Source organism: Pseudooceanicola atlanticus (assembly GCF_000768315.1).
In the GTDB taxonomy this organism is placed as follows: Bacteria; Pseudomonadota; Alphaproteobacteria; order Rhodobacterales; family Rhodobacteraceae; genus Pseudooceanicola; species Pseudooceanicola atlanticus.
Genome location: NZ_AQQX01000004.1, coordinates 56,905 through 169,898 on the forward strand (window position 1 = coordinate 56,905; position 112,994 = coordinate 169,898).

Below are 112,994 nucleotides of genomic sequence, written 5' to 3' on the forward strand. Positions count from 1 at the left end.
CGTTGACGGCGTTCGTCTGGTATGCACGCGCGTTGGGGCATGCCGCCTTGGGTGAAATTGCCGAGGCCGAGGCGGCGGAGGCAGAATTTCAGGCCGCTCGGGGCCGAGTTCCCGAAACGCGGGTGCTGCACAACAACACCATCGTCGACCTCCTGGACATTGCCGACGCGATGCTCACCGGCGAAATCCTCTACCGCAAGGGCGCCTTCCCGGCCGCCTTCGACCATTTGCGGCGCGCCGTGACGGTGGAGGATTCCCTGCCCTATGACGAACCCTGGGGCTGGATGCAGCCCACACGCCACGCGCTAGGCGCATTGCTTTTCGAACAGGGGCAAATCGAAGAGGCCGAAGCCGTGTTCCGCGAAGACCTTGGTCTGGGCGGCACGATGCGCAGGGCCACCATCCATCCCGACAATGTCTGGGCTCTGAAAGGGCTTCACGATTGCCTGCAAGCACGCGGCGAAACTGTGGAAATCAAGCAAATCAAACAGCGCCTCGATCTCGCCCAGGCCCGAGCGGACACCCCGGTCAAGGCCCCATGCGGATGCGCCCAGGCGGCATTGGTTGCCGAGTGAGGTTTTGCTCCTCGGGGCTTTCGGTGGTCCGTTAGCGAAGTTGCGCCTCAACGTCCGACCTGCCTTGGCACGTTGTTCGCGGCGTCCGGATAGTGGTCCATTAATTGTGGCTACGTCAGGTTTGTGCCGTTAGAGCCAATCGCTACCGTTCAGCAAATCCGCTTCAAGCGCCACGACCGTTTTCATCGCGATTGGCCAGCGGTATCGCGCCCAGAATCCTTAGACTTTTCCCATTTGTCGAATGCACCTGATAGCCGCGCTTCTTCGACGCGCAAGGCCGTTTCTATCTGCTCCAGCTCGCTCAATTTACTCTGCAATTCAGAGGCTTTTCGAAGGTTTATCTGCCGGCGCCATCGACGCCATAAAATGCGGGATATCGCGAGGCAAACCATCAAAAACAAGGCAAACCAATTTGGGTTTTCAAAACCGGCGGCAGACAAAAAGAACCGAATTACCACGAAGGTAAACAGAACTACCGCGATTTTTCCGAGGATATTGAACTCGTGGATGCGCGGGCCGTAGACTCCATTGCTATCGGTAGTCCAAGAATCATTGTGACCTTCCATGCTCATCCACCTTATACAGCTGACTTGATTAGTTGAGCACGATGATAGCTTTTTTGCTCCAGCACACCAACGGTTGAAAACCAGTAAGTTCCATCAAGTCCGTATGATCAGCGAAAATCTTTAGCAAAACCAACTCCTGTTGACTCAACCGAAACGAACATCGGCGAGCAGGCGCTTTGGCCGCACCGCGCAACTTGGCCGGTCAAACAATGCTGCACGACGCCATGGATGACCATATAGGGGCAGTTGCGCCACTGCAGAACCGATTTGCGCAGATGTCCGATAGCGGCCACGCGCGCCCCAATTGGCCGAAAACTCCAGACGGGCGGTCTACTGAGGCATTAAATGACCGTTTTGACCTCAAAAGGGCCATGCCGCAACCTGAATGGACTTCTGCATTGCGAGTTGCAGAACGCTCCATTTGCTTTTATCTTAATCACATGCTCAATGTCGCCGACGCCCTAAGGTCATTGCTAACTGCTAATGCTTTCATAGCATTTGCGATCGCCTTCTATTGGCATGCAAGGGTCATCTTCACGCTATTCAATATCTCGAACTGGGACGGTGCGTTTCTTCCGTGGAAGGCTTTGAGAAACCCAGCCAGCTTTCAAAACAGTTTCCGCCGGTTCATTGCGGGAGAAATTTTTCCCGAGCTACGGCGAAAGTGGTCTATGGCTATCGGATATGTGGCAGTGAGTTTCTTGGTGCTCTTCTTGGTGGATGGTTTTTTACAGATAGTCGCCCCAGAACACCTTCTGTGACAGGAGCGCCAGTGGAGCATCGCCAACAAAGCTGCCGTTCAATTTGTGTGATCCAACGGCCGCTCCGTCCGCATAGCGGCCATCCGCCCCGAACACGCAGCAACGTCCTCCGCCGCCTTGGGGCCACCTAAGCGCCCCTGCCCCCCTCAAACCAACCGGTCCGCCAACGTCTCATGGCAATACCGGCTGATCTCGCCGGCACGGGTCAGCCAGATGTCGTCGCGCCGGGCCGCTACATGGGCCAGCGCGCGGCGCAGGTGGCGCAGGCGGTAGGGCTGGCCCACCAGGTAGGGATGCAGGGCGATGCCCATGACCAGCGGCTGGGCCACCGATTGCTCCAGCATCTCGTCGAAATTGTCGATGATCATCTCCGCGAAATCCCGCGCCCCGTCCTTGCGGGCGACGATAGCGGGGATGTCGTTGACCTCCTGCGGGTAAGGGAGCGAAAGGAGCCGCCCGGCGCGGGTGCGTATCCAGACGGGCTGGTCGTCCATGCACCAGTTCAGCGTGTAGCGATAGCCCGCCTCGGCCAGCAGGTCGGGGGTGACATGGCTTTCCGATATCCAGGGGCTCAGCCAGCCCTCGGGCGCCACGCCTTCGGCACCGGTCAGGATATCCGTCGCCTCCTCGATCAGGGCGCGTTCCTCGGGTTCGGGCAAAGGTCCCTGGCGTTCGGCATTGGTGCGGCCATGGCCCGCGATCTCGTCCCCGCGGCGGCGATGCGCCTCCAGCAGCGCGGGGGCGTAGTCGTACATGGCGGAATTGACCAGCACGGTGGCCGGCAGGTCGAGCCGGTCCAGCAGATCGAGCATCCGCCACGCCCCCACCCGGTTGCCGTAATCGCGCCAAGCATAGTTCAGCACGTCGGGCTGTTCGACCGCGGGGGCCAGTTCAGCCCCTGCCCCTTCGCCGAACGCGAAATGTTCTAGGTTCACGCCCAGGTAGACCGCCAGCCGCTTGCCGCCGGGCCAATCGTAATCGGGACGCCGGTCGATCGGCACGTAATCGTAGCGGCCGTGGCCCGGCAGGCTCACAACGGCGCCTCGGCCAGGCCATGGGAATGCAGCAGGATTTCCGCGCTGTCGTTCCAGACCTGAGTTTCGGTGATCCGCCCGTCGCGCACGGTGAAGATGTCGATGTATCGGTTGGTCTCGAACGGCGTGCCATCGGGCCATTCGCCGTAAAGGTAGCCGGTGTTGAAGACCCGTACCTCTCCGGTTTCGGGGTCGAGCGCGGCATCGGTGCGCAGGAACCGCTTCTTGACCCAGGCATAACGCCTGGCGTTGAAGGCGGCGCTGTCGGCGGGGCCGGACATGCGCCGCCCGCCGGTAAAGGTCATGCGGAAATCGGGCGCCAGCCAGGCCGAGGCGCCCTCGGGGTCGGGCACCATCGACAGCTCGAGATAGGTTTCGACGACTTTCTTGGCCTCGGCCACCGGATCGCTCATCACGTCCTCCTCAGGATGCCAGGGCGACATAGCCCGCCGCTGCCTGAGCCAGCCAGGCCGCCGCCGACACGCCGTCGATCAGCTGCACCCCGGTGCGCGCCTGTAGATCGCCCTGCAACGGCGCCATGCCGGCACAGCCCAGGATCACCGCGCCGGCGCCGTCCTCGTCCCGTGCGCGGCAGATCTCGGTCGCGAGGGTCGCGCGGGTGGCGGGGCTGCCCTCGTCGATCTCGAGCACCGGCAGGCCACTGGCCCGGACCGAGGCACAGGCCCCCGCGAACCCCATGGCGGCGATATTGCCCTCGATCACCGGGATCGACACGGGCAGCGAGGTCACGACCGAGAACCGCCGCCCCAGCATCAGCGCCATCAGGTAGCTCGACTGGCCGATCCCCAGCACCGGGCAGCTGGCCGCCGCCTGCGCCTCGGCCAGGCCGGTATCGTCGAAACAGGCGATCACGATGGCATCCGCCCCCTGCACGCCGCGCACCAGGCGCAGCACCCCGGGCACGGCCGCATCGCCATCCTCGGGCCCTTCGATGGCGGGCGGGCCATCGGCATTGGTCAGGGCCGTGATCTCGGCCCCGGGCATGGCCTGCCGCGCGACCTGCGCGATCCCGGCGGTCATGGACGCCGTGGAATTCGGGTTGATGTAGACAAGACGCATCACACACCCTTGCCCGCGTCAGAGCCAAGCCGGGCTCGCCGTTTCGCCATCACCCAGGCGCCCAGCAGGAAGACCCCGATGATCGCAAAGGAAAACAGTGTCGTCAGCGTGCCAAGCGCGTAGATCACCGGCGAGGTCACGTTGGTCGTCATGCCGAACACCTCGAGCGGCAGCGTGTTGTAGCTGCCCGCGGTGAGCAGGGTCCGGGCAAATTCGTCATAGCTCAGCGTGAAGCCGAACAGCGCGACCCCGATCAGCGACGGCGCGATGATCGGCAACACCACGTGACGGATCGTCTGCCAGGAGGTCGCCCCCTGGTCGCGCGCGGCCTCCTCATAGCTCTTGTCGAAGCGGTTGAAGACCGCGAACATGATCAGCAGGCCGAAGGGCAACGTCCAGGTCAGCTGCGCGCCGAAGCCCGACGTGGCCCAATGCACCTTCAGCCCCAGCTGGTTGAAGATCAGCCCGATCCCCAGCGAGATCAGGATCGACGGGATCACCAGCGAGGTGATCGCGACGTAGAACAGCAGCCCCGAGCCGACGAACCGCTTGCGGAAGGCCAGCCCCGCCATGACCGACACGACCACGGTGGTGACCATGACCATCAGGCCCAGCCCCAGCGACCGGCGGAAGGCGCCCCAGATATCGCCCACGGCCTGTTCCTGGAACAGGTCGCGGAACCAGTGGACCGACACGCCCCGCATCGGGAAGGTCAGCCCGCCCTGCGGCCCCTGAAAGCTGAGGATGCCGATGGTGATCGTGGGCCCGTAGAGGAACAGCACGAACAGGCAGAAGAAGGCGGCGAGGACGTAGAACGAGATCGGACGCTTTTCCATCTCACAGCTCCTTGCGGATATTGACGAAGCGCAGCAGGATCCCGATGACCATCAAGACGGTCAGCAGCAGGATCACCGCCGTCGCCGCGGCCGACGGGTATTGCAGCAGCGAAATATCGTTCGAAATCAACCGTCCGACATTGGCGCGCTGCGATCCGGACATGAAGCGCACGGTGATGAAATCGCCCATCACCAGCGTCACCACGAAGATCGTGCCGATCATGATGCCCGGCTTGGTCAGCGGCAGGATCACGTGGCGCAGGGTCTGGAACCCGCTGGCGCCATTGTCGCGCGCGGCCTCCAGCAACGACCCGTCGATCCGCATCATCGTGTTGAAGATCGGCACCACCATGAACAGCGTGTAAAGGTGCACGAAGGCCAGGATGACCGAGAAATCGGAATAGAGCAGCCATTCCAGCGGCTCGTCGATCAGCCCCCAGTCGATCAGGGTCGAATTGGCGATGCCGTTGCGCCCCAGGAAGGGGATCCAGGAAATCATGCGGATGATGTTCGAGGTCCAGAACGGGATCGTGCAGAGCAGGAACAGCGCGATCTGCATGGTCTGCGACCGCACGTGGAAGGCCAGGAAATAGGCCACGGTGAACCCGATCGCCAGGGTCAGCGCCCAGGTGATCGCGGCATATTTGAAGGTGGCAAAGAAGACCCGGTAGGTCACTTCCGACCCGAAGAGAAAGGCGTAATTGTCCAGCTGGAAATCGGGATAGATCGAGAACTCGGTCGCGCCCCAGAAGCTCACGATGACGATCATCACGATGGGCGCCAGCAAAAAGCCGATCATCACCACGCTCAGCGGTGCGGCCTGCAACCAGCCCAGCACGTCCGGGCTCAATTTCCGCCCGGCGCGCTTTGCCGGCGCCGGCTGTGCCGGAGGCGCGTCGCCTGCCATGTCTGTCACCGAATTGGCCATGAGCGGACCATCCTCTTCATCTTGCCGAAAATACTCTCGGGGGGTGCGGGGGGGCAGACAGCCCCCCGCCTGCGCCGCGGGCCGCGTGGCCCGTGGCAATCAGATCGTGTCACGGGCCCCGCAGGGCCCGTGGCCTTTGGATCAAGCGGTCTTTGGATCAGGCGGCGATGAACTCGTTCCACTTGCGGACCATGTACTGGTTCTCGTCCATGACGGCGTTCCAGCACGCGACCGATCCCATGCGGTCGTAGAAGGACCCGCCATCGCGGACCTCGCCGGCCTCGGCCAGCTTGTCGCCGGTGGGCGAGGTGATGACGTCGGTGGCTTCCTTGCCCTCGAACCAGTAGCCCCACTCGTTTTCCGACATGAACTCCTTCGAGGTTTCCGGAACGGCCGAGTAATAGCCCTGGCGCATCAGGTAGCCGCCGACCCAGCCCGACAGGTACCAGTTGATGTATTCGTAGGCCGCATCCAGCTCCATGCCGGACAGCGACGACGACAGGCCGATGCCGCCGCCCCAGGACCGGTAGCCCTCTTTCAGCGGCTGGTAGACGCAGGGGATGCCGCGCGACTTGACCGCGGTGATGGCCGGCGACCACATGGACTGGATCACCACTTCGCCCGACGCCATCAGGTTCACCGACTCGTCGAAGGTCTTCCAGAAGGCGCGGAACTGCCCGTTGCGCTTGGCTTCGGTGAAGATCGCGAAGGTGGCGTCGATTTCCTCCTTCGTCATGTTGCCCTTGTCGCCATACTGGATCTCGCCCATGGCCTCGCAGACCATCGCCATGTCCATGATGCCGATCGAGGAGATGTCGAGGATCGAGGCCTTGCCCTTGAATTCGGGGTTCAGCAGCTCGGTCCAGCTTTCGATCGGACGGCCGATCAGGTCGGGGCGGATGCCCAGCGTGTCGGCGTTGTAGATCGTCGGGATGAGGGTCATCCAGTTGGTTTCTTCGTCCGCGAAGGTCTTGGCGCCCGGTTCGGGGATGAAGCCAACGGTATGCGGCGCGGTGCCCTGGGCGATCTCGGAGTCGGGCGTCAGCTTGCCCGAGCGGAAGATGCCGACGATCTTGTCGTAATTGGCGATCTTGGAGGTATCCATCGCCTGCAGGTTGCCGGTCGGCCAGACCTTCTTGCAGATCCAGTATTCGATATCGGCGATGTCGAAGCTGTCGGGCTGGGTCGCCGCGCGCTGCGTCACGCTGTCGGAATCGAGCGCGGTCATCTCAAGCGTGAAGCCCAGGTCTTCCTTCACCTTGTTGGCCACGTCGTTCAGGTTCGACACGCCGGTGCCGAACTGGCGCAGCACGATGTTCTTGGTGTCCTGCGCCCACAGCATCGGGGCGGGGAACGCGCTGGCCGCGAGGGCTGCGCCACCCGCCTTCAGCATGGAGCGGCGGGAATATCCGACCTTGGGTTTTGCCATTGTAAGTGTCCTCTCTGTCTTCGGGATTGGTCTTGTTGATGATCGGCCGTCAGGCCTGGAGGCGGTGGACCCGCCCCTCGTCCCAGGCGAGGCTGACCGTCTCGCCCGGTGATTTCGGTGCCTTGAAGAAGGCGTCTTCGGGCAGGACGGCAAAGACCTCCTCCCCGGCTTCGGTGCGGGCCGACAGGGCCACCGTGGCGCCCTGGTATTCGACCGCCACGACCGTGGCCGGCAGACCGGCCTCGCCCAGGCTGATCTCGTCGGCGCGCAGCGCGACCTTGTGGCCGTTCAGGCTGATCACGTTGTGGCCGCCCATGAACCGCGCGACGAATTCCGTCTTGGGTGCGCCCCAGACCTCGCGCGGGGGGCCCGATTGTTCGATCACGGCGTTGTTCATCACCACGACCTCGTCGGCCAGCGCCAGCGCCTCGTCCTGGCCGTGGGTGACGTGGATGAAGATGATGCCCAGCTCGCGCTGGATGCGCTTCAGCTCCACCCGCATCTGGATGCGCAGGAACGGGTCGAGCGCCGAAAGCGGTTCGTCCAGCAGCAGCACCTTGGGCTGGGTGATCAGCGCGCGCGCCAGGGCGACACGCTGCTGCTGCCCGCCCGACAGCTGCGCCGGCAGGCGGTCGCCAAAGGACGACATCTGCACCAGGTCCAGCATCTCGTCCGCCTTCTTGTGGCGGGTCGCCTTGTCGACGCCCTTCATCCGCTGGGAAAAGGCGACGTTGTCACGGACCGACAGGTGCGGAAACAGCGCGTAGTTCTGGAACATCATCGCAGTGCCGCGCTGCGCCGGCGAAAGGCCCGACACGTCCGTGCCGTCCAGCAGGATCGACCCCTCGCTGACGCTTTCATGCCCGGCGATCATCCGCAGGGTCGAGGACTTGCCGCACCCCGACGGCCCCAGCAGGCAGACATAGCTGGCCGGTGCGAATACATGGTTGATATCGTGCACCGCGACCGTGTCGCCGTAGCGTTTCGTCAGGTGCACCAGTTCCAGATCATAGCCCGTCCGCATCGCCGCTCCTCGCGTTTGACTTGCATCGACCATGTCGCGGCGGCGCAGCATTGGTGCAGGGCTTTTGCAGGTTTCGGGGTCAGAAAAATGTCTTTGCCCAAGTATTCACCACTTTGCCCATCAATGCGCACATTTTAGAGGACATTTTTGTATACAATACTGCCGACACATTCACGACGCGGCGATCTGGTTGCGCCGGACGCGCCTTCGCAGCAGAATCACTGCAAGACCTGAGAGGTGCCATGAACGAGTTGAGATCGAGCCCGGCCACCGCCGAATCCGTCGCGGCGGACCTGGAGCGGGCCATTCACGAACATCGGCTGCCGCCGGGGACCAAGCTGGGCGAGGACGAGCTGGGCGAGGTTTACGGCATCAGCCGCACCACCGTGCGCGCGGCGCTGCAAAGCCTGGCCCATCACCGGCTGGTGGAGCTGCGGCGCAATCGCGGCGCCTTTGTCGCCCAGCCCACCGTGCGCGAGGCCCGCGAAGTGTTCGAGGCCCGCGCCCTGCTGGAGCCGCGCACCGCGCGCTCGGCCTGTCAGCGCATGGATGCGGACAAGTTGCAGACCCTTCAGGATCATATCGACGCCGAACATGCCGCCATCGACGCGGGCGATGCGGGCCGGGCCGTCTACCTGTCGGGCCAGTTCCATATCGAGATCGCCCGCATGGCCGACCAGGCCACGATCGAGGCGATCATCTCGGAACTGGTGGCGCGGTCCTCGCTGATCATCGCGCTGTATTGGCAACGCCGCGCGGCGCTCTGCGAAAGCCATGCCCACCACGCGCTGATCGACGCCTTCGCCGCCGGCAAGGACGACCTGGCCGAGGACCTGATGAAATCCCACCTGCTGGACCTCGTCACCTCGCTCGACCTGCGCAACCGCACCTCGATCCCCGGATCGCTGCGCGAAGCGTTGAGCCAATGACCGCGCCGCTGTGCCGGACCGCGCGGGGCAACGAGATCGCCCTGATGCTGGACTGGGCCGCGGCAGAGGGCTGGAACCCGGGTCTCGAGGACGCCGCCGCCTTTGTCGCCGCCGATCCCGAGGGGTTCTTCGTGGCCGAGGTCGCGGGCGAAGTGGTCGCCGCGATTTCCGTCGTGCATCACGGGACCGATCACGCCTTCCTTGGCCTCTACCTCTGCCGGCCCGATCATCGCGGGCGCGGTATCGGCTATGCCCTGTGGCAGCACGCGCTGGATCATGCGGGCGACCGCAGCGTCGGGTTGGACGGGGTCGCGGCACAGCAGGCGAATTATGCGCGGTCCGGTTTCATCCGCACCGGCGCGACGACACGCTACGAAGGCCGGCTGACCGGCACGCCCTCGGACCTCGTGCGGCCGATGATAGCCGCGGATGCCGCGGCCGTGGCGGAGCTCGACAGGCAGGCCAACGGCTATGCCCGCCCCGCCTTCCTGACCGCCTGGACCGCGCCACAGCCGACGCGGCGCAGCTGGGTGCTCGAGGAAACCGCCCTGCACGGGGTCGTGACCGCGCGCCGCTGTCGCGACGGGGTCAAGATCGGCCCGGTCATCGCGCCGGATGCCGATGCCGCGCTCGTGCTGATCCGCGCCGCCCTGGCCCAGATGCCGGAAGAGCCGGTGATCATCGACCTGCCCGAGGCCAGCCACGACCTGGCCGATGCGCTGACCGCCCTGGGGTTCGAGGCGACATTCGCCACCGCCCGCATGTGGCGCGGCCCCGCGCCTCAGGCCGGGCCCACGCTTCAGGCCATCGCGACGATGGAACTGGGCTGATCTAGCGCTCGCCCCGTCGATAGGGTTGCATCAGCGCCTGCGGCACCCGCGCCCGGCGCGCCATCACGATCAGCGCGACGATCGACAGGATGTAGGGCAGCATCAGGAACAGCTGGTAGGGCACGCCCTCCACCACCGTTTGCAGGCGCAGCTGGAAGGCGTCGAAGAAGGCGAATAGCAGCGCGCCCAACAGCGCCCGGCCCGGCCGCCACAGGGCGAAGACCACCAGCGCCACGCAGATCCATCCCCTGCCCTGCACCATGGTCGGGAAGAAGGAATTGAACGCCGCCAGCGTCAGGAACGCCCCGCCCATCCCCATCAGCGCCGACCCGGCCATGATCGTGCCGATGCGCAGCCAGATCGGGTCGATCCCCTGTGCATCCACCGCATGGGGGTTTTCCCCGGTCATCCGGATCGCCAGCCCCAGCGGCGTGCGATACAGCCCCCAGGCCAGCACCGCGACAAGGATCAGCGCCATGTAGGTCGGTGCCGTCTGGTTGAACAGCACCGGCCCGATGAAGGGGATGTCCGACAGCACAGGCACGGCGAGCGGGCGGAACGGCTCCACCGTCGGCGGGGACGATGCCGTCGGCACCGCCAGGCGGAACACGTAGTAGGAAAAGCTCGACGCGAAGAGCGTGATGCCCAGCCCCGTCACATGCTGCGACAGGCCCAGCGGCACGGTCAGAAGCGCATGCAGGAACCCGAAGGCCGCCCCGCCCGCCGCCGCGGCCAGTATCCCCACCCACAGGTCGCCGCCCGAATAGACCGTCAGCCAGCCCACCATGGCGCCGAAGGTCATGATCCCCTCGATCCCGAGGTTCAGCACCCCCACCCGTTCGCACAGCAGCACGCCCAGCGTGCCAAGGATCAGCGGCGTGGCGATGCGCAGCACCGCTTCCCACATGCCGACGGAGGACAGGATATCGAGAAGAACGCTCATCTGCGGATCCTGTATTGCGCAAGGAAGATCGCCACCAGCATCGTCAGCAGCGACATCGCCACGGTGACGTCGGCGATATAGGACGGGATCGACAGGGCGCGGGACATCGAATCCGCCCCCACGAACATCACCGCGGAAAACAGCGCCGCGGCAATCACCCCGATCGGGTTCAGGTTGGCCAGCATCGCGATGACGATGCCGGAATAGCCGTAATTGGGCGACAGGTCGGTGGTGACATAACCCTTCACGCCCATCACCTCGATCGCCCCGGCAAGGCCCGCCAGACCGCCCGACAGGCAGGCCACGGCGATCAGCGTGCGCCCCAGCGGCACACCGGCAAAGGCGGCGGCGCGCGGGTTCAGCCCGGCGGCGCGGGACCGCATCCCGAACACCGTGCGCGATTGCAGCCACCAGACCACCACGGCCATGACCAGCGCGATCAGCAGCCCCGCATGCAGGCGCGACCGGGCCAGCAGCTTGGGCAGCTCTGCCGCTTCGGGCACCGGCACGGATTGCGGCCAGCCGAAGGCCAGTGGATCCTTCATCGCGCCTTCGATCATCAGCGACACGAAAAGCACGGCAACGAAGTTCAGCAGCAGGGTCGTCACTACCTCGTCCACGCCGAATTTCAGGCGCAGGCCCAGCGGCACCAACAGCAGGATCATCCCCACCACCGCCCCCGCGATCAGGCACAGCAGGATCGCCAGCGGCGCGGGCAAGGCGCCGATGGCCGGGATCATGCCAAAGGCCGCTACGGCCAGCGCGCCCAGGTAGAACTGCCCCTCGCCGCCGATATTCCAGAGCCTTGCGCGGAACGCCACCGCCGCCGCCAGCCCCGTCAGGATCAGCGGCGTCGTGCGCGTCAGCGTTTCCGATATGCCCAGGCGCGACCCGAAGGCGCCCTTCAGGATCAACCCGTAGGCCCGGATCGGATTGGCCCCCGCGATGGCGATCAGCAGGCCCGCCACGATCAGCGCCGCCAGCACCGCGCCGATGGGCGCCGCGATGGTCAGCGCGCGGGAAGGATGGTCGCGACGTTCAAAGCGCATGGGCATCCTCCGCCTCGATGGCCTCGGCGGCGGTCCAGTCGCCCGCCATCATCAGCCCCAGCAGCCGCGCATCGGCGCGTTCCGCCGGGATCGCGGGCGACAGCCGTCCGTTCACGATGGCGCGGATGCGGTCGGACAGGGCGATGACCTCGTCCAGGTCCTCGGAAATCAGCAGGACGCCGGCGCCGCGGCCCCGGGCCTCGAGCAGGCGTTCATGGACCCCCGCGATGGCCCCCTCGTCCAGCCCCCGGCTGGGCTGCGCGGCGACCAGGATCGACGGCCCGGCATTCAGCACGCGGCCCAGGATCAGTTTCTGCATGTTCCCGCCCGATAGCAGCCGGATGCGCCCGTCGACACTGGCGCCCCGGACGTCATAGCCCTTGATGATCTCTTCGGTGGCGGCGCGGGCGGCGGCACGTTTGACCACGCCCCGGGCCGAGAAATCCTCGGACCAGATCCGCTCGAGCACCGCGTTCTCCCATGTCGCCATGTCTCCGATGGTCCCTTCGGCATTGCGATCTTCGGGGATGCGGCCGATCCCGGCGGCGATGGCATGGGGCACGTCGTGGCGCGGCACCTCCTGCCCGTCGATCAGCAGCGTGCCACTGTCGGGCGGATACAGCCCCGAGACCAGCCCCGCCAGCGTCGTCTGCCCGTTGCCCGACACCCCGATGATGCCCAGCGTCTCGCCCGCGCGCAGGCGAAAGCTGACCCCGTGGAGCGATGCCCCGCCCTTGCCGCCAAGCGCGAGGTCGACGCCCTCCAGCAGCACCTTGCCGGGCGTCGCGGGGGGCCGTTCCGGGCGCTGGACCTTGCGGCCCACCATCAGTTCCGCCAACTCCTCTTTCGAGGTTTCGGCGGTCCTGCGTTCGGCCACGACGCGGCCCCGGCGCAGCACCACCACCCGGTCCGAGGCCGACATGACCTCGTGCAGCTTGTGGCTGATGAAGATCAGCGACAGCCCGTTCTCGGTCATCTGGCGCAGCGTCGCGAACAGGCTGTCGGCCTCCTGCGCGGTCAGCACGGCGGTCGGTTCATCCAGGATCAGGATCCGCGCGTCGTTATAAAGCGCCTTGAGGATCTCGACCCGCTGGCATTCCCCGACCGACAGGTCCGACACCCGCGCATCCGGGTCGACCTTGAGGCCGAATTTTCGCGACAGCTCCACCAGCTTGGCGCGTCCCGCAGCGCGGTTGGAGCGGAATTTCCAGAGCGGTTCGGTCCCCGTCAGGACGTTTTCCAGCACGGTCAGGTTCGGGGCCAGCGCGAAATGCTGATGCACCATGCCGACACCCGCCCGGATCGCCGCGCGCGACTTGCCGGGTGGCAGTTCAGCGCCCTCGACACGGACGGTTCCTTCGTCCGCGGTGTAATGGCCGAAGAGGATCGACATCAGCGTCGTCTTGCCCGCGCCGTTTTCGCCCAAGAGCGCTACGATCTCCCCCCGGTCGAGGTGGAGCGAGACATCCTCGTTCGCGGTGACATGGCCGAACCGCTTGGTGATGCTGTCGAGTTCGAGGACGCGGGTCATCGGGCGCACCGGAGTTGTGCCAGGCGTTCCTCTCGCACGGGCTGAAAGCCCGGGCAGCGCCCGACCCTCCCCCCGGGAGGGCGCATTGGCGATGTCATACGCAGCACGGACGCCAAGGATGCTTTTAAGCCTGCAAACAGGTCATACCGCCCGAACGCCCACCCAGGGTCGGGCGCCGCCCTTTGCGCAAAGCGGCGGACATGCGAATGGCGCGACGGTCCCGTCACGCCATCCACCGTTTCTTCGTCAGCGGCGTCAAAGACTTACGCCGGTTCGTCGAAATTGCGGGGCACCTCGAACTCGCCCGCCTTGATCGCCGCGCGGACCTCTTCCATCTTGGCGACCGCATCCGCCGGGGCCACGCCCTCGACATAGGAGATGTCGTTGCCGCCGTCTTCCATCAGGCTGAGCGGGGTGTAGTTCTTGCCCACCGGGTTGCCGGCGGTCGCATCGGCCAGCGCCGCGTCGACCAGCGGCCGGAAGGACCACAGCGCATTGGCGAACACCGTGTCCGGGTAGCGCGGCGTGTAGTCGATCAGCGACCCGATCGCCTTGATGCCCCGCTCCTGCGCCGCATCCGCGGTGCCGATGCGTTCGCCAAAGAGGATGTCCGCCCCGGCATCGATCTGGGCCAGCCCGGCCTCGCGCGCCTTGGGCGGATCGAAGAAGGTGCCGATGAAGCTGACAAGGTGCTCCACATCCGGGTTCACCGCCGCCACACCATCGGCAAAGCCGTTGATCAGCATGTTGACCTCGGGGATCGGGATCGCGCCGACGGATCCGACAATGCCGCTTTCGGTCATCGCGCCCGCCAGCATGCCGGCCAGGTAGGCGGCTTCCCAGTTCCAGGTGCCGAAGACGCCGAAATTGTCGCCCGCCGCCTCACCGGACGACCCCATGAGGAAGGCGGTGTCGGGATAATCGCCCGCCACCTCGCGCGCCTCGCGCTCCACGGCATAGGATTCGCCGACGATCAGGACGTTGCCCGCCTCGGCATATTCCCGCATCGCGCGGGGGTAATCGGTGCCCGACACGCCTTCGGAGAAGGTGTATTCCACCACCCCTTCCTCGTTCGCCTGCACCATCGCGGCATGCAGGACCGAATTCCACGCATTCTCGACCGGAGAGGCATGGATCCCGGCGATTTTCACCGGGGTCTGGGCGCGCAGGATCGAGGGCGCGAAAAGCGTCGTGGCCCCGAGGGCCGCGCCGGTGCCAAGCAGGCGACGGCGGTTCATGAGCAATCTGGACATCTGAATTCTCCCGTGTCGGCCCGGTTTCCGATCCGGGCGGTCTTGTTGGCCCCCGCGCGGCTGGGCGCGGATGGCGACTGGTCCCATCGGGCACGCGGCGCGCCCGCCCTGTCAAGATCGCGGCGCGCGCGGGGGTGACCATACAGGGCCGTATTGCCACCAAATTGGGCAATTCCTGACCATTTGGTCAAGAGACAACTTCCCCGTGGTCACCCGCCCCCACCGGTCAGGCCCCCTTCAACAGCCCGTCATCACCGTGTCAGCTGGCATGGACCGGCGCGTAGCTGGCCGGGTCCAGCGCCTCGGGCCGCCCGTCCAGCGACAGGCGGCTGACCTCGGGCGCGGTTTCGGCGATGACCCTGCCCCGGCGGATCACCTTGATCCGGTTGGGGCGCAGGCGGATCGCCTCGGCCGGGTCCTGCGCCTGAAGGATCACCATGTCCGCATGGCAGCCGACCTCAAGCCCGTAGCCCTCCAGCCCCATGATCCGGGCCGAATTCACCGTGACCGCGTCGAACATGGCGCTCTTGTCGGCCACCGATCCCATCTGGGTCGCGTGCACGGCCATATGCGCCACGTCCAGCAGATCGCCGGTGCCCATCGAATACCACGGGTCCATCACGCAATCCTGGCCCAGCCCCACGGGGATCCCCATCTCCATCAGCTGCGGGATGCGGGTCAGGCCGCGCCGCTTGGGATAGGTGTCGTGGCGGCCCTGCAGCATGATGTTGATCAGCGGGTTGGGGATCGCGGCCATCTGCGCCTCTGCCATCAGTGGCAGCAGCTTGGAGACATAGTAATTGTCCATCGAATGCATCGAAGTCAGGTGCGACCCGGCCACCCTGCCCTGCAACCCGAACCGCACCGTCTGCGCGGCCAGCGTTTCCACGTGGCGCGACATCGGGTCGTCGGTTTCATCGCAATGCATGTCGACCATCAGCCCGCGATCGGCGGCGATCCGGCACAGCGCCTCGACCGAGCGGGCGCCGTCCTCCATCGTGCGTTCGAAATGCGGGATGCCACCGACCACGTCGACCCCCATGTCGAGCGCACGGCCCAGCGCCGCCTCGGCCTCCGGCCCCCGGTAATAGCCGTCCTGCGGAAAGGCGACGAGTTGCAGATCGAGATAGGGTTTCACCAGGTCCCGCACCTCCAGCAGCGCCTCTGCCGTGACCAGCCGCGCATCCGAGACATCGACATGGCTGCGCACCGCCATCAGCCCCTTTGACACGGCCAGATCGCAGTAACGCAGGGCGCGTTCGATCAGAGCCTCTTTCGACAGGGTGGGTCGCAGCTCTCCCCACAGGGCGATGCCCTCCAGCAGCGTGCCCGAGGTATTCATGCGCGGCAGCCCCAGCGACAAGGTCGCATCCATGTGGAAATGCGGATCGACGAAGGGCGGGCTGACCAGCAGGCCGCCAGCATCGATCACCTGCCCGGACTCGGCGGAGATGCCCGGTTCCACGGCGGCGATGCGGCCGTCCTGCACGGCAATGTCGATACCCTTGCGCCCGTCGGGCAGCGTGGCGTTGCGGATCAGCAGGTCAAACATGGGCGGGGCCTTTTCGTGGGTCAATGTCGCGTCTTTCGGTTCGCGGCCAGCCTAGGCGCAGGGCAAGGGCATGTCATCACGGGAAAATTCCGGTATGGCCCCGGCGCGCCCGGATCGGCGGCAGCTGCCACCGAATTGGCCAGACCCGGCCCTAGCCCGCGGCCACATCCATCGCCCCGGCCAGCTGGCGGGCAAAATTCGCGGCGGCGACCGGCAGGGTGCGGCCCCGCATCTGCGCCAGGTACAACAGCCCCGGCGGCACGTCGCGGGTGTCGATGGGCCGGGTCACGACCGGGCCGCCCTCGTCATCCGAGGGCAGGCCGATGGGGATCTGGAAGGTCAGCATCAGCTCGGGCCCCGGATAGCAGCGCAGGAATTCGAAACTGTCCGACTCGATATCCGGCACGATCGAGACCGAGGACCGCCGCATCGCGATATCCAGCAGGTAGCGCACGCCGAACTCCTCGCTGGGCATGCCGACGGGAAACTCCGCAACATCCGACAGGCGCACCACCGGCTTCACCGCCAGCGGGTGGTCGCGCACCATGACCACGTGGACCGGCTGCGGCGCCGTCGCCAGGACCTGCACATCGGCCAGCCGCACCGGTTCGAAGACCAGCGCGATATCGGCTTCGTGGCTGATCAGCGCGCGTTCGGCCCGGTAACGGTCGCGCAGGTTCACGTCGAAGGTCACGCGCGGATGTTCGGCCCGGTAGGCGGAAATCTCGCGCGGCATGAAATAGGGCAGCAGCGCCTGGCTGCAGGCGACCCGCACATGGCCGCGCCGTTCGCCCTTCAGGTCCGCGATCTGCGACCTGACCCGTTCCAGGTCGGCGCGCTGGCTGCGGATATGCTGGATCAGCAATTCCCCGGCGGTGGACAGGCGCACGCCGCGCGGCAGCCGCTCGAAGACCGGTGCGCCCAGCTCTTCCTCCAGCGCCAGCAGGCGGCGGTTCAGCGCGGTCGAGGTGATCGCCAGCGATTCTGCCGCGCCCCGGATCGACCCGGCCCGGTTGATCGCGACGATGAAATCGAGGGTTTCCAGGTGGCGCATGGGGACTGCTGCATTTCTTGCATCGCTCTGCACCGTTCTTAGCAGCAGACATCACCAGTGCATAGCCTAACCTGAGTTCCAACCGGCCCCAGAATCGCCGGATCGACCAGGAGAGGGTCCCATCATGCTCAAATCGCTTACACGTCGTCACTTCCTGTCCACATCCGCCGGCTTTGCCGGGGCCGCGGCCCTTGGCGGGCTGTCCGGCCCTGCCCGCGCAAGCGGCGACCTGACCGTCGGGTTCATCTATGTCGGGCCGCGCGACGATTACGGCTACAACCAGGCCCATGCCGAGGCCGCCGCCGTCATCAAGGCCATGGAAGGCGTCACCGTCATCGAAGAGGAAAACGTCGCCGAGACGCAGGACGTCCAGCAGACGATGGAGTCGATGATCAACTTCGACGGCGCCTCGCTGCTCTTCCCGACCTCGTTCGGCTATTTCGATCCCCATATCCTCGAGGTCGCGCCGAAATATCCCGATGTGCGTTTCGAGCATTGCGGCGGGCTGTGGTCCGAAGGCATGCCCACCAATACCGGCAGCTATTTCGGCTATATCGGCATGGGCCAGTACCTGAACGGCATCGCCGCCGGTCACGCCACCAAGACCAAGAAGATCGGCTTTGTCGCGGCCAAGCCGATCCCGCAGGTCCTGCTGAACATCAATTCCTTCCTGCTGGGCGCCCGTTCGGTCGATCCGACGATCACCTGCCAGGTCATCTTCACCGGCGAATGGTCCATGGCCGTGAAAGAGGCCGAGGCGACCAACGCGCTGGCCGATGCCGGGGTCGACGTGGTCACCTGCCACGTGGACGGGCCCAAGGTGGTGATGGAAACCGCTGCCTCGCGCGATTGCTTCATCTGCGGCTACCACGCCAACCAGTCCGACCTCGCGCCCGAGAAATACCTGACCGGCGCGGAATGGAACTGGGCCACGGTCTACAAGGACATGGTCGAAAAGACCCTGGCGGGCGCGCCGATCGACAATTTCGTTCGCGGCGGCCTGGCCGAGGGCTTCATCAAGATGTCGCCGCTGGGCCCGGCCGTGTCCGACGCCGCCCGCAACCAGTTCGAGGCGACGAAGGCCAAGATCCTCGATGGCGGTTTTGCCGTGATCGAAGGGCCGCTCAAGGACAATGCCGGGAACGAGATCGCCCCGGCCGGCACCGCCTACGAGGAAACCGACGTCGCGCTGGAATCGATGAGCTACCTCGTCGAAGGCGTCATCGGATCGACATCGTAAGATGTCGGTGGCGGGCGACCTTCCCAAGGCCGGGGCGCCGTCGCGCGCCTGGGTGATCCCGCTTGCGGCGCGGATCGAGGGGCTGCTGCTTCCCGTGGCGGCCCTGCTGGCGGGGTTCGCCGCCTTCGCCCTGTTCCTGCTTCTGCTGGGCAAGAGCCCGGTCGATTTCTTCGCACTGGTCTACAAGGCGGGCTTCGGCACCGCCTTTTCCTGGTCCAACACCCTGTCCCGCGCCGCGCCGCTGCTGCTGGCCGCGCTCTGCGTCGCGGTCCCGGCGCGGCTGGGCCTGGTGGTGATCGGCGGCGAAGGCGCCATCGTGCTGGGCGGCGTGATGGTGGGCGGGCTGGCCCTGCCCCTGTCGGGCTGGCCGCCGCTAATCGCGATGCCGCTGCTGGCTTGCATGGCCGCCCTGGCCGGGGCGGTCTGGATCGGCGCGGTCGGCGCGCTCCGGCAATGGCGCGGGGTGAACGAAACCATCGCCTCCCTGCTGATGGCCTATATCGCCATCGCCCTGATGAACCACATGGTCGAGGGGCCGCTGCGCGATCCCGCCTCGCTCAACAAACCCTCCACCGCCCCCCTGGCCGAGGCGCTGCGCGTCGGCGACCTGCCCGGATGGAACGTGCATTGGGGCCTCGCCGTCGCGGTGCTGGCCTGTATCTTCGCCTGGGTGCTGATCGACCGCACCACGATCGGGTTCGCCGCCCGCATCGCCGGCGGCAATATCCGCGCGGCCCAGGTCCAGGGCCTGCCGGTGGGCAAGCTGGTGATCGGCTTCACCGCGCTCGGCGGCGCCTTTGCAGGCCTCGCGGGCTATTTCGAGGTCTCGGCGGTGCATGGCTCGGCCAATGCCTCGCTGGCGTCGGGCTATGGCTATACCGGCATTCTCATCGCCTTCCTGGCGCGGCACAATCCGCTGGCGATCATTCCCGTCGCCCTGCTGCTGGCGGGGTTCGAGGCCTCCTCGGGCCTCGTCCAGCGCCGGATGGACCTGCCCGATGCCACCATGACCGTCCTTCAGGGCTTCGTCTTCGTGGCGATCCTGGCCAGCGAAACCTTCACCGGCCGGCTGAACCTGGCCGCCCTGCTGACGAAGGGAGAGCAGAGATGAACGGCGATATCGGCCTCTGGGCGGTGCCCCTGGCCATGCTAGGGGGCGCGATCCGCGTCTCCACCCCCTTCCTCTTCGTGTCCCTGGGCGAGGTCATCACCGAACGCTCGGGCCGGATCAACCTCGGGCTCGAGGGCACGCTCGTCTTCGGCGCCATGTCGGGCTACGCGCTGGCCTTCCTGACCGGGTCGGCCTGGATCGGCGTGCTGGCGGCGGCGCTGGCGGGGGCGATCTTCGGGTTGGTCCACGGGCTGCTCTGTTCGCTGCCGCGCGTCAACGACATCGCCATCGGCATCGCGCTGATGCTGCTGGGAACGGGGCTCGCATTCTTCTTCGGCAAACCCTTCATCCAGCCGGTGGCGCCCGACCTTCCGGCGATCAACCTGGGCTGGTGGTCCGACCTGCCGCAGGTGCAGGCGGCCCTGCGGGTGAACGTGCTGTTCCTGCTGGGCTTCGTGCTGGCGCTGGCGCTGGCCTGGATGTTGCGCCGCACCCGAATGGGCCTGATCCTGCGGGTCGTGGGCGACAGTTCCGACGCCGCCCGTGCGCTCGGCATCCGCCCGGCCCGCGTCCGTATCCTCGCCACCGCATTCGGCGGGGCCCTGGCCGGGGTGGGAGGCGCCTACCTCTCGCTCTTCTACCCCGGTTCGTGGAACGAGGGGATCTCCTCGGGCCAGGGGCTGATCGCCGTGGCGCTGGTGATCTTCGCCCGCTGGTCGCCGGTGAACTGCTTCTTTGCCGCGCTGCTGTTCGGCGCGGCCGGGGCGCTTGGCCCGGCGCTGCAATCGGTCGGCGTGACCAGCGGCTATTACCTGTCCTACGCCGCGCCCTTCGTCCTGACCCTGGTCGTCCTGATCCTGTCCTCGTCGAAATCCGGCGCCCTGACCGGCGCGCCGCGCGAATTGTCCATCACCAAGTAAGTGGAGCCCGAAATGAACGACATGTCCGACACGCCCGCCGGCACCACCATTGCCTCCACGCCCTATCCCTGGCCCTGGAACGGCGACCTGCGCCCGGAAAACACCGCGCTGATCATCATCGACATGCAGACCGATTTCTGCGGCCCCGGCGGCTATGTCGACAGCATGGGCTACGACATCAGCCTGACCCGCGCGCCGATCGAACCGATCAAGGCGTTGATGAAAGCGTTCCGCGACAAGGGCTACATGGTGATCCACACCCGCGAAGGCCACCGGCCCGACCTCGCCGACCTGCCCGCGAACAAGCAATGGCGCTCACGCCAGATCGGCGCAGGGATCGGCGATCCCGGTCCCTGCGGCAAGATCCTCACCCGGGGCGAACCGGGGTGGGAGATCATTGATGACCTCGCCCCGCTCCCGGGCGAGGTCATCATCGACAAGCCCGGCAAGGGATCCTTCTGCGCCACCGACCTGGAGATGATCCTGCGCCTCAAGGGCATCGACAATATCGTGCTGACCGGCATCACCACCGATGTCTGCGTCCACACCACCATGCGCGAGGCCAATGACCGTGGCTTCGAATGCGTGATGCTGACCGATTGCTGCGCCGCCACCGATCCGAAGAACCACGAGGCCGCGATCAACATGATCCACATGCAGGGCGGCGTTTTCGGCGCAACGGCCCTGTCGACCGACCTGCTCGCGGTGCTGCCGTGAGAGACGCGGCGCCCCTCGACGCGCCCGGCACGGCCGCCCCGCATCGCGGCCGCGCCATCGGCATCGAAACCGTCGGCATGACCATGCGCTTCGGCGCCTTCACCGCCCTCGACGACGTGTCGATCGAGGTGAAGCCGGGCTCGTTCCACGCGCTGCTGGGTGAAAACGGCGCGGGCAAGTCGACGCTGGTGAAATGCATCATGGGGTTCTACCACGCCAGCGCCGGCAACCTGCTGGTCGACGGGTTCGATGGCGATATCGGCGACCCGCGCGACGCCCATGCCAAGGGGCTGGGCATGGTCTACCAGCATTTCACCCTGGTCCCCGCCCTCACCGCCGCCGAGAACCTTGTGATCAGCCGCGCCGACGTCCCGGCCATCGTCAACTGGGACCGGGAACTCGCCGACCTGACCGCCTTCATGGAGGCGATGCCCTTCAAGGTGCCGCTGACCGAACCCGTCCACCGCCTTGCCGCCGGCGAAAAACAGAAGCTCGAGATCCTCAAGCAGCTCTACCTGGGCCGGGGGTTCCTGATCCTCGACGAACCGACCTCCGTGCTGACCCCGGACGAGGCGGACGAGGTGCTGGGCCATGTCCGCAAGCTCTGCGAGGCCGGGGACCTGTCGGTGCTGATGATCACCCACAAGTTCCGCGAGGTGACCGCCTTTGCCGACGAGGTGTCGGTGCTGCGCCGGGGCAAGCATGTGGGCAGCGGACGCGTCGCCGACCTCAGCCATGCCGACATGGCCGCGATGATGATGGGCGATGCCAAGCCCGCCGCCCCCGCGCCCCGTGCCGCGACCGAAGGCGCCACGGTGCTGGACCTGTCCGGCATCCGCGCCCGCGACCGCTCCGGCCTCAAGGAGATCGCCATCGACGCTCTGTCGGTCCGGGCCGGGGAAATCGTCGGCATCGCCGGGATCTCCGGCAATGGCCAGATGGAGCTGATGGAGATCCTGACCGGCCAGCGCCCGATGACCCGGGGCAGCATGCAGGTCAACGGCGCGCCCTATCGCGCCAGCCGCGCGCAATCGCGCCGCCTGAAGGTCCGATACCTGCCCGAGGAACCGCTGCACAATGCCTGCGCCCCCCGGATGAGCGTCGCCGAGAACATCGCCTTCCGCAGCTTCGAGGCGCGCGGCGACGACACCCGTCTGTGGCTCGCCAATGGCGAGATGCGCCGCCGCGCCGACCACCTTGTCGCCGATTACAAGGTCAAGACGACCTCGGTCGACAGCCCGATCGCGGCCCTGTCGGGTGGCAATGTCCAGCGCGCCGTGCTGGCCCGCGAACTGGACGGAGAGGTCGACCTGCTGATCATCTCAAACCCCTGTTTCGGGCTGGATTTCACCGCCGTGGCCGAGATCCGCGCCCGCATCATGTCGGCGCGCAACACCGGCACGGCCGTCCTGCTGATGAGCGAGGACCTGGACGAGATCCTCGAACTCTCGGACCGCGTCTGCGTCATGTCCGAAGGCGCGCTGGTCTACGAATGCAGCGCCGCCGAGGCCGACATCGCCACCATCGGACAACATATGGGAGGTCACGCATGATCTTTGACGCCCGCCCCTTCGGGCTTTCGGCCGATCCCGCCACCACCGCGCTGATCGTGATCGACATGCAGCGCGATTTCATCGAACCGGGCGGCTTCGGCGCGTCCCTGGGCAATGATGTCAGCCTATTGCAAGCGATCATCCCCGCCACCGCGCGGCTGATCGCGGGCTGCCGCGCCGCCGGTATTCCGGTGATCCACACCCGCGAATGCCACCAACCCGACCTGTCCGACTGCCCGCCCGCCAAGCGCGACCGCGGCAACCCGGACCTCCGCATCGGCGATCCCGGCCCCATGGGGCGTATCCTGATCGCCGGCGAACCCGGCGCGCAGATCATCCCCGAACTGGCCCCGACACCCGGCGAAAAGGTCATCGACAAACCCGGCAAGGGCGCCTTCTACGCCACCGACCTGGGCGAATACCTGGCCGGGCTGGGTACGAAGACGCTGATCTTTGCCGGCGTCACCACAGAGGTCTGCGTGCAGACCACCATGCGCGAGGCCAATGACCGCGGGTTCGACTGCCTGCTGGCCGAGGACGCGACCGAAAGCTATTTCCCCCGCTTCAAGCAGGCCACGCTCGACATGATCCGCGCCCAGGGCGCCATCGTCGGCTGGACCGCCAGCGTCGACGAGATCCTGTCGGCCCTCGCCCCGGTCGGGGCCTGACCGCATGACCGAGACACAGACCGATCCGCAATCGGCACTCGACCCGGTGATCGTGACCGACCTCCTCAAGGGCGGCTGGCGCGACATGGCCTTCGCGCCGTTCCGCCCGGGGATCGAGATCTGCACGATCCATGCCGGCCCGCCCCACGTGGCGCTGCTGCGCTATGCCCCCGGCGCCGGTGCCCCGCGCCACCGCCATGCGGGGCTGGAAACCATCCTTGTTCTCGACGGAAGCCAGAGCGACGAGAACGGGCATTACGACACCGGAAGCCTGGTGCTGAACCCCGAGGGCAGCATCCATTCCGTCCGGTCCGACGAAGGCTGTGTGGTTCTGATCCAATGGACCCGCCCGGTCGAATTTCTGGAAGGCGAATGAAGATGGATGCAATGACAAGTCTCACCCCCGATCTGGGGATCAAGACCCTGCACGAGGGCTATGCGAACGGGGCCAGTCCGGCCCGCATGATCGACGCGGTCTATGCCCGGATCGAGGAAGTCGGGGATCCCGGCATCTTCATCACCCTGCGCGACAAGGCCGATGTCGTGGCCGAGGCCGCCGCCCTGCCCGCCTTCGATCCCGTGGCCTATCCGCTCTGGGGTATCCCCTTCGCGTCAAAGGACAATATCGACGTAGCGGGCCTGCCCACCACCGCCGCCTGCCCCGCCTTCGCCTATGACGCCACCGAAGATGCCTTTGTCATCGCCCGGCTGCGCGCCGCCGGGGCGCTGGTCATCGGCAAGACCAATCTCGACCAGTTCGCCACCGGGCTGGTCGGCGTCCGCAGCCCCTATGACATCCCGCGCAATGCCATCGACCCCGACATCGTGCCCGGCGGGTCCTCCTCCGGCTCGGCTGTGGCGGTGGCGCAGGGGATCGTGACCTTCGCGCTTGGCACCGACACCGCGGGATCGGGCCGGGTGCCCGCGGCGCTCAACAACATCGTCGGGATCAAGCCGACGCTGGGCCTGCTCAGCGCCAGCGGCATGGTGCCCGCCTGCCGGACGCTCGACACGATCTCGATCTTCGCCACCGGCATCGCCGATGGCTGGCAGGCGCTGACCGTCGCCTCGGGCCATGACCCGGCCGACAGTTATTCGCGCCCCCTGCCCGCGCCCGCGCTCGACATGCCGCCCGTGCCGGTGATCGGCGTGCCCGATGCCGCCTCGCGGGAATTCTTCGGCGATACGGTGCAAGAGGCCGCCTTCGCCGCCGCTCTCGACCGCCTTGCGGCCCTCGGCGCGCAGATCGTCGAGGTCGACCTGGCCCCCTTCTATGCCGTGGCCGAGATGCTCTATTCCGGGGCCTGGGTCGCCGAACGCATGGCCGCGATCGAGGAGCTGATGCGCACCAACCCCGACGCCGTGCACCCGGTGACCCGTCAGATCGTCGGCGCGGCGGATGACCTGAGCGCCGCGGATGCCTTCCGCGGCATCTACCGGCTGATGGACCTGAAACGCGCCACCGAACCGACGCTGAACCGGATCGACATGATGAGCGTGCCGACGATCCCGACCTTCTATTCCCGGGCCGACCTGGACGCAGACCCGATCGGGCCGAATTCGCGGCTGGGCACCTATACCAACTTCGTCAACCTGCTGGACATGTGCGGGCTGGCCGTGCCGACCGCCCCGCGCAGCGATGGCCGCCCCGGCAGCGTCACCCTGCTGGCACCGGCGGGCAAGGACGGGCTGCTGGCCAGCTGGGCCGCCGCCATCGAAACCGACGCCGCGATCAGCCCCGGCGCAGGCCTGTCGCGCCCCGCCCCGCTGGTCACCGACGCCACCTCTCCGGGACCGGAGGAGATGCTGGTCGCCGCCGTCGGCGCGCATATGTCGGGCCTGCCGCTCAACCACGAACTGACCGACCTGGGCGCCCGCTGTCTTGGCCCCGCCCGGACCGAAGCGGCCTACCGGCTGTTCCGCCTGCCCGGTGGCCCGGTGCCCAAGCCCGGCCTGCTGCGCGACCCCGATGGCACCCCCGACGGCGGAACGGAGATCGAGGTAGAGCTCTGGGCGCTCGACCGTGCCGCCATGGGCCGCTTCATGGCCGGCATCCCCTCCCCGCTGTCCATCGGCACGATCGGCCTGGCCGACGGGCGCAGCTGCAAGGGGTTCCTGGTCGAGGCCGCGGCGGTTCAGGGGGCCGAGGATATCTCTGCCCATGGCGGCTGGCGCGGCTTTCTTGCCGCCCAGCAGGCCACCGCCCCGGCCTGATCGCCAGGCACAAGACCGTCCCGGTCACACCGGGGCGGTTTCGTCCGCGAACAGCGCCATCTGGTCCGCATAGGCCTTTTCGAAGGCGGGCCGCGCGATCGCCCGGGCCATGTAGGCGCGGCAGGCATCGTGCCCCTCCAGCGCGTCGAACCGGTCGATCAGGCGGAACACATCCGCCATCAGGATATCGGCCACCGAAAACGTGCCCGTCAGCCACTCCCGCCCGTCCAGCAACTGGTTCATATGGGCCAGCCGCCCGGCCAGGAACCGTTCGATGATCGCGCGGCCCGGTGTTTCCTGCTGGTCATCGGAAAACCGGTAGAGCACCCAGGGCAGCCCGGCCATCTCGACCGAGTTCAGCGCGGCAAACACCCATTGCGTCACCGCGCTGCGCCCGGCCGGGTCGCGAGGCATCAGCACCTCGCTCTTTTCGCCCAGATGCAGCAGGATCGCACCGCTTTCGAACACGACCTGGTCCCCGTCCTTGATGTAGGGCACCTGCGCGAAAGGGTGATGCGCCAGGTGATCCGGGCCGCGGTCCTTGAACGGGGTCGTCTCCACCCGGTAGGGCAACTCCGCCTCCTCCAGCGCCCATCGGACGCGCAGATCGCGGACATAGCCGCGTGGCACTTCGGGCACCCAGTCATAGGTCGTGAGGATAAGTTCCGACATCGCGCGTCTCCCGGTTTTGCCCCAGCAAGCGCGCTGTCGCCGCTCAGGTCAAGCGTCAGCCCCCCGGCACCCGCGGATCGGCAGGCCCCTGCGACGGGTCCAGCCCGTTTGCGCGCCACGACCCGTCCCACGGCACCGCATCGGGTAGGCCCGGTTCACCGGCTCAGACCTCGGGATCGTTGCCCGCGATGATGCTGCGATACAGTTCCGGATCGGTCGCGCCCTCGCTGCCGAAGACCAGGATGCGCGAATTTTCGTTGATATCCAGCGACATGCGCCGCTCCGGCTCCCGGCAGCAGGCCTCGGCCGCAGCCAGCCCCGCCACGGCGGATTCGCCGGCCACGATGGACATGTCCGACAGCCGCCGCATCCAGCGCGGCACTGTGGAATCCGGCAGCCCCACCACCGCATCCGCATGATCGCGCAGGATTTCCCAGGCCAGAAGGGACACCTCTCCGCAGGCCAGGCCCGCCATGATCGTGTCCAGATCGCCCTGGACCTGGACCGCCTTCCCCTTGCTGTAGCTCGCCACCCAGCAGGCCGCCTGCAACGGATCGGCCAGCACGACCAGCGGGCGTTCATTGCCGAACCGCCGCTTGTAGAGCGCGGCCACCGCCGCCGCCATGCCGCCCACGCCGGTCTGCAGGAAGATATGCGTCGGCGGTTCGTCCAGCGCGTCCAACGCCTCCTCCGCCATGATCTCGTAGCCCTGCATGACGTCGCGCGGCACCTCCAGGTAACCCGGATAGGAGGTGTCGGAGACGATGAACCACCCTTCCCGCGTCGCGGCCTCCTGCGCCTCGCGCAGGCTGTCGTCATAAGTGCCGGTGATGCGCCGCACCTCGGCCCCGTAGCGCCCGATCGCCTCGCGCCGCGCTTCCGAGACATGGGCATGGATGTAGATCACGCAGCGTGCCCCGAACCGTTCCGCCCCCCAGGCGACGGACCGGCCATGATTGCCGTCGGTCGCGCAGCAGACGGTGATCTCGCCGGCTTCGGGATGAGCCTTCTCGATGACCTCCTGCATGGTGACCGGACGGCCCAGCCGGTCGCTCAGCTGCGACTGCAGCAGACGCGCCACCGCATAGGCCCCGCCAAGCGCCTTGAACGACCCAAGGCCAAAGCGCGGCGCCTCGTCCTTGTACCAGACCTTGGCGACGCGAAACTCCGTCGCCACCTCCGTCAGTTCGTGCAAAGGCGTCGGCGCATAGCCCGGCCAGCCGGTAATCGCCTCGCGCGCCGCCATCAGCCCCGCTTCGGACAGGATCGCGTTCTGCGTCTCTGTCCATTCCGCGTCGACCCGGCCCAGCCGGTTCGCGACAAAAATGGTGTCCCTCGCCAAGATCGGCTCCCTTCCGAAAACGGCAACGCGGGCCTCGGTGGGCCCGCGTCTTCTGGTTTTCGAAACAGAGTTTCAAACTTTTCCGAAACTTGCAATCATTCCGGGAAAAAACTGAGTGTTTCTCTCAGAGCCTTCCCGTATCCGATCAGAAATGGATCGCCCGTCCATAGGCGTCCAGAACGGATTCGTGCATCATCTCCGACAGGGTGGGATGCGGGAAGACCGTGTTCATCAGGTCCTCTTCCGTGGTCTCCAGCGCCCGGCCGACGACATAGCCCTGGATCAGTTCCGTCACCTCTGCCCCGACCATGTGGGCGCCCAGAAGCTCCCCGGTCTTTTCGTCGAAAACGGTCTTCACCATGCCCTCGGATTCGCCCAGGGCGACGGCTTTGCCGTTGCCGATAAAGGGAAATTTGCCGACCTTGACCTTGTAGCCCTGCTCTTTCGCCTTGGCCTCCGTCAGGCCGACACTGGCCACTTGCGGGTGGCAGTAGGTGCAGCCGGCAATCGCCTCGGGGCGCACCGGATGCGGGTGCCCGCCGGCGGCCAGTTCCGCCACCATGACGCCTTCGTGGCTAGCCTTGTGCGCCAGCCAGGGCGCGCCCGCGATGTCGCCGATCGCATACAGCCCCTCGACGCCGGTGCGACAATATTCGTCAACCACAACGTGTGTCCGGTCGATCTTTACGCCCAGCTCTTCCAGGCCCAGGTCCTCGACATTGCCGACGATTCCCACGGCCGAGATGACCGTGTCGAACTCCATCTTCTCGACCTTGCCGCCGGTTTCGACATGGGCCGTGACCTTGCCCTTGGCGCGGTCCAGCTTCTTGACCGCGGATTTCTCCATGATCTTCATGCCCTGCTTTTCGAACTGCTTCTTGGCGAAGGCGCTGATCTCGGCATCCTCGACGGGAAGCACGCGGTCCATCACCTCGACCACCGTGGTGTCGGCGCCCAACGTGTTGAAGAAGCTGGCGAATTCGATCCCGATCGCACCCGACCCGATGACGAGAAGCTTCTTCGGCATCCGTGTCGGGTTCAGCGCGTGGCGATAGGTCCAGACCAGGTCGCCATCGGCCTCAAGCCCCGGCAATTCGCGGGCGCGGGCGCCGGTGGCCAGCACGACATGCTTGGCCGACAGCTCTTCGGTGCCCTTGTCAGTCTTGACCGACACCTTGCCCTTGCCCGTCACCTTGGCCGTGCCCATCACGACATCGACCTTGTTCTTCTTCAGCAGGTGCTTGACCCCACCTTCCATCTGCTTGGCCACGCCGCGCGACCGGCTGACGACCTTGTCGAGGTCATAGTCGATCTTGTCGGCGCTCAGCCCGAAATCCTTGGCCCGCTCCATCAGGTGGAACACCTCGGCCGAACGCAGCAGCGCCTTGGTCGGAATACAGCCCCAGTTCAAACAGATACCGCCCAGGTTCTCGCGTTCGACCACGCAGGCCTTCAGGCCCAGCTGGGCCGCGCGGATCGCCGCGACATAGCCCCCGGGCCCTGCCCCGATCACCAGGAAATCATAGGTTGCCGCCATGGTCGCGTCCTCCGTCCGACAAGATAGTTTGACGTTAAACTATTTTCTGATCGCCCTCAACACGGCATTCATGGCCCGCATCGTTTTGCCACGTTTGCCCCCTGAATGCCGGGCATTGCCCAAGTTATGTGGCCTCGCGGCCCGGGCTGTCCAGCCTTTGGTTCTGAGGGGGGGATCGGTTCGTGGCGCCCGAAAGCTGCTATGGAAACGAACCACGATCAACGCGATCCGTCTGCATCCCGCACCGAGGGCAGCGCCGTCCCGCGGGGACGCGCCAAGGCGCCGCCCGGCTTATCCGCCGGACGGGACGTCGCTATCAGCTGTTCAGGAAACCGGCGAAGGCCAGATCGTCAGGCCGCGCCTTCCAGCGCCCGCACGGTGCTCCCGTAGCCGCCTTCGTCCAGATAGGCCTTCTCCCCCGCCGTTGCGCGGCGCGACAGCGCCTCGTTGCGATAGGGGAAGCGGCCGAATTTGCGGATCACCTCGCGATGCGCCTTGGCATGCAGCAGGTTGGCTTCCGCCTCCATCCGCTCTGCGATCAGGCGCACGCAGCGGTCCTGGTCGGTCAGGCTCTCGGAATGCATCAGCGGCAGGTAGAAGAATTGCCGCGCCGGTTCGTCGATCTTCAGGTCCCAGCCCCGGTCGATGGCGCGCTTCGTCACCGCCAGCGCCAGCGGGTCGCTGGAGAACGCCTTGCCCTCGCCCCGGAACATGTTGCGCGGGAATTGATCGGTCAGGATCAGGTAGGCCAGCGCGCCGCTCGGATAGGTCAGCCACAGGCCATAGGCGCCGTCCATGGCCGCCTCCCAGGCCGCGCCGAAACGGTCGCGGATCTCCTGATCCAGCGCCTCGCCGCCACCATACCAGCCCTCCGGGCCGGTCTCGTCCAGCCAGAAATTCAGGATCTCCTCAGGGCTTACCATCTGTTCCTCCTCGGGTCGCGCACCTGAAGCCAGTGTCGCAAATCCTTTACAGATCGCAACGTCAAATCAGACCAGTTTCGACGCTATCATGCCGCATCCGATGTATTTTTTTCGGCCTCTGCCGCTTCCTCCGCGGCTTCCTCGGCCGCTTCGACCGCCCATTCCTGGGCGGCTTCCAGGGCGACCGGGGTCGCGGACATCATCACCGGGGCATAGGCGTTGCTGTCCTCGACCGACGGTGCCGGGCGCTGCGTCATCCGGTAGCCGGCATAGGCGGCCATGGCAAAAAGCAGCGCGCCGATGAACACCCAGAACCCCGCAGGGCCCATCACCGTCATGATGTAACCGGTGACGATCGGCCCGGAAATCGCGCCCAGACCGTTCAGGAAGATCAGCCCGCCCGAGGCCGAGGCCATGTCCTCAAGCTCGAGGAAGTCGTTGGCATAGGAGATCAGCAGCGAATAAAGCGGGTTCGACATGCCCCCCACAAGGAAGGCCGCGATCATCAGCCCGGTCAGCGTGCCGAAGAACATGCCGATCACCGCGCCCAGGGCGCCGATGATCGCCACGATCATGATCAGCTTGCGCCGGTCCATCCGGTCCGACAGCCAGCCCAGCGGATATTGCAGCACCGTCGCGCCGACATAGAAGGACGCGATGAACATCGAGATCTGCGTCAGGCTTAGCCCCGCTTCGGAGCCATAGACCGCCGCCATGCCGAACTGCGCCGAAAACGCGCCGCCCAGCAAGAAGACCCCCACGCAGGACAGCGGCGACACCCCGAACAACCGCTTCAGCGTCATGGGTTCGGTGCGTTCAAAGGCCGGCGTCGGTGAAATCGACAGCAGGATCGGCGCGAAGGAGATCGAAACCAGCACCGAGGGGATGACGAACAGGATGAAGCCCGACGGGTCGCCCACCAGCAGCAGGCCCTGCGCCGCGACGATGCCCAGCATCTGAACGATCATGTACATCGACAGCGCCTTGCCCCGGTTCTCGTTCGAGGCGGCGTTGTTCAGCCAGCTTTCCGCGGTGACGTAGACGCCCGAGAAACAGAAGCCGATTATCACCCGCTCCAACGTCCAGACCCACGGGTTGGCCCAGACCGGATAGAGGATCAGCACGGCCGAGATGAACGACCCCAGCGCCGCAAAGACCCGCACATGCCCGACGCGGCGGATCATTTCCGGCGCCATGCGCGACCCGCCGAGGAAGCCGAGGAAGTAGGCCGACATGACGATCGACATCTCGAAGGTCGAAAACCCCTCGATGCCGCCGCGCACACCCAGCAGGGTCCCCTGCAGGCCGTTGCCCACCATCAGCAGCATCAATCCAAGAAGCAGCGCCCAGGCGGATCCCAGTACTTGCAGCATCGTCTTTCCTTTCCTGGCCCGCTCCCCGCTATGCCCCGAAAGGACCAGCCACGGTGCCATGCGTCATGTTCATGCGCGACATTCGATGTCGTCCCACTGGCACAGGGGTGGTTAAGGGATCAACAGCGATGCGTCGCCGTAGGAGAAAAATCGGTATTGCGTGCCGACCGCATGTTCGTAGATCCGCCGCACCCTGTCCTGCCCCATCAGCGCCGAGACCAGCATCAGCAGCGTCGATTTCGGCAGGTGGAAATTGGTCATCAGCGCATCGGTGACGTGGAATTCGAAGCCGGGATAGATGAAGATGTCGGTCTCTCCGCGCCAGGGCTCGATCCGGCCCGACCGGGCCGCGCTCTCGATCAGGCGCAGGGCGGTGGTGCCGACGGGGATCACCCGGTGGCCGGCCTCCCTGGTGGCCGCGATCTCGGCCGCGGCCTCGGCGGTGACCTCGCCCCATTCGGCATGCATCTTGTGGGTGGTGACGTCCTCGACCTTCACCGGCAGGAAGGTGCCCGCGCCCACATGCAGCGTGACATGGGTCATCTCCACGCCCCTCGCGGCCAGCGCCTCAAGCAGCGGGGCGTCGAAATGCAGCGACGCTGTCGGCGCGGCCACGGCGCCGGAATTGCGCGCCCAGACCGTCTGGTAATCGTCCTTGTCCTGCTCGTCGGGGGCACGCAGCGCGGCGATATAGGGCGGCAGCGGCATCGCCCCGGCCTCGGCCAGGGCGCGGTCGAAATCGTCGCCGGTCAGGTTGAACTTCAGCTCGCCCTGCCCGTCCTTCTTGGCCACAAGCTCCGCGCTCAGCTCGGGCGAGAACCGGATCACCTCGCCCTCCCGCACCTTCTTGAGCGGTTTGAGCATCGCCATCCAGTGACCCTCGGGGGTGGGTTCCAGCAGGGTCGCCTCGATCCTGGCCTCGACCGGCCCCTGCGCCGAAGACCGCCCCCGCACGCCCCCCAGCCGCGCCGGGATCACGCGGGTATCGTTCAGCACCAGCCGGTCACCGGGGCGCAGCCAGGTGACAAGGTCGGTCACGACCTGGTCATGGATCGCGTCCCCTTCGGCCACCAGCAGCCGCGCCGAGGATCGCGGCCGCGCAGGCCGCGTCGCGATCAGCCCCTCGGGCAGGTCGAAATCGAAATCGCTCAGTTGCATCGCATCTTTCCCGTCACGGCTCTCGCGCCCCCATGTCGGGCAAAAGCGGGCGGGGTCAAGACCCGGAGGGGGAATAGGCGGAGCAGATCGTCACCCCGCCTCTCGCAAGAAAGCGGCGATCCCTCCGGTCGCGCCCGAGCCATGCCAAAGGTCGCTCACCCGAAAACCATCCCACACAACCTTGAACAGGACAGCGCAGCCAGACGGATAACCAACACATTGCTAAACCCGGAGAGCCCCATCGCCCTCAATTCACCTCCGGCGCCGGCCTACGAAAAATCTCGCGGAAAATCCCCGGCGTGAACAGCGACAGCGGGTTCACCGACACGCGCGGATCCGACACCGGCCCCCGCAAGCCGTAATTGAACCCGATCAGCCCCTCGCCCCGGCGCGACACGACCTGTCCGATCCCGTTGATCAGGTAGAGCGGCGAAAACACCCCCTGCATGTCCATCTGCTGGGTGCCAAGGTCATAGACCCCATCCATCGTCACCCCCATCGACGCCCCCACGGCGGAGGAACTGCGCAGGATCACCTGCGATGGCGACAGCCGGAAATCCGCCTGCACGTCGCTGAACAGGATGCCCTTGCCCGACATCTGCTCCAACAGGCCCACGATCGACAGGGTCGACAGAAGCGACGCCATGGCGGGCGCATCCTGCAACCAGATATCCTTGACGCTCAGTCGCCCGTCATAGCTGCCCTGCCCCCCGGCGGGCAGCAGGGTCAGCTCCAGCGCCCCCTCCGCGCCCTTCTTCAGCAGGCCAGCCGCCGACAGGGCCGCCCCGGCATTCGCGGCCGTCAGGCGCACCGCGGTGCGGCCATCGCGCGGCACCAGTGTGCCCTCGATCGGCGCGCGGCCATTGATCGACCCGGTGAACCGGCCCGACAGCCCGCCCTGGTTGGTGAACTCGCCCCGCATCCCGCGCAGGGCAATCGTGTCCGAGATCTGCAACCGGTCCAGCGTCAGGGTGATCGGCCCGCCCTGCCCGCTGCCGCCGCCCATGCTGACATTGCGCAGATCGACCGACCCGCCAGAGACCGACACGGCCGGCGCCGCGCCCTTGCCGCGCCCGGTCAGAACCACCGGCGCGTTCAGCCAATTGCCGATCCGAACGCTGGAGAACCGCGCCCGATCCAGCCCGCCGCCAGCCCGCAGCGACACGTTGCCCTGTGCCGACAGGCCCGGCGCGTCGATGCGCACCAGGTCGATCCGGGTGGGCGTCGCCAGCTCTCCGGCGATCTCCAGCTGGCCGGTCGCACCGCGCGACATCGACCAGTCCAGATCGTCCAGCCGCAGCCCCAGCCCCTTCAGGTCCGAGGTCAGGCGGAACTCCGGCAGGGTCCCCCGCGCCATGTCCACCTCGATCTCGGCCCGCGCCGCGCCGCTCAGCGTGCCGGGCGGCAGGCCCAGGTTGAAATCGCGTGCGAAATCCTCCGACAGGGTCAGCCAGCCCGCCACTTTCGACCGCCCGCCAGCCTCGGGACCCAACTGCCCCTCCCACGCACCGCCAAAGGGGATGGCGCCCATCCGCCCCTCACCTGCAACCCGCAGGACGGTCGTGTCGCCGGTGACCTCCAGCCGATCGGCGGTCAAGGTCTTGCCCGGCACGATCCGGTCGCTTTCCACGTCGCGCAGCACCCCGGAATAGGCCACCCGGATCTCGTCGGGCTGCAACTTCTTCACAAGGTTGAAGTTCAGCAGCGCATCCAGGCTCGCCTGCCCCGAGGCCATGTCCGGCGTCCGGTTTGCCTTGCTCAGGTATTCGAACGGCTCCTGGTCCAGCATCACCAGCACGTCGCGCAACCCGCCATCCAGCTTCAGCCGCACCTCCGCCGGGCCGCGCTTGACCGTCACGTCCTCGTAGATGAACGACGTCCCCGCCACCGCCAGCGGCCCGCCGCCCGGCGCATAGACCTCGCCGCCGTCGGCGGTCACCACGAAGCGGTTGTCGCGCAGCTCGGCCCGGCCCGACCCGCCCTCGATCGGCGGCAGGGTCTTCATGAAGGTCGTGATCAGCTCCTCGAAGGTGAACCCGACATAGAGGTCCGGCTGTTTCATCGGCTCGGACCGCAGGCCAAGCTGGATGTCCCGGATCACCCCGTCCAGCACGTTGCGCGCCACCCATTCCCGCGTCTTGTCCAGCGCCGAGGTCGGCCAGAGCTCCAGCAAGTCATCCGCGCTCAGCTCCGCCATCCGCCCGGTCAGGCTCAGGTCCCAACCCTCCTCCCGCGCATCGGCCCAGCCCGACAGGCGCAGCGTCTCGCCCCGGTCGCGCAGGTCGAGCCGCCCAAGTTCCAGCCGAAAGGGCGACAGCCGCAGCCGCATGTCCGCCTCCGCCCCCTCGAGGTAGAGCGGCACGGGATAGATCCCCGCCGGGTTCGTCGTCAGTTCGGTGATGCGCAGCTGGCCGATCATCGCCTCGGGCACGCCGTCGGCGATGTTCTCCAGCACGATGCGGCCCTCGGCCACGGCGGTGACCCAGGCGCTCTGCACCGACAATTCGTTGAAGCTGACGGCCTGCATCCCCGGATCGTACTGGAAGTAGCTTCGCGCGGACCGGAACGGCACCGGCTCCTCCGTGCCCTCCGGCGCCAGCGCCCCCGCGCCGATCTGCAAGGTGCCGTTCAGCGGCCCGATCTCTCCGTCAAGGCTGGTGGTCAGCCGGAACGCACCCGAAATCGGCGCATCCAGGATCCCCAGCCAGGCCAGGCCCGCGCTCTGGGTGGCGATGTCGCGGGCGGGCATGTCCTCGACCTGCACCGCCACGGTCACGGCGCGCGACCCGATCCGGCCCGTCACCGTGCTTTCGATCGTGGTCACGTAGGACCGCCCGCCCAACAGCGCCAGGTCGGCCCGCAACCGCAGGTCGTCGCCCTGCCGGACCAGTTCCAGCCGTCCGCCGTCCACGGTCCAGGCCCGGCCCGACCGCCGGTCATCGTAACGCAGGGTCAGACCCGACCCCTCGATCCGCACGAGCGAGGCAAAGACCGGCTGGCTCAGCATCGCGCCAAGCGCGTCCAGCGACTCGCCGACCTCGCGCGCCTCGCCCGTCCCCGCCTCGGCCCCGTCCGGAGCCGGCGGCCCGGCGACCCGCGCGCCGAAGGCCACGCCATAAAGCCCGTCCTCGTCGCGCTGGAACTGCACCCGCGCGCCGCTGACCCGCACCACGCTGGGCCGGATCTCGCCCTGCATCAGCGCCTCGGCGTCAAAGCTCGTCCGCACGTCGGACAGGGTGATCGGCTGGCCCCCGCTGCGCGGCAGCAGCGCCACGTCGCGCAGATGCAGGCTCGGCTGCCAGCCCTCGCCCAGGGCGACGCTCAGATCCCCGAAGCGCACGGCCATTCCCGGAAGGTCACGGGTTGCCCGGTCCTCCACCCGGTCGCGCAGCCAGTCCGGCGCGGCGATCTCGTTCTCCTGCAGATGCCACAGCGCGGCGCCTGCCAGCAGGACCGGCACCAGCACGACCACGGCAACCACGCCCAACAGCCAGCGCCACGCCCGCCGGCGGCGCGGCGGCGGTGCCTCCGTCGCCGGCGTTTCCGTGCTGTCCGTGTCGTCGCTCAAATGGCGTATCCCCGATCCATCGACCCGTATCGGTCCTGTCATGGCCCCGTTCGCATCCCCCGAACCGAGCCACCTCTTTTCCCTACGCGTCCGCGTCCTATTATGCACATCACATAACAGGTAGAGGAAGGCCATTCACCATGTCTGATGCGATGCCCGCCACCGGCGATACCGCGCCCGATTTCACCCTGCCGCAGGATGGCGGCGATCCGGTCACGCTGTCCGACCTGCGCCCCGCGCCTGTCGTGCTTTTCTTCTATCCAAAGGACGACACGCCCGGCTGCACCACCGAGAACAAGGATTTCACCGCCATGGGGGCCGACTTCGAGGCCGCAGGTGCAAAAATCCTGGGCGTTTCAAAGGATAGCGTGGAAAAGCACGCCAAGTTCCGGACCAAGCATGACCTCGCCACGACGCTCCTGTCGGATGCCGAAGGGGATGTCTGCGAACGCTATGGCGTCTGGGGCGAAAAGAAGATGTACGGCAAGACCTTCATGGGCATCACCCGTGCGACCTTCCTGATCGACGGCGAAGGCCGGATCGCGAAGGTCTGGCCCAAGGTCAAGGTCGCCGGTCATGCCGAAGAGGTTCTGGAGGCGGTGAAGGCGCTCTGATCCACAGCTTTGCAAACAGGTGATGCCTGGATTTGCAAAGTAGTCAGACCAAGCGATCTTGCCGGAACCAGGCATCGCTCGCCCGGCTCCGGCACCTCTCCTCCCTGGCGGTCTCCACCGTCCGACTGGTCGCTTTACGACGCGGCCAGCCGGGCCTCCCGCCATGTCTGCCCGCGCCACAGGATCATTCCCGACAGCGCTGTGACAGACAGTCCGGCATCGGCCAGCCGTAGCAGGTTCGAAGGAACGAACCCGCCAGAGAGAGCATAGCCAACGTCAGCCAGACAATATGCGCTGAACAGCAGCACAACGCAGCAATATTCCTGGCGCAGTCCCTTCCGGACCAGCAGCAGGAACAGAACGGACGCCAGGGCCAGCGCCGCGATCTCAATGTGTTGTGCCACTCCCATCATCAATCCGGAGGTCAGGCCGAACAGGGCCACCATCGAATTCAGTACGATCATGTAACAGGTCGCCCTGATCGCAATATACACAACGAATCCTCACTCATTTCACCCACAGGTTGAATGCTGGTGCCCGATTGTGGCCAAAAAATGTCTCGGTAAACAGAATCTGACGCTAGTTAGGAGCAATCCCGGTTTTGCGCTGATCATTGCCGAGAGTATCGCCCGATACCGGCGAAACTCGGCTGACGTAAGGTTAATAAACCCCTTGTTTGCTTTACCAAAACGTCACTCGACGCCTCACCGGCACGACTGACACAGCCTGAAGCCAACTGTCGGCAATTTTGTCCGAGACGCGATACCGGGCCTTCGCCGCCTACGCCCGTCGGCACAACCAATACTAATCTTTCGCAGGCCTGATCTTCAGGACCTAAACACAGGACCACAGCCGCCCCCTGTTTGCCGGCCTTTCGCCCGACGTCTACACGGTCCCGGTAAGGTGCTTGCCCTGATCGCCGGGCCAAACCTTTACCTTCTGCCTACGCTCCGTCACGGTGCCGCAACCTGCAACGGCTGCGCCGATGCTGCACTGCAGTACCGACGTGATACCGACGTGATACCGACACAGGACCGAAGGGCAGATCGCCATGACCCAAACCCTTGCCGAAATGGCTGTCGAGGTGCTGACCACCGCCGACGGTCGCGAAAAGACCGCCCTGGCGCATCGTCACGCCGCCGCATGGCGCGCCTCCCGCTCCGGCGAGGCACCCGAGATCCCCGTGGGTCAGGCCAGCCCGCCGTTGCGCCCCTCCCGCCCCGAAAAGCCCGAGCTTCTGGACCCGCGCGACGTGCCGCGCCGGCGGCCCGGATCGCTCAAGGGGCAGATCGCCATCCTGCATGCCGTCGCGCATATCGAGCTGAACGCGGTCGACCTGCACTGGGACATCGTCGCCCGTTTCACCGATGTCGGATTCCCGCCGGGCTTTTACGACGACTGGGTGCAATCCGCCGACGAAGAGGCCAAGCATTTCAACCTTGTCTGCGATTGCCTGGAACGGCTCGGCTCCCATTACGGCGCCCTGCCCGCCCATGCCGGAATGTGGCGCGCGGCCGAGGATACGGTGGACGACATCCTGGGCCGCCTCGCCGTCGTGCCCATGGTGCTCGAGGCGCGCGGCCTCGACGTGACCCCGGGCATGATCGAGATCTTCCGCAAGGCCGACCTGCCCGACGTCATCGCCGCGCTGGAAACCATCTACGCCGAAGAGGTCCACCACGTCGCCTATGGCTCCAAGTGGTTTCACTGGCTTTGCGGGCGCGACGGTCTGGACCCGAAACCGATTTTTCACAATCTCGTGCAACGCTATTTTCACGCTTCGCTTAAACCGCCCTTTAACGAGGAAAAACGTGCGGAGGCTGGATTGCCGCCCGATTTCTACTGGCCCCTCGCCGCCGAAACCCCTCCAAAAGGATAGAAACTGACCACCAAAACCGTGTCTAAGGCCCTCAATATCGGCGATTCTTTGCCGATACGGCAATTTTCCACCGTTTCCGCGAATCACCCGGCCAAACGCCTTGCTCCAAGCGAATCATGTGTTTAACACTTCGCGGGACGCAGGTGTCGGGGGACATAGACGCTGCGTCGTGGGGACTGGGACAAAGGGCGCATCACGTGCGAACACGACTTGCTATTCGGGCACACGCTCTATTGGAGCGTCACTTTCCTGAACGCCGGCTATTCCTGAGATCGGACAACGACACTCGCTTCATCCGTCTCAAGCCGCTGACCCAGCTGATCGGTTTTTCCGGCACCGCTGCGATCATTGCCTGGTCGATCATCGCCACCTCGATTCTCCTAATGGATTCAATTGGTTCCGGGAATTTCCGGGAGCAGGCCAAGCGCGATCAGCGGATCTACCAGGAACGCCTGAATGCCATGGCCACCGAGCGTGACAGCCGCGCCGAAGAGGCGCTGGCGGCCCAGGAACGGTTCAACTCCGCGCTCGAACAGATCTCCGTCATGCAGTCCCAGCTGCTCTCCGCAGAGACCCGCCTGCGCGAAGCGGAAACCGGTCTCGGCGTCGTTCAGGCCACCCTGCGCCGCACCATGAAGGAACGCGACACCGCCCGTCAGGAAGCCGCGACGCTCAACGCCCAGCTTGGCAACACAGAGACCGCCCTTCCCGGCTCCGCCCTCGCCGCCGCGAATGAGCAAGCCCTTGATTTCATGACCAACGCCCTGGCCAACACGGCGCAGGAGCGTGACCAGGTCACCGCCGATGCCCAGGACGCGCTGACCCAGGCGGACGAGCTGGCCCACCAGATCACCATGCTGCAGGACCAGAACGACCAGATCTTCCGCCAGCTGGAAGAGGCGATGACCGTCTCGATCACGCCGCTGGACAAGATGTTCCGCAAGGCCGGCATGAACACCGACAACATGATCCAGCAGGTGCGCCGCGGCTATAGCGGCCAGGGTGGCCCGCTCACCCCGATCTCGCTGTCGACCATGGGCGAGGAACCCTCGCTCGACGCCAGCCGCGCCAACCGGATCCTGAACCAGATGGACCGGCTGAACCTCTACCGCATCGCCGCGGAAAAGGCCCCCTTCGCCACGCCCGTCAAGGCCAGCTACCGTTTCACCTCCGGCTTCGGCTATCGCCGCGACCCCAAGAATGGCGGTCGCCGCATGCACTCAGGCGTCGATTTCGCCGGTCCCGTCGGAACCCCGCTCTATGCCACCGCCGACGGTGTCGTCGTCCATGCGGGCTGGCAGTCCGGTTATGGCCGCCTGGTCAAGATCAAGCACCAGTTCGGCATCGAAACCCGTTACGCCCATATGTCGCGCATTCGCGTGAAAGTGGGTGAAAGAGTCTCGCGCGGGGATCGGATCGGTGATATGGGAGCATCCGGACGGGTCACTGGCCCCCATCTGCACTACGAAGTCCGCGTTGGCGGGCGCGCCGTGAACCCGATGATCTATATCAAGGCTGCTAACGATGTTTTCTAAAAGCAAAATCAACGAACCCGGCCCGAAGGCAGGCGAAACTTCCAGCCCGGCGAGCCCCGCTGCCTCCGAAGCCACGACCCCGAAATCGACGCCGGAATACAAGCCCACGGCCCCCAAGGCAAAGCCGCCGGCCTCCGTGCTGTCGTCTGACCTGCATGTCACCGGCAACCTCAAGACGACCGGCGACGTGAATGTCGAAGGCACCGTCGAAGGCGACATCCGCGCCCACCTGCTGACCATCGGTGAAACCGCCACCATCCGGGGCGAAGTGATTGCCGATGACGTCGTCATCAACGGCCGTATCGTCGGCCGCGTCCGTGGCTTGAAGGTACGCCTGACTTCGACCGCCCGCGTCGAAGGCGACATCATCCACAAGACGATCGCCATCGAATCCGGTGCGCATTTCGAAGGCTCCGTGCAGCGCCAGGACGATCCGCTCTCCTCCGGTGCCAAGCAGGCACAGAAGCCCGCGGCAGCCGCTGCGCCGGCCGCGCCCGCTCAGGGTCAGGCCCCGGCCAAGCCGGCTGGCCCGTCTTCCTGATCGGACCCATAACGACCTACCAAAAACCCGGCCCAGCGGCCGGGTTTTTTCGTTCCCGCCCGGCGGCTTAACCGCCCGTGACCTGGTTGAAGCAGAACACCTGGACCGCCATGTTGCGCAGCTTGGCATGCGGGCCGGTCGCTGTCCCAAGGCTGCGGAATCGCGGGTCGAAGATGTTCTTGCGATGGCCGCGTCCCGGCACCCCGTCATCCACGATCAGTTGGATCACCACCCCGCGCGGATCCGCTATCCCGTAGGAGATATTCTCGCCGCAATAGGGCCGCCCGCGCACATGCCGCGCCACCCGGTCCGACGGCCCCTGCCCGCCCGGGCCGACATGGCCGAACCCGCCCCTTGGCCCCTGGTGGGCGACGTGATCCTGCGCCGCCGCCGACAGACAGCCCGACACGTCCAGAGCGGGCACAGGCTTCTGGCGCTTCAGGGCGCGCACGGCCTCTGTCACCGCCGGGCGGCCTTCCTGCATCACCATGGTGACATTGCCCAGCTTGTAGCGTTTGCCCTGCAGCCCGGCAAAATACGCCTCGACCAGCGCGGCATAGCCATTGGGATCGGTGCGGGCGAGGTTGACCTCGTCGGCCAGAACGCGGGCCTGGGCGCTGATCGCACCGCCCCCACATTGCAGCGGCCCGGCCTGAGCCAGCACGGGGCCGGCCCACAGCGCCATCACCCCGGCCAGTGCCCAGGCGCCAAGATTACGCTTCCAGTTCTGCATCCCAGTACAGGTAGTCGATCCAGCTTTCATGCAAATGGCCCGGCGGGAATTTCCGCCCCATATTGCGCAGCTCTTCCGCCCCCGGCGCACGCGGCGGCTTGCGCAGGGACATGTTGGCCCGGCGTAGCGATTTCGACCCCTTGCGCAGGTTGCATGGCGAACAGGCCGCCACGACGTTTTCCCACGAGGTGATCCCGCCACTGGCGCGCGGCACCACGTGATCGAAGGTCAGATCGCCCTTCGATCCGCAATACTGGCAGCGGAATTCGTCCCTCAGAAAAAGATTAAAGCGCGTGAAGGCCACGCGCTTTTGAGGTTTGACATAATCTTTGAGGACGACGACCGAGGGTATCCGTATCTGGGTACTCGGGCTTCGGACACAGGTGTCGTATTCCGCCACGATGTCGACCCTGTCCAGGAAGGCTGCCTTCACCGCCTCCTGCCAGGGCCACAAACTCAAGGGGTAATAGGAGAGCGGCCGGTAATCCGCGTTCAGAACCAGTGCGGGGTGCTGTTTCAGCGCCGCCGGCTCCCTCACGAATTCGGTTCTGAAATCTCCGTCCATCTGCAACACGCTCCCGCCCTGTCTGCCTGTTCCGGCCCCAGGGCGGGGAGACCCGCCCCAACCGTATCATCGACTATATATCGGGTCTGACCCAAGGCAAGCCCCCGATATGCAGCTTATCCACAGGGCTACCGGGATTCCGTGACAACGCCGTGACAATAGGCGATCCGATGGATCGGACCGGGGCCCTGGTCACGACCGATGACCGGTCGCCGCCGCGGCGCAGGTCGGATGCAGGTGCTCAGGTGTCAGACGGCAGCGCATCGACGACGAAGGCGTTCAGCGTCGACCCGGATCGGCGCAGCACGGCAAGCTGCTGAAAGGCATCCGAGGCCCAGAAGGCCTGGGCGCGGCTACGGTCGGGAAACTCGAGGATGAAGGCCGCATCCGGCACCGTATCCTGCCCTTCCAGGGTTTCGGGGTCCCCCCCGCGCACGAGGAAACGCCCGCCATGATCCGCTACGACACCGGGTATCTTGGCGAAATAGTCCTCCATTCAGTCGCGACTGTGGATCTGCATCCGTCCAATGACATAGGCGGTCATGAGGCACTCCCTTTCGAGGTCTCCGCAAGGGTCATAGACACCGCCCCGGCAGGTGGCAAACGCGCCGGCTCCGATGCGCCCTCGCGCCCCGGAACCGGGCGCGGCCAAACCTGCCTAGTACAGTTATCCGGTCCAGCCTCTCAAAGGTCCTTGATGCGGTCCGGTTCGATCATCTTGAGCTTGCGGTTGGACACGCCCAGCGGCGCCATGCGTTCGCCATGCGCCTTGAAATTCGGGTGGGCGGAATGTTCGCGCAGGCAATCCTTGTCCTCCCATTCCTCGTAGACACGGAACAGGTTAGGCTGGTCGACACTCTGCCAGAAGCGGTATTCGATGCAGCCGCGTTCGGATTTGCAATTCTCGGCAGCGAGGGCGAAATTCGCCTTCGCCTGCTCTTCATTGCCCGGGGCCACTTCCATCGTGCCGGTGATGATGATCATGTCTCTCTCCCTATGACGTCGCGGCACAGTTTCACGAACTGACCGCGCGGTAAAGAGAGTTACCGAACCCTCACAACCCGCACTTGTCCCGCATGAAGGCCAGCGCCACCGACAGCCCGTCGGGTGCGATGCCATGGGCGGTGCCCTTCATCACGTGGGCGTAGACCTCTTTCCAGCCGGCTTCCTGCAGCGCCTCGGCGGCGGCCGGCAGGGATTGCGGCGGCACCACGTCGTCCTGGTCGCCATGGACCAGCAGGACCGGCGGGCGCGACACGGTTTCGTCCGACAGGAGTTCAGGCTTCAGCAAACGGCCCGAGAACGCGACGATCCCGGCCACTTCATCCTCGCGGCGCGGCGCCACGTAGAGCGACATCATCGTGCCTTGCGAGAACCCGAACAGCACCACCTGCTCCGGCAGCACGTCTTCGTCGACCATCAGCGCATCGAGGAACGCGTTCAGATCCTCGACCGATTGCATCATCGACCGTTCGGCCTCTTCTTCCGAGGACCCATCCATCCATGGGATCGGGAACCACTGGTAGCCCATCGGCGCGCCCGGCACATTCTCCGGCGCATCCGGCGCCACGAACAGCGTGTCGGGCAGATGTTCTCCCAGCACGTCCGCCAGTCCCAGCAGGTCGGCCCCGTTGGCGCCGTAGCCATGCAGGAACACCACGACCGACCGCGTCGTTCCCGATACCGGGTCCTTGCGGCCCGCGTTCAATACCCTCGTCACTGGATGCCCTCCCGTCGTTTTTCCTGTGCGTACAGCTCCCACAGAAGCCGTGCCGCAACGGCCCGCCAGGGTGACCACGCCTCGGCCATCTGCCGCAGGCGCCGCTCATCCGGGCGGTCCTGTTGGTGGTAGAGGATGCGCGCCGCCTCCTGCAAGGCCAGATCGCCCGCCGGAAACACATCGCTTCGCCCCAGGGCGGTCAGCGCGTAAATCTCCGCCGTCCAGCGGCCGATGCCCTTCAGCGCGGTCAGCTGCGCGATCACCGCCTCATCGTCCAAATGCGCCAGCGCGTCGAAATCCAGCCCGCTTTCTGCCAGCGCCAGCGCATAGCGGATCTTGGGGCGGGAAAACCCCAAGGCGCGCAGCCCGTCCTCCCCCGCCGCGCGGACCGGTGCGGCGTCGGTCAGGCCCGCCTCCTCGACCCGCGCCCAGATCGCGCGGGCCGAGGCGGTCGAAACCTGCTGGCCGACGATCGCCTGCAAGAGCGTGGCAAAACCCGCCGGCCTGCGCCGCAAGGGCGGCCGCAGCGCGGTGAGCGGCGCAAAGGCCGGGTCCAGCCGCGCCAGCGCCGCCGCGCCTTCCGCGATATCGGCCTCTGTCTCGATCCGCCTCACGACGCGTGCTCCCGCGCCCAGTGCAGCGCCGTTTCCACGTCCTCGGCCACATCCACGCCCTCGGGCAAGGGCGGCCGTTCGATCATCGCAACCGCCAGCCCCAATTGCCGCGCCGCCACCAGCTTGGCCATCGATGACGCGCCGCCCGCGTTCTTGGTCACGACCCATTCGATACCGGTCAACGCGAACAGCGCCTTTTCCTCCTCCACCGGGAAGGGTGGCCGACCCTGCACGCAGCGCCAGCCATCGGGCAGGTCGCCCGGCGGGTCGATGCTGCGCAGCACCACCTCGCGCCCCTCAAGCCCCTGATACCGCGCCAATTCCTTCCGCCCGACCGACAGGAAGATCCGCGTGCCCTGCGGGATGACACGCGGCAAATCCTCCGGCCGAGCGACAAAGGTCCAGCGATCCCCCTCGCCCGCCTGCCAGGTGGGGCGCTGCAATCGCAGGTAGGGCAGCCCCAGATCGCCGCAGACCCGCGCCGTGCGGGGCGTGATCTGCGCGGCAAAGGGATGGGTCGCGTCGATCACGGCGGTGATCCCTTCTTCCGACAGGTATCGCCGGAACCCCGTCTCGCCGCCGAAACCGCCCACCCGGTGCGGCAGCGCAATCCGGTCGATCTCCGCCACGGCCCCGACGAAAGAGGCGCAGGCCGCGACCCCCGCCCCCGCCAGCCCTTCGGCCAGGGCCCGCGCCTCGGCCGTGCCGGCCAGCAGCAGGATCATGCGCGCCCCACGATCAGGCCCTGCCGGTCCACGGCGATGATCTGAACCTGGCTCTCCTGCACCATGGCCTGGGCCTTTTCACGCGCCTCGTGCACGATCCACTCGACCAGGGGCGCGCCCAGCCTCTGATGCACTTCCAGCACGGTGCGCGCCTCGGCGATCCACTCGGCGTCAAGCGCCCTGGCCAAGGCCGCGAAATCCACCTGTGAACGCCCCGAATGCAGGTCGATCGCGCCCTGGGCCAGCTTGGTCAGCTTCCCCAGTCCGCCGCCGATCGTCACCTTCTCGACCGGGTGCCGGGCCAGGTATTTCAGCATGCCCCCGGCGAAATCCCCCATATCCAGCATCGCGTGATCGGGCAGACCCAGTTCGGCCTGCACGCTGCGTTCCGAGGTCGCCCCGGTACAGCCCGCCACATGTTGCAGGCCCTCGGCCCGGGCCACGTCGATGCCCCGGTGGATCGAGGCGATCCAGGCCGCGCAGGAAAACGGTCGCACGATGCCGGTCGTGCCCAGAACTGACAGCCCGCCCTCGATCCCGAGCCGCGGGTTCCATGTCTTAGCGGCCAGCGCCGCGCCCCCCGGAATGCGAATGGTGATCTCGACATCGGCCGCGCGCCCCTCGCGCTGCGCCAGATCGGCGACGACGGCCTGCATCATCTGGCGCGGCACCGGGTTGATCGCCGGCTCCCCCGGCGGGATCGGCAGGCCGGGGCGGGTCACCATGCCGACACCCTCGCCTGCACGGAACACCACGCCCCCCTCGGACGCCGCGACCCGCGCGATGATCATCGCGCCATGGGTGACATCCGGATCGTCGCCCGCATCCTTGACGATCCCGGCCTCGGCCCAGCCCGGCCCCTCGGCCCGGTGGGCCACCACGAAATCCGGCCGCTCGCCTCGCGGCAGGGTGATCCGGACGCTGTCCGGATGCGCGCCCCGCCACAGAGCGATCAGCGCCGCCCGCGTCGCGGCGGTGGCGCAGGCGCCGGTGGTCCAGCCTCGGCGCAGGGGGGTATCGGGTTTGCGGCTCATCCCCCGCACCATAGCGGCGGCGCGGCGCGAGGCCAGAGGGTGCGAACGCCTCCGGCGGGAGTATTTTCGGCAAGATGAAGGAAGATCAGCTCCCCCGACCACCCGGCGCGCCACCGCGAATGGGGCGCATCCCCTGCTTCATCTTGCCAGAAATACTCAAAAATGCGGGCGCGCTCAGCCAGCGACACCGCCCGGGCGGCGCGCGGCGGCGAGGATGTCCAGCAGCGCGGCCTCGCCTAGGACCACGGGATTGCCCTTCATCGAGGACGCGCCCTGCGCGGTGTGCGCCCAATCGGCATCCGCGCCGCGATCCTCGGGCAGGAAGGGCAGCCCCTGCGCGTTGATCCAGGCCTGAAAGGTGGCGAAAGCGTCCTGGGGCGGGGCGCCGAAGGCGGCGGCGATCCAGCCCCGGACCTCGTCCATCCGCGCCATGTCGGCCCCGGCGGCCTCCAGCGCGGTGGCGTTGGCGCGCAGGCAGGGCACAAGGAGTCGACCGCAGATCACCCCATGGGCCATACCGGTCGCGCCGCCGATCACCCCCGCCAGCCCGTGCACCGCGCCCAGCCCCGCATTGGCCAGGGCGATCCCGCCGGTCACCGAGGTCAGGCAGAGCGCATCGCGCGCCGCCGCATCCTCGCGCTCCATCAGCCTGCGCAGCGCAATCAGTCCGCGCGGGATCGCATCCCGGCAGAGCGCATCGGTCATCGGGTTGGCACGGGCCGACAGGTAGGGTTCGATCACCTGCGTCACCGCATCCAGCCCCGAGGCCAGGGTGACCGGCGCAGGGCAATGATCCGTCAGCGCCGGGTCGACGATGGCCAGGTCCGGCAACATCCGCAGATCGCGCAGCGACACCTTGCGCCCGGCCTCCGGCACGCCGATCACGGCGTTCTTGGTGGCCTCGGCCCCGGTGCCCGCCGTGGTAGGCAGGGCGACGAAGGGCAGAGGCGCGGCGTCCAACGGCCGCCCCGCCCCGACCCCTTCCAGGTGATCCAGCACGGCGCCCGGCTGCGGGATCAGCGCCGCCAGCGCCTTGCCCAGGTCGATCACAGATCCGCCGCCAATTGCGACGACCAAGTCGATGCGCTGCCCCCGCAACGCCGCGAGGGCGGTTTCGATCTGCGGCAGGGTCGGTTCGCCCTGTCCGGTTTCCTCCGTCACCTGTGCCCCGGCGGACCGCAGTTCGGCCGCGAGCGTGTCGGCGAAGGCCACGGACCGGCCACGGACCAGCAGGACGGATCGCCCTCGCTCCAGGATCAGGCCCGCTGCCTCGGACGCGCGGCCGCGGCCGAACAGCACCTGCCCCGGCAGGGCCAGGGAAAAGCCCGGCTGGCTCAAAACGCCTGCGCCGCCGCGACGGCGCGTTTCCAGGCGGCGTATTTCCCTTCGCGCCGCGCCTCGTCCATCGCGGGGGTGAATTGCCGCTCCAGCGCCCAGGTCTCGGCAAAGCCCGCCGCATCCGGGTAGAGCCCCGCCCTTTGCCCGGCCAGCCAGGCCGCGCCCATGGCTGTGGTTTCCAGGATATCGGGCCGGTCCACGGCAGCGCCGGTGATATCGGCCAGGAACTGCATGGCCCAGTCCGACGCGCTCATCCCGCCATCGACGCGCAGGGTCGGCGCGTCGCCTTCGCCCCCGTTGCCAGCCCCGGTCGCGGCCCAATCGGCCCGCATCGCCTCAAGCAGGTCACGGGTCTGGTAGCCGACGCTTTCCAGCGCCGCCCGGGCCAGCTCTGCCGGGCCGGAATTGCGGGTCAGGCCAAAGACCGCGCCGCGGCATTCGGCGTTCCAATAGGGCGCGCCCAGACCGGTAAAGGCGGGCACCAGTACGACGTTCTGCCCGTCATCGCTGCGTTCGGCCAGCGGCTGCGTCTCGCTGGCTTCGCGGATGATCTTCAGCCCGTCACGCAGCCATTGCACCACCGCGCCGGCGACAAAGATCGACCCCTCCAGCGCATAGGTCGCGCGTCCGTCGAGCTGGTAGGCCACGGTGGTCAGCAGCCGGTTCTGCGAGGCGACCGGCGTCTCACCGATATTGAGCAGGGCGAAACAGCCCGTGCCATAGGTGGATTTCATCATGCCCGGCTGGAAACAGGCCTGCCCGATCGTGGCCGCCTGCTGATCGCCCGCGATGCCCAGGATCGGGATCTCGGCCCCGAAGAGATCGGCCCGCGCCATTCCGAAATCGGCGGCGCAATCGCGCACCTCGGGCAGCAGGGCCATCGGCACGTTCAGCATGTCGCACAGCTCCTGCGACCATTCCCCCCGATGGATATCGTAGAGCATGGTGCGCGAGGCATTGGTGGCGTCGGTGACATGGACGCGGCCACCGGTCAGGTTCCAGACCAGCCAGCTGTCGACGGTGCCGAAGGCCAGCTCTCCGGCTTCGGCCCGGGCGCGGGCGCCTTCGACATGGTCGAGGATCCAGGCCGCCTTCGTACCCGAGAAATATGGATCCAGCAGCAGGCCGGTCAGGTCGCCGACGCGGGCCTCGTGGCCCTGTTTCTTCAGCGCTTGGCATGTTTCGGCGGTGCGCCGGTCCTGCCAGACGATGGCGTTGTGAATGGGTTTGCCGGTGGCGCGGTCCCAGATCAGCGTCGTCTCGCGCTGGTTGGTGATGCCGATCCCGGCAATATCGGCGGCCTTCAGCCCCGCCTTTTCCATCACCGCGCGGCATGTCGCGGCGGTCGAGGTCCAGAGGTCCCCCGGATCGTGTTCGACCCAGCCCGAGGCCGGATAATGCTGGGCGAATTCCTCCTGCGCGGTGGCGGTGATCTTCATCTCGCCATCGAAGAGGATCGCGCGGCTGGATGTGGTGCCCTGGTCGATTGCCAGAATATGGGTCATGGCCTGCCCTCCCCTTGCCTGCCGCACCCCGGCCATGGGCGCGCGCTGCAGGATACAGAAAAGGCCGGGGCCCGAAAGCCCCGGCCTGTCATGCGCGGCCGATCAGTTCCAGGACTGGATCAGCTCGTCATAGGAGACCGTCATCGGCTCTTCGTCCTCGTTCTCCAGCTTGGGCTTGGGCGAACCGGGCTGCGAGAGCCAGTATTCCGGGTCCTGCTCCTCGTTCATCTTCGGACCGAGGTCACCCTGCACACCGGCGCGTTCCAGGCGTTCCAGCACCCGCTCCTGGTCGGCGCAGAGCGAATCCAGCGCCTCCTGCGGGGTCTTGGCACCCGACATCGCGTCCCCGATATTCTGCCACCACAGCTGTGCCAGCTTGGGATAATCGGGGATGTTGGTGCCCGTGGGCGACCAGGCCACGCGGGCCGGCGAGCGGTAGAACTCGACCAGGCCGCCCAGCTTGGGCGCGCGTTCGGTGAAGCTGTCGTGCTGGATCGTCGACTCGCGGATGAAGGTCAGGCCCACATGGGATTTCTTCACGTCCACGGTCTTCGAGGTCACGAACTGGGCATACAGCCAAGCGGCCTTGGCCCGATCCACCGGGGTGGATTTCAGCAGCGTCCACGACCCCGCATCCTGGTAGCCGATCTTGGTGCCTTCTTCCCAGTAGGCGCCATGCGGCGACGGGGCCATGCGCCATTTCGGCGTGCCGTCGTCGTTCAGGACCGCATCCGCCCCGTCGCCCACCATGTCGGCGGTGAAGGCGGTGTACCAGAACATCTGCTGGGCGATATTGCCCTGCGCGGGGATCGGTCCGGCCTCTGAGAAGGTCATGCCGGCCGCGGCGGGCGGAGTGTACTTCTCAAGCCATTCGATCGCCTTGGTCACGGCATAGACCGCCGCAGGCGCGTTGGTCGCGCCGCCACGGGCCACGCAGGAACCGACCGGCTGCGAATTCTCGTTCACCCGGACGCCCCATTCGTCGACCGGCAGGCCGTTGGGTTCGCCCTTGTCGCCCATCCCGGCCATGGACATCCACGCATCGGTGTAGCGCCAGCCAAGCGAGGGGTCCTTCTTGCCGTAATCCATGTTGCCGAAGACATCCTCGGCCGGGCCGCCCGCATAGGACATGTCGCGCCCGGTGAAGAATTCCGCGATGTCCTCATAGGCCGACCAGTTCACCGGAACGCCCAGGTCATAGCCATAGGCGGCCTTGAAATCTTCCTGGGTTTTCGGATGGTTGAACCAATCGTAGCGGAACCAGTATAGATTCGCGAATTGCTGGTCCGGCAGCTGGTACAGCTTGTCATCCGGCCCGGTGACAAAGCTGATGCCGATGAAATCGTCCAGGTCGAGATCGGGATTGGTCACATCCGCGCCCTCGCCCGCCATCCAGTCGGTCAGGTTGCGCGCCTGCTGATAGCGCCAATGGGTGCCGATCAGGTCGGAATCGTTGATGTAGCCGTCATAGACGTTCTGGCCCGACTGCATCTGCGTCTGCAGTTTCTCGACCACGTCGCCTTCGCCGATCAGGTCGTGGGTGACCTCGATCCCGGTGATCGCGGTAAAGGCCGGGGCCAGCACCTGGCTTTCGTATTCATGCGTGGTGATGGTTTCGGACACGACGTTGATCGACATGCCGGCCATCGGGGCGGCGGCGTCGATGAACCACTGCATCTCGGCTTCCTGCTGCTCGCGGGTGAGCGTGGACATGTCGCCGATCTCTTCGTCCAGGAAGGCCTGCGCCGCCTCCATGTCGGCCCAGACCGGCCCGGCCATCGCCAGCGCCAGCACCAGGGCGGTGCTACTTTTCAGTGATATCCTCATGTTTTCCTCCCTTGGAATATCGAGGTGTCCGGCGTCTCCTTCGCCGGTTTGGTCGGGTCTAGACCCAGCGGAACACCGCCGCGGCATAGACCAAGGCAATGACGAGCCCCCACCATTGGGCGAGGTCCGTCCATCCGAGCCAGGCCAGGTTGAGAAAGGCCGAGCCGAGAAGCGTGATGAAAAGCCGGTCCCCGCGGGTCGTCTCGATCCCCAGCACGCCGGTGCGCGGGGTTTCGGGGAACCGGATCGCGAGGATCGTGAAGATGACGAGAAGCGAGGCGATGACCAGGAAGAAGATCGCCGTCGGCCAGGTCCATGCCATCCAGGCCATGTCAGAATACCTCCCTGATGAATGTTTGTTGCGCCGCCACCAGCGGACGCACCCGGCGCGGATGCGCCACGCCCGACCTCCCCCCTGGGAGGGCGTCCCGGCGATGCCCCGCACAGCCCTCGCGACGCACCTGCTTCGGGGCGCCCGCGCCAGCCCGGACCGGGCGAACGCCCCCCCGAGGCCGGGCCTGCCGCATCCGCTGAACCGTCAGCCCCTGCATCACACCCTCCCCAGGGCAAAGCCCTTGGCGATGTAGTTGCGTACGAAATAGATGACCAAGGCCCCGGGCACGATCGTCAGGATCCCCGCCGCCGCCAGCACGCCCCAGTCGATGCCGGATGCCCCCTGCGTCCGCGTCATGATCGCCGCGATCGGCTTGGCGTCCACCGTGGTCAGCGTGCGCGACAGCAGCAGCTCGACCCAGGAGAACATGAAGCAGAAGAAGGCCGCGACGCCGATGCCCGACGCGATCAGCGGCATGAAGATCTTCACGAAGAAGGACCCGAAGGAATAGCCGTCGATATAGGCGGTCTCGTCGATCTCTTTCGGCACGCCGCGCATGAACCCTTCCAGGATCCAGACAGCCAGCGGCACGTTGAACAGGCAATGCGCCAGCGCCACCGCGATATGCGTGTCGAACAGCCCGACCGAGGAATAAAGCTGGAAGAACGGCAGCGCAAAGACCGCGGGCGGCGCCATCCGGTTGGTCAGCAGCCAGAAGAACAGGTGCTTGTCCCCCAGGAACCGGTAGCGCGAGAACGCATAGGCCGCAGGCAGCGCCACCGAAAGCGAGATCACGGTATTCAGCACCACGTAGGTCAGCGAATTCACATAGCCCATGTACCAGGCCGGGTCGGACAGGATCGTCGCGTAATTGGCCAGCGTCAGGTCCTTGGGCCACAGCGTGAAATCGCCCAGGATCTCTGCGTTGGTCTTCAGGCTCATGTTCAGCAGCCAGTAGATCGGCAGCAGCAGGAACAGCAGGTAGAGCGTCATCACCACCGCGCGGGAATTCACCCGGGACAACAATCCCTTGCGCGGGGCGACATAGGCCGGGGCCTGGGTTTCGGTCACGTTTGCCATCCGCTCAGCTCCCCCGATTGTCCAGGTTGGTCATGACCGTGTAGAACACCCAGGAGATCAGCAGGATCACCAGGAAATACATGATCGAGAACGCCGCCGCGGGGCCGAGGTCGAACTGGCCGAGCGCCATCTTGACCAGGTCGATCGACAGCAGGGTCGTCGCATTGCCGGGCCCGCCGCCGGTCACCACGAACGGCTCGGTGTAGATCATGAAACTGTCCATGAAGCGCAGCAGCACGGCGATCATCAGCACGCCCATCATTTTGGGCAGCTCGATATAGCGGAACACCTTCCAGCGGCTCGCCTGGTCGATCTTGGCCGCCTGGTAGAAGGCGTCGGGAATGGATTTCAGCCCCGCATAGGCCAGCAGCGCCACCAGCGACGTCCAGTGCCAGACATCCATCACCACGATGGTGATCCAGGCCGCGACCGTGTCCTGGGTGTAATTGTAATTCACCCCGATCCGGTCCAGCACGTAGCCCAGCAGCCCGATATCCACCCGGCCGAAGATCTGCCAGATCGTGCCCACCACGTTCCACGGGATCAGCAGCGGCAGCGACATCATCACCAGGCAGAACGAGGCCCAGAAGCCGCCCTTGGGCATGTTCAGCGCCACGAAGATGCCCAGCGGCACCTCGATCGCCAGGATGATCCCCGAGAACATCAACTGCCGCCCAAGCGCGTCCCACATCCGTTGCGAGGCCAGCATCTCCTCGAACCATTCCAGGCCCGCCCAGAAGAACTGGTTGTTCCCGAACGTGTCCTGGACCGAGTAATTCACAACCGTCATCAGCGGGATCACCGCCGAGAAGGCGACCAGCACCAGCACCGGCAGAACCAGGAACCAGGCCTTCTGATTGGTCGTCTTGTTCATCTCGCCCCTCCTCCCGTTCGGCCGCTCATGCCGCCGCGCCGGTGGGTTTCACCCGCCAGTCATCCGCGTAGACGTTCACCCGCGCCGGATCGAAGGCGACACGGGTCATGTCCGCGCCAATCTCGTCATCCTCGCCGGCGATGATGTTGATATCGGTGCCGAAGAAATCCGCCCGGATCACCTTGTGGCGGCCGACATCCTCGACCCGGCGGATGTTCACCGGCAGGCCCTCGCTGTCGGACAGGCGCGCATATTCCGGGCGCACGCCGATCTCGACCCGGCCCCCCATCGGGCCATAACCCTGGCCAAGCGCGATCTCCGCCCCGTCGATATAGGCGCGGTCGCCCTCCACCTTGGCGGGGATCACGTTCATGCCGGGTGAGCCGATGAAATAGCCCACGAAGGTATGTTCCGGCGTCTCGAACAGCTCTTCCGGGGTGCCGATCTGCACCACGCGGCCGTCATACATGACCACCACCTTGTCGGCGAAGGTCAGCGCCTCCGTCTGGTCATGGGTGACGTAGATCATCGTGTGGCCGAACTCGTTGTGCAGCGATTTCAGCTGGGTGCGCAGCTCCCATTTCATATGCGGGTCGATCACTGTCAGCGGCTCGTCGAACAGCAGAGCGTTCACGTCCTTGCGCACCATCCCCCGACCCAGCGAAATCTTCTGCTTGGCATCCGCCGTCAGGCCGCGCGCCTTGCGGTTCAGCATGTCCTCCATGCCGATCATCCGGGCGATTTCCTGCACGCGTTCAGCCACATAGGCCGGGCTCTCGCCGCGATTGCGCAGTGGAAAGGCCAGGTTGTCGCGCACGCTCATCGTGTCGTAGACCACCGGGAACTGGAACACCTGCGCGATGTTGCGCGCCGCTGTCGGGGCATGGGTGACATCCGTATCCCCGAAAAGGATCCGCCCCTGCGACGGCTGCAAGAGCCCCGAGATGATGTTGAGCAGCGTGGACTTCCCGCAGCCCGAGGACCCCAGCAGCGCATAGGCCGCGCCGTCCTCCCAGACATGGGTCATTTCCTTCAGCGCCCAGTCGTCCTCGTGCCCGGGATTGGGCAGGTAGGAATGGGCCAGCTTGTCGAGCGTGATCTTTGCCATGTCCCCTCCCCCTCAGGCGGCCAGCGCATAGGCGGCAGGGGCGATCAACGCGCCGTCCTCGCCAAAGATGTAAACGTGGCGCGGGTCCAGCCAGACGGTCAGCGCCTCTCCGATCGGCAGGTCATGCACGCCGTGGATCAGCCCGACCCAGCGTTCGCCCGCATGATCCAGGTGCACGAAGGTTTCCGACCCGGTCAGCTCTGTCACCACCAGCTTCGTGCGGAACTGCATCGCCTCGGAGGCGTGCTGGCCGATCTCCAGGTGGTTGGGGCGGAACCCGGCGGTGTAGCGGCCATCGGGCAGGTCGGCCAGCTTGCCGGCGGCGGGGGCCGACTGCCCCTCCCCGAACATCAGCTTGGACCCGGTCTTGGACACCTGCAGGAAATTCATCGGCGGATCGCTGAAGACCCGTGCCGTCGTCGCATCCACCGGCTGGCGATAGACCTGCGCGGTCGGGCCGAACTGCGTCACCCGGCCCTCCCAAAGGGTCGCGGTGTTGCCGCCCAGCAGCAGCGCCTCTTCCGGTTCCGTCGTCGCGTAGACGAAGATCGCGCCGGAGGCCTCGAAAATCCTTGGGATTTCCACCCGCAACTCCTCGCGCAGCTTGTAGTCGAGATTGGCCAGCGGTTCGTCCAGCAGGACCAGACCGGCATTCTTGACCAGAGCCCGCGCCAACGCACAGCGCTGCTGCTGACCGCCCGACAATTCCAACGGCTTGCGCTCCAGCATCGGCGTCAGCTTCATCAGCTCGGCGGTTTCGCGCACCCGGGCGTCGATCTCGGTCTTGCTCACCCCCATCAGCCGCATCGGCGAGGCGATGTTGTCGTAGACCGACATCGACGGGTAGTTGATGAATTGCTGATAAACCATCGCCACCTTGCGGTCCTGAACCCGCATGCCGGTGACGTTTTCACCATTCCACCAGACCTCGCCCTCCCCCGGCACGTCCAGCCCGGCCATCAGCCGCATCAAGGATGTCTTGCCCGACGAGGTCGGACCCAGCAGCACGTTCATGCTGCCCTGTTCCAGTCGCAGGTCGGTGGGGTGGATATGCACCTGCCCCTCGACAACCTTGCGAACGCCTTTCAACTCCAGAGCCATCGCTCCCCCCTATTCCGCCGCGGCACGGGCCGCGGGACGCTGGTGATCCATCCAGGCCCCCAGCGATTTGATCTCCTCCGGCTTCAACCTTAGGCCGAGTTTCCCGCGCCGCCAAACCACGTCTTCGGCGGTCCGCGCGAATTCCTTCTGCATCAGCCACAGCACTTCGCGCCCGGTCAGCGTCGCGCCGAAATCCGGGCCAAGATCCTCGGCCGACGCCGCCTCGCCCAGCACATCCCGCGCCTCTGTCCCATAGGCGCGCACCAGGCGCTGCGCCCAGAACTCCGACAGGAACGGGTAATCCGCCTTCAGCCCCTCGATCTGCGCCGAGACACCTTTCACCGGGAAATCGCCGCCCGGCAGCGGCACGCCGGCCGTCCAGGCGCCCTTGGGCATCGGCAATTGCGTCGCGATCTTTTCCAGTGCCGCTTCGGCCAGCCGCCGGTAGGTCGTGATCTTGCCGCCGAACACGTTCAGCATCGGCCCGCCCGCCCCGGTTTCCAGCTTCAGCGTGTAATCCCGCGTCGCGGCCGTAGCGCTGGCCGCGCCCTCGTCGTATAGCGGGCGCACACCGGAATAGGTCCAGACGACATCCTTTTCCGAGATATCCTGCGCCAGGTATTCGTTCGCAAAAGCAATCAGGTAAGCCGTTTCCTCCGGCGTGATCCTGGGCTTCGCGCTCAGGTCCTCATGGGCGGCCTCGGTGGTGCCGATGAGGGTGAAATCCTGCTCGTAGGGGATCGCAAAGATGATGCGCCCGTCCGTGCCCTGGAAGAAATAGCACTTGTCGTGGTCGAACAGCCGCCGGGTCACGATATGCGACCCGCGCACCAGCCGGATCTTCTCCTGCGTGTTGCGATGCACCTTGGTCTGCAGGAAGTCCGCCACCCAGGGACCGCCCGCATTGACGATCATGCGGGCCTTGAATTTGCGGGTTTGCCCGGTCTCTGCATCGCGGGTTTCGATCCGCCACAGGTCGCCGTCACGACCCGCCGAGACGACCTCGGTCCGGGTCAGGATCTTGGCGCCACGCGCCTGGGCATCGCGCGCGTTCAGCACCACAAGGCGGCTGTCATCGACCCAGCAATCGGAATATTCGAAGGCGGTTTCGAACCGCTCCTGAAGCGGCTTGCCCTCGGGCGCGTCGCGCAACTTCAGCGTGCGCGTCGCCGGCAGGATTTTCCGCCCACCCAGGTGATCGTAAAGGAACAGGCCCAGCCGGATCAGCCAGGCCGGCCGCCGTCCCCGCATCCAGGGCATCACGCCGCTCAGCAGGCGCGAGGTCGGGGTTTCCGCCTCGAACCGCATATCCTTGTGGTAGGGCAGCACGAACCGCAGCGGCCACGAGATATGGGGCATCGCCCTCAGCAGCACCTCGCGTTCGATCAGCGCCTCGCGCACCAGGCGGAACTCGAAATATTCCAGGTAACGCAGCCCACCATGGAACAGCTTGGTCGACGAGGACGAGGTCGCACCGGCCAGGTCCCCCATCTCGGCCAGCATGACCTTCAGCCCACGACCGGCCGCGTCCCGCGCGATGCCGCATCCGTTGATGCCGCCGCCGATGACGAACAGGTCGGTCACATCGCTGTCGGGCTTGTTCGCCACCTACGCCTCCCCCGCGCTTGTCGTGGTTGTTGAGCAGATTTATGGCAAAGCGACTTTCCCGCAGCAACAGTTTATTTTCGTTTATGTTCGTTTTTGCGCAAACACCGAAAATCAAACACCTTTCCCTGACGCCGCATAGCAGCAATTACGGTGCTGCAAATGCAAATAAGTCCAGAACCTTAGCCCGATGCGGCGAATCCTTGGCCCTTGCGGCGGTTGTCAGGCGGTGCATTTGATGCAAGCGTGAACGCAAAGAAACGAAAACAACCGATCCCGACATGTCCCAGACCTTCCGCCACCCCGAGATCCTGGAAATCGCCCGCCGCGACGGCAAGGTCACGGTCGAAGGGCTCGCCACCCATTTCAACGTCACCCTCCAGACGATCCGCCGCGACCTGTCGGACCTCGCCGATAATGGCCAGCTGGAGCGCGTCCATGGCGGCGCCGTCCTGCCCTCCGGCACCACGAATATCGGTTACGAGGAACGCCGCTCGCTCAATGCCGATGCCAAGTCGACCATCGCCACCGCCTGCGCCGCCGCCGTGCCCAACGATGCGTCGATCTTCCTCAACATCGGCACCTCGACCGAGGCGGTGGCCCGCAAGCTATTGAATCACCGAAACCTTCTGGTGGTGACCAACAACATGAACGTGGCCAACATCCTGGCCGCCAATGCCGATTGCGAGGTCATCGTGACGGGCGGCAACCTGCGCCGCGCCGATGGCGGGCTGATCGGCAACCTGGCCTCGTCGACCATCGACCAGTTCAAGTTCGACCTTGCCGTGATCGGCTGTTCAGCCCTGGATCGGGAGGGCGATCTGCTGGATTTCGACATTCAGGAGGTCGGCGTCAGCCAGGCAATCCTGCGCCAGGCCCGCAAGACCTTCCTCGTGGCGGATCATTCGAAATTCACCCGCTCCGCCCCGGCGCGCATCGCGTCGCTTTCGGCAATCGACACGTTCTTTACCGATCAGCCCCTGGCTCCCGACCTGGCGCGCAAATGCGAACATTGGGGGACGGAGGTCATCGTCGCCTGAAAGCAAGCCAATTCGCTTGCTATTCTCAATGGCAAGCCAAAAAGCTTGCCCAAAATTACAGCGGCGGAATATCCCCTTCCGCCCGCCCCGCATGGAAGTCCGCTTCCCATGCTGCAAAGGCCCCGTTGCCGATCGCGTCCCGCATCCCGGCCATGATGTCCTGGAAATACTGGAGGTTATGCCAGGTCAGCAACATGCCCGAGATCATCTCCTGCGACCGGAAGACGTGATGCAGGTACGCACGCGAATAGTTCCGACAGGCGGGACAGGTGCAGTTTTCGTCCAGGGGCCGCGGGTCATCGGCATGGCGCGCATTCTTGATGTTCACCACCCCGTGCCGCGTGAACGCCTGCCCCGTGCGCCCGGACCGTGACGGCAGCACGCAATCCATCATGTCGACGCCGCGCTTCACCGCGCCCACGATATCATCGGGCTTGCCCACGCCCATCAGGTAGCGCGGCTTGTCCTCGGGCAGCTGATCGGGCGCGAAATCAAGGCACCCGAACATCGCCTCCTGCCCCTCACCGACGGCCAACCCACCGATCGCGTAGCCCTCGAACCCGATCTCGCGCAGGGCGGCGGCGCTTTCGCCGCGCAGGTCTTCCTCCAGACCGCCCTGCTGAATGCCGAACAGCGCATAGCCCGGCCGGTCGCCAAAGGCCTCGCGCGACCGCGCGGCCCATCTCATCGACAGGCGCATCGACTCCTCTATCCGCGCGCGATCCGCGGGAAGCGCCGGGCATTCGTCGAAACACATCACGATGTCGGAGCCCAGCAGCCGCTGGATCTCCATCGACCTTTCCGGCGACAGCATGTGTTCCGACCCGTCGATATGGGATTTGAACCGCACCCCGTCCTCGGTCAATTTCCGCAGCCCGGCCAGGGACATGACCTGGAACCCGCCGCTGTCGGTCAGGATCGGTTTCGACCAGTTCATGAACGTGTGCAGCCCCCCCAGACGGTCGATCCGTTCGGCCGTCGGGCGCAGCATCAGGTGATAGGTATTGCCCAGCAGGATGTCCGCGCCGGTCTGCGCCACACTTTCGGGCATCATCGCCTTGACGGTCGCGGCGGTGCCCACGGGCATGAAGGCCGGCGTGCGGATATCGCCACGCGGTGTCGTGATCCGGCCCAGCCGGGCCTTGCCGTCCTGGGCAAGTTTTTCAAAGGCGAAACGGGTGGTCATGAGGCGCTCCGATGGTTGCGGCTCTTCTGGCCGATCCGCGTCCGGAATGGAAGGCCTCCGCCCGCGCGCTTGCCCGTTACAATCCCATTGTAGAGACCGGGCAGAGGCTGTACGTCCCGCCTCCTCTAAGGCTTTTCCTTGCCCCCGTCCCCCGGATCCCGCACAAATCCATCATGACCGATACCGAACATACCGACCCGTCTCCGCTCATTCGTCTCGGCTGGGAGGAGTGGGTTTCCCTGCCCGAACTCGGCCTGCCCACCCTCAAGGTCAAGGTTGATACCGGGGCCAAGACCTCGGCCCTGCATGCCTTCGATATCGAAACCTTCGGCCGCGCGACCGAACCGCATGTGCGCTTTACCGTGCATCCGGTGCCCGGACGCGACGACCTGGTGATCCCTTGCTCGGCCAAGATCACCGACCGGCGCGAGGTCACGTCGTCCAACGGCGACACCGAAATGCGCTATGTCATTCAAAGTCCGCTGGAAATCGCCGGTGAGACCTGGCCGATCGAGATCACTTTGACCGACCGGCGTGGCATGGCCAGCCACATGTTGCTGGGGCGTCAGGCGCTTGGCGATCGGGTCGCCGTCGTGCCGGGTGAACGGTTCTGCCAGCCCGAGCTCAGCTACGAAGTTTACCATTCCGCCCGCGTCCGCAAGGCGGCGCCGAACCGCGCCCTGCGGATCGCCGTGCTCAGCCGCGAGGACAATTATTCCACCCGCCGTCTTGTCGAAGAGGGCGAGAAACGCGGCCACGGGGTGGAGGTCATCGACACCACCCGCTGCTACATGGCGATCAACGCGCTGGCGCCCGAAGTGCATTACGACGGCAAGCGCCTGCCCCGTTACGACGCCGTGATCCCGCGCATCGGCGCCTCGATCACGCCCTACGGTACAGCCGTCATCCGGCAGTTCGAAACCATCGGTACCTATTGCGTCAACGGGTCCGCAGGGATCACCGCGTCACGCGACAAACTCCATGCGCATCAGGTGCTTGCGCGTCATCGCATCGGCATGCCCGCGACCGCCTTCGCCAATTCGCCCAAGGATACCGGCAACCTGATCGGGCTGGTCGGGTCCGCCCCGCTGATCGTCAAACTGCTGGAATCGACCCAAGGGCGCGGCGTCGTGCTGGCCGAAACCCGCAAGGCGGCGGAATCGGTGATCTCGGCCTTCCGCGGTCTCAAGGCGAACTTCCTGGTGCAGCATTTCGTCAAGGAGGCGGCGGGCGAAGACATCCGCTGCGTCGTGATCGGCAACAAGGTCGTCGCCTCGATCAAGCGCAAGGCAGAGGGCGACGATTTCCGCTCCAACCTGCATCTGGGCGGCACCGCCACCGCGGTCCGGATCACGAAAGAGGAACGCGATACCGCCCTGCGCGCCGCCCGCGCCTTCGGCCTGAACATGGCAGGCGTCGACCTGCTACGCTCGGAATCGGGACCTAAGGTGCTCGAGGTCAATTCCTCTCCCGGTTTCGAAGGGGTCGAGCGGGCCTCGCAGAAGGACGTGGTCGGACGGCTCTATGACGAGATCGAATCCAAGGTCCGCCCCGCCCCGGTTCGCCGTCGCAAGACAGCAGGCTGATCGGCTTGTCTCAGGCGCCGGTTCCCTGCGGGACCGGCCCATCGGCCCAGTCCGATCATCTGGGTTCAGGCCTGCATCCCCGTGCCCGAATCCGAGGTTTCGGCATCATCGGCGTGAAAAAATCCACCGACGCAATACCGACGTGGCACCGACGTCATACCGACGTCCCGTTCGGTCACAAAACCCGTCCCCCTCTGGACCTCGCCTTCCACAAATCCTATATATTCCGTCAGGAACAAGGCAGGACGACATGACGGACACGCAAGAGCCTCTCGAAGGCGCCCCCCTCATTGCACCCTCGACAACCGACCATCCGCTCTACGATACGGTGGTCGATGCCTGTCGCACGGTCTATGACCCTGAAATTCCTGTGAATATCTATGACCTCGGCCTGATCTACACGATCGACATCTCGCCCGAGAACGAGGTGAAGGTGATCATGACCCTCACCGCGCCGGGCTGCCCCGTCGCCGGGGATATGCCGGGTTGGGTGGCCGATGCGGTCGAACCTCTCGAAGGTGTGAAACAGGTCGATGTCGCCCTGACCTGGGAACCGCCTTGGGGCATGGACATGATGTCCGACGAAGCCCGCCTTGAGCTTGGCTTTATGTAAGTAAAATCGCTTTCCTTTTCGCAGGGAAAGCGATTTTGGTTTCCTTCGCGCTTTGCAAGTGATATGCCTTGCAAAGATCGGAGTTTGCGATGCCTGCCCCTCGCCTCGTCCTGACCGGAGATCTTGTCGCGTCTTCGGCCCTGTCGCACGACCGTCTTTCCATGGCGCTCGATGCCCTGTCCGAGGCTGCGGCGCTGCTCGAATACTGGTACGACGCCCCCCTGCATTTCACCCGACATCGTGGCGATGGCTGGCAGGTCTGCCTGCCCGTCGACCTGTCGGCGCTGCGGGCTGCACTGACCTTCCGCGCAGCACTGCGCCAGGTCGACAAGACCCTTCAGACCCGGATCGCCATTGCCGAGGGCAGCGTGGACATTCCGCCTAGCGGCGATCTGAACGCCGCTTCGGGCACCGCTTTTACCCTGTCCGGTCAGACACTTGACGCGATGGAGAAACACGTGACCATCGCCGATGCCCGGGACGGCGCATTGGCCGCCACGGCAGAACTGGCCCACCATATCTCCGACGACTGGACGCCGGCCCAGGCCCGCGCCGTGCTTCCCATGCTGGCCCCGGAACGCCCCACCCAGGACGAGGTCGCCTCCGCCCTGTCGATCACGCGACAGGCCGTGCGCCAGGCGCTGCTGGCCGCCGGGTTCCCCTCGCTCTCTGCCGCCCTGCACCACCTGGAAGCGGCATGATCGACACGTTCGTCGCGTTGCTGCTGGCCCATGCCCTGGCGGATTTCCCGCTGCAATCGGATGCGCTGGCCCAGGCCAAGCAGGACCGCTCCCCCCGCGCCCTGGCCCTGCATGCCCTGATCGTCATGGCCACCGCCACGCTGGCCATCGCCCCCACTCGGGCCGAGGCGCTGATCCCCCTCGCGGTCCTGACGCTCGCCCATATTCTGATAGATATCGCAAAGACTTACGCGCCGAACACGCTCGCGTCCTTCCTGGTCGACCAGGCCGCCCATATCGGCACGCTGGTCGCGATCGCGGTCCTCCACCCGACGCTCTTCGGACAGGGCCTCTACGCCGACACCCCCCTCCTGCCCAGCATCATGACCGCAATCGCCGGCTTGATCATCGCCACCCAGGCGGGCGGTTACGCCGTCGGCCTGCTGGTCCGCCCCTTCGGCCGCGCCTTCCGCGCGGAGGGCCTGCCCCGCGGTGGTGTCATGATCGGCCTGCTGGAACGCGGGCTGATCTTCCTGTTCGTGCTGGCCGGTCAGCCCTCTGCCGTGGGCTTCCTGATCGCGGCGAAATCGGTGCTGCGGTTCGATGCCAGCAAACGCAAGCAGAAGGCTGCCGAATACGTGATCATCGGCACCCTTGCATCCTTCGGATGGGCGCTGATATGCGCCTATGCAACGCTCGCATTGCTCGATCACCTCCCGCCCCTTGGCATCAAGGCCCTGAAGGACTAGATCTGGCACAAAGGAGACCTGACCATGTTCGGCATTCCCGGCAAACAAGCTGTCACCATCACCCCCCGCGCCGCGGCGCAGATCGTCAAGCTGATGAAGCGCGACGGCCATGAGGGGCTGCGCATCGGCGTCAAGAAGGGCGGCTGTGCAGGCATGGAATACACGATGGATTACGTGGACCAGGTCGACGCCAATGACGAGTTGGTCGAACAGGATGGCGCCAAGGTGATGATCGCCCCGATGGCGCAGATGTTCCTCTTCGGGACCGAGATCGATTACGAGACATCGCTGCTCGAATCCGGCTTCCGTTTCAACAACCCCAACGTCGTCGAGGCCTGCGGCTGCGGCGAGTCGATCAAGTTCGCCGAGAGCTGACATGGCCGTGTCTCAAGAGGTCCTCGAACATGCGACGGACCTCTTTGGCGCGCTTGGCCCCCTGCGCACGGGGCGGATGTTTTCCGGCGTGGCGCTCTATGTCGAAGAGGATGTCATGTTCGCCATGATCGCCTCCTCCGGCACGATCTACATGAAATCCGACCACAGCACCCTGGCGCAATTCGAAGCGGCAGGATCGCTTCCCTTCACCTATACCCGCGCCACGGGCCAGCGCCAGGTCACCTCCCTGATGTCCCTGCCCGACAGCGCCGCCGACGATCCGGATGAAGCCGCCCAATGGGCGCGCCTGTCCCTGGGCCCGGCCCGCGCGGCGGCGGAAAAGAAGCGCGCCGAAAAGGCACGCAAAGCCGCGCGCAAAGCCTCCTGATCCCGGCCCGGAACGCCCATGCGAACTTGACCTCGGCCGCCAATCCGCGAAGATGCCCCGAACCAGAAGAGGGAGAGCATGATGCGGCGGAAACTCGCGGCCGGTAACTGGAAAATGAATGGCACGAGCCAATCCCTGGACGACCTTCAGACCCTCTCCAAATCCCATCCCAATCCGTCCGTCGATCTGCTGATCTGCCCGCCCGCAACGCTGATCGCCCCGGCGGTCCAGACCCTCGGCAACAGCGCGATCCATATCGGCGGCCAGGATTGCCACCACCAGACCGACGGCGCCCATACCGGGGACATCTCCGCCGCGATGCTGCGCGATGCCGGGGCCACGGCGGTGATCCTGGGCCATTCCGAACGCCGCGCCAGCCATCACGAAACCTCCGAAAGCGTGCGCGACAAGGCCCGCACCGCGCAACGGGCCGGTCTCATGACGGTGATCTGCCTCGGCGAAAGCCTCGGCCAGCGCCAGGCGACCAACACGCTCGACATCATCGGCGCGCAGCTGTCGCTCTCGGTGCCTGACAGCTCCACCGGGGAAAACCTGGTCGTAGCCTATGAACCGATCTGGGCCATCGGATCCGGCATGACCCCCACGCCCGACCAGATCGGAGAGGTCCACGACTTCATGCGCAGCCGCCTCGAACGTCGGTTCGGCCCCGGCGTGGGCCGGTCGGTCCGACTGCTCTATGGTGGGTCGGTCAAGGCGGCCAATGCACAGGAAATCTTCGACATTTCCAATGTCGACGGCGCGCTGGTCGGCGGCGCCTCCCTGACCGCGGATGATTTCACCCCGATCATCAACGCCCTCGAAAACGCCTGAAACCGGGACCGCCACCCCGGCTTCATCTTGCCCAAAATACTCAAATCCCGCCCTCACAACGCAAAACGACGCCCCGGATCGGGGCGTCGCCTTGAAGATGTCAGAACCGGGAATGCGCGGTAGCGCACCTTTGGGTCCCGTCCCCTCAGTTGGTCACGATCTCGGGTCCCATGACCACGGTCGGCAACCAGGTCGAGATGATCGGCACATAGGTCACCAGGATCAGGAAGACGAAGAGCACGGCCAGGAACGGCGCTGCCGCCTTCACCACCCGCATCATCGGCATCCCCGCGACACCGGAGGTCACGAAGAGGTTCAGGCCGACCGGCGGGGTGATCATGCCGATCTCCATGTTCACGACCATGATGATGCCCAGGTGGATCGGGTCGATCCCCAGCTCGATCGCGATCGGGAAGACCAGCGGTGCCACGATGACCAGCAGGCCCGACGGCTCCATGAACTGGCCGCCGATCAGCAGGATGACGTTGACCACGACAAGGAACATGACCGGGCCGAAGCCCGCATCCAGCATGGCCCGTGCCACCGTCTGCGGCACCTGCTCATCCGTCAGCACGTGCTTCAGGATCAGCGCGTTGGCGATCACGAACATCAGCGTCACGGTCAGCTTGCCGGCCTCGAACAGCGTCCGGCGCGTGTCGGCATGGAAGAACGCGGTGACCAGGGCGATCGGCTTCTTGTAGAGCGGCAGGTTCGGGCGGTCGTCCCCTTCCGTCGACAGCGGCCCCATGTCGCGATAGATGAACACCGCAGCGATGAAGGCATAGACCGATGCGACGGCCGCGGCCTCGGTCGGGGTGAAGATTGCGCCGGTCACGCCGGGGATGCCGTAGATCCCGACCATGATGATGACGATCAGCATCAGACCCCAGAAGGCATCCTTGAAGGCCAGCCAGATCTCCATGAAGCCCTTCCACTCGCCTGCCGGCATGTCGCGGATCCGGGCCATGATGTAGATGGCCAGCATCAGCATGCCTCCCGCCAGAAGACCGGGGAAGACACCGGCCAGGAACATCCGGCCCACCGACACGTCCGTCGCGGTGGCATAGACCACCATCACGATGGAGGGCGGGATCAGGATGCCCAGCGTGCCCGCGTTACAGATGACACCTGCGGCGAAATCCTTGGAATAGCCCGCCTGGGTCATCGCCCCGATCACGATCGACCCGATGGCGACCACGGTGGCCGGCGAGGACCCAGACAGGGCCGCAAAGATCATGCAGGCAAAGACGCCCGCGATGGCCAGCCCGCCGCGCAGGTGCCCGACGCAGGCGATGGAGAAGCGGATGATCCGTTTCGCCACCCCGCCCGTCGACATGAAGGACGACGCCAGGATGAAGAAGGGGATCGCCAGCAGGGTGAAATGCCCCACGAAGGCCTGCATCAGCGTCTGCGCGATGGAGGCCAGCGACGTGTCCGAGAACCACAGCAGGAACAGCGCAGAGGACATGCCCAGCGACACGGCGATCGGCACACCGATCAGCATGAGCCCGATGACGAGCCCGAAAAGAAGACCGACTTCCATGACTTAGCCCTCGCCCCGCTGTTCGCGGACTTCCGCGAGTTCAACTTCGACCTCGTGCGAGGCCACGATCCGGTCCGACTTACCCTGCCAGATCGCCACGCCCGCCATGACAAAGCGGAACAGCAGCAGCGCCATGGTGAAGGGCAGGATCATGTAGGGGATCAGACGCGGAAGTTTCTCGTATTCGTCGCCGTCGTTGAACACGTCCTCCATCCAGGCGAGGAAGCCCGGATGCGGGATGTCGTTGACCTCGTACCAGCCCTTGGGGCGGAAGCTTTCCTCGAACCCGGTGGGGAACCAGCGGCCGGTGGTCTGCGGCAGGTTGGCGAAATTGGCCCAGTAATCCCAGGCGCCCTTCAGCAGCAGGAAGGCAAAGGCGATGCAGACCGTGATCGAGATCAGGCCCAGCACCCGGCGCACCGGGGGCGACACGATGTCGATGATCGCATCCACGCCCAGATGGGCCCCTTTCTTCACTGCGTAGCAGGCCCCCAGAAGCGCCAGCCAGGCGAACAGGAACACGGTCAGTTCCAGCGCCCAGAGCAGGTTGCTGTTGAACACGTAACGCGCCACGACGTTGGCGAAGGTCACCAGCGTCATGATGCCGAGGATCGCGGCGATCACCGTCTCCTCGAGCTTGTCGATAAAGCTTTCGCTTCTGCCGGGATGCATCTTGTCCCCCTTCCCTGGAAACCCTGTCTGTCAAAGACGTGCCACCTGTCGCGGTGGCGGCCTGCCGCCTGGTGCCGGGGATCACCCCGGAGCGGCAAGCATCGGGGGCGCGGGTCTACCCTCCCGCGCCCCCGGCCCTGTCAGGCCCGGATCGCACCGGGCCCCGACAGGTCACATCTGGGCGTTGATCGACTGTGCAGCGTCGATGTTGTCCTGGCCCACATCTTCCTTGAACTGGTCCCAGACGGGCAGCATCGTGTCGACCCATTCCTGGCGCTGAGCCGCGTCCAGGGTGCGGACGGTGCCGCCGGCGTCGATGATGGCCTGCTTGGCCTCCTGGTTCACCTTGGCGGATTCGGCGTTCCGGGTGGCGGTCACTTCGTCCATGATGGTCATGAACTGGTCGCGCACTTCGGCGTCCAGGCTGTCCAGCCAGTCGACGGAGGCCACGACCAGGTAGTCGAGAACGCCGTGGTTGGTTTCGGTGATACCGTCCTGAACTTCAAAGAACTTCTGGCCGTAGATGTTGGACCAGGTGTTTTCCTGACCGTCGACAACGCCCTGCTGCAGCGCGCCGTAGACTTCCGAGAATGCCATCTTCTGCGGCGAGCCGCCGATCGCGTCCATCTGGGCAACCAGCACGTCCGAGGATTGCACGCGGAACTTCAGACCGTTGGCATCGCTCGGCGACAGCAAGGGCTTGTTGGCCGACATCTGCTTCATGCCGTTGTGCCAGAAGGCCAGGCCCTGCAGGCCACGCTTCTGCATGCTGTCCTTCATCGCGGACCCCGCGTCGGAGGCCTGGAACGCGTCGACGGCTTCGATGTTCTTGAACATGAAGGGCAGGTCGAACAGGCGGAACTGCTTGGTGAACTTCTCGAATTTCGACAGCGAGGGCGCGGCCAGCTGCACGTCACCCTGCAGCATCGCTTCCAGCACCTGGTCATCGTTGTAGAGGGTGGAGTTCGGATAGACCTCCATGCAGGCCGTGCCGTCCATCTCTTCGTTCACGCGCTTTTCCAGCAGCGAAGCGGCGATCCCCTTGGGGTGCTTGTCGGTGTTGGTGACGTGGGCGAACTTGATGACGATCTCGCCATCGTCGCAGGCAGCAGAGGCTGCGTTTGCGGTGACGGCCAGGGCCAGTGCCGTGGCGGCAGTGGTCAGGAATTTCATGTCGGGCTCCTCCCGGTTGGTTGATTCGCTGAGGTGTGACCTCTGGAAGGAGATTTGACGCTTGGTGAAAATCCGCTCAAGGGACGGTGAACAGCTTTGATGGCGGCGCGTTTTTCCACGCCTTTTCAATGACTTGCGTCGGGCGCATGGCGTCACGGCGCTTTCTGCATGGCAGCATTGTGCGAAAAACCACACAAGGGAAAACGGCACCTGTGCGGAAAACCACACAGATTGAGCCCGTCCGGTTTGCGCCCTATCCGCCGCCGCGCCGGAAATCCTCCGGCTTGAGCCCGTACTTGGCCAACTTATCGTAGAAGGTCTTGCGCGGCAGCTTGAGCGCCTTGGCCGCGTCCGACGCCTTGCCGTTCTGCCGCCCGAGAGCGGCGGCCAGAAGCGAGCGTTCGACCTGCGCCATCTGTTCGGCCAGGCCGAGTTCCTTGGTGGTGCTCAGGTCTTCGGGCATACCCAGAACGAAGCGCATGGCCGCCGACATCAGCGACCGCGCATTGCCCGGCCAGTCCTGCGCCATCAGCGCGGTTTCCTGTTCCGGCGTGATCTCGGGCGGGTCGATGCCCGCCTGTTCCGCCGCCTGCGACACGTAATGGCGGTAGAGCACCGGGATATCCTCGGGGCGGTCGGCGAGGCTGGGAATATGCACCTGGCAGATTTCGAGGCGGTAATAGATGTCGGGCGACAACCGCCCTTCCTCCACCAGTTTGGCCAGGTCCTGGGTCGCGCCGGCGATCAGCCGTGCGCCGCCCCGTTCCAGCGCATCACCCAGGGCCAGTTGCGTATCCTCGGGCAGGTTGCCGATCTCGTCGAGGAACAGCGCCCCGCCCTGGCAGGCCTCCCAGGTCTGATCCAGCTGCGCGCGGGCCAGGCCGGCCGCGGCGCGTTTGACGAAGGGCCCCTTGGATTGCGGAGAGGTCAGGTGGATGACCTCGGCGATCTTGCTGACACCGGTGCCGGGGGCGCCCGTGACCAGAACCTCGGCCGCGGTGCGGGCGGCCTGGCGCACCTGGTCGCGCAGCGCGTGGCTGGCGGCCGAAGTGCCGAAGATCAGCCGCGCGGCCGGGTCGCCGGCCTCCAGCTGCTGCTTCAGGCGACGGTTCTCAAGAATGAGTTGACGGGTGTGCAGAGCCTTTTCAAGAACCGCCAGCATATCCTTGGAGGCGCAGGGTTTTTCCAGAAACCCGAAGGCCCCGCGATCCATGGCCGACACCGCCATGGGAATATCCCCTTCGCCGGTCAGCAGGATCACCGGCAGATCGGGATCGACCTTGTGCGCGTGATCCAGCAGGAAGAACCCGTCGCGCCCCGGCATCCGGATATCGGACAGGATCACACCGTCGAAGGCAGGTGCGATATGATCCTTGGCCTCGATGAAGGATCCGGCGGTCATCGCGTCGAGATCGGCCAGCTCCAGCGTCTGGGCCAGCGCCTCTCTCACGGCGGCATCGTCGTCTACGATCAGGACTTTGCGGGTCATGGCCCCATCATGCGGATGCGGGACGCGGCGTCCAGTCAGAACGCTTCGGGCCTGGCCTCGCGCGCCATGTGATCCAGCACGGCATTGACGAATTTGGGCTCCTTCCCTTCGGGGAAGAACGCGGTGGCCACGGCGACGAATTCCGTGATGACCACCTTCGGCGGCGCCTCGCCCTGAACCAGTTCGGCCCCGGCGGCGCGGAACAGCGCCCGCAGCGTCGGGTCGATCCGGGCGATCGGCCACTTGGCCACCAGCGCGCGGTCGGTCATCTGGTCGATCTTGGCCTGGTAATTCACCGCGTCGGTCATCACCTTGCGGAACAGGTCGACATCGCCCTCGATCATCTCGTCGCCTTCATAGACGGCGCCGAACCGATGATCCTCGAATTCCGAGATCACGCGCTCCACCGTCTGGCCGATCGCCTCCATCTGGAACAGCGCCTGCACGGCATAGAGCCGGGAAGCGCTTTTCATCTTGCGGCGCTGGTTGCCCGACAGGGGCAGCGGCGCTTGCGGGGTCGGCAGGTCTTCGGTCATCGGGGCCTCAGGCGGTTGCGGAGCCATTCGTGTCTCCGGCGAGTTGGATTTCCTCGCTGGCGGGGCGGAAGCCCACGGCCTTGCGCGGAGCGCCCCATTTGCGCGAAAGCGTCAGCAGATGCAAGGCCGCAGCAGCGGCACCGCCGCCCTTGTTCTGATCCTTGGTATCCGCGCGCACCACGGCCTGCTCGCGGTTCTCGACCGTGAGGATGCCGTTGCCGATGCACAGGCCCTGAAGACCCAGCAGCGTGATCCCGCGGGAACTGTCGTTGCAGACGGTTTCGTAATGCGTCGTCTCGCCCCGGATCACGCAGCCAAGCGCGACATAGGCATCGAAATTGGACAGCCGTTCGGCAATGCCGATGGCGGTCGGCACTTCCAGCGCGCCGGGCACCTCGATCAGCTCGTGAGTGGCGCCCCAGGCCTCGATCTCGGCCTTGGCACCGGCGATCAGGTCATCGGCGATGTCGCGGTAATAGGGCGCGACCACGATCAGCACCTTGGTCGGCTTGTCGACAGAGCCACGCGGCATCACGTAATGGGTTTCATGTCCAGCCATGGATCAGGCTCCTTCAATCCGGCGGGTGTCCACGATCTCGAGCCCGTATGCATCGAGGCCGACGATATTGGGGCGCGGCGAATTGGTCAGCAGGATCAGCTTGTGCACCCCGAGCGAGGACAGGATCTGCGCCCCCAGCCCGTATTGCCGCAATGTCTGCGGAGAGGCCTCGTGCTCGGCCACGACATGCATCGTCAGGTCGCGCAACAGCACCACGATGCCCCGCCCTTCCTTGGCCACGTCGCGCATCGCGTCGCGGAAGAGGTCGGCTCGCTCCTGCCCGCCGATGCCGACGACATCCTGCATCGGGTCCATGGCATGCATCCGCACCAGGACCGGGTCATCGCCTTCCACATCGCCCTTGATCAGCACGATATGTTCGGCGCCCTGGGTTTCGTCGGTATAGATGCGCAGGGTCCAGTCGCCGCCGAACTCGGTCGTGACCGTTTCCTCGGACCGCACGCGCACCAGGTTGTCATGGCGACGGCGGTAGGAAATCAGGTCGGAGATCGTGCCGATCTTCAGCCCGTGCTTCTGGGCAAAGGCGATCAATTCCGGCAGGCGCGACATGGTGCCGTCCTCGTTCATGATCTCGCAGATCACGCCCGAAGGGTTCAGACCGGCCAAGCGTGACACGTCGACCGCGGCTTCGGTATGGCCGGCGCGGACCAGCACGCCGCCCTCGCGGGCGCGCAGCGGAAAGACGTGGCCGGGCGTGGCGATGTCCTGCGAGCCTTTGCCCGCGTCGATGGCCACGGCGACGGTGCGGGCGCGGTCATGGGCGGAGATGCCGGTGGACACGCCTTCGCGTGCCTCAATCGAGACGGTAAAGTTGGTTTCGTGCCGCGAGGAGTTCTGCGACGACATCAGCGGCAGGCCCAGCTGATCGACACGCTCGCCGGTCATGGACAGGCAGATCAGGCCACGGCCATGGGTCGCCATGAAGTTGATCGCCTCTGGCGTTGCCATCTGCGCGGGGATCACCAGATCGCCTTCGTTCTCGCGGTCCTCGTGGTCAACAAGGATGAACATCCGGCCGTTACGGGCGTCCTCGATGATCTCCTCGATAGAGCTGATCGCATCGGACCAGCTTTCTTCGACGGGACCGGGTGTCTCGTAGGTGGTGCTGTCGGGCATGGCGGCCTCCGTTCTTCCCTCCCCGCGCAAATAATGCCTGTAACGCAGAAAGGCCAGTGCGGCGCTGCGTTATTCGCATCTGCCGGTTAAGCGGCCCGCGGGCGGCCCCCACCCCGATCCGGTTATTGCTGCAAAACGATCTTTGTCGCCAAAGCTGTTGCTCATCCGCGTCTTCACGGCCTAGCCTGTCCCGGTCGCCACCAATCCGGCGACATATGGGAGGAGACATCATGAATATCTTGAAAACCGGCCTCGGCGCCGGTGCCATTGCCATTGCGTCCTGCATGGCCCTTGCCGCGCCGCTGGCGGCCGAGCAATTGCCGCGGGGCGATGCTGCGGCGCTTGGCTTCGATCCGGACCGGCTGGCCCGCATGGACATGGCGTTCAACGCCGCGATCGAACGGGGCATGATGCCCGGCGCCGTGGTCATGCTGATCCGCGACGGTCAGATCGCGCACCTGTCGACGCAAGGCCTGCAATCCCCTGACGGCAAACCGATGACCGAGGACACGATCTTTCGCATCTATTCGATGACCAAGCCGGTCACCACCGCCGCCGCGATGATGCTGGTCGAGGAGGGCCGGCTGATCCTGAACGCGCCGGTGGCCAGCTACATCCCGGCCTTCGCCGAAATGCAGGTGGCCACGGGCAATGAAAACGCCGATGGCACGCCCGAAACCCGCCCCGCGACGCGCAACATGACCGTGCGCGACCTGATGCGGCACACGGCCGGGCTGACCTACGGCTTCTTCGGTGCGGGCCATGCGCGCGATGCCTATAACGAGGCCGGCGTGGCCAATCCGGAACTGACGGCGATGGAACAGGCGGAATTGCTGGCCTCGCTGCCGCTGGAGCATGAGCCGGGCACGACCTGGGAATATTCCCGCGCCACCGATGTCCTTGGCGCCGTGGTCGAGGCGGCGTCGGGCCAGTCGCTGGGCGATTTCCTCAAGGCGCGTATCTTCGACCCGCTGGGGATGGTGGATACCGATTTCTACGTCGACGACAGCGCCAAACACCCCCGCATCGCCGAGGCCTTCCCGGACCAGGCCAAGATCGGACCGTTCGACATGTTCGACCCGCGCGTGCGGATGGCATCGGAATCCGGTGGCGGCGGGCTGGTTTCGACCGTGCATGATTACAGCCTCTTCGCGCAGATGATGCTGAACGGTGGAGAGCTGAACGGCACCCGCCTGCTGTCGCCCAAGACGATCCAGCTGATGACCGCCAACCACATGGACGGGATCCAGCCGGGCAAATACTACCTGCCGGGTCCTGGCTACGGCTTCGGTCTGGGTTACGGCGTGCGGCTGTCGGACGGCAACGCGCCCTCCTTCGGCAGCGCGGGTGAGTTCTACTGGGGCGGCGCCGCCGGCACCTTCTACGTCACCGATCCGCAGGAAGACCTGATCGGCCTGATGATGGTGCAAACCCCGGCCAACCGGGTGCCGCTTCGCCTGATGTTCAAGAACATGCTCTACCCGGCCATCGTCGACAGCCGCGTCGACTGATCCGGCCCGATACGACGGTCCGGCCCCGTGACACATGGGGCCGGGCCACCCGACAGGTCAGAGCGCGAAGTAGCGATCCGCCTCGACCATACCGCCCAGACGACCGGCTGCGACCCAATCCGCCTCAAGCCCCGTTCCGATGACGACCAGCCCAGCCGCGGGCCGGCCCTCCTGCGCTTTGGCGAGGGCGCTGCGGATGCGCGGGAACGCCGCCAGCAGCGAAGGCGCCGCGTGCACGGCATCGAAGAAGGGCCGCAGACGGTCGACGGCGATCCGATCCAGCGGCGCATGCAGCATCGCGATCCGCGCCACACCCTTGAGGGCAGACAGCTTTTCCACGATCTCGTCGGAGGGGTCCGGCCGGTTCGGCGTGATCCGCAGCCCGGTGGAGGAAAACAGGAAGCCGCTGACATCGCGCCCCGACGTCGCCCGGATAGAGGCATAGCTGGCGTAATCCAGCCCCAGTTCCCGCGCCCGGGCCACCCGGCGGCGGGCCATGTCGGGGGTCAGCTTTTCCCGCGCCGCCTGTTGCTTGGCGCGGGTCCAGCTGTGAATGCGCCAGGATCGCCCGGCCTCCATCGATGGGCCGAGGTTGTGGCCGATGCCCGGTGGCGGTGTCCCGGTCAGCTTTGCCATTCCTGAAGCCGCGCGACGTAACGCGCCAGGGTGTCGATCTCGAGGTTGATCCGGTCGCCTTCCCTGGCGAGGCCCCAGGTCGTCACCGCCTTGGTATGCGGGATCATGTTGACGCCGAATTCCACCCCGTCGACATCGTTCACCGTCAGCGAAGTCCCGTTCAGCGCGACCGACCCCTTGGGCGCGATGAACCGCGCCAGCGCCTCGGGCACGCGGAAGGTCGCGCGGGTGCTGTCGCCCTCGTCTTCCAGCCGGATCAGTTCGGCAACGCCATCGACATGGCCGGACACGATATGGCCGCCCAGCTCGTCCCCGACCTTCAGCGCGCGTTCCAGGTTGATCTTGCGCCCCGCCTCCCAGGTGTTGTGGGACACGTTGGTCTTGCTGACGGTTTCGGCGCTGATCTCCACGTCGAACCAGTCGGGCCCGGTTTCGATCACGGTCAGGCAGACGCCGTCACAGGCGATCGAGGCGCCAAGGTCGATGCCCGACGTGTCGTAGCGGGTCCCGATGCGGGCACGCAGATCGCCCTGCTTGATGACCTGACGGACCTCTCCGATATCGGTGATGATGCCGGTGAACATGGCGTGGGTTCCTTCCTTGGCGGATCGACGGGCTAAGGGCCTTCGCAATAGGTGCTAGCCCCGTGCAGGCTGGCATGCAATCCCTTGACCTCGCCATATTTTTGCCCCCTTGAATTGTTAACACTTTTCCTGGGTGACACGAAAGTGAGCGGGATATGCCTGCAGATACGGCACAGAACAGGGTGTTTCTTTTTCTCCAGGGGCCACACGGGCCCTTTTTCCATCGTCTGGGGAAGATGCTGCGCCTTGCCGGGGCCGAGGTCTGGCGGGTGGGCTTCAACGCCGGCGACCGCGCCTTCTGGTTCCACCCCAAATCCTACATCCCCTACCGCGACAAGCCCGAGGACTGGCCCGACCGGTTCACGGCGCTGGCACAGGAAAAGAACGTCACCGATATCGTGCTGTACGGCGATGTGCGGTCGATCCATTCCGAAGCGGTCAAGCGGGCCAAGGCCATGGGGCTGCGCGTGCATGTCTTCGAAGAAGGCTACATGCGGCCCTATTGGGTGACCTACGAACGCGGCGGGTCGAACGGCCATTCGCGGCTGATGAAGATGACCGTGCCCGAGATGCGCAAGATGCTGGAGCTGTCGGACATGGACACCGCCCTGCCCCCCGCGAAATGGGGCGACATGCGGCACCATGTGTTCTACGGCGCGCTCTACCATTGGTTCGTGATGTTCCGGAACGGCGATTACCGCAATTTCGAACCCCACAGGTCCATCGGCGTGGCGCGGGAATTCCAGCTTTACCTGATGCGGCTACTGTTGATGCCCTTCATCGCTTTGGAGCGCGGCATCGCCTCCATGCGGATCCGGCGCGGCGGCTTTCCCTATCACCTGGCGCTGCTGCAACTGGAACATGACAGTTCCTTCCAGGCGCATTCGCCGTTCAACACGATGAGCGATTTCCTCGACGTGGTGATCCGAGGCTTTGCCGAGGGTGCCCCGCGTCACCATCACCTGGTCTTCAAGGCCCATCCGCTGGAGGACGGCCGCGTGCCCGTCCGCCGCGAGATCCGGCGCATCGCCCGCGAATGTGGCGTGAAATCCCGCGTCCATTATGTCCGCGGGGGCAAGCTCGCGCAGCTTCTGGCCGATGCCCGCACCGCCGTGACGGTGAATTCGACCGCGGCGCAGCAGGTTCTGTTCCGGGGGATCCCTCTCAAGACCTTCGGCGACGCGGTCTATGCCAAGCCCGAATTCGTCTCGACGCAGTCTCTGCCGGACTTCTTCGCCCAGCCTTCGCGCCCTGACCGCAAGGCCTACCAGGATTATCGGCGCTTCCTGCTGGAGACCAGCCAGGTCGCGGGCGGCTTCTACTCGGCCCGCGCGCGGCGGCAATTGCTGCGCCAGGTCGTCGACATGATGCTGGCGCCCGAGGATCCCTACGATGCGCTAAAATCCGGAACCGCGACCCCGCGGCAACAGTTGCGGGTGGTTCACTGACTGCCCGGCAACGGAAGGACTAGCGTTTTGGCTGTCTTTCCGTTAGTTTAACAAAAAAAGATCGAGGCAGAAAATAGGTCGAGGAGACCGAGCAGTGAAATTCCCCATGTCCAGATGGGCACGGCCCATTGCCGTTTTGGCGGCAGTGTCGATCGTGGCCTCATGTAACGTTCTGCCGCGCGTCGGTCCCAACAAGCGTGAAATCTTTGCCGGATCGGTCCAGCGACAGGGCGATGCCTTCATCGTTTCGGTAAACGACCGCGTGACCCGCGCGACCTCTGTCATTCCGGCGCTTGGCTTTTCGCAAAGCTTCATCAACGCGCCGACGCTCGGCTCCGACACGATCCGTCCGGGCGACACGGTCGGTCTTTCGATCTGGGAAAACGTCGATGACGGCCTGCTGGCCAGCGAAGGCGCCAATGCCACGGTGCTGGAAGAGGTCCAGGTGGACGGCGCGGGCTTTATCTTCGTGCCCTATGCTGGCCGCATCCGCGCTGCCGGCAACACGCCCGAGGCCCTGCGCCGCATCATCACCAACCGGCTGGAAGAACAGACCCCCGATCCGCAAGTCCAGGTGACCCGCGTGGCCGGCAACGGCGCGACCGTGTCGCTGACCGGGGCCACCGGCCAGGGCGTCTACGCCATCGAGCGCCCCACCCGGACACTGTCGACCATGCTGGCCAGCGCAGGCGGCGTGACCATCGAACCCGAGATCGCCCGCGTCACCGTGATCCGCGGCCAGGAACGCGGCACGATCTGGTTCCAGGATCTCTACAAGCACCCCGAACTGGACATCGCCCTGCGTGCCGGGGACAAGATTCTGGTCGAAGGCGACACCCGCAAGTTCACCGCGCTTGGCGCCACGGGTACGCAATCCCTGCTGACCTTTGAAAGCCAAACCCTGTCCGGTCTGGAGGCAATTGCCCAGGTCGGCGGTCTGCTGTCGCGCGCCTCCGACCCGACCGGTGTCTTCATCCTGCGCAATGAATCCGCCGAGATCTCGAACCAGGTTCTGGGCCGCGATGACCTCGTCGGGGCCCAGCGGATGGTCTACGTGCTGGACCTGACCCAGCCCAATGGCATGTTCCACGCCCGCGATTTCGCGGTCCGCGACGGTGACACGCTCTACGTGACCGAAGCGCCGTTCACCCAGTGGAACAAGGCGATTTCCGCGCTGACCGGCACGCTCGGCTCGGTCAATACGCTGTCCACCGCAGCCGGCAACTAGGGGCCGGTGGCCCCGGTCGACCTCTTCCCCGATCAAGCCGCCGCGGCGCCCTCGCCCCGGCGGCTTTCCTATTACAACGCGGGCTTCCTGCGTCAGAAACGCATCCGCCGCATCCTGGAATTGTCGGGCTATCAGCTGCGCCTCGGCCGCCATGCGGAAGGCGACGCCGTCGCCGTCTGGGGCCGGTCCCCCTATGCCGCCCGAGGCGAGGCCGTGGCGGACCGCACGGGCGCCGATATCGTCCGGATCGAGGACGCCTTCCTGCGGTCGATCCACCCAGGACGCGAGGGCGAACCGCCGCTCGGCCTCGTCATCGATCAGGCCGGCATCTATTTCGACAGCGCGCAACCCTCTGACCTGGAACGGCTTCTCAGGACCCATCCGCTGGACGACACCGTCCTGCTGAACCGTGCCCGCGCCGGGATCGCCCGGCTGCGGGAGCACCGGATTTCCAAGTACAACGCCCATGACCCGGACGCCCCCGCGCCCGAACCGGGCTACGTGCTGGTGATCGACCAGACCCGCGGCGATGCCTCTGTCACCCATGGCAATGCGGATGCGAACACGTTCAAGGAAATGCTCTACTGGGCGCAGGAGGATCACCCCGCGGCCCGCATCGTCATCCGCACCCACCCCGAAAGCGCCGCCGGTCATCGCCCCGGCTATTTTGGCCCCGAGGATGAGACCGACCGCATCTCCTTGTCCTCCGATCCCGTCTGCCCCTGGACGCTGCTGGAAAACGCCGTCGCGGTCTATTGCGTAACCTCCCAGATGGGGTTCGAGGCGATCCTGGCGGGCCACCGCCCCAATGTGTTCGGCCAGCCCTTCTATGCCGGCTGGGACCTGACCGAAGACCGCCACCCCCTGACCTTCCCGCAATCGCGGCGCGGGCGCAGCCTGACCCGGGTGCAGATGTTCGCCTGTGCGATGCTGGAATATCCCACCTGGTATCACCCCTGCGAGGACCGCCTGTGTTCCTTTGAAGAGGCGATGGACTGGCTGGAGGCCCGGGTGCGCTCCTGGCGCGAGGATCGCCATGGCTGGCAGGCGTCCGGCATGCGCCTGTGGAAACGCGGCGTGATGCAGAAGGTCTTTGGCCAGGAGGTGCCGGTACGGTTTTCGGACGACGCACCGACGCCACCACGCCGCGCCATGGCCTGGGCCAGCCAGGCCCCCGAAGGCGCCGATGTGGTGCGGGTCGAGGACGGGTTCCTGCGGTCCCGCGGGCTGGGCGCTGACCTTGTGCCGCCCCTGTCGCTGGCCTGTGATGACCTGGGCATCTACTATGATCCGACGCGCGAAAGCCGGCTGGAACGGATGATCGCCGCGCGCGCCGAACTGCGCCCCGATCAGCGGGACCGGGCCGAGCGGTTGATCCGGTCGGTGATCGACGCGCGGCTGACCAAGTACAACCTCGGCGGCACGCCCCCTGCCCTGCCCATGGGCTATCGCATCCTCGTGCCGGGCCAGGTCGAGGACGATGCCTCCATCCGGCTGGGCGCGGGCGAGATCCGCACCAACCTCGACCTGCTGCGCGCCGCGCGCGAGGCGCATCCGGACGCCGTGATCCTCTATAAGCCGCACCCCGATGTCGAAGCGGGTCTGCGGACCGGGGCCGTTGAAAACGCGGAAGATTTCGCCGATCTCGTTCTGTCCCATACCGATCCCGCCAGCCTGCTGGGCGATATCGACGAGGTCTGGACCATGACCTCGCTGATGGGGTTCGAGGCGCTGTTGCGCTGCAAGCGGGTGACAGTGACTGGCACACCATTCTACGCGGGCTGGGGCCTGACGCGGGACCTGGGCCGGGTGCCCGCCCGACGGCAGGCGCGGCCCGGCTTGTCGGGCCTCGTCCATGCGGTCCTGATCGATTACCCTCGCTACTACGACCCGGTCAGCGGCCAGGCCTGCGCCGTCGAAACCGCCGTCAGACGGCTAGCCGAGGGGCGAGTGATGCGGGGCGGACCTGCGCTTCGGTTACTGGCCAAGATGCAGGGGCTGGCCGCCGGGGCCAGCTGGATCTGGCGCTAGTCAGGCGCGCGGCCGGTCCCACACATGCAGAACGTCACCGCCCAGCACCCGGCTTTCGCGGAGGGTGAACCGCGGCGCCTCTGCCAGCCGGGCAAGGCCAAGCGCGCCGAGCGAGGGCAGCCCCTCTGCCCCGATGGTGACACCCGCGGTCATGCCGACCAGCCGGTCCACCAGATCGGCATTCAGCAGCGCCGCGGCCAGCGCTCCGCCCCCCTCGCAGAAGACACGGGTTAACCCTTCATTGCCAAGCGCTTGCAGGACCGAGAGTGGGTCCAACTGACCGCCCGAGACATCGCAGGACAGAAGGCGCGCGCCCACGCCTTCCCAGGCTTCGCGCAGCGCCGGATCGGCGTCAGAACCATGGCAGAGCCAGACCGGAACCTCTTTGGCCGTGCGGGCCAGGTTGCTCATCAGCGGCAGGTCCAGACGGCGGGAGATGACGACGCGCACGGGCTGACGCTCCACGCCCATGTCGCGCACGGTCAGCGAGGGATCGTCCGCCCGCGCCGTGCCGGCCCCGACCATCACCGCGTCATGGCGATGGCGCATCATGTGCACCAGCCGCCGCGCCTGCGGCCCGGTGATCCACTGGCTGTCGCCGGTCGCCGTGGCAATCCGCCCGTCGAAGGAGGACGCGAGCTTCAGCGTCACGAAGGGACGGCCCAACTCGGTCCGCATGAAGAACCCGGCGTGATCCTCCTCTGCCTCATCGACGCAGAGCCCGGTCGACACCTCGATCCCCGCCTCGCGCAACGCGGCAAAGCCCTGCCCCGCGACGCGCGCATCGGTATCGGCCAGCGGCGCGACGACACGGGCGACCCCGGCCGCGATCAGCGCATCGGTGCAGGGTGGCGTCTGGCCGTGATGGGCACAGGGTTCGAGGGAGACATAGGCGGTGGCACCGCGTGCGCCCTCCCCGGCCTGGGCCAGGGCCTGCGGTTCCGCATGCGGGCGGCCGCCGGGGGCCGTGGTGCCTCGTCCCAGGACACGACCATCCTTGACGATGACGCAGCCAACGGCCGGGTTGGGCCAGGTCTGCCCCATGCCGCGCCGCCCCAATGACAGGGCAAGGCGCAGGAAGCGCCGGTCCTCGGCCTCGGTCGCCATGGGTGGCGCTCCTGTCGGTTACTCTTCGGGAAGGTGATCCGGACGCAGTTCGCTCACGAACTTGTCGAAATCGTCAGCAGCCTGGAAGTTCTTGTAAACACTGGCAAAACGCACATAAGCGACGGTGTCGATCCGGGCCAGCGCCTCCATCACGATCTCGCCGATCGTCTTGGAGGGGATGTCGGTCTCGCCCATGCTCTCCAGACGTCGCACGATGCCGGAGATCATCTGGTCGATGCGTTCTGGCTCCACCGGCCGTTTCTGCATCGAGATACGGATCGACCGTTCCAGCTTGTCCCGGTCGAAATCTTCGCGGCGGCCATTGGACTTGATCACGACGAGGTCGCGCAACTGCACCCGTTCATAGGTGGTGAAGCGCCCGCCACAGGCCGGGCAGAACCGCCGCCGCCTGATCGCAACATGGTCCTCGGCCGGCCGCGAATCCTTCACCTGGGTGTCTACATTTCCACAAAACGGGCAACGCATCGTCTATCAGTCCCCTTGTCACCGCCTCATCCGTGGGGTTTGCCCCCACTTATCCACAGCTACTATAGGACAGCCCCAACAGTTTGGGTAGGCCCGAAATCACCCGGCAAGATGTGCCGCGACCTGGCGCTGATGCGGGCGGGTGCGATGTTCGACCACATAGATCCCCTGCCAGGTTCCCAGGACGGGGCGACCGTCGCGCACGGGGATCGACAGGCTGACCGGCATCATCGCGGCCTTCAGATGCGCGGGCATGTCGTCCGGACCCTCGTAGGTGTGGGTCAGGTAGGCCATGGACGGATCGGTTGTCGGGGGGACGAGGCGGTGAAAAAAGGCCGTAATATCAGTGCGAACCTCCGGGTCCGCGTTCTCCATCACGAGGAGGCTGGCGGAGGTATGGCGGATGAAGAGGGTCAGCAGGCCATCGCCACTGCCCGCGGTCCATTTCAGGACGTCGCGGGTGAATTCGTAGAGGCCGGGGCCATTGGTGGCGATGGTGAAATCGGTTTGCATGGCCCCTTTATGAGGGGTCCTGCGTTAACGGTCCACTCTGCGGTCGTCCGCGACATCCTCGCGCGCTTCGATCACGCATTGCACGACCGGAAGAGAGGGCGCGGCGCGTTCGCCAAGGTGGGCCTGCTGGCCCATCGGGGGGACACCGAGGACCTGGGACAGGGTGGCACGGCAGGCGTCAACCTCTTCAGCAGAAACGTAAATTTCCACCGGCTCCTGCTTGGTCTGGGTCAGGATCGCGCCGGGGCGTTGGATCGGTTCGGGGTTGATGTTCGCCAGAGCGGCAGAGGCGAGCGTCAGACCCGCGGCGGCGACGGCGATAATCATTCTGGTGGTCATGTCTCTGCTCCTGTCTTGAAGTCTTAACGAACAGAGAAAGGTTATGGTTTCCTGACGAATGCGTGTTTTTAGGTGACGCGGCGGAAAATAGCGCATCGAATTGTACTGGTTTTCCAAAACACAACCCTTTGGCGATCTGCGGCGCAACACGCACCGAACGGGACGTCGGCATTGCGTCGGTGCTCTCGGCGCTCAATTCCCCTCGGTAACGGATCAGCAACCCGAGGCCCGGTAGGGTGGCCCGAATATCGAAACCGAAACGGCCATCGGATTGATATTCACGCGACGTGCTGCGCGGCGTCAGGATCGCGGGCAAGGGCAGCCCGGTCAGGCGCAGGCGGGCGACCTCGATCAGAAGGACGCCGTCCCTGGCGGTCAGGGACATCTCGATCCGCAGGGGGCCAAAGCTTTCGACCGCCCTGCCCCGCTGCGGGTCATAGCGCAGGCGGGATCGCGTCACTCTCTGAGTGAAATGGCGGGTCCAGACATGGCCGCCGTCCGGATGAGGTGCGATGTCGAGCGTGAAGGGCGCGCGACCGGCGGGGGGCGGGAACCCGGCCAGCCGGGCCACGAAACGAGCGAGCGAATTGCCACCCTCGATCACGACCCAGCCGGTAAAGCGGCGCGGGGCATCGCCGGCATGCAGATCACGCACCACATCGGGCACGGACAGCCCGTCGCGGACGATCAACTGGCCAAAGGCGTCGGGCACGCGATGCCACCGTCGATGAACCGGGCGGTGATGTCAGGGCTTGGTATCAGGCAGGTCTCGGCCCGGCCGAAGATCGCGTAGCGGTTACGCGCGATGAGACCGTAGAGCGGGGATTTGACCGCCTCCGGCAGGACCCGCGCCACCGACAGCATGGGCCAGGGGCGCGGCAATTTCGCCATGACCGCGGCGAAACTGTCGATGCCGCCATGCACATCGTCCCCCGTCACGACAAGGTTGGTCTGGTAATCATCCGTCGGCAGGCCGAGATCGTGAAACATCTGCGTGCCCAATTCGCTTTGCGCGATGACGAAATGGAAATGCGCCCGCCGGTCATGGCGCAGGACAAAGCGGAAGAACCCGGAACATAGCACGCATTCCCCGTCGAAGACGATCACGTCGCGCCCGGCAAGCGCGTCCTGAACGGCGGGGGAAAAGGCGGAACGGGTGGGCATGGCGCTATCGGCGGCGATCAGACCGGATGTGAGGAAAAGAAGAAAGGCGCCCGAAGGCGCCTTTGATCACTGGTCCAGGAAGCTGCGCAACTTGCGCGAGCGGCTGGGATGTTTCAGCTTTCTCAGGGCCTTGGCCTCGATCTGGCGGATACGTTCGCGGGTGACCGAGAATTGCTGGCCCACCTCTTCGAGCGTGTGGTCGGTGTTCATGCCAATGCCGAAGCGCATCCGCAGAACCCGTTCCTCGCGCGGGGTGAGCGAGGCCAGAACCCGGGTCGTGGTTTCCTTGAGGTTTTCCTGAATGGCGCTGTCCAGCGGCAGGATCGCGTTCTTGTCCTCGATGAAATCGCCGAGCTGGCTGTCTTCCTCGTCCCCGATCGGGGTTTCGAGAGAGATCGGCTCTTTCGCGATCTTCATGACCTTGCGGACCTTTTCGAGCGGCATCTGCAGCTTTTCGGCCAGTTCCTCGGGCGTGGGTTCGCGACCGATCTCGTGCAGCATCTGGCGACCGGTGCGGACCAGCTTGTTGATCGTCTCGATCATGTGGACCGGGATACGGATCGTGCGGGCCTGGTCGGCGATGGAGCGCGTGATCGCCTGGCGGATCCACCAGGTCGCGTAGGTCGAGAACTTGTAGCCGCGGCGGTATTCGAACTTGTCCACGGCCTTCATCAGGCCGATGTTGCCTTCCTGAATGAGATCAAGGAATTGCAGGCCACGGTTCGTGTATTTCTTGGCGATCGAGATCACCAGGCGAAGGTTGGCTTCGACCATTTCCTTCTTGGCCTGCCGCGCCTCTTTCTCGCCCTTCTGCACCTGGTTCACGATGCGGCGGAATTCGGAGATATCGAGGCCGACATACTGACCGACCTGCGCCATGTCCGAGCGCAGTTCCTCGACCTTGTCGGTCGAGCGTTCGATGAACATCTGCCAGCCGCGGCCGGACTTTTCGCCCATCCGCTCGAGCCAGTTCGGATCCAGTTCGTGCCCGCGATATTCGTCGATGAATTCGCGGCGGTTGATCCGGGCCTGGTCGGCCAGCTTCACCATGGCGCTGTCGATGGCCATGATCCGGCGGTTGATGCCGTACAGCTGGTCGATCAGCGCCTCGATCCGGTTGTTATGCAGGTGAAGCCCGTTCACCAGTTCCACGATTTCCGAGCGCAGCTTCTGATATTCGGCCTCGTCAGCCTCGTTGAAGGTGTCGTCCTCGTTCAGCGTGGCCGAGATCCGGTTGTCCTGGATTTCCGACAGGACGGCGAAGTCCTGGGCGATCCGGTCCAGCGTTTCCAGAACGCGGGGCTTCAGCGCCGCTTCCATGGCCGCGAGGGACATGTTGGCCTGATCGTCCTCGTCCTCGTCGTCATCCTTGGCAATGGGATTGCCGTCGGCGTCATATTCGGGTTCGTCGCTTTTCGCTTCGGGCTTGGCGTCGGCGGTGTCGACGACGGGAGTGTCGACCTCCCCTTCCATCTGGTCGCCGAAGGTGGTTTCCAGATCGATCACGTCACGCAGGAGAATGTCTTCGGACAGAAGTTCGTCGCGCCAGATGGTGATGGCCTGGAAGGTCAGCGGGCTTTCGCACAGCCCCAGGATCATCGTGTTGCGGCCGGCCTCGATCCGCTTGGCGATGGCGATCTCGCCCTCGCGGGACAGCAGTTCGACCGAGCCCATCTCGCGCAGGTACATGCGCACCGGGTCATCGGTGCGGTCCAGTTTCTCGGCGGAACCGGAGGAGACGGCGACGTCGCGGTTGGAGGAGGTTTCGACCACGGCGGTCGATTTGCTTTCCTCTTCCTCGGCCTCTTCGTCCTCGATGATATTGATGCCCATTTCCGACAGCATCGACATCACGTCCTCGATCTGTTCGGAGGAGACCTGGTCGGGCGGCAGAACCTGGTTCAGCTGATCGTAAGTGATGAAGCCGCGTTCACGCGCCTCCGAGATCATCTTCTTGATCTGGGTCTGAGACATGTCGAGGGAGACTTCCTGCTCCTGATCCTCGACCTGGTTCTCGTCGTTATCCTTGGGGGCCATGCTCTGCTCCATTCTCTCGCCGCGCGCGTTCTGCCGTGGCGTGGGGTCGGGCGTGATTCGCTTGGTCCGAATCAATAGCGTGATTCGCGCCCGCGCACACCCGGCTACCGTTAATTCTTTAGGGAATCGTTACCGAAAAAGGTCACTTTCGCCCTTTGTCGAAGCGAATCGTCTCCATCAGGGCGTCGAACGCACCGCGTTCCTGACGACTGATTCGCGCGCCATTTTCCCCAAGATCATACTCCGCCTTGTCCTTCTGCTGGGGCTTCACGGACTGGTTCAGCGCCTCCGCCGCCTGGGTCAGGCGCCAAGTGACGGCCTCATCCGCGGTCCCGGACAGCTCCTCCTCCGCCTCGGCGATCTCGGCGCGCAGCCCCTTGCGGGCCTGCTGCTTGGCAAGTTCCTCGGCCAGGGTCATCTGCGCCACCTCGAGGTTGCCGGGGTTCCGGATCGTCGGACAGATGGCCACATGGGGCCGCGCCAGCAGCTGATCAAGAGCATCGGGGCCGAGTTTTTCCGCGATCACCTCGCGCAGGCGCTCCGGCCCCTCGTCGCAATGGGTCAGGATTAGGTCCCGCATCCGCGTGAAATCGTCATCCGAACAGGTCATCCGCTCGATCTGGGATTCGAACATCGGGGTCGCGGCGGGGGTGACGCAGAGCGTGGCGAGGATCACCGCCTCGCGCAGCTGGTCCTCCCCCTCGGGCGTGGCGGCGAGGTAGGAATTGCGGGTCGTGCTGCGGATCGGCAGGCGCGGCTTGGCGCCCCGTGGCGTCCAGGTGCTGTTGCGCTGCGGGCGGAACAGCTGGAACCGCATCTCCTTGAGAGCATCGCCGTAATGGCGCAGCAGCGACGGGTCCGGGATGACCTTGATCTTGTCGCGCAGGGCACGGTCCAGCGCGGCGCGGCGTTCGGGGCTGTCGAAACTCCGCCCCTCGGTTTCGCGCCGCCAGAGCAGGTCGACCATGGGCATCGCCGCATCGAGCAGTTTCTGCATCCCCTCCGCCCCCTCGGCCTTGATCAGGTCGTCGGGGTCCTTGCCTTCGGGCAGCAGGACGAAGCGCAAAGATTTACCCGCCTCCATCAGCGGCAGGGCCAGGTCGACGAGGCGGTAGGCCGCGCGCAGGCCCGCCGTGTCGCCGTCCAGCGCAACGATCGGTTCCGGCGAAATCGCCCAGAGCATCGCCAGCTGGTTCTCGGTGATCGCGGTGCCCAGAGGCGCGACCGCGCCCCCGAACCCGGCCGAGGACAGCGCGATCACGTCCATGTAGCCCTCGGCCACGATCACCGGCTGCCCCTTGCCCGCGGCCTCGCGCGCGGGGCCGTGATTGTAGAGCGACCGACCCTTGTCGAAGAGCTCGGTCTCGGGCGAATTCAGGTACTTGGCCTTGTCGTTCGGATCCATGGCCCGCGCCCCGAAGGCGATGCAGCGGCCGCGCGGATCGCGGATCGGGAACATGATCCGGTTGCGGAACACGTCGTAGGGGTTGCGGCCCTTGTCGGAGGGACGCGCCAGTCCCGCGCGCAGGATCATCTCGGCCGGGACATCCTGGCCGCGCAGCTTGTCCCACAGGTTCTGCCAGCCCTCGGGGGCAAAACCGATCTCGAATTTTTCCAGCCGGTCGGGCGTCATGCCGCGCTTGTCGAGGTAGCGCCGCGCCTCGGCCGCCGCCCCGGAATTCAGCATCATGCGGAAATGGCGCACGGCCATTTCCATCACATCGGCCAGTTCCGCGCGCTTCTCGGCCTTTTCCTGGGCACGGGGGTCGCGGGCGGGCATCTGCATGCCGGCCTCCTGGGCCAGCGCCTCCACCGCTTCCATGAAGCCCATATTCTCGCTGTCCTTCAGGAAGGAAATCGCGTCGCCCTTGGCATGACAGCCAAAGCAGTAATAGAATCCCTTTCGGTCATCCACATGAAAAGATGCGGATTTTTCCTGGTGGAAGGGGCACGGCGCCCACCAGTCGCCCTTGCCCTGGTTGGACTTCCGCATGTCCCACATGACCTTTTTCCCGACAACCTGGGACAGGCTGACGCGATTGCGGATCTCGTCGAGGAAACCGGGGGGCAGACTCATGGGGCGATTATCCGAAGAGCACGGGGCCGAGTCCAGAAGGCTTCGGTCACGATTGAAAGGCTGTGGCGGAGACGCTGATGTAGCGCCCTGCCCGCCGCCGTGCCAGAGGGATTTTTGCGCAAGCGGAAAAGGTTTCCCAGGGGAAGCTGTTCCGCTTGCCTATTAGGCCTACCCCGCGGCGACCCGCTCCATCGCGGTTTCGATCGCATGGGCCAGCGATTTCGCCATGGAGCGGAAGCCGATGATGCGCAGATTGTCCGGTGCGGTGCGGGTGATGGCGACCATCATGTGCTCTGCCTCCGTCCGGATGGCGGTGCCGACGGGACAGGCCGACAGGCGCAGATCGACCGGCGTCAGGCGGGCCATCACGGCCGCCCCGTCCGGCCCGGTCAGATCGAAGACCGCCCAGCCATCGGATTGATCGGTGAGGGCCGCGTGGGCGGACAGGCCGGCTCCGGGCGTGACACCGCTCAGCAGCCACATGTCCCGGCCGAACCATTGCAGGCTGGTCGACCGGGATGTGGTTAACGTGCCCGTCGCAGGCAAGACCAACCCATGTGCCTTTTCAAGGGTTTGCGACACGGCCTCAACCTTACCCGCATAGGGCGCGATCGTGGTCAGCGGGCCCGGGGCGACAAGATCCAGCGTCATTGCGCCATGCCGTTTCGGCAGGCCGGACAGCGCCGGGCGGGCGGTCAGGGTGATCTCTGGCTCAGCCACGGGCGCGTCCTCCATCAGGGTCCAAGAAGGCGGGATGCACGACCTCGCAAAGGGTCGAGACGCCGCGCAAATGGTCCACCATGCGGACCTTTTCGCCGTAGCGCTCCGGCCCCTCGGTCAGCAGCGCCAGACCGACGAAATGGCCCAGCGTCGGCGAGAACGCGACGGAGCTGACGGTGCCCTGGGCGTTCACGCGGGTCGCCTCGGCCTCGGGTTCGAAGAGGAAGGCCCCGGAGGTCAGTTGCTGCACCGCGCCCACCGGCTTGATCCCGACGAGACGGGGGCGGGTCGGATCGGTCAGCCCCTCACGGCCCGCCGCGGCGCGGCCGATGAAGTCCTTCTTCTTCGACATCATGCCTGCGAGGCCAAGGTCATAAGCCGTTGTTCTGCCGTCCAGTTCCGCGTGGGTCAGCAGCCCCTTCTCGATCCGCAGGACGTTGAGCGCCTCCATCCCGTAGACGCCGCCGCCGCGCGCCTCGGCCTTGGTGACGAGGCAACGGAAAAGGCTTTCCCCGTAGCGGGCCGGCACGGCGATTTCATAGGCATGTTCGCCCGAGAACGAGATCCGGAACAGCCGTGCAGCGATGCCACCGACCGAAACCTCGCCACAGGCCATGAAGGGCCAGTCGCCGTCCGCAAGCGGGGTATCCAGCACCTCGTTCAGCAGCTCGCGCGATTGCGGGCCGGCAATGGCGGTCTGCGCCCAGTGTTCGGTGACAGAGGCCAGCCGGACATCCAGATCGGGGCGCAGCACCTGGGCCGCGAATTCCATGTGCCGCATCACCTCGCCCGCGGCGGCGGTGGTGGTGGAGACGACGTAGTGCCCCTCGCCAAGACAGGCGCAGGTGCCGTCATCCATCACGTGCCCATCCTCGCGCAGCATCAGGCCATAGCGGGTATTGCCGGGCTTCAGCGTGGACATGTTGTTGGTATAGACGAAATCGAGAAACGCTGCCGCATCAGGGCCTTGCACGTCGATCTTGCCAAGGGTCGAGACATCGCAGATGCCGACCGCGTTGCGGACATAGCCGACCTCCCGGTCGCAGCTTTCGCGCCAGGTCTGTTCGCCGGATTTCGGGAAATAGCTGGGGCGATACCATAGGCCGGCCTCGATCATCGGGGCGCCCATGGACAGGGCGACGGGATGCGCGGCGGTGAAGCGTTCGGCGGCAAAGCCCTTGCCCTGCCCCCCGGCCCCAAGCGCGGCGATAGAGACGGGCACGAAGGGCGGGCGGTAGGTCGTGGTCCCCGTGCCCGGGATCGAGCGGCCGGTCGCATCTGCCAGAGCGGCCAGCGCCGCGACATTGCCGGTCTTGCCCTGGTCCGGGGCCATGCCCTGTGTAGTGTAGCGCTTCATATGTTCGACGGAGCGGAAGTTCTCGCGCGCCGCCAGCTCCACGTCCTTGACGGTCACGTCGTTCTGGAAATCCAGCCATTTCCGCCCCTTACCAGGCATCACCCAAAGCGGACGCCCCTCGCCTGCCGTGTCCTCGGCCTGCGGAAGATCAGGCGGCGTGGCCTGGCGGCCCAGATTGGCCAGGGCCTGCACCGCGGCATCGCGCCCCGCAGACAGGCAAGCGAAAGTGGTTGCCTCACCGTTGCACGCCCCCGCCGGGATCAGGCCGGGCACTGCCCCCTCGGACGGGACGAAGGCGGCGATATCGTCGCGCCAGACGGGCCGGCCATTGAGGTGACAGGTCAGGTGGACGGACGGGTTCCAGCCGCCCGAGAAGGCAAGCAGATCGGCTTGCACCTTCTCCAGCACGCCATCGGCGCGGCGGATCGCAACGGATTCGACCTCGCGCCCCTGAACGCCCTCGACCAGCCCGCCGGCATGGAAACGCACCGTCAGGTCACAGGTCGCGCCAGGCCGGGCATCGACCAGCGCCGCGACGTGCACGCCGGCGCGCAACAGGTCGGCGGCGGTGCGATGCGCCTCGTCCGAGGCCCCGAAGACCACGGCAGAGCGGCCGGGCGCCACGGCGTAGCGATTCACATAGGTTCGCACGGCGCCCGACAGCATGACGCCGGGACGGTCGTTATTGGCCAGCGCGACGGGTCGCTCGATACCGCCCGCGGCCAGGACGGCGCGGCGGGCGGTGATGCGCCAGAAGGTTTCCTCGGGCCGGCCGCGACCGGGTACGACGCGTTCCAATGCACCATAGGTGCCCTGATCGTAGACGCCGGTCACGGTCGTGCGGGTCATCACCCGGACATTGGGCATCGACGCCAGCTGCGCGACGATCCCGGCGGCCCAGTCGGCACCGCTCTGGCCGCCGACCTCTTGCCGGTCACCGTTCAGGCGCCCGCCGGGCAGGTGATCCTCGTCGGCAAGGATGACATCGGCCCCCGCCTCGGCCGCCGTGAGCGCGGCCATCAGGCCCGTGGGCCCCCCGCCGATCACCAGCAGGTCGCAGAAGGCATAGGCCTTTTCGGTCGCGATCGGGGTCTTGGTGCGGTCCAGCCGTCCCAGCCCGGCAGCGCGGCGGATCACCGGCTCGAACACCCGTTCCCAGACCCGCCAGCCCGGCAATTTCGGCCCCATGAAGGTCTTGTAGTAGAAGCCCGCCGAGAAGAAGGGCGCGAAGAGGTCGTTCACCTCCATCAGGTCGAAGCCGACATTGGGGAAACCGTTCTGGCCGAACGCCTCAAGCCCCTGGCGGATCTCGACCATGGTCGCCCGCGCATTGGGTTCGGACCCGGCCCCGAGGCCAAGGGTCACCAGCGCATTGGGCTCCTCGCTGCCCGCACTCAGCACGCCGCGCGGACGGTGATACTTGAACGACCGGCCCAGCACACGCTGCCCGTTGGCCAGCAGCGCCGAGGCCAGCGTGTCCCCGGCAAACCCCTGGTAGGCATGACCGTCGAACCGGAAATCCACCGGGTGGTCGCGGTCGATCAGGCCGCCGTCGATCCGCTTCATGGCGCGCCCTCCCCGACCGGGCGGACGGCGCGGATGTCATGGGTCACGGTGTCCCGTTCGACCAGCAGCCAGGCGGCGCAGCCCATGTCATGGGTCCAGTATTCCCGGCTGAGCCCCGCTGGGTTCTCGCGCAGGTGGATATAGGCGTCCCAGTCCGGGCCCCAGTCGCCCTCGGGACGGGTCAGCGTCGCGCCCCCGAAGGTGAACTCGCGCAGATCGCGCTCGCCGCAATGCGGACAGGTCAGTCTCATTCCGATCCCATGTTCATCTTGCCAAAAATACTCGCGCCGCAGGCATCCCGCCCGCGCAACCCGCGCTTAGTGCAGGTTATGCTGCGCCCCCTTGCCCTCTTCATCCATCAGCCCGCGCCCGGTGGTGAACCGGTCCAGCCGGAAGCCCGTGGCGCTGTCATGCGGGCGGTCCGTCGCCAGCAGATGCGCCAGGGCAAAACCCGATCCCGGCACCGCCTTGAACCCGCCATAGCACCACCCGCAATCGAGGTAGAGCCCGTCGACCGGCGCGCGGTCGATGATGGGCGAGCCGTCGGGCGTCATGTCCATGATCCCGCCCCAGCTGCGCAGCACCTTGGCCCGGCCGATCATCGGCATCAGGGTCATGCCCGCCTCCATCACGTGTTCGACCGTGGGCAGGTTGCCGCGCTGCGCGTAGGAGGGGTAGAAATCCAGGTCGCCGCCAAAGACCAGCCCGCCCTTGTCGGACTGGGAAATGTAGAAATGGCCCATGCCGAAGGTGATGACATTGTCGATCACCGGTTTCAGCCCCTCGGTCACGAAGGCCTGCAGGACATGGCTTTCGATCGGCAGGCGCAGCCCGGCCAGCGCCGCCACCTGACCCGACCGGCCAGCGGTGACGATGGCGACCTTGCGGGCGCGGATCGCGCCGCGGGTGGTCTGCACGCCGGTCACCGCGCCGCCCTCTGTGTCGATGCCGGTGACCTCGCAATTCTGGATCAGGTCGACGCCCCGGTCCGACGCGCCGCGGGCGAAACCCCAGGCCACCGCATCGTGCCGCGCCGTGCCGCCGCGCGGATGGTAGAGCGCGCCGTGGATCGGGAACCGGCCGTTGTCGTAGTCGAGGAAAGGCAGCTTTTTCTCAAGCGCCGCGCGGTCCAGCAGGAACGCGTCGTCGCCCTGGTTGATCATCGCATTTCCGCGCCGGACGATGGCGTCGCGCTGGCCGTCGGAATGGTACAGGTTGAACAGGCCGCGCTGTGAATGCATCACGTTGTAGTTCAGGTCGTCTTCCAGCGTTTCCCACAGCTTGAGCGAATGGGAATAGAACTCGGAATTGCCGGGCAGGAAGTAATTGGCCCGCACGATCGTGGTGTTCCGCCCCACATTCCCGCCGCCGAGGTACCCTTTCTCCAGCACCGCGACATTGGTCAGCCCGTGTTCCTTGGCCAGGTAGAAGGCGGTGGCCAGCCCGTGCCCGCCGCCACCGATGATGACGATGTCATAGGCCGGTTTCGGCTCCGGATCGCGCCAATGCGGCCCCCAGCCCCGGTTGCCGGTCAGCCCTTCCTTCAGGACGCGCAAAGCATTGAAACGCATGGATGCCTCCGATTACCCGCTGACCAAAGCAGGGGTTCGCGGGGAATGCAACGCCGGGTCGCGACAAAGCCCGGTCGCTTCGCGACCTCTGCGCAAGTGCTGCGCAAGTCGGGGCCCGGTCGCTTCGCGACCTCTGCGCAAGTGCTGCGCAGGTCGGTGTCTGGCCGGTGCGTCGGCAGAGGGGCGCGGTTTCGCAAAGGCGTTTGACTTCTGTCATGCCGGTGTCGCGGGGGTCCGGGCATAAGCGGAGCGGGGACGCGCGAGAGGAGGACCCGATGACGATTCGCATCCTGTGCTATTCGCTGACCGGCAATACCCGCCACGTGGCCGAGGATCTGGGCCGCGCGCTGGACGCTCCGGTGCACCTGATGGAGGCGCCGGGGCCCGAAAAGCCGGGCCTCTGGTCGATCCTGAAACTGGGCTACCGGGTGATGACCCGCGCCAGGGCCAGGGTACGCGTGCCGGAGATCGACTGGGCGGCGAGCGAGACGCTGATACTGGGCGGGCCGGTCTGGATGGGGCGCCTGTCGGTGCCGATGCGCACCTGGCTCGAAACCCGCCCCGCCTTGCCCGACCGGGTCGCCCTGCTGATCACCTCGGGCAGTGCAGAGCGGCCCGAGACGTTGATCGAGGAATTCACCAGGCTGACAGGGCGCGTGCCGGTCGCGGTCCTGCATGTGCCCGAAGCCGCGGTGAAAGCCGCGGATTTCGCCCAGCCCGTCGCGTCGTTCTGCCGTGAGGTTCTGGGCCGGTCGGAGCGCGAGGTCGCGGATGCGCCGCAGCCGGACCGTGAAATGGTGGAGTGAAACGACGGGCCCGAACGGCGCTCAGTAGAGACCCAGCCCCAGCACGGCCATGATCGCGACGATCGCGGTGCAGATGATCGACTGGCTGATGATGTTGCCGCGCACCAGTTGCCCCATCCGCTCGTGATAGGTGACTTCGTTCTGCATCGCGATGGCGACCTGCTGGCGCAGGCGACCGCCCAGGGCCTCGCTCAGGAAGGTCAGGAGGAACGCGCCGATCACCAGCAACCCGTAGGCGTCCAGCAATGCGCCGAAGCTGGGGATATTGCCCGACATCCAGGCGCGCGCGCCGCCTGCCAGGATCACCATGCCGCCATTGAAGCCCATCATCGGCGCAACCTTCATCGCGACGGAGGCCCAGATCGCCCGCGCTTCGGGCGCGTTCAACTGGGCCAGCGCGGGCAGGAAGCCCCAGGCCAGCACCAACGTACCGCCCATCCAGATGGCGGCCGTCAGCAGGTGTACATAGTGAATGATCGTCGTCAGCATGACCTATCCCGCACGTTTGCGCGGGATAGACCTTAACGAAATCCGAATTTCAAGCGTTATCACAAGCCTTTGGCCCGGTAGGAGGCCGCAACCTTGTCAATGGCCACGAGATAGGCGGCGGTGCGCAGGTCGTCGACCTCTTCCTTGTCGTGCCAGAGACCGCGCATCGACTGGAAGGCAATGCGCATCGTGTCGTCGAGACCGGAGCGCACCAGCTCCAACTCGTCCGCGCCGCGCAGGTATTTCGCCTTGAAGTCGGGCGTCATGGACCACGCATCACCCAGATGCCGATCGAGCCGTTCCAGTTCACGCACGATCAGTTCGTGCCGCGCCTCTTCCTGGCGGCGCTGCATCCGGCCGAAGCGGATATGGCTGAGGTTCTTGACCCATTCGAAATAGGACACCGTGACGCCGCCCGCATTGGCATACATGTCGGGGATGATGACGGTGCCGCGCGCCCGCAGCACGTCATCGGCGCCGGCAGTGATCGGGCCGTTCGCGGCCTCGATGATCAGCTTGGCGCCGATCCGGTCGGCATTGGTCATGTTGATCACCCCTTCCATCGCGGCGGGGATCAGGATGTCACAGGCCTCTTCCAGCACCGCGCCGCCTTCGGCATGGTGGTTGGCGTCCGGGTAGCCGGTCACGCCGCCGTGGCGCATGATCCATTCCTTGACCTTCTCGACATCGATCCCCGACGGATCAAAGAGCGCGCCGTCGCGTTCGATGATACCGGTGATGATCGCGCCGTCCTCTTCCTGCAGGAACTTGGCGGCGTGGTAGCCCACATTGCCGAGGCCCTGGACGATGACGGTCTTGCCCTCGAGCGTGCCGTCGAGCCCGGCCTTGGCCACGTCGAGCGGTTCGCGGAAGAACTCGCGCAGGGCATATTGCACGCCCCGGCCCGTCGCCTCCACCCGGCCGGCGATGCCGCCGGCGTTCAGCGGCTTGCCGGTAACGCAGGCGCGGGAGTTGATGTCGGTGGTGTTCATCCGGTTGTACTGATCACTGATCCAGGCCATCTCGCGTTCGCTGGTGCCCATGTCTGGGGCGGGCACGTTCTGGGCCGGGTGGATCATGTCGCGCTTGATCAGCTCATAGGCGAAGCGGCGGGTGATCTGTTCAAGCTCGTGATCGTCCCATTGCCGCGGGTCGATACAGAGCCCGCCCTTGGAGCCGCCGAACGGGGCCTCGACCAGCGCACATTTGTAGGTCATCAGCGCCGCCAGTGCCTCGACCTCGTCCTGGTTGACGGAGGTGGCGAAGCGGATGCCGCCCTTGACCGGCTCCATATGTTCGGAATGGACCGAACGATAGCCGGTGAAGGTCTGGATCTGGCCCCGCAGGCGCACCCCGAAACGCACGGTGTAGGTGGCGTTGCAGACCCTGATCTTTTCCTCGAGCCCCGGGGGCAGATCCATCAGCGCCACGGCGCGGTTGAACATCAGATCCACGCTTTCGCGGAACGTCGGTTCCTGCGGGTTTGCCATGCTTGCCATCGTTTCCTCCTCCTGTTGCGACGCAACGTAACATGGAAATATCAAATCTCCGTGTGCCGGATTCTGCATTCCCGCGCTTCCAAAACGCGTCATTGTGCACGTACGCGAACAATGTTTCGCGAACACCGGGTTTCGTTTTCAATAAAAGCGTATTCCACTTTGGCGGCGCAATACTGCCAAATTTCGGCCTGATTTCAGCGTTAACAATTTCTTTGCAACAACAGCGGCGAACGCACCACTCACTCCGAAGGGCCTGTATACAAGGGCTTTTGAGGAGCCAAAAATGCGAGTCGCGCAAGGGTAGACCGATGGATCGCAAGGCGAAGTTCAAGACCGGTATCCAATTCAAGCTGGACCGGAACAAGCACAAGTTGCGTCAATTCCTGGGTGATTTCGCACGACAGGAAGACGGTGTGATGCTCGCATTCGTGCTGTTCCTTCTTCTTATCATGATGACCGTGGGCGGCGTCAGCGTCGACCTGATGCGCGCCGAGATGGAGCGCACCCGCCTGCAGCAGACCCTCGACAGCGCGGCCCTGGCCGCTGCGCACAAAGACAACACGCTCGACCCCAAGACTGTGGTCCTGGACTATTTCAGCAAGGCGAACCTCGCCTCCTACATCTCGTCCGACGACGTGCAGGTCGAAGGGGTCGCCGGGAACCGCGCCGTCGAGATCCGGCTGGACGCCATGGTCAAGACGCAGTTCCTGGGCAATATCGGCTTCGATGAATTCAAGGTGCCCGCCGCAGGACGCGCCGAGCAGGAAATCGGCGACGCCGAAGTGTCCCTCGTGCTCGATATCTCGGGGTCCATGCGCGACAACAACCGGATGGTGAACCTGCACAGCGCGGCGAAGGATTTCGTCGACACCGTGCTGACGGCCGAGACCCGCAACAGGGTGTCGCTGTCGCTGGTGCCCTATACCGGGGACGTGAATGCCGGCCGCGAGATCTTTGCCCGGCTGAACGCGCGGCACCTGCACGAATATTCCTACTGCCTGCAATTCACCCCGGCCGACTTCACCAAACCCGGCATCGACCCCGAGGACCACTACCTTCAGGGCCAGCATTTCTCGCATACGGACGGGTCGTTCACCAACATCTCGTGCCCGACGCAGAGCTACGAGACGATCACGCCCTTCAGCCAGAACGTCGACGCCCTGAAAACCCAGATCGGCAAGCTGACCTGGCGCGAGCGGACCTCGGTTCACGTGGGCATGAAATGGGGCGCGGCCCTGGTCGATCCGGATATCGAGCCGGTCATCACCTCCATGGCCAGCGCCGGTCTTGTCGACCCCGCCTTCTCGGGTCGTCCGGCCAGCTATGACACGCCGACGCTGAAGACCGTCGTGCTGATGACCGACGGTGTGAACACGACGACCTACCGGATCAAGGATTTCGCCTACGACACGCCGGATATGCGCTATCACTGGGCCCGTCATCCGGTCGAGAACTGGGATGAACAGGTCGACGGTTCGGTCGAGCACGAATTGTTCGAGCCCTATTACGACAACGCGATCGGCAACACGCTGCTGCAGAGCGTCTGCACCGCGGCCAAGAACAAGGGCATCATCATCTGGACCGTCGGGTTCGAGATCAATGACAGCGCCGCCACGCAACTGGAACGCTGCGCCTCCTCCGACTCGCATTTCTACCGGGTCGAAGGGCTGGAAATCGGCGAGGCCTTCTCCTCCATCGCGCGGCAGCTGAAGCAGCTGAGGTTGACACTCTGATGCGGTTCGGGTTTTCGATATTCCGCCGGGCACGGGCCTGGGCAAGGGACGAGAGCGGTTCGGCCGTGGTGGATTTCGCCATCATGTTCCCGATCTTCCTGATGTTCATGCTGTCCTCGGTCGAGATGGGCATGATGACCTTCCGGCAGACCATGCTGGAACGGGGCCTGGACATGGCCGTACGGGACCTGCGCCTTGGCACCGGCGGGACGCCGACGCACGATTCCATCAAGGACGCGATCTGCGACTATTCCGGCTTCCTGCCCGATTGCTCCAATTCCCTGCGCCTTGAAATGCGCCCGGTGAACCTGCGGGCCTATGCCGCCCTGCCCGATGCGATCACCTGCATCGACAAGTCCGAAGAGGTCCAGCCGGTACATCAATTCGTCAATGGCGGCGCCAATGGCCTGATGATCCTGCGCGCCTGCATCAAGATCACGCCTGTCTTCCCGAATATCGGGTTCGGCAGCCAAATGGAGGTCGATGGCAACGGCGACATGGCGCTGTACTCGGTCTCTGCATTCGTGAACGAACCGAGCTGATCCGATGGCCAATTTCCACCCCTCCCCCCTGCGCCTGGCGCGCGCCCGGCTTCGCGAAGGCTTCCGCGCCTTTGCCGAGGAAACCCGCGGCACCGTGGCCGTGGAATCGATCATCCTGCTGCCGCTGGTGGTGTGGATGTACCTGGCGATGTTCACCTTCTTCGACATGCTGCGGATGCGGTCGATGACGCAGAAGGCGACCTTCACCGTGGCCGACGCCTATTCGCGGGAAACCTCGAAGATCAACGACACTTTCGTCAGCTCCTCCTTCAGCCTGTTCCAGCAGATGGTGCGCGACAATTCCGCGGGCCTGCGCGTCTCGGTGCTGCGCTATGACCCCGACACCGACCGTTACCTGGTGTCCTGGTCGCAGAAACGCGGCACCAGCGGCGGCGCGGCGCTGAACGAGGCCGCGGCCAACGCGATGAAGGACCAGCTGCCGAACATTGCCGCGGGCGACGAATTCCTGCTGGTCGAGACCTGGAACAACTACCAGATCCCCTTCAAGATCGGCATGGACGATTTCGAGATGAAGTCGCTGATCTTCATGAACCCGCGCTTCACCTCGCAGCTGAAATGGGATGACGGAACCGCCTGATCGCGGGCCTATCTCGACGGACAACAGGGCGGCCCGGGGCCGCCCTTTTTGGTCTGCCGCTAGGTGCGGTGGCTCAGTCGTCCTGGCCGCCCTTCGCCGCTTCGGCATCGGCGGCGCGTTCGGCCAGTTTCACCGTCAGGATATCGGCCATCAGCTTGGCCTCGGCCGCGCGGGTGATGCCGCCCACGCCGATCCGGTTGCCCAGCCGCCAGTAGAGGCCGGGTTTCCACATCCGCCCCAGGCTGCGCTGCGTGCGCACGAGGAACCCGTTGGACGGCTTGAAGGCAAAGGTGCCCCGGTCGACGGACACGATATCCTCCATCGCGGCGAGGCAGGTGCCATCGCTGTCAAACAGCCCCTCTTCGCGCAGTTCGACGCGATGCGCGGTGGCGCGGTACATCAGCCAGGACGCGGCCAGCGCGGCCACGCCCATCACGATGACCAGCCCGTCCAGCCAGGACCCGCCGCCCCCGGCGATCCCCATCCGCACCAGCAGCAGCCCCAGCCCGGCCAGCACGCCGACCCCGAAGACTCGCCGCCCCTGCGAGGCCGCCACATTCGCCAAAATCTCTGCGCTCATCTCATCCCCTTCCGGTTCCGATCCCGTTAGGGGCTGCGGCGCGGCGATGCAAGCGCGCAGGCCGTCGGCGACCCGACTGAGGCCCGGCTTTGCCCCATTGTGCGCCCCGGCACAGATCCCCTGTATCCGCGAACGCAGCCGGGACTTGGCGGATGGTTCGCGCTGCCCTAGCTCTGGGACATCAGGATCAGGAGAACGCTCATGTCCATTCGTCCGACACTCGAAACCCGTGCCGCCATGGAAACCCTCGAAGGGGCCGGGGTCAAACTGCACCGCGCCTTCGGGTTCCACAAACCCAGCGAACTGGACCCGTTCCTGCTGTTCGACGATTTCCGCAACGACAGCCCCGAGGATTTCCAGAAGGGCTTTCCCTGGCATCCGCATCGCGGCATCGAGACGATCACCTATGTCCTTTCGGGGTCGGTGGAACATGCCGACAGCCTGGGCAACCAGGGCAAGCTGGGCGCCGGCGACGTACAATGGATGACCGCCGGGTCGGGCATCCTGCACCAGGAGATGCCGCAGGGGAACATGTCGGGCCAGATGCATGGCTTCCAGCTTTGGGCGAACCTGCCGCGCGACCTTAAGATGACCACGCCCCGCTACCAGGACGTTGAAGCCAAGGAGATCCCCGAGATCATCGACGATGACGGCACCGCCGTGCGCGTCGTCGTGGGCGAGTTCTGGGGCAAGCGCGGCCCGGTCGACGGGATCGCCGCCGATCCGCAATACCTCGACATCTGGATCCCGCCGGGGGTCAAGAAGACGCTGCCGGTCGACACCTACCGCCGGGCCTTTGCCTATATCTTCGAAGGCTCCGCCGCCTTCGCCGATGCCTCCGCCCCCACCGGCGTCCTGCTGGAGAAAGAGGTCGGCGGCGAGGAGGTCAACATCCGCGACATGTCCGGCAACCGGACCCTCGTTCGGTTCGGCACCGGTGACGAGATCACGGTGCAGGCGGGCGAGGAAGGAGTGCGGTTCCTTCTGATTTCCGGCGCGCCGATCCAGGAGCCTGTCGCCTGGCATGGGCCCATCGTGATGAACACGGGCGAGGAATTGCAGCAGGCCTTCCGCGAATTGCGCAACGGCACGTTCATCAAGCCCGCGCATTGACCCTGTGCGCTGTCCTCTCCGGAGGTATCCCGGGGAGGACGGTCAGGCCGCGACAAGGCGGCGGGTCATGCCCCAGTAGATATCCTCGATCTCGTCCAGGCTGAGGCGACCGGTCTGGCGGAACCAGGTGTTCACGCCCGTCAGCATGGCGATGATCGCCATCGTCGCGATCCGCGGATCGGCGACCGCCACCGCCCCTGTCCCCTGCCCGTCCACCAGGATCGCGGTCAGCGTATCCTCGTAACGGCGGCGCAGCGCCTCGATCTGCGCGAAATTGTCGGGCTCGAGGTTGCGCAGCTCCATGTAGGCAATGAAGACCGCGTCGGGCCGTTCGGCGTGAAACCGGATGTGGAAGCGGGTGAAATCCTCCAGCGCCTGCATCGGGTCGGCACGTAGCGGCAGCGCCGCCCGCGCCTCGAGCAGATCGTCGAGATGCGCGCGCATCAGGTCCGCCAGCAGGGTCTGCTTGTCCGGGATGTAATTGTAGAGCGCCCCGGCCTGCACCCCGACCTCCGCCGCGATCTGGCGCATGGAAACCGCCGCATAGCCGTGCCGCGCAAAGAGCGACAGCGCCGCCTCGCGGATACGGGGGGCGGTGAGCGCCGAATGGGAGCCTGCGGTCCGTGCCATGCCCCCGTTGTAACTGAACAAGCGTTCAGATCAAGCGGCGCGGGCCTTGCCTCCCCCCTTCGTATGGCTCACACTCGGCCCGGCGAGCAAAAGGGGCGGATCACGGATGACAGCGCGGGCGATCATATGCGGCATGGTGGCGGCGCTGAGCCTGTCGGCCTGCGCCCAGTTCCCCGAACTGGACCGCGCCATCCCGGCCGATGAACAGCGCGGCCCCTATCCCGACCTCGTCCCTGTCGGCGGGCTGCTGGCCCAGGCCGAAAACCCGCGGATCGAGGACGATGACGCCGACAACCTGTCCGCCCGCGCCGCCGCGCTGAAGGCCCGCGCCGCGCGCCTGCGGGCCTACTGAGCGCGCCACGCCCTGCGCGTTGCGGCATCCCGATGCGGTGCCATCTGCCCGACAAACCCTCAGCGCGGCCTGATTGTCCGCCCGGTTGCCGCAAAGCCCCCCAAAGGCCCCAGTGCCGCGTTGCAAGCCCCGGGGGAAACCGCTAGAGCCGCCTGAAGGACATGACAGACAGGAGAGCGGGCATGAGCGGCAAGCTGCGCCTTGGGATTGCGGGTTTGGGCACCGTCGGGGTCGGGGTGATCAAGATCATCCGGCGCGAGGCTGCGATGCTGACGGCCCGGACAGGCTGCGAGATCACCATCTCTGCCGTGTCGGCCCGCACCCGTGACAAGGACCGCGGCGTGTCGCTGGACGGCTATGACTGGGAAGACGATCCCGTCGCCCTGGCCACCCGCGACGATGTCGATGTCTTCGTCGAATTGATGGGCGGCTCTGACGGGCCCGCCAAGGCCGCGACCGAGGCCGCGCTGAAGGCCGGCAAGGACGTGGTCACCGCCAACAAGGCGATGCTGGCGATCCATGGTCAGGCGCTGGCCGAACAGGCCGAGGATGCGGGCCGCGTGATCCGCTACGAGGCCGCCGTGGCCGGGGGCATCCCGGTGGTGAAATCCCTCGTCGAGGGGCTGGCCGGGAACGAGATCACCCGCGTCATGGGCGTGATGAACGGCACCTGCAACTACATCCTGACCCGGATGGAAAGCGCGGGCCTGCCCTACGAGACCGTCTTCGAAGAGGCGAACCAGCTGGGCTACCTCGAAGCCGATCCCGAGCTTGACGTGGGCGGCATCGATGCCGGGCACAAGCTGGCGATCCTGGCCTCGGCCGCCTTCGGCACCCGCGTCGCCTTTGACGCGATGGAGCTTGAGGGCATTGGCCGGATCACCATCGAGGACATCCGCGCCGCCGCCGATATGGGCTACCGGATCAAGCTGCTGGGTGTTGCCCGGATGACGGGCCGCGGCCTGGAACAGCGCATGTCGCCCTGCCTGGTGCCCGCGACCTCGCCGCTGGGTCAGCTGGAAGGCGGCACCAACATGGTCGTGCTGGAGGGCAATGCCGTCGAGCAGATCGTGCTGCGCGGCCCCGGCGCCGGCGAAGGCCCGACGGCCAGCGCGGTTATGGCGGATGTCTGCGACATCGCCCGTGGCGTGCGCCTGCCGGTCTTTGGCCAGCCCGCCTCGGGCCTGGAGGAAGCGACGCCCGCGCGCTCCGTCACACCGGCGGCCTATTACCTGCGCATGACGCTTCAGGACAAACCCGGTGCGCTGGCCAAGGTGGCGACGGTGTTGGGCGAGTCGGGTATCTCGATTAACCGGATGCGGCAATACGATCACGAGGGCGACGGCGCCCCCGTCCTGATCGTGACGCACCGCACGTCCCGCGACGCGTTGGACCGGGCGCTTGGCGCGATGGACAAGACCGGCGTCGTGGAGAGCACCCCGGTTGCGATCCGGATCGAGGAAGTCTGAGAACCGGCGCGGTTCGCCGCGCTGGCGCTGCACATTGGCATCTGGCTGATTGCTTTGCCCCCGGGTTCGCCCGGGGGCTTTTTGTTGGGATGCCGCTTATTTTATTTAACGAAAGCAGGACTCTGTGACGGCCGTTAAGCTTGGTCCTTGTTTCATCTCCGGCAATCACTGACCCATGAATGTCCTCTCGCAATGAGGGCCGCGACCGACCCGAGGGGCGCACGTTAGCGCCAGCCGGTGTTGCCGCCTGGCGGGGGCTCTAGACCGGCAGATGCTCCGAAACCAGGCTCTGCCAAACGGGATTCGAGCGCCCTTCGATCAGTCATTCGTGACAAGGGACAATTCCTCATAGCGGCTTAGTCGTTTTCCCAAACATCCAAGACCCGCCGCCTTCGAAACACCCCGTCGGTCTTGGCCCCCACACAACCAGGCCCAGACGATTACACCCTCCCCAACCTCCCGCTTGCACCGCCCCCGGAAAGCGCGGCAATAGAGGGCATGGATTTTCTCGATGTCTCCGCTTCCCTGACCGGGCGCCGCTGGGTCGCCCCCGCCCCCGAGATCGCCCGCGCCGCCGAGGCCCTGGCGCAGGAAACCGGGCTGAGCCCCGCGCTTTGCAACGTGCTGGCCCGTCGCGGCGTCCCGGCGGCAGAGGCCGAGCGATTCCTCGCCCCCGCCCTGCGCGATCTGCTGCCCGATCCGCGATCGCTCAGGGACATGGAAACCGCTGCCGCTCGCGTCATCCAGGCGGTGAAACAACGCCAGCGGATCGCGATCTTCGCCGATTACGACGTCGACGGCGGCACCTCGGCCGCGTTGCTGCTGGACTGGCTGGGCCAGATGGGGCGTCAGGCGACGCTTTACGTGCCCGATCGCATCGACGAGGGCTATGGCCCCAACGTCCCCGCGATGCAGGCGCTCGGGCGCGAACACGACCTGATCATCTGCGTCGATTGCGGCACGTTGAGCCACGAGCCCGTGGCCGCCGCCGGCTGCGACGTGGTCATCCTCGACCACCACCTGGGCGGCGAGACGCTGCCCGATTGCGTGGCCTGCGTGAACCCCAACCGGCAGGACGAGGACGGCGCGCTGGCCCATCTCTGTGCCGCGGCCGTGGTCTTCCTGATGCTGGTGGAGGCGAACCGCCAGGCGCGCGAGGACGGGGCCAAGACCCTGCCCGACCTGATGGCGATGCTCGACCTCGTGGCGCTGGCCACCGTGGCCGACGTGGCCCCCCTGATCGGTGTGAACCGCGCACTGGTGCGCCAGGGCCTGGTGGTGATGGCGAGGCGCGCCCGCCCCGGCCTGGCCGCCCTGGCCGACGTGGCCCGGATGGACACCGCCCCCACGGCCTATCACCTGGGCTACCTGCTGGGGCCGCGCATCAATGCGGGCGGACGCATCGGCAAGGCCGACCTGGGCGCGCGGCTGCTGTCCACCGCCGACCCGCACGAGGCCGCCGCCATGGCCGATCGCCTGAACGAACTGAACGCCGAACGCCGCGAGATCGAGGCCAGCGTGACCGCTGCCGCCATGGCCCAGGCCGAGGAACGCGGGCTGGACGCGCCGCTGGTCTGGGCCGCGGGCGAAGGCTGGCATCCCGGCGTCGTCGGCATCGTCGCCTCGCGCCTGAAAGAGGCCACCAACCGCCCCTCGGTCGTCATTGGGCTGGACGGGGACGAGGGCAAGGGATCGGGCCGCTCCATCGCCGGGGTGGACCTCGGCGCCTCGATCCAGCGGCTGGCGGCGGACGGGCTGCTGATCAAGGGCGGCGGGCACAAGATGGCCGCCGGTCTGACCGTGGCACGCGACGGGCTGGACGCCGCCATGGAACGGCTAAGCGAATTGCTTGCGAAACAGGGAGCGGGCCTGGGTGGGCCGGCCGACCTGCGACTGGATGCGATGCTGATGCCCGGCGCGGCGACGGTCGAACTGGTCCACCAGATCGAGGCTGCGGGCCCCTATGGCGCCGGAGCCTCTGCCCCGCGCTTTGCCTTTCCGGATGTCACGATCAGCTTTGCCAAGAAGGTCGGCGAAAGCCACCTGAAGCTGCGCTTCGGCGACGGGCTGGGCGCCTCGATCGACGCCATCGCCTTCGGCGCCTTCGACGGACCGCTGGGCCCCACCCTGTCGGCCCGCGACGGGCGCCGCTATCACCTGGCCGGGCGGCTCGAGATCAACTCCTGGGGCGGGCGCCAGCAGGTCCAGCTGCGCCTCGAAGACGCCGCCCCGGCCAGCATCGCCTGAGCGCCCTCACGCGCCGTTTACGGGACCCTGCGGCCCCTTCGCCCGAGCAGCGGCGACCCGGCATGTCCCAAACGTGCCGCGGCCCGTTGCGACCCCGACCTTCGTCCCCCAGATCGTGGAGAGCGGCCCCCGCAACTCCCCATCGTCATCTCGAATCGCGCTGCCCCGCGCCGCCGAACCGGCGGCCCCCGGCCTGCTCCAAAGCTCCCACCTTCGCCCATGGCCCAACCGATACGGCACATCGGCCTTTCGATACCGTCGCCCACCCTGCCGGCGTCAGAATTTGCACCCGACTTGCCACGACCACCATGCGCGAAGCCCAGCAAAACAAGGGCGAAATGGAGACCTGCAGAAAATCTCTCGAAACCGCCAAATTTCCCCTTGCAGAGATCCGCGGCTTTGCCTAAAAGCCCCCTCACGCCAAGCGCGGCCCGTTCGTCTATCGGTTAGGACGCCAGGTTTTCAACCTGGAAAGAGGGGTTCGATTCCCCTACGGGCTGCCACTTGGCGCGGTATCTTACTGACATATCAAAGCACTATACAACCGGCCCGGATCGTTGCCGATCAGGTTAGCCGTCTCGACTGTCCGTCCGATCATCTGTGATGGCCGCGCGTCCACGGCTCACTCACCATGGACGCAAAACGGCCTCCCGCGCCTCAGCCCTCGGCGAACCGGTTCCGCGTACGGTTGGCGAAGGCCACAAGCGACAGCATCACCGGCACCTCGACCAGCACGCCGACCACCGTGGCCAGCGCGGCGCCGGAATTCAGACCGAAGAGGCTGATCGCCACGGCCACCGCCAGTTCGAAGAAATTCGACGTGCCGATCATCGCACAGGGGGCGGCGATGCGGTGCGGGACGCGCAGGGCGAAGGCCGCGCCGTAGGCCAGCGCGAAGATGCCGTAGCTCTGGATCAGGATCGGCACGGCGATCAGGGCGATGACCATGGGCCGGGCCAGGATCACCTCGCCCTGCAACCCGAAGAGGATCGCCACGGTCGCGATCAGGCCGATCATCGACAAGGGCTTGATCCGGGCCGAAAACGCCTCGATCGCGGCTTCGCTGCCCAGCAGCCGCCGGGTGATCAGCCCCGCCACCAGCGGCAGCACGACATAAAGCACCGTGGCCAGCACCAGTGTCTCCCACGGGACGGCGATATCGGTCACACCCAGCAGGAAGGCCACGATGGGGGCAAAGGCCACGACCATGATCAGGTCGTTCACCGAGACCTGCACCAGCGTGTAAGTCGCGTCGCCCCGGGTCAGTTGCGACCAGACAAAGACCATCGCCGTGCAGGGCGCGGCCCCCAGCAGGATCAGCCCGGCGGTGTATTGGGCGGCATCCTCGGGCGAGATCAGGGGCGCAAAGACATAATCGAAGAACAACACGGCCAACAGCGCCATGGTGAAGGGCTTGATCAGCCAGTTGACGATCAGCGTCACGATCAGCCCCTTGGGCTGGCGCGCCACGCCCGCCACGGCGCCGAAATCGACATTCACCATCATCGGATAGACCATCGCCCAGATCAGGACCGCGACGACCAGGTTGATCGAGGCCACCTCGGCCCCCGCCACGGCCTGCACGAGGCCCGGCGCGGCCACGCCAAGGCCGATCCCCGCGATCATCGCCAGGGCGACCCAGAGGGTCAGGAAACGTTCGAATGTGCTCATGCCGGGGCCTCGTCTGTCTGTGCGCTCAGCCGGCCCGAGGTCAGGGCGGCCAGCGCCACCATCACCGCCGCGGTGCCAAGCACAAGGGCCAATCCGCCGATCTGGTAGGTCAGGCCCGACAGAAGCGTGCCGATGAGGCGCCCGCCCGCATTGGCCATGTAGTAAAACCCCACATCCATCGTCACGCGTTCAGACCGCGTGAAGGCGAGGATCAGGTAGGAATGAAGCGAGGAATTCACCGCGAAGATCGCCCCGAAGGCCAGCAGCCCCGCCACCAGCGTCACGGTCAGCCAGGTCTCGGGCCCCGGCGCCAGCCAGACCGCCAGCGTCAGCGCGGCGGGCACGATGAATAGCGCAGCGGCCCAGCCACGGGCAGCGCGGATCAGGTCGGCCTCGGGCCGGCGAGCGGCGCGCAGGATGCGCGGTGCGCTGGCCTGCACGGCCCCGTTCAGGATGATCCACAGCGCCATGAAGGTGCCGATCATGAAGAACGCCGCGCGGTTGCCCTCTTCGGTGCCGTCCGACAGCACCGCGTAGAAATAGATCGGGATGCCGACGACGAACCACACGTCCCGCGCGCCGAACAGGAACACCCGCGCCGCCGACAGCCAGTTCACATTGGCGGATTTCGAGAAGACCTCGGAAAACTTCGCGCCCTTGCGGCCCCGGGGCAGCCCGGCGGGCATCAGCACGGCCACGGCCACCAGGATCGCCGCCAGCACGATTGCCATGGCCAGCACCGCCCAGGTAAAGCCCAGCGTGGCCAGCAGCGCCGCCCCCAGCAGGAAACCGACGCCCTTCACCGCGTTTTTCGATCCGGTCAGCACCGCGACCCAGCGAAACAGGCCCCCGCCCTCGGACGGGGCCAGCAGCTTGACCGCGGACTTGGACGACATCTTGGCCAGGTCCTTGGCCACGCCCGACGCGCCCTGCACGCACATGACAAAGGCGACCGACGCCCAGATGGCCCAGCCCGGGTCCAGCTGCGTCAGCGCGAGCAGAGCGACCACCTGTATCCCGAGCCCCGCGTAAAGGGTCGAGGTCAGGCCGAACCGCGCCGCGATCCAGCCCGCGGCCAGGTTCGTGACCATCCCCGCGATCTCATACAGCACGAAAAGATAGGCCAGCTGCACCGGCGAAAAGCCCAGCGTGTGGAAATGCAGCAGCACCAGCATCCTGAGCGCGCCATCGGTCAGCATGAAGGCCCAGTAGGCGGCGGTGACGGCGATATAGGCGGACAGGCCTTCGGGGCGGGAGGTCACTTTGCGGCTCCGGTGATTGCGAGAGACCCGGCGGGACAGGTGCCTGCTGGCTTGGAACCCCTCATGCAAGGCTGTCCCCGACCATCAGCGCCACGTCCACCAGCCGATGCGCATAGCCCATCTCGTTGTCATACCAGGCATAGACCTTCACCTGCGTCCCGTTCACCACCATGGTCGAGGGCGCATCGACGATCGAGGACCGCACATCGTTGGTGTAATCGGCCGAGACGAGCGGCCGTTCCTCGTAGCCCAGGATGCCCTGCAACGGGCCGACTGCGGCGGCCTTGAAAAGCGCGTTGACCTCTTCCACGCTGGTCTCCCGCTCCACCTCGAAGACGCAGTCGGTCAGCGAAGCGTTCAGCAGCGGTACCCGCACGGCATGGCCATTCAGCCGCCCCTTCAGCTCGGGGTAGATCAGCGTGATCGCGGTGGCCGACCCTGTCGTCGTCGGGATCAGCGAATTCAGCGCGGATCGCGCGCGGCGCAGGTCCTTGGCGGGGCGGTCCACGATGGTCTGGGTGTTGGTCACATCGTGGATCGTGGTCATCGACCCATGCCGGATCCCCAACCCCTCGTGGATCACCTTGACCACAGGCGCCAGGCAATTGGTCGTGCAGGACGCGGCGGTGACGATCCGGTGCTCTGCCGGTTCATAGGTCGCGTCGTTCACGCCCATCACGATGTTCGCCGTCGGCCCGTCCTTGACGGGGGCCGAGACGACGACCTTTTTCACCCCCGCGTCGAAATAGGGGGCGAGCTTCGCTTCGGTCTTGAAGGCGCCGGTGCAGTCGATCACCACGTCCACGCCCTCCAGCGGCAGGGCCGACAGGTCCTTCGTGCCGATGAAGGGGATGCGCGTGCCGTCGATTGTCACGCTGTCCTCATCCGCGGCAAAAGTCGCGGGCCAGCGGCCATGCACCGTGTCGAACTCCAGCAGATGCGCATGCATCGCGGCATCGCCGGTGGCATCGTTGATCCAGGCGATCTTGGCGCCGCGCTCCAGCAGCGGCCGCAGGGCAAGCTTGCCGATCCGGCCCAGGCCGTTCACTGCATAGGTGGTCATGCGGTTTCCTCGTTTCTCAGGCGGCCGATCTCGTCGACGGCGGATTGCAGGGCGATGCGGTCCAGGCTTTCCACGGGCAGCGCGGTGAAGGCCTCGATCCGGTGTTTCAGCGCGCCGTAGGCATGCTGGAACGCCAGGCTCTTTTCCGCATCCGTGCCCGTGACCTTGACCGGGTCGGGCATGCCCCAATGGCCGCTGATGGGCTGGCCTTCCCAGGCCGGGCAATCCTCGTTCGCGGCCTGGTTGCAGACGGTAAAGACGAAATCCAGCCCCGGCGCATCGGGGCCTGAGAACTCGCTCACGTTCTTCGCCCGCAGGGCCGAGGTATCGTGCCCCTTGTCCCGCAACACCTTGAGCGCGAAGGGGTTCAGCTCCGAATAGGGTTTTGTGCCAGCGGAGAACACGGTGAAGCGATCCCCTGCCATGTCGCGCAGCAGGGTTTCGGCAAAGATCGACCGGGCGGAATTCCCGGTGCAGATGAACAGCACATTGTACTTTCTGTCTTTCGTGGGAACGGGCATGGGAACAGGTCCTGTATCAAAGGGCAGACAAAGGTCGGGACGACCCCGGCAGCAATCGGCGAACAGGTAACCGAAGACCTGTCGCACGTTTGCCATGTCGATGGAGTAGAGAAGCGATGTCCCAGCCCGCTCCTGCGCCACCAGCCCGACGCGCTGCAGCGCGGCCAGGTAAGTGGACATGGTGCTGGCCTTGATGCCAAGGCTCGCCGCCAGTTCGCCGGCCGGAACCCGGTCGGGATAGCGGCGCATCAGCAGCCGGAACAGGTCCAGCCGGTGCGGATGGCCAAGCACGGCCAGGGTATCGTGAGTCTCTATTTCCATATTTCATGGATATATGAAATATGGCGAGGCCGACAGTGAAACTTTTGCGACGTTTCGATGAAAGCGCGCTGCCTCGACAGCCCGCTAGCGCGTCACCACCACCCGGTCATCCGCCACCACGTCCCGCCAGTCAGAGGCCGTGCCATCGGGCCAGATCACCCGCAACCGACCGGCCTCTGCGGCACCCAGTCCGAAATGCTGCCAGCCCGCCTGCCCCCCGGCATGGCCGCCGCCCACGGTGATCTCCCGCGTCTGGATCGCGCCGCCGGCCTCGAGCTCGATGAAGGCGCCGACCGCATCGGGATTGGGCGCGGGCTGGGTCACGTCGACCAGCAGCCAATGCCCGCCCTCCGTCACGTTCTCATGCACCTCCATCGCGGCCCGGCGGTTCACCACCGCCAGGTCCAGCCGCCCGTCCAGGTCGAAATCCATCAGCGCAGCACCCCGCGACCGCGCCACCGACGCGACACCGGCGGGACCGGAGCTTTCGGCGAACCGCCCGTCGACCAATTGCAGCAGCAGCGAATTCGGGTCTTCCATCGCGGCAACCGGCATCTGTTCGACATTGCCCTTGGCCACGAAAATATCGTCGCGCCCGTCGTTGTTCACATCGCCAAAGGCCGCGTGCCACCCGGTCGAGGGGCGGCCATCGCTGCCCAGATGCGGGCGATGCGCCGTGGTGCCCCGGTCATAGGTCGCATCCCGCCAGGTCGGCCCCCCGGCGGCCGGATCGAAGACCTGGAATTTCTGATCGCCCATCGAGGTCAGGTAGACATCGGAAAACCCGTCCCCCGTCACATCGCGCGAGGCGATCCCCATGCCCCACAGCGCATAGGGCAGCCAGCCCTCCGCCTCGGAATAAAGCCGAGGGGTTTCATCCATCCGCCACAGCTGCTCCTGCCCGCCCCGGACGTAATAGTGACGGTCGTTTGAGACACGCAGATCGGCCCGCCCCACCCGCTGCCAGTCGGAAAACAGCATCGACAGCGCGCAGAACCCCGGCTCCAGCCGCTCGGGCGGGCCGTAACGCTCGCCTTCGGGACGGTAGAGCAGCGTGGCATCGCAAGCCTCGAACGGCCCGTCGGGATCGCTGCGGTCGACATAGGTGCCGAAGGCCAGGGTCGGCAGGCTCTGCCCCGCCTCCCAGGTCGCGGAAAACGCCGTGGTCCAGTGATCGTCCGAGGTGAAGCCCAGCCCCTCGAACGGTGCGAAGCCGCAATCCGGAAGGCCGCGCAGCAACAGGTCCGACCCGACCCGCAGGATCGCGAGGTCCTGCCAGCCGTCCCCGTCGATATCCAGCGGATAGGCCCCGGTCACACCGGTCAGCGCCAGCGCCCCGGGCGTGTCGGCGGCAAAGGCCACGCCTTCGCCCGATCGGTTGCGGAACAGCGTCGCGGGATTGGCCCCGCCCGCCGCGTAAAGCTCGGGCCGCGCATCGCCATCGCAGTCGAAAGCCGCCACGCCGCCGCCGACGAAATGCTCCCACCCGCCGTCATAAACGTGGTTGGCGATCTCGACCGGCGCGAAGACAGGCTGGACCGGATCGGCCAGCAAAGGACCAGCCAGCACTACGGACGCGCAGGAGGCGAGGATCAGCGCGCTACGCCGCATCCTCCGCTCCTTCCCCGCGCAGTTTCAGGAGCGTCACCATCTCGATCCCGTGGGCCGTCGCCCCCTTGGCCCACATCATTTCGTTCAGGTTGCGCACCGTGATCTCGGGCAGCGGCGCGTCCACCTGCACCGTGTTCTGGCGCAGCGCGTTCAGCAATGTTTCGGAATAGGGATGATCGAAGGGCGGCCGCGACCGGGCCAGCACGATGTGCTCCGGATCGAAAAGGTTCACGAGGTTTGCCAGCGCCACGCCGAGGATCTGCGAGGCCCGGTCCAGCACCTCCTGCGCCAAGGTATCCCCACCCCGCGCGGCATCCAGGATGTCCTGGATCGTCTTGGCCGCATCCACCTGCCGCCCGGTGAAGGCATCACGCACCATGGCGTAATCCCCGACATAGGCCTCGAGACAGCCACGCTGGCCGCATTGGCACAACGCGCCGCCGAACTGCACCTTCATATGGCCGAACTCTGCCCCGCAGCCGCGCTCGCCTCGGTACAGCTCGCCGTTCAGAACGATCCCCATGCCGACGCCATGTTCGATCGTCACCACCAGGAAGTTGCGCAGCCCCTTCCCCGCCCCGAACAGGTGCTCCGCCTTGGCCACGAGGTTCGCGTCATTGTCCAGGAAGGTCGGACACGGCAGGTCACGGCGGAAGAGCGGCGCGAAATTCACGTTGCGTTCGGTGACCGAGGACGACCAATGCATGAAGCTCGACTCGCCATTGACGAAACCCGGCATGCCCAGCGACAGGCCCGCGATCTGGTCCGGCGACATGTCCAGCGCGGCGCAGGCCGCGTCCAGTGCTCGGCGCACCTCCTGCACCAGCTGGTCGGGCGACATCCGCGACTGCGCCAGCGGCGAGACATAGGTGCCGATCTCGTCGCCCTTGAAATCGGCGATCATCACCAGGATCGCGTCGCGGGCGACCTTCATCCCGGCCACGGCCAGCGCATCCCCGTTGATCTGCAACATCACCCGGGGCCGCCCCCGCTGCACGTTTTCCGAAGGTGGGCGCTGTTCCTCGCGGATCAGCCCCGCCTCCAGCAGCGCCACGCAGGCCGAGGTCACGGTGGCCGGGCTGCTGTCCAGCGCCTGGGCGATATCGGTGCGCGAAATGGCCCCTGCCGACCGGATGCATTGCAACACCCGCAGGCGCGTCGCATCCCGCGCGTCCAGTGGCCCCGGCGGCGCGAACTCCGTGGTCATGTCCCTGTCTCCTCCAACTCCCGAACCGCACATTAGCATTTTTTACTCGCTGAAGAAAATTTAATTTTCTCGGTGAAATAATTGTGTAACACTGAGGCGTCAGCGCAGAATCGATGAGGAGTCGACCGCGCCCCGACACCGACATAACGGGAGGAACACCATGAAACTCTTCGCAACCACTGCACTTGCCGTGCTGCTGGGGACCGGGGCCTATGCCCAGACCATCGGCGTGAGCTGGTCGAATTTCCAGGAAGAACGCTGGAAGACCGACGAGGCCGCGATCGTTGCCGCCCTCGACGCGGCCGGCGCCGAATACATCTCGGCCGACGCGCAATCCTCGTCCAGCAAGCAGCTGTCCGACATCGAAAGCCTGATCGCCCAGGGCGTCGACGCGCTGATCATCCTGGCCCAGGACAGCCAGTCCATCGGGCCCGCCGTGCAGGCCGCCTATGACGAAGGCATTCCCGTCGTCGCCTATGACCGCCTGATCGAGGACAGCACGACCTTCTACCTGACCTTCGACAACGTCGAGGTCGGCCGGATGCAGGCGCGTGCCGTGCTGGAACAGCAGCCCACGGGCAATTACGTGATGATCAAGGGCTCCCCCACCGACCCGAACGCGGATTTCCTGCGCGGCGGCCAGCAGGAAGTGCTGCAGGCGGCCATCGATGCCGGTGACATCACCATCGTGGACGAGGCCTATACCGACGGCTGGCTGCCCGCCAACGCACAGCGCAACATGGAACAGATCCTGACCGCCAACGACAACAATGTCGACGCGGTCGTGGCCTCCAACGACGGCACCGCCGGCGGCGTCGTCGCGGCGCTGACCGCGCAGGGCATGGATGGCATCCCCGTCTCGGGCCAGGACGGCGACCACGCCGCGCTGAACCGCGTCGCCAAGGGCACCCAGACCGTTTCGGTCTGGAAGGACGCCCGTGAACTGGGCAAGGCGGCAGGCGAGATCGCCGTGGCGCTGGCCGGTGGCGCGTCGATGTCCGATGTCGAAGGCGCGGTCGAATGGACCTCGCCCGCCGGGACCGAGCTGACCGCCAAGTTCCTCGAACCGATCCCGGTCACCGCCGACAACCTGACCACCGTCACCGATGCCGGCTGGATCACCGTCGAGGCGCTGTGCCAGGGCGTCACCGACGGCCCGGCGCCCTGTAACTAAGACCACACCCAAAGACCCGGAGCGCGGACGGCCCCACGCCGCCGCGCTCCGCCACCCCGATCGGAGGTTCCC

At 65.9% G+C, this 112,994-nt stretch carries 108 protein-coding genes and 1 tRNA gene (1 of these 109 running past the window's edge); 38 read left to right on the forward strand and 71 right to left on the reverse strand.

All coding sequences use genetic code 11. The features are described from left to right. Positions 1-575, forward strand: the final stretch of a protein-coding gene (locus ATO9_RS11405; RefSeq protein WP_043748892.1) for a tetratricopeptide repeat protein. The gene continues 1,087 nt to the left of window position 1, outside the view; the window shows 575 of its 1,662 coding nt (coding positions 1,088-1,662); its start codon lies beyond the left edge, outside the window; its stop codon occupies positions 573-575. Between the two features lie 182 nt (positions 576-757). Here ATO9_RS11405 and ATO9_RS24285 read toward each other — a convergent pair whose 3' ends face one another. After that, positions 758-1,141: a hypothetical protein gene (locus ATO9_RS24285; protein WP_162183069.1), complete on the reverse strand. Its 384-nt coding sequence runs from the start codon at positions 1,139-1,141 to the stop codon at positions 758-760. Between the two features lie 176 nt (positions 1,142-1,317). Between ATO9_RS24285 and ATO9_RS24290 the strand changes: the two genes are divergently transcribed. Beyond that, positions 1,318-1,902, forward strand: a complete 585-nt coding sequence (locus ATO9_RS24290) for a hypothetical protein (RefSeq protein WP_162183070.1) — start codon at positions 1,318-1,320, stop codon at positions 1,900-1,902. Between the two features lie 146 nt (positions 1,903-2,048). Here the strand turns inward: ATO9_RS24290 and ATO9_RS11415 are convergent, their stop codons facing one another. From ATO9_RS11415 to ATO9_RS11445, 7 genes are all read right to left on the reverse strand, one after another. Then, positions 2,049-2,936 (reverse strand): polysaccharide deacetylase family protein, encoded by an 888-nt coding sequence (locus tag ATO9_RS11415; protein ID WP_043748897.1) that lies wholly within the window; start codon positions 2,934-2,936, stop codon positions 2,049-2,051. Beyond that, positions 2,933-3,349 (reverse strand): nuclear transport factor 2 family protein, encoded by a 417-nt coding sequence (locus ATO9_RS11420; RefSeq protein WP_043748900.1) that lies wholly within the window; start codon positions 3,347-3,349, stop codon positions 2,933-2,935. The genes ATO9_RS11415 and ATO9_RS11420 overlap by 4 nt, the downstream gene beginning before the upstream one ends. 10 nt (positions 3,350-3,359) lie before the next feature. Further along, complete coding sequence (locus ATO9_RS11425; RefSeq protein WP_043748902.1) at positions 3,360-4,016, reverse strand: aspartate/glutamate racemase family protein; 657 nt, start codon at positions 4,014-4,016, stop codon at positions 3,360-3,362. Beyond that, the gene (locus tag ATO9_RS11430; protein WP_043748905.1) at positions 4,016-4,852 is read right to left on the reverse strand and encodes an ABC transporter permease; all 837 of its coding nucleotides are present in this window, start codon (positions 4,850-4,852) and stop codon (positions 4,016-4,018) included. The genes ATO9_RS11425 and ATO9_RS11430 overlap by 1 nt, the downstream gene beginning before the upstream one ends. A gap of 1 nt (position 4,853) precedes the next feature. Next, complete coding sequence (locus ATO9_RS11435; RefSeq protein ID WP_052418310.1) at positions 4,854-5,651, reverse strand: ABC transporter permease; 798 nt, start codon at positions 5,649-5,651, stop codon at positions 4,854-4,856. A 286-nt stretch (positions 5,652-5,937) separates the two neighbouring features. Further along, positions 5,938-7,209, reverse strand: coding sequence for an ABC transporter substrate-binding protein (locus ATO9_RS11440; protein WP_043748906.1), 1,272 nt, complete (start codon positions 7,207-7,209; stop codon positions 5,938-5,940). Between the two features lie 49 nt (positions 7,210-7,258). Further along, complete coding sequence (locus ATO9_RS11445) at positions 7,259-8,233, reverse strand: ABC transporter ATP-binding protein (RefSeq protein WP_043748908.1); 975 nt, start codon at positions 8,231-8,233, stop codon at positions 7,259-7,261. A gap of 242 nt (positions 8,234-8,475) precedes the next feature. Here ATO9_RS11445 and ATO9_RS11450 point away from each other — a divergent pair, with 242 nt between their 5' ends. Continuing rightward, positions 8,476-9,162: a GntR family transcriptional regulator gene (locus ATO9_RS11450; protein ID WP_043748910.1), complete on the forward strand. Its 687-nt coding sequence runs from the start codon at positions 8,476-8,478 to the stop codon at positions 9,160-9,162. Beyond that, the gene (locus tag ATO9_RS11455) at positions 9,159-9,992 is read left to right on the forward strand and encodes a GNAT family N-acetyltransferase (RefSeq protein ID WP_043748912.1); all 834 of its coding nucleotides are present in this window, start codon (positions 9,159-9,161) and stop codon (positions 9,990-9,992) included. Before ATO9_RS11450 ends, ATO9_RS11455 begins: the two co-directional genes overlap by 4 nt. 1 nt (position 9,993) lies before the next feature. On the opposite strand, the gene ATO9_RS11460 is transcribed toward ATO9_RS11455, so the two are convergent. The 6 genes from ATO9_RS11460 to ATO9_RS11485 all read right to left on the reverse strand — a co-directional run bounded on the left by ATO9_RS11460 (position 9,994) and on the right by ATO9_RS11485 (position 17,374). After that, positions 9,994-10,935, reverse strand: a complete 942-nt coding sequence (locus tag ATO9_RS11460) for an ABC transporter permease (protein ID WP_043748913.1) — start codon at positions 10,933-10,935, stop codon at positions 9,994-9,996. After that, positions 10,932-11,984, reverse strand: coding sequence for an ABC transporter permease (locus ATO9_RS11465; protein WP_043748916.1), 1,053 nt, complete (start codon positions 11,982-11,984; stop codon positions 10,932-10,934). The genes ATO9_RS11460 and ATO9_RS11465 overlap by 4 nt, the downstream gene beginning before the upstream one ends. Then, positions 11,974-13,515 (reverse strand): ABC transporter ATP-binding protein, encoded by a 1,542-nt coding sequence (locus tag ATO9_RS11470; protein ID WP_043748919.1) that lies wholly within the window; start codon positions 13,513-13,515, stop codon positions 11,974-11,976. Before ATO9_RS11470 ends, ATO9_RS11465 begins: the two co-directional genes overlap by 11 nt. Positions 13,516-13,778: 263 nt before the next feature. After that, on the reverse strand, positions 13,779-14,768 hold the full coding sequence (locus tag ATO9_RS11475) for a BMP family protein (protein WP_043748922.1): 990 nt from the start codon (positions 14,766-14,768) through the stop codon (positions 13,779-13,781). A gap of 259 nt (positions 14,769-15,027) precedes the next feature. Continuing rightward, a complete protein-coding gene (locus ATO9_RS11480) occupies positions 15,028-16,320 on the reverse strand; it encodes an amidohydrolase family protein (RefSeq protein ID WP_043749707.1) in 1,293 nt (430 codons plus the stop codon). A gap of 151 nt (positions 16,321-16,471) precedes the next feature. After that, positions 16,472-17,374: a LysR family transcriptional regulator gene (locus tag ATO9_RS11485; protein WP_043748924.1), complete on the reverse strand. Its 903-nt coding sequence runs from the start codon at positions 17,372-17,374 to the stop codon at positions 16,472-16,474. Positions 17,375-17,498: 124 nt separating this feature from the next. On the opposite strand from ATO9_RS11485, the gene ATO9_RS11490 reads away from it, so the two are divergent. The 8 genes from ATO9_RS11490 to atzF are packed head-to-tail and all read left to right on the forward strand — an operon-like array spanning position 17,499 to position 25,797. Continuing rightward, positions 17,499-18,614 (forward strand): BMP family ABC transporter substrate-binding protein, encoded by a 1,116-nt coding sequence (locus ATO9_RS11490; protein WP_043748926.1) that lies wholly within the window; start codon positions 17,499-17,501, stop codon positions 18,612-18,614. A 7-nt stretch (positions 18,615-18,621) separates the two neighbouring features. Next, positions 18,622-19,725 carry an ABC transporter permease gene (locus tag ATO9_RS11495; RefSeq protein WP_238318731.1) on the forward strand — a complete coding sequence of 368 codons (1,104 nt, stop codon included), beginning with the start codon at positions 18,622-18,624 and terminating at the stop codon, positions 19,723-19,725. After that, a complete protein-coding gene (locus ATO9_RS11500) occupies positions 19,722-20,645 on the forward strand; it encodes an ABC transporter permease (RefSeq protein WP_043748931.1) in 924 nt (307 codons plus the stop codon). The genes ATO9_RS11495 and ATO9_RS11500 overlap by 4 nt, the downstream gene beginning before the upstream one ends. 12 nt (positions 20,646-20,657) lie before the next feature. After that, positions 20,658-21,362, forward strand: coding sequence for a biuret amidohydrolase (biuH, locus tag ATO9_RS11505; RefSeq protein WP_052418263.1), 705 nt, complete (start codon positions 20,658-20,660; stop codon positions 21,360-21,362). Next, complete coding sequence (locus ATO9_RS11510) at positions 21,359-22,915, forward strand: ABC transporter ATP-binding protein (RefSeq protein ID WP_052418264.1); 1,557 nt, start codon at positions 21,359-21,361, stop codon at positions 22,913-22,915. Before biuH ends, ATO9_RS11510 begins: the two co-directional genes overlap by 4 nt. Then, entirely contained in the window at positions 22,912-23,583 is a 672-nt protein-coding gene (locus ATO9_RS11515; RefSeq protein ID WP_043748933.1) for a cysteine hydrolase family protein, read from the forward strand. Before ATO9_RS11510 ends, ATO9_RS11515 begins: the two co-directional genes overlap by 4 nt. 4 nt (positions 23,584-23,587) lie before the next feature. Next, positions 23,588-23,959 carry a cupin domain-containing protein gene (locus ATO9_RS11520; protein ID WP_081979545.1) on the forward strand — a complete coding sequence of 124 codons (372 nt, stop codon included), beginning with the start codon at positions 23,588-23,590 and terminating at the stop codon, positions 23,957-23,959. An 11-nt stretch (positions 23,960-23,970) separates the two neighbouring features. After that, a complete protein-coding gene (gene atzF, locus ATO9_RS11525) occupies positions 23,971-25,797 on the forward strand; it encodes an allophanate hydrolase (RefSeq protein WP_043749719.1) in 1,827 nt (608 codons plus the stop codon). A gap of 24 nt (positions 25,798-25,821) precedes the next feature. Here the strand turns inward: atzF and ATO9_RS11530 are convergent, their stop codons facing one another. The 7 genes from ATO9_RS11530 to ATO9_RS11560 all read right to left on the reverse strand — a co-directional run bounded on the left by ATO9_RS11530 (position 25,822) and on the right by ATO9_RS11560 (position 36,370). Beyond that, positions 25,822-26,469: a glutathione S-transferase family protein gene (locus tag ATO9_RS11530; RefSeq protein ID WP_043748935.1), complete on the reverse strand. Its 648-nt coding sequence runs from the start codon at positions 26,467-26,469 to the stop codon at positions 25,822-25,824. A gap of 163 nt (positions 26,470-26,632) precedes the next feature. After that, positions 26,633-27,811, reverse strand: coding sequence for a diaminopropionate ammonia-lyase (locus tag ATO9_RS11535; protein ID WP_238318732.1), 1,179 nt, complete (start codon positions 27,809-27,811; stop codon positions 26,633-26,635). 145 nt (positions 27,812-27,956) lie between these two features. Then, positions 27,957-29,348 (reverse strand): dihydrolipoyl dehydrogenase, encoded by a 1,392-nt coding sequence (lpdA, locus tag ATO9_RS11540; protein WP_043748939.1) that lies wholly within the window; start codon positions 29,346-29,348, stop codon positions 27,957-27,959. Positions 29,349-29,698: 350 nt separating this feature from the next. Further along, positions 29,699-30,271, reverse strand: coding sequence for a DUF924 family protein (locus ATO9_RS11545; protein WP_043748940.1), 573 nt, complete (start codon positions 30,269-30,271; stop codon positions 29,699-29,701). Between the two features lie 86 nt (positions 30,272-30,357). Continuing rightward, positions 30,358-31,644, reverse strand: coding sequence for an MFS transporter (locus ATO9_RS11550; RefSeq protein WP_043748943.1), 1,287 nt, complete (start codon positions 31,642-31,644; stop codon positions 30,358-30,360). 111 nt (positions 31,645-31,755) lie between these two features. Next, positions 31,756-32,802, reverse strand: a complete 1,047-nt coding sequence (gene queA / locus ATO9_RS11555; RefSeq protein ID WP_043748946.1) for a tRNA preQ1(34) S-adenosylmethionine ribosyltransferase-isomerase QueA — start codon at positions 32,800-32,802, stop codon at positions 31,756-31,758. Positions 32,803-33,049: 247 nt separating this feature from the next. Beyond that, complete coding sequence (locus ATO9_RS11560; protein ID WP_043748949.1) at positions 33,050-36,370, reverse strand: AsmA-like C-terminal region-containing protein; 3,321 nt, start codon at positions 36,368-36,370, stop codon at positions 33,050-33,052. A gap of 152 nt (positions 36,371-36,522) precedes the next feature. Between ATO9_RS11560 and bcp the strand changes: the two genes are divergently transcribed. Continuing rightward, on the forward strand, positions 36,523-36,984 hold the full coding sequence (gene bcp, locus ATO9_RS11565) for a thioredoxin-dependent thiol peroxidase (protein ID WP_043749724.1): 462 nt from the start codon (positions 36,523-36,525) through the stop codon (positions 36,982-36,984). A gap of 134 nt (positions 36,985-37,118) precedes the next feature. On the opposite strand, the gene ATO9_RS11570 is transcribed toward bcp, so the two are convergent. Further along, complete coding sequence (locus tag ATO9_RS11570) at positions 37,119-37,448, reverse strand: hypothetical protein (RefSeq protein WP_156127852.1); 330 nt, start codon at positions 37,446-37,448, stop codon at positions 37,119-37,121. 587 nt (positions 37,449-38,035) lie between these two features. On the opposite strand from ATO9_RS11570, the gene ATO9_RS11575 reads away from it, so the two are divergent. The 3 genes from ATO9_RS11575 to ATO9_RS11585 all read left to right on the forward strand — a co-directional run bounded on the left by ATO9_RS11575 (position 38,036) and on the right by ATO9_RS11585 (position 40,939). Further along, complete coding sequence (locus ATO9_RS11575; protein WP_043748955.1) at positions 38,036-38,863, forward strand: ferritin-like domain-containing protein; 828 nt, start codon at positions 38,036-38,038, stop codon at positions 38,861-38,863. A gap of 197 nt (positions 38,864-39,060) precedes the next feature. Continuing rightward, positions 39,061-40,398 (forward strand): M23 family metallopeptidase, encoded by a 1,338-nt coding sequence (locus ATO9_RS11580; RefSeq protein ID WP_043748957.1) that lies wholly within the window; start codon positions 39,061-39,063, stop codon positions 40,396-40,398. Further along, positions 40,388-40,939, forward strand: coding sequence for a bactofilin family protein (locus ATO9_RS11585; protein ID WP_043748959.1), 552 nt, complete (start codon positions 40,388-40,390; stop codon positions 40,937-40,939). Before ATO9_RS11580 ends, ATO9_RS11585 begins: the two co-directional genes overlap by 11 nt. 67 nt (positions 40,940-41,006) lie before the next feature. On the opposite strand, the gene ATO9_RS11590 is transcribed toward ATO9_RS11585, so the two are convergent. The 17 genes from ATO9_RS11590 to glpD form a co-directional block, all read right to left on the reverse strand. Continuing rightward, a complete protein-coding gene (locus ATO9_RS11590; RefSeq protein ID WP_081979546.1) occupies positions 41,007-41,702 on the reverse strand; it encodes a CAP domain-containing protein in 696 nt (231 codons plus the stop codon). Next, positions 41,653-42,237, reverse strand: coding sequence for an HNH endonuclease (locus tag ATO9_RS11595; RefSeq protein WP_043748962.1), 585 nt, complete (start codon positions 42,235-42,237; stop codon positions 41,653-41,655). Before ATO9_RS11595 ends, ATO9_RS11590 begins: the two co-directional genes overlap by 50 nt. Positions 42,238-42,478: 241 nt before the next feature. Next, the gene (locus tag ATO9_RS11600) at positions 42,479-42,733 is read right to left on the reverse strand and encodes a DUF1330 domain-containing protein (protein ID WP_043748964.1); all 255 of its coding nucleotides are present in this window, start codon (positions 42,731-42,733) and stop codon (positions 42,479-42,481) included. 188 nt (positions 42,734-42,921) lie between these two features. Further along, on the reverse strand, positions 42,922-43,221 hold the full coding sequence (locus tag ATO9_RS23475; protein ID WP_052418267.1) for a putative quinol monooxygenase: 300 nt from the start codon (positions 43,219-43,221) through the stop codon (positions 42,922-42,924). 70 nt (positions 43,222-43,291) lie between these two features. Continuing rightward, a complete protein-coding gene (locus ATO9_RS11610) occupies positions 43,292-43,957 on the reverse strand; it encodes an alpha/beta hydrolase (protein ID WP_043748967.1) in 666 nt (221 codons plus the stop codon). After that, entirely contained in the window at positions 43,954-44,571 is a 618-nt protein-coding gene (locus tag ATO9_RS11615; RefSeq protein ID WP_238318735.1) for a DNA-3-methyladenine glycosylase family protein, read from the reverse strand. The genes ATO9_RS11610 and ATO9_RS11615 overlap by 4 nt, the downstream gene beginning before the upstream one ends. Further along, on the reverse strand, positions 44,568-45,296 hold the full coding sequence (locus tag ATO9_RS11620) for a cobalt-precorrin-6A reductase (protein WP_043748969.1): 729 nt from the start codon (positions 45,294-45,296) through the stop codon (positions 44,568-44,570). The genes ATO9_RS11615 and ATO9_RS11620 overlap by 4 nt, the downstream gene beginning before the upstream one ends. After that, positions 45,293-46,330, reverse strand: a complete 1,038-nt coding sequence (locus tag ATO9_RS11625; RefSeq protein ID WP_043748972.1) for a cobalt-precorrin-5B (C(1))-methyltransferase — start codon at positions 46,328-46,330, stop codon at positions 45,293-45,295. Before ATO9_RS11625 ends, ATO9_RS11620 begins: the two co-directional genes overlap by 4 nt. Before the next feature lie 174 nt (positions 46,331-46,504). Next, the gene (locus tag ATO9_RS11630) at positions 46,505-47,668 is read right to left on the reverse strand and encodes an iron-containing alcohol dehydrogenase (RefSeq protein WP_043748975.1); all 1,164 of its coding nucleotides are present in this window, start codon (positions 47,666-47,668) and stop codon (positions 46,505-46,507) included. Next, positions 47,665-49,173, reverse strand: coding sequence for a glycerol kinase GlpK (gene glpK, locus ATO9_RS11635; protein WP_043748977.1), 1,509 nt, complete (start codon positions 49,171-49,173; stop codon positions 47,665-47,667). Before glpK ends, ATO9_RS11630 begins: the two co-directional genes overlap by 4 nt. 102 nt (positions 49,174-49,275) lie before the next feature. Continuing rightward, positions 49,276-51,000 (reverse strand): ABC transporter substrate-binding protein, encoded by a 1,725-nt coding sequence (locus ATO9_RS11640; protein WP_043748979.1) that lies wholly within the window; start codon positions 50,998-51,000, stop codon positions 49,276-49,278. A gap of 58 nt (positions 51,001-51,058) precedes the next feature. Then, a complete protein-coding gene (locus ATO9_RS11645) occupies positions 51,059-51,331 on the reverse strand; it encodes a DUF2160 domain-containing protein (RefSeq protein WP_043748981.1) in 273 nt (90 codons plus the stop codon). 219 nt (positions 51,332-51,550) lie between these two features. Next, on the reverse strand, positions 51,551-52,414 hold the full coding sequence (locus ATO9_RS11655) for a carbohydrate ABC transporter permease (RefSeq protein ID WP_043748985.1): 864 nt from the start codon (positions 52,412-52,414) through the stop codon (positions 51,551-51,553). A 4-nt stretch (positions 52,415-52,418) separates the two neighbouring features. Next, positions 52,419-53,288 carry a carbohydrate ABC transporter permease gene (locus ATO9_RS11660; protein WP_043748988.1) on the reverse strand — a complete coding sequence of 290 codons (870 nt, stop codon included), beginning with the start codon at positions 53,286-53,288 and terminating at the stop codon, positions 52,419-52,421. A gap of 25 nt (positions 53,289-53,313) precedes the next feature. Next, positions 53,314-54,396: an ABC transporter ATP-binding protein gene (locus ATO9_RS11665; protein WP_043748992.1), complete on the reverse strand. Its 1,083-nt coding sequence runs from the start codon at positions 54,394-54,396 to the stop codon at positions 53,314-53,316. A 12-nt stretch (positions 54,397-54,408) separates the two neighbouring features. Next, positions 54,409-55,497, reverse strand: a complete 1,089-nt coding sequence (locus ATO9_RS11670) for an ABC transporter ATP-binding protein (protein ID WP_043748994.1) — start codon at positions 55,495-55,497, stop codon at positions 54,409-54,411. Positions 55,498-55,506: 9 nt separating this feature from the next. After that, positions 55,507-57,105, reverse strand: coding sequence for a glycerol-3-phosphate dehydrogenase (gene glpD, locus ATO9_RS11675; protein ID WP_043748999.1), 1,599 nt, complete (start codon positions 57,103-57,105; stop codon positions 55,507-55,509). 278 nt (positions 57,106-57,383) lie between these two features. On the opposite strand from glpD, the gene ATO9_RS11680 reads away from it, so the two are divergent. Further along, entirely contained in the window at positions 57,384-58,142 is a 759-nt protein-coding gene (locus tag ATO9_RS11680) for a DeoR/GlpR family DNA-binding transcription regulator (RefSeq protein WP_043749001.1), read from the forward strand. Positions 58,143-58,197: 55 nt separating this feature from the next. Here the strand turns inward: ATO9_RS11680 and tgt are convergent, their stop codons facing one another. Further along, positions 58,198-59,328, reverse strand: a complete 1,131-nt coding sequence (gene tgt, locus ATO9_RS11685) for a tRNA guanosine(34) transglycosylase Tgt (RefSeq protein ID WP_043749004.1) — start codon at positions 59,326-59,328, stop codon at positions 58,198-58,200. 173 nt (positions 59,329-59,501) lie between these two features. Between tgt and rimK the strand changes: the two genes are divergently transcribed. The 7 genes from rimK to tpiA all read left to right on the forward strand — a co-directional run bounded on the left by rimK (position 59,502) and on the right by tpiA (position 64,550). Then, entirely contained in the window at positions 59,502-60,914 is a 1,413-nt protein-coding gene (rimK, locus tag ATO9_RS11690; RefSeq protein WP_043749007.1) for a 30S ribosomal protein S6--L-glutamate ligase, read from the forward strand. A gap of 250 nt (positions 60,915-61,164) precedes the next feature. Beyond that, a complete protein-coding gene (locus tag ATO9_RS11695) occupies positions 61,165-61,527 on the forward strand; it encodes an SUF system Fe-S cluster assembly protein (RefSeq protein WP_043749009.1) in 363 nt (120 codons plus the stop codon). A gap of 89 nt (positions 61,528-61,616) precedes the next feature. After that, a complete protein-coding gene (locus tag ATO9_RS11700) occupies positions 61,617-62,228 on the forward strand; it encodes a hypothetical protein (RefSeq protein WP_043749012.1) in 612 nt (203 codons plus the stop codon). Further along, positions 62,225-62,956 carry a DUF3307 domain-containing protein gene (locus tag ATO9_RS11705; RefSeq protein WP_043749015.1) on the forward strand — a complete coding sequence of 244 codons (732 nt, stop codon included), beginning with the start codon at positions 62,225-62,227 and terminating at the stop codon, positions 62,954-62,956. The genes ATO9_RS11700 and ATO9_RS11705 overlap by 4 nt, the downstream gene beginning before the upstream one ends. Positions 62,957-62,980: 24 nt before the next feature. Continuing rightward, positions 62,981-63,331: a HesB/IscA family protein gene (locus ATO9_RS11710; protein ID WP_043749018.1), complete on the forward strand. Its 351-nt coding sequence runs from the start codon at positions 62,981-62,983 to the stop codon at positions 63,329-63,331. A gap of 1 nt (position 63,332) precedes the next feature. Continuing rightward, on the forward strand, positions 63,333-63,719 hold the full coding sequence (locus tag ATO9_RS11715; RefSeq protein WP_043749021.1) for a TfoX/Sxy family protein: 387 nt from the start codon (positions 63,333-63,335) through the stop codon (positions 63,717-63,719). A gap of 81 nt (positions 63,720-63,800) precedes the next feature. After that, entirely contained in the window at positions 63,801-64,550 is a 750-nt protein-coding gene (gene tpiA, locus ATO9_RS11720; RefSeq protein WP_043749735.1) for a triose-phosphate isomerase, read from the forward strand. A 145-nt stretch (positions 64,551-64,695) separates the two neighbouring features. Here tpiA and ATO9_RS11725 read toward each other — a convergent pair whose 3' ends face one another. From ATO9_RS11725 to ribB, 7 genes are all read right to left on the reverse strand, one after another. After that, a complete protein-coding gene (locus ATO9_RS11725) occupies positions 64,696-66,093 on the reverse strand; it encodes a TRAP transporter large permease (protein ID WP_043749024.1) in 1,398 nt (465 codons plus the stop codon). Positions 66,094-66,096: 3 nt separating this feature from the next. After that, positions 66,097-66,765, reverse strand: a complete 669-nt coding sequence (locus ATO9_RS11730) for a TRAP transporter small permease (protein WP_043749028.1) — start codon at positions 66,763-66,765, stop codon at positions 66,097-66,099. 171 nt (positions 66,766-66,936) lie between these two features. Next, positions 66,937-67,938: a DctP family TRAP transporter solute-binding subunit gene (locus tag ATO9_RS11735; protein ID WP_043749031.1), complete on the reverse strand. Its 1,002-nt coding sequence runs from the start codon at positions 67,936-67,938 to the stop codon at positions 66,937-66,939. Positions 67,939-68,191: 253 nt separating this feature from the next. Beyond that, positions 68,192-69,427: a sigma-54-dependent transcriptional regulator gene (locus ATO9_RS11740; RefSeq protein ID WP_043749035.1), complete on the reverse strand. Its 1,236-nt coding sequence runs from the start codon at positions 69,425-69,427 to the stop codon at positions 68,192-68,194. 35 nt (positions 69,428-69,462) lie between these two features. Beyond that, a complete protein-coding gene (gene nusB / locus ATO9_RS11745) occupies positions 69,463-69,963 on the reverse strand; it encodes a transcription antitermination factor NusB (protein WP_043749737.1) in 501 nt (166 codons plus the stop codon). A 7-nt stretch (positions 69,964-69,970) separates the two neighbouring features. Further along, positions 69,971-70,522 carry a 6,7-dimethyl-8-ribityllumazine synthase gene (locus ATO9_RS11750; protein ID WP_043749036.1) on the reverse strand — a complete coding sequence of 184 codons (552 nt, stop codon included), beginning with the start codon at positions 70,520-70,522 and terminating at the stop codon, positions 69,971-69,973. Between the two features lie 3 nt (positions 70,523-70,525). Further along, positions 70,526-71,659: a 3,4-dihydroxy-2-butanone-4-phosphate synthase gene (ribB, locus tag ATO9_RS11755; RefSeq protein WP_052418268.1), complete on the reverse strand. Its 1,134-nt coding sequence runs from the start codon at positions 71,657-71,659 to the stop codon at positions 70,526-70,528. A gap of 230 nt (positions 71,660-71,889) precedes the next feature. Between ribB and ATO9_RS11760 the strand changes: the two genes are divergently transcribed. Further along, positions 71,890-73,170, forward strand: a complete 1,281-nt coding sequence (locus tag ATO9_RS11760; RefSeq protein ID WP_043749040.1) for a serine hydrolase domain-containing protein — start codon at positions 71,890-71,892, stop codon at positions 73,168-73,170. Positions 73,171-73,227: 57 nt separating this feature from the next. Here the strand turns inward: ATO9_RS11760 and ATO9_RS11765 are convergent, their stop codons facing one another. Both ATO9_RS11765 and ATO9_RS11770 read right to left on the reverse strand, forming a co-directional pair. Beyond that, positions 73,228-73,806 (reverse strand): hypothetical protein, encoded by a 579-nt coding sequence (locus ATO9_RS11765; RefSeq protein ID WP_043749042.1) that lies wholly within the window; start codon positions 73,804-73,806, stop codon positions 73,228-73,230. Next, positions 73,794-74,390, reverse strand: a complete 597-nt coding sequence (locus ATO9_RS11770) for a riboflavin synthase (protein WP_043749044.1) — start codon at positions 74,388-74,390, stop codon at positions 73,794-73,796. Before ATO9_RS11770 ends, ATO9_RS11765 begins: the two co-directional genes overlap by 13 nt. A 155-nt stretch (positions 74,391-74,545) precedes the next feature. On the opposite strand from ATO9_RS11770, the gene ATO9_RS11775 reads away from it, so the two are divergent. The 3 genes from ATO9_RS11775 (at position 74,546) to ATO9_RS11785 (ending at position 79,097) form a co-directional block, all read left to right on the forward strand. Continuing rightward, positions 74,546-75,838, forward strand: a complete 1,293-nt coding sequence (locus tag ATO9_RS11775) for a capsule biosynthesis protein (RefSeq protein WP_043749047.1) — start codon at positions 74,546-74,548, stop codon at positions 75,836-75,838. Between the two features lie 106 nt (positions 75,839-75,944). Continuing rightward, a complete protein-coding gene (locus tag ATO9_RS11780; protein ID WP_043749739.1) occupies positions 75,945-77,066 on the forward strand; it encodes a polysaccharide biosynthesis/export family protein in 1,122 nt (373 codons plus the stop codon). Positions 77,067-77,072: 6 nt separating this feature from the next. Continuing rightward, positions 77,073-79,097: a capsular polysaccharide biosynthesis protein gene (locus ATO9_RS11785; protein ID WP_043749049.1), complete on the forward strand. Its 2,025-nt coding sequence runs from the start codon at positions 77,073-77,075 to the stop codon at positions 79,095-79,097. On the opposite strand, the gene ribD is transcribed toward ATO9_RS11785, so the two are convergent. The 12 genes from ribD to ATO9_RS11840 all read right to left on the reverse strand — a co-directional run bounded on the left by ribD (position 79,098) and on the right by ATO9_RS11840 (position 92,034). Beyond that, positions 79,098-80,204 (reverse strand): bifunctional diaminohydroxyphosphoribosylaminopyrimidine deaminase/5-amino-6-(5-phosphoribosylamino)uracil reductase RibD, encoded by a 1,107-nt coding sequence (gene ribD / locus ATO9_RS11790; protein ID WP_052418269.1) that lies wholly within the window; start codon positions 80,202-80,204, stop codon positions 79,098-79,100. Between the two features lie 18 nt (positions 80,205-80,222). After that, positions 80,223-80,690: a transcriptional regulator NrdR gene (gene nrdR, locus ATO9_RS11795; RefSeq protein WP_043749051.1), complete on the reverse strand. Its 468-nt coding sequence runs from the start codon at positions 80,688-80,690 to the stop codon at positions 80,223-80,225. Positions 80,691-80,789: 99 nt separating this feature from the next. Next, the gene (locus tag ATO9_RS11800) at positions 80,790-81,203 is read right to left on the reverse strand and encodes a secondary thiamine-phosphate synthase enzyme YjbQ (RefSeq protein WP_043749053.1); all 414 of its coding nucleotides are present in this window, start codon (positions 81,201-81,203) and stop codon (positions 80,790-80,792) included. A 24-nt stretch (positions 81,204-81,227) separates the two neighbouring features. Next, on the reverse strand, positions 81,228-81,413 hold the full coding sequence (locus tag ATO9_RS24480; RefSeq protein ID WP_081979548.1) for a hypothetical protein: 186 nt from the start codon (positions 81,411-81,413) through the stop codon (positions 81,228-81,230). Next, positions 81,391-82,254 (reverse strand): DUF4166 domain-containing protein, encoded by an 864-nt coding sequence (locus ATO9_RS23885; RefSeq protein WP_156127853.1) that lies wholly within the window; start codon positions 82,252-82,254, stop codon positions 81,391-81,393. The genes ATO9_RS24480 and ATO9_RS23885 overlap by 23 nt, the downstream gene beginning before the upstream one ends. After that, positions 82,230-82,706, reverse strand: coding sequence for a thiol-disulfide oxidoreductase DCC family protein (locus tag ATO9_RS11810; protein ID WP_043749059.1), 477 nt, complete (start codon positions 82,704-82,706; stop codon positions 82,230-82,232). Before ATO9_RS11810 ends, ATO9_RS23885 begins: the two co-directional genes overlap by 25 nt. Before the next feature lie 66 nt (positions 82,707-82,772). Continuing rightward, positions 82,773-84,743 carry an RNA polymerase sigma factor RpoD gene (gene rpoD / locus ATO9_RS11815; protein WP_043749062.1) on the reverse strand — a complete coding sequence of 657 codons (1,971 nt, stop codon included), beginning with the start codon at positions 84,741-84,743 and terminating at the stop codon, positions 82,773-82,775. 142 nt (positions 84,744-84,885) lie between these two features. Beyond that, positions 84,886-86,820, reverse strand: a complete 1,935-nt coding sequence (gene dnaG / locus ATO9_RS11820) for a DNA primase (RefSeq protein ID WP_043749063.1) — start codon at positions 86,818-86,820, stop codon at positions 84,886-84,888. Positions 86,821-86,988: 168 nt separating this feature from the next. Beyond that, positions 86,989-87,540: a sarcosine oxidase subunit gamma gene (locus ATO9_RS11825; protein ID WP_238318737.1), complete on the reverse strand. Its 552-nt coding sequence runs from the start codon at positions 87,538-87,540 to the stop codon at positions 86,989-86,991. Next, entirely contained in the window at positions 87,533-90,463 is a 2,931-nt protein-coding gene (locus ATO9_RS11830) for a sarcosine oxidase subunit alpha family protein (protein ID WP_043749066.1), read from the reverse strand. Before ATO9_RS11830 ends, ATO9_RS11825 begins: the two co-directional genes overlap by 8 nt. Further along, positions 90,460-90,714 (reverse strand): sarcosine oxidase subunit delta, encoded by a 255-nt coding sequence (locus ATO9_RS11835; RefSeq protein ID WP_043749069.1) that lies wholly within the window; start codon positions 90,712-90,714, stop codon positions 90,460-90,462. Before ATO9_RS11835 ends, ATO9_RS11830 begins: the two co-directional genes overlap by 4 nt. Before the next feature lie 66 nt (positions 90,715-90,780). Continuing rightward, positions 90,781-92,034, reverse strand: coding sequence for a sarcosine oxidase subunit beta family protein (locus ATO9_RS11840; protein ID WP_043749070.1), 1,254 nt, complete (start codon positions 92,032-92,034; stop codon positions 90,781-90,783). Positions 92,035-92,309: 275 nt separating this feature from the next. Here ATO9_RS11840 and ATO9_RS11845 point away from each other — a divergent pair, with 275 nt between their 5' ends. Further along, positions 92,310-92,840 carry a flavodoxin family protein gene (locus ATO9_RS11845; protein ID WP_043749073.1) on the forward strand — a complete coding sequence of 177 codons (531 nt, stop codon included), beginning with the start codon at positions 92,310-92,312 and terminating at the stop codon, positions 92,838-92,840. 21 nt (positions 92,841-92,861) lie between these two features. Here ATO9_RS11845 and ATO9_RS11850 read toward each other — a convergent pair whose 3' ends face one another. Both ATO9_RS11850 and ATO9_RS11855 read right to left on the reverse strand, forming a co-directional pair. After that, the gene (locus tag ATO9_RS11850) at positions 92,862-93,329 is read right to left on the reverse strand and encodes a hypothetical protein (RefSeq protein ID WP_043749075.1); all 468 of its coding nucleotides are present in this window, start codon (positions 93,327-93,329) and stop codon (positions 92,862-92,864) included. A gap of 59 nt (positions 93,330-93,388) precedes the next feature. Next, on the reverse strand, positions 93,389-94,819 hold the full coding sequence (locus ATO9_RS11855) for a Glu/Leu/Phe/Val family dehydrogenase (RefSeq protein ID WP_043749747.1): 1,431 nt from the start codon (positions 94,817-94,819) through the stop codon (positions 93,389-93,391). A 317-nt stretch (positions 94,820-95,136) separates the two neighbouring features. On the opposite strand from ATO9_RS11855, the gene ATO9_RS11860 reads away from it, so the two are divergent. Genes ATO9_RS11860 through ATO9_RS11870 form a run of 3 tightly spaced genes read left to right on the forward strand, consistent with a single transcriptional unit; the run spans position 95,137 to position 97,701 of the window. Then, on the forward strand, positions 95,137-96,561 hold the full coding sequence (locus ATO9_RS11860; RefSeq protein WP_052418271.1) for a TadE/TadG family type IV pilus assembly protein: 1,425 nt from the start codon (positions 95,137-95,139) through the stop codon (positions 96,559-96,561). Next, positions 96,561-97,103 carry a TadE/TadG family type IV pilus assembly protein gene (locus ATO9_RS11865; protein WP_043749076.1) on the forward strand — a complete coding sequence of 181 codons (543 nt, stop codon included), beginning with the start codon at positions 96,561-96,563 and terminating at the stop codon, positions 97,101-97,103. The genes ATO9_RS11860 and ATO9_RS11865 overlap by 1 nt, the downstream gene beginning before the upstream one ends. 4 nt (positions 97,104-97,107) lie before the next feature. Then, a complete protein-coding gene (locus ATO9_RS11870; protein WP_043749079.1) occupies positions 97,108-97,701 on the forward strand; it encodes a TadE/TadG family type IV pilus assembly protein in 594 nt (197 codons plus the stop codon). A 73-nt stretch (positions 97,702-97,774) separates the two neighbouring features. Here ATO9_RS11870 and ATO9_RS11875 read toward each other — a convergent pair whose 3' ends face one another. Then, entirely contained in the window at positions 97,775-98,281 is a 507-nt protein-coding gene (locus tag ATO9_RS11875; RefSeq protein ID WP_043749082.1) for a hypothetical protein, read from the reverse strand. A 201-nt stretch (positions 98,282-98,482) separates the two neighbouring features. Here ATO9_RS11875 and ATO9_RS11880 point away from each other — a divergent pair, with 201 nt between their 5' ends. Further along, a complete protein-coding gene (locus tag ATO9_RS11880; protein WP_043749084.1) occupies positions 98,483-99,394 on the forward strand; it encodes a pirin family protein in 912 nt (303 codons plus the stop codon). Between the two features lie 42 nt (positions 99,395-99,436). Here ATO9_RS11880 and ATO9_RS11885 read toward each other — a convergent pair whose 3' ends face one another. Beyond that, complete coding sequence (locus tag ATO9_RS11885) at positions 99,437-100,024, reverse strand: TetR/AcrR family transcriptional regulator (protein ID WP_043749087.1); 588 nt, start codon at positions 100,022-100,024, stop codon at positions 99,437-99,439. Positions 100,025-100,130: 106 nt separating this feature from the next. Here ATO9_RS11885 and ATO9_RS11890 point away from each other — a divergent pair, with 106 nt between their 5' ends. The 4 genes from ATO9_RS11890 (at position 100,131) to ATO9_RS11905 (ending at position 104,595) form a co-directional block, all read left to right on the forward strand. Further along, a complete protein-coding gene (locus tag ATO9_RS11890) occupies positions 100,131-100,376 on the forward strand; it encodes a hypothetical protein (RefSeq protein WP_043749090.1) in 246 nt (81 codons plus the stop codon). A 182-nt stretch (positions 100,377-100,558) separates the two neighbouring features. Further along, entirely contained in the window at positions 100,559-101,845 is a 1,287-nt protein-coding gene (locus ATO9_RS11895) for a homoserine dehydrogenase (RefSeq protein ID WP_043749093.1), read from the forward strand. Between the two features lie 498 nt (positions 101,846-102,343). Beyond that, positions 102,344-104,092: a single-stranded-DNA-specific exonuclease RecJ gene (gene recJ / locus ATO9_RS11900; protein ID WP_043749096.1), complete on the forward strand. Its 1,749-nt coding sequence runs from the start codon at positions 102,344-102,346 to the stop codon at positions 104,090-104,092. A 428-nt stretch (positions 104,093-104,520) separates the two neighbouring features. Next, positions 104,521-104,595 (forward strand) — tRNA-Glu (locus tag ATO9_RS11905). Positions 104,596-104,749: 154 nt separating this feature from the next. Here the strand turns inward: ATO9_RS11905 and arsB are convergent. The 6 genes from arsB to ATO9_RS11935 all read right to left on the reverse strand — a co-directional run bounded on the left by arsB (position 104,750) and on the right by ATO9_RS11935 (position 111,748). After that, positions 104,750-105,763 carry an ACR3 family arsenite efflux transporter gene (arsB, locus tag ATO9_RS11910; protein WP_043749100.1) on the reverse strand — a complete coding sequence of 338 codons (1,014 nt, stop codon included), beginning with the start codon at positions 105,761-105,763 and terminating at the stop codon, positions 104,750-104,752. After that, positions 105,760-107,025, reverse strand: coding sequence for an organoarsenical effux MFS transporter ArsJ (gene arsJ, locus ATO9_RS11915; protein WP_043749103.1), 1,266 nt, complete (start codon positions 107,023-107,025; stop codon positions 105,760-105,762). Before arsJ ends, arsB begins: the two co-directional genes overlap by 4 nt. Before the next feature lie 61 nt (positions 107,026-107,086). Next, on the reverse strand, positions 107,087-108,088 hold the full coding sequence (locus ATO9_RS11920) for an ArsJ-associated glyceraldehyde-3-phosphate dehydrogenase (protein ID WP_043749106.1): 1,002 nt from the start codon (positions 108,086-108,088) through the stop codon (positions 107,087-107,089). Continuing rightward, positions 108,085-108,930 carry an arsenate reductase/protein-tyrosine-phosphatase family protein gene (locus tag ATO9_RS11925; RefSeq protein WP_043749108.1) on the reverse strand — a complete coding sequence of 282 codons (846 nt, stop codon included), beginning with the start codon at positions 108,928-108,930 and terminating at the stop codon, positions 108,085-108,087. The genes ATO9_RS11920 and ATO9_RS11925 overlap by 4 nt, the downstream gene beginning before the upstream one ends. Positions 108,931-109,014: 84 nt before the next feature. After that, a complete protein-coding gene (locus ATO9_RS11930) occupies positions 109,015-110,541 on the reverse strand; it encodes a CRTAC1 family protein (protein ID WP_043749110.1) in 1,527 nt (508 codons plus the stop codon). After that, positions 110,531-111,748 (reverse strand): ROK family transcriptional regulator, encoded by a 1,218-nt coding sequence (locus tag ATO9_RS11935; RefSeq protein WP_043749113.1) that lies wholly within the window; start codon positions 111,746-111,748, stop codon positions 110,531-110,533. Before ATO9_RS11935 ends, ATO9_RS11930 begins: the two co-directional genes overlap by 11 nt. 160 nt (positions 111,749-111,908) lie before the next feature. Here ATO9_RS11935 and xylF point away from each other — a divergent pair, with 160 nt between their 5' ends. After that, on the forward strand, positions 111,909-112,922 hold the full coding sequence (gene xylF, locus ATO9_RS11940; protein ID WP_043749115.1) for a D-xylose ABC transporter substrate-binding protein: 1,014 nt from the start codon (positions 111,909-111,911) through the stop codon (positions 112,920-112,922). Positions 112,923-112,994: the final 72 nt, after the last annotated feature.

Bases quoted from the DNA above. Each gene is read 5' to 3' on its own strand.
- ATO9_RS11455 (WP_043748912.1), top strand. From the start codon at position 9,159: ATGACCGCGCCGCTGTGCCGGACCGCGCGGGGCAACGAGATCGCCCTG.
- glpK (WP_043748977.1), bottom strand. From the start codon at position 49,173: ATGACCCATATTCTGGCAATCGACCAGGGCACCACATCCAGCCGCGCG.
- ATO9_RS11710 (WP_043749018.1), top strand. From the start codon at position 62,981: ATGTTCGGCATTCCCGGCAAACAAGCTGTCACCATCACCCCCCGCGCC.
- ATO9_RS11890 (WP_043749090.1), top strand. From the start codon at position 100,131: ATGACAGCGCGGGCGATCATATGCGGCATGGTGGCGGCGCTGAGCCTG.
- ATO9_RS11590 (WP_081979546.1), bottom strand. From the start codon at position 41,702: ATGAAAGCTGGATCGACTACCTGTACTGGGATGCAGAACTGGAAGCGT.
- ATO9_RS11425 (WP_043748902.1), bottom strand. From the start codon at position 4,016: ATGCGTCTTGTCTACATCAACCCGAATTCCACGGCGTCCATGACCGCC.
- bcp (WP_043749724.1), top strand. From the start codon at position 36,523: ATGCCCGCCACCGGCGATACCGCGCCCGATTTCACCCTGCCGCAGGAT.
- rpoD (WP_043749062.1), bottom strand. From the start codon at position 84,743: ATGGCCCCCAAGGATAACGACGAGAACCAGGTCGAGGATCAGGAGCAG.
- rimK (WP_043749007.1), top strand. From the start codon at position 59,502: ATGACCGATACCGAACATACCGACCCGTCTCCGCTCATTCGTCTCGGC.
- recJ (WP_043749096.1), top strand. From the start codon at position 102,344: ATGGATTTTCTCGATGTCTCCGCTTCCCTGACCGGGCGCCGCTGGGTC.
- atzF (WP_043749719.1), top strand. From the start codon at position 23,971: ATGACAAGTCTCACCCCCGATCTGGGGATCAAGACCCTGCACGAGGGC.
- nrdR (WP_043749051.1), bottom strand. From the start codon at position 80,690: ATGCGTTGCCCGTTTTGTGGAAATGTAGACACCCAGGTGAAGGATTCG.
- ATO9_RS11645 (WP_043748981.1), bottom strand. From the start codon at position 51,331: ATGGCCTGGATGGCATGGACCTGGCCGACGGCGATCTTCTTCCTGGTC.
- ATO9_RS11520 (WP_081979545.1), top strand. From the start codon at position 23,588: ATGACCGAGACACAGACCGATCCGCAATCGGCACTCGACCCGGTGATC.
- ATO9_RS24285 (WP_162183069.1), bottom strand. From the start codon at position 1,141: ATGGAAGGTCACAATGATTCTTGGACTACCGATAGCAATGGAGTCTAC.
- ATO9_RS11850 (WP_043749075.1), bottom strand. From the start codon at position 93,329: ATGCTGACGACGATCATTCACTATGTACACCTGCTGACGGCCGCCATC.
- ATO9_RS11875 (WP_043749082.1), bottom strand. From the start codon at position 98,281: ATGAGCGCAGAGATTTTGGCGAATGTGGCGGCCTCGCAGGGGCGGCGA.
- ATO9_RS23475 (WP_052418267.1), bottom strand. From the start codon at position 43,221: ATGATCATCATCACCGGCACGATGGAAGTGGCCCCGGGCAATGAAGAG.
- ATO9_RS11760 (WP_043749040.1), top strand. From the start codon at position 71,890: ATGAATATCTTGAAAACCGGCCTCGGCGCCGGTGCCATTGCCATTGCG.
- ATO9_RS11840 (WP_043749070.1), bottom strand. From the start codon at position 92,034: ATGCGTTTCAATGCTTTGCGCGTCCTGAAGGAAGGGCTGACCGGCAAC.
- ATO9_RS11460 (WP_043748913.1), bottom strand. From the start codon at position 10,935: ATGAGCGTTCTTCTCGATATCCTGTCCTCCGTCGGCATGTGGGAAGCG.
- ATO9_RS11930 (WP_043749110.1), bottom strand. From the start codon at position 110,541: ATGCGGCGTAGCGCGCTGATCCTCGCCTCCTGCGCGTCCGTAGTGCTG.
- ATO9_RS11420 (WP_043748900.1), bottom strand. From the start codon at position 3,349: ATGAGCGATCCGGTGGCCGAGGCCAAGAAAGTCGTCGAAACCTATCTC.
- ATO9_RS11855 (WP_043749747.1), bottom strand. From the start codon at position 94,819: ATGGCAAACCCGCAGGAACCGACGTTCCGCGAAAGCGTGGATCTGATG.
- ATO9_RS11625 (WP_043748972.1), bottom strand. From the start codon at position 46,330: ATGAGCCGCAAACCCGATACCCCCCTGCGCCGAGGCTGGACCACCGGC.
- ATO9_RS11920 (WP_043749106.1), bottom strand. From the start codon at position 108,088: ATGACCACCTATGCAGTGAACGGCCTGGGCCGGATCGGCAAGCTTGCC.
- ATO9_RS11490 (WP_043748926.1), top strand. From the start codon at position 17,499: ATGCTCAAATCGCTTACACGTCGTCACTTCCTGTCCACATCCGCCGGC.
- ATO9_RS11480 (WP_043749707.1), bottom strand. From the start codon at position 16,320: ATGTTTGACCTGCTGATCCGCAACGCCACGCTGCCCGACGGGCGCAAG.
- ATO9_RS11765 (WP_043749042.1), bottom strand. From the start codon at position 73,806: ATGGCAAAGCTGACCGGGACACCGCCACCGGGCATCGGCCACAACCTC.
- ATO9_RS11665 (WP_043748992.1), bottom strand. From the start codon at position 54,396: ATGGCAAAGATCACGCTCGACAAGCTGGCCCATTCCTACCTGCCCAAT.
- ATO9_RS11620 (WP_043748969.1), bottom strand. From the start codon at position 45,296: ATGATCCTGCTGCTGGCCGGCACGGCCGAGGCGCGGGCCCTGGCCGAA.
- ATO9_RS11440 (WP_043748906.1), bottom strand. From the start codon at position 7,209: ATGGCAAAACCCAAGGTCGGATATTCCCGCCGCTCCATGCTGAAGGCG.
- ATO9_RS11545 (WP_043748940.1), bottom strand. From the start codon at position 30,271: ATGGTAAGCCCTGAGGAGATCCTGAATTTCTGGCTGGACGAGACCGGC.
- ATO9_RS11585 (WP_043748959.1), top strand. From the start codon at position 40,388: ATGTTTTCTAAAAGCAAAATCAACGAACCCGGCCCGAAGGCAGGCGAA.
- ATO9_RS11680 (WP_043749001.1), top strand. From the start codon at position 57,384: ATGTCCCAGACCTTCCGCCACCCCGAGATCCTGGAAATCGCCCGCCGC.
- ATO9_RS11860 (WP_052418271.1), top strand. From the start codon at position 95,137: ATGGATCGCAAGGCGAAGTTCAAGACCGGTATCCAATTCAAGCTGGAC.
- ATO9_RS11600 (WP_043748964.1), bottom strand. From the start codon at position 42,733: ATGGAGGACTATTTCGCCAAGATACCCGGTGTCGTAGCGGATCATGGC.
- ATO9_RS11695 (WP_043749009.1), top strand. From the start codon at position 61,165: ATGACGGACACGCAAGAGCCTCTCGAAGGCGCCCCCCTCATTGCACCC.
- ATO9_RS11800 (WP_043749053.1), bottom strand. From the start codon at position 81,203: ATGCAAACCGATTTCACCATCGCCACCAATGGCCCCGGCCTCTACGAA.
- ATO9_RS11430 (WP_043748905.1), bottom strand. From the start codon at position 4,852: ATGGAAAAGCGTCCGATCTCGTTCTACGTCCTCGCCGCCTTCTTCTGC.
- ATO9_RS11435 (WP_052418310.1), bottom strand. From the start codon at position 5,651: ATGATCGGCTTTTTGCTGGCGCCCATCGTGATGATCGTCATCGTGAGC.
- ATO9_RS11660 (WP_043748988.1), bottom strand. From the start codon at position 53,288: ATGAACAAGACGACCAATCAGAAGGCCTGGTTCCTGGTTCTGCCGGTG.
- ATO9_RS11885 (WP_043749087.1), bottom strand. From the start codon at position 100,024: ATGGCACGGACCGCAGGCTCCCATTCGGCGCTCACCGCCCCCCGTATC.
- ATO9_RS11705 (WP_043749015.1), top strand. From the start codon at position 62,225: ATGATCGACACGTTCGTCGCGTTGCTGCTGGCCCATGCCCTGGCGGAT.
- ATO9_RS11575 (WP_043748955.1), top strand. From the start codon at position 38,036: ATGACCCAAACCCTTGCCGAAATGGCTGTCGAGGTGCTGACCACCGCC.
- ATO9_RS11835 (WP_043749069.1), bottom strand. From the start codon at position 90,714: ATGAGACTGACCTGTCCGCATTGCGGCGAGCGCGATCTGCGCGAGTTC.
- ATO9_RS11775 (WP_043749047.1), top strand. From the start codon at position 74,546: ATGCCTGCAGATACGGCACAGAACAGGGTGTTTCTTTTTCTCCAGGGG.
- ATO9_RS11725 (WP_043749024.1), bottom strand. From the start codon at position 66,093: ATGGAAGTCGGTCTTCTTTTCGGGCTCGTCATCGGGCTCATGCTGATC.
- ATO9_RS11865 (WP_043749076.1), top strand. From the start codon at position 96,561: ATGCGGTTCGGGTTTTCGATATTCCGCCGGGCACGGGCCTGGGCAAGG.
- ribD (WP_052418269.1), bottom strand. From the start codon at position 80,204: ATGGCGACCGAGGCCGAGGACCGGCGCTTCCTGCGCCTTGCCCTGTCA.
- ATO9_RS11895 (WP_043749093.1), top strand. From the start codon at position 100,559: ATGAGCGGCAAGCTGCGCCTTGGGATTGCGGGTTTGGGCACCGTCGGG.
- ATO9_RS11500 (WP_043748931.1), top strand. From the start codon at position 19,722: ATGAACGGCGATATCGGCCTCTGGGCGGTGCCCCTGGCCATGCTAGGG.
- ATO9_RS11730 (WP_043749028.1), bottom strand. From the start codon at position 66,765: ATGCATCCCGGCAGAAGCGAAAGCTTTATCGACAAGCTCGAGGAGACG.
- ATO9_RS11465 (WP_043748916.1), bottom strand. From the start codon at position 11,984: ATGCGCTTTGAACGTCGCGACCATCCTTCCCGCGCGCTGACCATCGCG.
- ATO9_RS11570 (WP_156127852.1), bottom strand. From the start codon at position 37,448: ATGATCGTACTGAATTCGATGGTGGCCCTGTTCGGCCTGACCTCCGGA.
- ATO9_RS11740 (WP_043749035.1), bottom strand. From the start codon at position 69,427: ATGACCCGCAAAGTCCTGATCGTAGACGACGATGCCGCCGTGAGAGAG.
- biuH (WP_052418263.1), top strand. From the start codon at position 20,658: ATGAACGACATGTCCGACACGCCCGCCGGCACCACCATTGCCTCCACG.
- arsB (WP_043749100.1), bottom strand. From the start codon at position 105,763: ATGAGCACATTCGAACGTTTCCTGACCCTCTGGGTCGCCCTGGCGATG.
- tgt (WP_043749004.1), bottom strand. From the start codon at position 59,328: ATGACCACCCGTTTCGCCTTTGAAAAACTTGCCCAGGACGGCAAGGCC.
- ATO9_RS11780 (WP_043749739.1), top strand. From the start codon at position 75,945: ATGTCCAGATGGGCACGGCCCATTGCCGTTTTGGCGGCAGTGTCGATC.
- queA (WP_043748946.1), bottom strand. From the start codon at position 32,802: ATGCAACTGAGCGATTTCGATTTCGACCTGCCCGAGGGGCTGATCGCG.
- ATO9_RS11530 (WP_043748935.1), bottom strand. From the start codon at position 26,469: ATGTCGGAACTTATCCTCACGACCTATGACTGGGTGCCCGAAGTGCCA.
- ATO9_RS11715 (WP_043749021.1), top strand. From the start codon at position 63,333: ATGGCCGTGTCTCAAGAGGTCCTCGAACATGCGACGGACCTCTTTGGC.
- ATO9_RS11595 (WP_043748962.1), bottom strand. From the start codon at position 42,237: ATGGACGGAGATTTCAGAACCGAATTCGTGAGGGAGCCGGCGGCGCTG.
- ATO9_RS11475 (WP_043748922.1), bottom strand. From the start codon at position 14,768: ATGTCCAGATTGCTCATGAACCGCCGTCGCCTGCTTGGCACCGGCGCG.
- ATO9_RS11470 (WP_043748919.1), bottom strand. From the start codon at position 13,515: ATGACCCGCGTCCTCGAACTCGACAGCATCACCAAGCGGTTCGGCCAT.
- ribB (WP_052418268.1), bottom strand. From the start codon at position 71,659: ATGCCCGACAGCACCACCTACGAGACACCCGGTCCCGTCGAAGAAAGC.
- ATO9_RS11515 (WP_043748933.1), top strand. From the start codon at position 22,912: ATGATCTTTGACGCCCGCCCCTTCGGGCTTTCGGCCGATCCCGCCACC.
- ATO9_RS11700 (WP_043749012.1), top strand. From the start codon at position 61,617: ATGCCTGCCCCTCGCCTCGTCCTGACCGGAGATCTTGTCGCGTCTTCG.
- ATO9_RS11935 (WP_043749113.1), bottom strand. From the start codon at position 111,748: ATGACCACGGAGTTCGCGCCGCCGGGGCCACTGGACGCGCGGGATGCG.
- ATO9_RS11655 (WP_043748985.1), bottom strand. From the start codon at position 52,414: ATGGCAAACGTGACCGAAACCCAGGCCCCGGCCTATGTCGCCCCGCGC.
- ATO9_RS11450 (WP_043748910.1), top strand. From the start codon at position 8,476: ATGAACGAGTTGAGATCGAGCCCGGCCACCGCCGAATCCGTCGCGGCG.
- ATO9_RS11845 (WP_043749073.1), top strand. From the start codon at position 92,310: ATGACGATTCGCATCCTGTGCTATTCGCTGACCGGCAATACCCGCCAC.
- ATO9_RS11750 (WP_043749036.1), bottom strand. From the start codon at position 70,522: ATGGCTGGACATGAAACCCATTACGTGATGCCGCGTGGCTCTGTCGAC.
- ATO9_RS11445 (WP_043748908.1), bottom strand. From the start codon at position 8,233: ATGCGGACGGGCTATGATCTGGAACTGGTGCACCTGACGAAACGCTAC.
- ATO9_RS11830 (WP_043749066.1), bottom strand. From the start codon at position 90,463: ATGAAGCGGATCGACGGCGGCCTGATCGACCGCGACCACCCGGTGGAT.
- ATO9_RS11670 (WP_043748994.1), bottom strand. From the start codon at position 55,497: ATGGCTCTGGAGTTGAAAGGCGTTCGCAAGGTTGTCGAGGGGCAGGTG.
- tpiA (WP_043749735.1), top strand. From the start codon at position 63,801: ATGCGGCGGAAACTCGCGGCCGGTAACTGGAAAATGAATGGCACGAGC.
- ATO9_RS11770 (WP_043749044.1), bottom strand. From the start codon at position 74,390: ATGTTCACCGGCATCATCACCGATATCGGAGAGGTCCGTCAGGTCATC.
- nusB (WP_043749737.1), bottom strand. From the start codon at position 69,963: ATGACCGAAGACCTGCCGACCCCGCAAGCGCCGCTGCCCCTGTCGGGC.
- ATO9_RS11550 (WP_043748943.1), bottom strand. From the start codon at position 31,644: ATGCTGCAAGTACTGGGATCCGCCTGGGCGCTGCTTCTTGGATTGATG.
- ATO9_RS11640 (WP_043748979.1), bottom strand. From the start codon at position 51,000: ATGAGGATATCACTGAAAAGTAGCACCGCCCTGGTGCTGGCGCTGGCG.
- ATO9_RS11485 (WP_043748924.1), bottom strand. From the start codon at position 17,374: ATGCGCCACCTGGAAACCCTCGATTTCATCGTCGCGATCAACCGGGCC.
- dnaG (WP_043749063.1), bottom strand. From the start codon at position 86,820: ATGAGTCTGCCCCCCGGTTTCCTCGACGAGATCCGCAATCGCGTCAGC.
- xylF (WP_043749115.1), top strand. From the start codon at position 111,909: ATGAAACTCTTCGCAACCACTGCACTTGCCGTGCTGCTGGGGACCGGG.
- ATO9_RS11735 (WP_043749031.1), bottom strand. From the start codon at position 67,938: ATGAAATTCCTGACCACTGCCGCCACGGCACTGGCCCTGGCCGTCACC.
- ATO9_RS11810 (WP_043749059.1), bottom strand. From the start codon at position 82,706: ATGCCCACCCGTTCCGCCTTTTCCCCCGCCGTTCAGGACGCGCTTGCC.
- ATO9_RS11925 (WP_043749108.1), bottom strand. From the start codon at position 108,930: ATGGAAATAGAGACTCACGATACCCTGGCCGTGCTTGGCCATCCGCAC.
- ATO9_RS11870 (WP_043749079.1), top strand. From the start codon at position 97,108: ATGGCCAATTTCCACCCCTCCCCCCTGCGCCTGGCGCGCGCCCGGCTT.
- lpdA (WP_043748939.1), bottom strand. From the start codon at position 29,348: ATGGCGGCAACCTATGATTTCCTGGTGATCGGGGCAGGGCCCGGGGGC.
- ATO9_RS11880 (WP_043749084.1), top strand. From the start codon at position 98,483: ATGTCCATTCGTCCGACACTCGAAACCCGTGCCGCCATGGAAACCCTC.